Source organism: Pseudoalteromonas sp. AWM4_233, from assembly GCF_056158285.1.
Genome location: NZ_JBSWSZ010000001.1, coordinates 1440038 through 1555380 on the forward strand (window position 1 = coordinate 1440038; position 115343 = coordinate 1555380).

117 protein-coding genes, 1 tRNA gene and 1 pseudogene (2 of these 119 running past the window's edge) are annotated in these 115343 nt (G+C 39.9%); 80 read left to right on the forward strand and 39 right to left on the reverse strand.

Annotated features, from left to right (window positions below; genetic code table 11):
* The 3 genes in view from ACXAC4_RS06330 to ACXAC4_RS06340 are tightly spaced (at most 60 nt apart) and all read left to right on the forward strand, a layout consistent with a single transcriptional unit that may run on beyond the window.
* Positions 1–1488: the 3' portion of a TonB-dependent receptor gene (locus ACXAC4_RS06330; RefSeq protein WP_475159876.1), read on the forward strand. 1236 nt of this gene lie to the left of the window's left edge; only the last 1488 of its 2724 coding nucleotides appear in the window; the start codon falls outside the window, past its left edge; its stop codon occupies positions 1486–1488.
* 60 nt (positions 1489–1548) lie between these two features.
* Positions 1549–3072, forward strand: a complete 1524-nt coding sequence (locus ACXAC4_RS06335) for a tryptophan halogenase family protein (RefSeq protein ID WP_475159878.1) — start codon at positions 1549–1551, stop codon at positions 3070–3072.
* Between the two features lie 8 nt (positions 3073–3080).
* Positions 3081–4613 (forward strand): tryptophan halogenase family protein, encoded by a 1533-nt coding sequence (locus ACXAC4_RS06340; protein ID WP_475159879.1) that lies wholly within the window; start codon positions 3081–3083, stop codon positions 4611–4613.
* 26 nt (positions 4614–4639) lie between these two features.
* Here the strand turns inward: ACXAC4_RS06340 and ACXAC4_RS06345 are convergent, their stop codons facing one another.
* Positions 4640–5302 carry a DUF6445 family protein gene (locus tag ACXAC4_RS06345; RefSeq protein WP_475159881.1) on the reverse strand — a complete coding sequence of 221 codons (663 nt, stop codon included), beginning with the start codon at positions 5300–5302 and terminating at the stop codon, positions 4640–4642.
* A gap of 30 nt (positions 5303–5332) precedes the next feature.
* Here ACXAC4_RS06345 and ACXAC4_RS06350 point away from each other — a divergent pair, with 30 nt between their 5' ends.
* The 7 genes from ACXAC4_RS06350 to ACXAC4_RS06380 all read left to right on the forward strand — a co-directional run bounded on the left by ACXAC4_RS06350 (position 5333) and on the right by ACXAC4_RS06380 (position 13573).
* Positions 5333–6310 (forward strand): cupin-like domain-containing protein, encoded by a 978-nt coding sequence (locus ACXAC4_RS06350; protein ID WP_475159883.1) that lies wholly within the window; start codon positions 5333–5335, stop codon positions 6308–6310.
* A 100-nt stretch (positions 6311–6410) separates the two neighbouring features.
* Complete coding sequence (locus ACXAC4_RS06355) at positions 6411–7121, forward strand: SapC family protein (RefSeq protein WP_349285990.1); 711 nt, start codon at positions 6411–6413, stop codon at positions 7119–7121.
* A 134-nt stretch (positions 7122–7255) separates the two neighbouring features.
* Positions 7256–8284, forward strand: coding sequence for an isoaspartyl peptidase/L-asparaginase family protein (locus ACXAC4_RS06360; RefSeq protein ID WP_475159886.1), 1029 nt, complete (start codon positions 7256–7258; stop codon positions 8282–8284).
* Between the two features lie 83 nt (positions 8285–8367).
* Complete coding sequence (locus tag ACXAC4_RS06365; RefSeq protein ID WP_475159887.1) at positions 8368–8796, forward strand: CBS domain-containing protein; 429 nt, start codon at positions 8368–8370, stop codon at positions 8794–8796.
* Between the two features lie 121 nt (positions 8797–8917).
* The gene (gene hrpA, locus ACXAC4_RS06370; protein ID WP_475164067.1) at positions 8918–12802 is read left to right on the forward strand and encodes an ATP-dependent RNA helicase HrpA; all 3885 of its coding nucleotides are present in this window, start codon (positions 8918–8920) and stop codon (positions 12800–12802) included.
* Positions 12803–12889: 87 nt separating this feature from the next.
* The gene (locus tag ACXAC4_RS06375; protein WP_138483044.1) at positions 12890–13273 is read left to right on the forward strand and encodes a response regulator; all 384 of its coding nucleotides are present in this window, start codon (positions 12890–12892) and stop codon (positions 13271–13273) included.
* Between the two features lie 9 nt (positions 13274–13282).
* The gene (locus ACXAC4_RS06380; protein ID WP_475159889.1) at positions 13283–13573 is read left to right on the forward strand and encodes a PilZ domain-containing protein; all 291 of its coding nucleotides are present in this window, start codon (positions 13283–13285) and stop codon (positions 13571–13573) included.
* A 64-nt stretch (positions 13574–13637) separates the two neighbouring features.
* On the opposite strand, the gene ACXAC4_RS06385 is transcribed toward ACXAC4_RS06380, so the two are convergent.
* Entirely contained in the window at positions 13638–17825 is a 4188-nt protein-coding gene (locus ACXAC4_RS06385) for a DEAD/DEAH box helicase (RefSeq protein ID WP_475159890.1), read from the reverse strand.
* A gap of 64 nt (positions 17826–17889) precedes the next feature.
* Positions 17890–18372 (reverse strand): SsrA-binding protein SmpB, encoded by a 483-nt coding sequence (gene smpB, locus ACXAC4_RS06390; protein ID WP_058029532.1) that lies wholly within the window; start codon positions 18370–18372, stop codon positions 17890–17892.
* Between the two features lie 140 nt (positions 18373–18512).
* Between smpB and ACXAC4_RS06395 the strand changes: the two genes are divergently transcribed.
* Complete coding sequence (locus ACXAC4_RS06395; RefSeq protein ID WP_349285995.1) at positions 18513–18947, forward strand: type II toxin-antitoxin system RatA family toxin; 435 nt, start codon at positions 18513–18515, stop codon at positions 18945–18947.
* Positions 18947–19261 carry an RnfH family protein gene (locus ACXAC4_RS06400; protein ID WP_349285996.1) on the forward strand — a complete coding sequence of 105 codons (315 nt, stop codon included), beginning with the start codon at positions 18947–18949 and terminating at the stop codon, positions 19259–19261. Before ACXAC4_RS06395 ends, ACXAC4_RS06400 begins: the two co-directional genes overlap by 1 nt.
* A gap of 81 nt (positions 19262–19342) precedes the next feature.
* Here ACXAC4_RS06400 and ACXAC4_RS06405 read toward each other — a convergent pair whose 3' ends face one another.
* Positions 19343–19702 carry an outer membrane protein assembly factor BamE gene (locus ACXAC4_RS06405; RefSeq protein ID WP_349285997.1) on the reverse strand — a complete coding sequence of 120 codons (360 nt, stop codon included), beginning with the start codon at positions 19700–19702 and terminating at the stop codon, positions 19343–19345.
* A 119-nt stretch (positions 19703–19821) separates the two neighbouring features.
* Here ACXAC4_RS06405 and ACXAC4_RS06410 point away from each other — a divergent pair, with 119 nt between their 5' ends.
* Complete coding sequence (locus tag ACXAC4_RS06410; RefSeq protein WP_475159894.1) at positions 19822–20133, forward strand: GIY-YIG nuclease family protein; 312 nt, start codon at positions 19822–19824, stop codon at positions 20131–20133.
* Here ACXAC4_RS06410 and ACXAC4_RS06415 read toward each other — a convergent pair.
* From ACXAC4_RS06415 to ilvC, 4 genes are all read right to left on the reverse strand, one after another.
* The gene (locus ACXAC4_RS06415) at positions 20061–20990 is read right to left on the reverse strand and encodes a M28 family peptidase (protein ID WP_475159898.1); all 930 of its coding nucleotides are present in this window, start codon (positions 20988–20990) and stop codon (positions 20061–20063) included. The genes ACXAC4_RS06410 and ACXAC4_RS06415 overlap by 73 nt on opposite strands.
* A complete protein-coding gene (locus ACXAC4_RS06420; RefSeq protein WP_475159902.1) occupies positions 20917–22092 on the reverse strand; it encodes a tetratricopeptide repeat protein in 1176 nt (391 codons plus the stop codon). The genes ACXAC4_RS06415 and ACXAC4_RS06420 overlap by 74 nt, the downstream gene beginning before the upstream one ends.
* A gap of 154 nt (positions 22093–22246) precedes the next feature.
* Positions 22247–24160 carry a methyl-accepting chemotaxis protein gene (locus ACXAC4_RS06425; RefSeq protein WP_475159905.1) on the reverse strand — a complete coding sequence of 638 codons (1914 nt, stop codon included), beginning with the start codon at positions 24158–24160 and terminating at the stop codon, positions 22247–22249.
* A gap of 147 nt (positions 24161–24307) precedes the next feature.
* Positions 24308–25777 (reverse strand): ketol-acid reductoisomerase, encoded by a 1470-nt coding sequence (gene ilvC, locus ACXAC4_RS06430; RefSeq protein WP_475159908.1) that lies wholly within the window; start codon positions 25775–25777, stop codon positions 24308–24310.
* Positions 25778–25893: 116 nt separating this feature from the next.
* On the opposite strand from ilvC, the gene ilvY reads away from it, so the two are divergent.
* The 5 genes from ilvY to ACXAC4_RS06455 all read left to right on the forward strand — a co-directional run bounded on the left by ilvY (position 25894) and on the right by ACXAC4_RS06455 (position 33625).
* Positions 25894–26808, forward strand: a complete 915-nt coding sequence (gene ilvY / locus ACXAC4_RS06435; RefSeq protein WP_475159913.1) for an HTH-type transcriptional activator IlvY — start codon at positions 25894–25896, stop codon at positions 26806–26808.
* A gap of 262 nt (positions 26809–27070) precedes the next feature.
* On the forward strand, positions 27071–28855 hold the full coding sequence (locus ACXAC4_RS06440; protein WP_475159915.1) for a DUF4856 domain-containing protein: 1785 nt from the start codon (positions 27071–27073) through the stop codon (positions 28853–28855).
* Between the two features lie 90 nt (positions 28856–28945).
* Positions 28946–30232, forward strand: a complete 1287-nt coding sequence (locus tag ACXAC4_RS06445; protein ID WP_475159919.1) for an imelysin family protein — start codon at positions 28946–28948, stop codon at positions 30230–30232.
* A gap of 12 nt (positions 30233–30244) precedes the next feature.
* A complete protein-coding gene (locus tag ACXAC4_RS06450; protein WP_475159921.1) occupies positions 30245–32458 on the forward strand; it encodes a TonB-dependent receptor family protein in 2214 nt (737 codons plus the stop codon).
* A 174-nt stretch (positions 32459–32632) separates the two neighbouring features.
* Positions 32633–33625, forward strand: coding sequence for a sterol desaturase family protein (locus tag ACXAC4_RS06455; protein WP_475159923.1), 993 nt, complete (start codon positions 32633–32635; stop codon positions 33623–33625).
* Between the two features lie 75 nt (positions 33626–33700).
* On the opposite strand, the gene ACXAC4_RS06460 is transcribed toward ACXAC4_RS06455, so the two are convergent.
* Positions 33701–33982 carry a hypothetical protein gene (locus ACXAC4_RS06460; RefSeq protein ID WP_421964261.1) on the reverse strand — a complete coding sequence of 94 codons (282 nt, stop codon included), beginning with the start codon at positions 33980–33982 and terminating at the stop codon, positions 33701–33703.
* 272 nt (positions 33983–34254) lie between these two features.
* On the reverse strand, positions 34255–35826 hold the full coding sequence (locus ACXAC4_RS06465) for a cation:proton antiporter domain-containing protein (RefSeq protein ID WP_475159924.1): 1572 nt from the start codon (positions 35824–35826) through the stop codon (positions 34255–34257).
* 206 nt (positions 35827–36032) lie between these two features.
* On the opposite strand from ACXAC4_RS06465, the gene ACXAC4_RS06470 reads away from it, so the two are divergent.
* Entirely contained in the window at positions 36033–36776 is a 744-nt protein-coding gene (locus tag ACXAC4_RS06470; protein WP_475159926.1) for a sporulation protein, read from the forward strand.
* A 65-nt stretch (positions 36777–36841) separates the two neighbouring features.
* Positions 36842–37288 carry a GNAT family N-acetyltransferase gene (locus ACXAC4_RS06475; RefSeq protein WP_475159927.1) on the forward strand — a complete coding sequence of 149 codons (447 nt, stop codon included), beginning with the start codon at positions 36842–36844 and terminating at the stop codon, positions 37286–37288.
* Between the two features lie 46 nt (positions 37289–37334).
* On the opposite strand, the gene ACXAC4_RS06480 is transcribed toward ACXAC4_RS06475, so the two are convergent.
* From ACXAC4_RS06480 to ACXAC4_RS06495, 4 genes are all read right to left on the reverse strand, one after another.
* Positions 37335–38681 carry a sodium-dependent transporter gene (locus ACXAC4_RS06480; RefSeq protein ID WP_475159929.1) on the reverse strand — a complete coding sequence of 449 codons (1347 nt, stop codon included), beginning with the start codon at positions 38679–38681 and terminating at the stop codon, positions 37335–37337.
* A 101-nt stretch (positions 38682–38782) separates the two neighbouring features.
* Positions 38783–40072: a sensor histidine kinase gene (locus ACXAC4_RS06485; protein ID WP_475159931.1), complete on the reverse strand. Its 1290-nt coding sequence runs from the start codon at positions 40070–40072 to the stop codon at positions 38783–38785.
* 73 nt (positions 40073–40145) lie between these two features.
* Complete coding sequence (locus ACXAC4_RS06490) at positions 40146–40853, reverse strand: response regulator (protein ID WP_475159934.1); 708 nt, start codon at positions 40851–40853, stop codon at positions 40146–40148.
* Between the two features lie 131 nt (positions 40854–40984).
* Positions 40985–41791 carry a hypothetical protein gene (locus tag ACXAC4_RS06495; protein ID WP_475159936.1) on the reverse strand — a complete coding sequence of 269 codons (807 nt, stop codon included), beginning with the start codon at positions 41789–41791 and terminating at the stop codon, positions 40985–40987.
* A gap of 91 nt (positions 41792–41882) precedes the next feature.
* On the opposite strand from ACXAC4_RS06495, the gene ACXAC4_RS06500 reads away from it, so the two are divergent.
* Entirely contained in the window at positions 41883–43052 is a 1170-nt protein-coding gene (locus tag ACXAC4_RS06500) for a serine hydrolase domain-containing protein (RefSeq protein ID WP_475159939.1), read from the forward strand.
* On the opposite strand, the gene yhbY is transcribed toward ACXAC4_RS06500, so the two are convergent.
* Positions 43049–43342, reverse strand: coding sequence for a ribosome assembly RNA-binding protein YhbY (gene yhbY, locus ACXAC4_RS06505; RefSeq protein WP_058029553.1), 294 nt, complete (start codon positions 43340–43342; stop codon positions 43049–43051). The genes ACXAC4_RS06500 and yhbY overlap by 4 nt on opposite strands.
* An 84-nt stretch (positions 43343–43426) precedes the next feature.
* Here yhbY and rlmE point away from each other — a divergent pair, with 84 nt between their 5' ends.
* The 8 genes from rlmE to ACXAC4_RS06545 all read left to right on the forward strand — a co-directional run bounded on the left by rlmE (position 43427) and on the right by ACXAC4_RS06545 (position 51778).
* Positions 43427–44056, forward strand: a complete 630-nt coding sequence (gene rlmE / locus ACXAC4_RS06510; protein ID WP_475159942.1) for a 23S rRNA (uridine(2552)-2'-O)-methyltransferase RlmE — start codon at positions 43427–43429, stop codon at positions 44054–44056.
* A 69-nt stretch (positions 44057–44125) separates the two neighbouring features.
* Positions 44126–46069: an ATP-dependent zinc metalloprotease FtsH gene (gene ftsH, locus ACXAC4_RS06515; RefSeq protein WP_475159943.1), complete on the forward strand. Its 1944-nt coding sequence runs from the start codon at positions 44126–44128 to the stop codon at positions 46067–46069.
* Between the two features lie 154 nt (positions 46070–46223).
* Positions 46224–47072: a dihydropteroate synthase gene (gene folP, locus ACXAC4_RS06520; RefSeq protein ID WP_475159948.1), complete on the forward strand. Its 849-nt coding sequence runs from the start codon at positions 46224–46226 to the stop codon at positions 47070–47072.
* Entirely contained in the window at positions 47069–48409 is a 1341-nt protein-coding gene (glmM, locus tag ACXAC4_RS06525; protein ID WP_138568678.1) for a phosphoglucosamine mutase, read from the forward strand. Before folP ends, glmM begins: the two co-directional genes overlap by 4 nt.
* A 78-nt stretch (positions 48410–48487) precedes the next feature.
* Complete coding sequence (gene tpiA, locus ACXAC4_RS06530) at positions 48488–49237, forward strand: triose-phosphate isomerase (RefSeq protein WP_475159956.1); 750 nt, start codon at positions 48488–48490, stop codon at positions 49235–49237.
* A gap of 1 nt (position 49238) precedes the next feature.
* On the forward strand, positions 49239–49583 hold the full coding sequence (secG, locus tag ACXAC4_RS06535; protein ID WP_475159959.1) for a preprotein translocase subunit SecG: 345 nt from the start codon (positions 49239–49241) through the stop codon (positions 49581–49583).
* 7 nt (positions 49584–49590) lie between these two features.
* Positions 49591–49675: transfer RNA gene (locus ACXAC4_RS06540), tRNA-Leu, on the forward strand.
* A gap of 132 nt (positions 49676–49807) precedes the next feature.
* Positions 49808–51778, forward strand: a complete 1971-nt coding sequence (locus tag ACXAC4_RS06545; RefSeq protein WP_475159961.1) for a UvrD-helicase domain-containing protein — start codon at positions 49808–49810, stop codon at positions 51776–51778.
* Between the two features lie 171 nt (positions 51779–51949).
* On the opposite strand, the gene ACXAC4_RS06550 is transcribed toward ACXAC4_RS06545, so the two are convergent.
* Together ACXAC4_RS06550 and queC are read right to left on the reverse strand one after the other, a co-directional pair.
* Positions 51950–52180, reverse strand: coding sequence for a hypothetical protein (locus ACXAC4_RS06550; RefSeq protein ID WP_058029561.1), 231 nt, complete (start codon positions 52178–52180; stop codon positions 51950–51952).
* 149 nt (positions 52181–52329) lie between these two features.
* A complete protein-coding gene (gene queC, locus ACXAC4_RS06555; RefSeq protein WP_475159964.1) occupies positions 52330–52989 on the reverse strand; it encodes a 7-cyano-7-deazaguanine synthase QueC in 660 nt (219 codons plus the stop codon).
* A 122-nt stretch (positions 52990–53111) separates the two neighbouring features.
* Between queC and queE the strand changes: the two genes are divergently transcribed.
* Positions 53112–53777, forward strand: coding sequence for a 7-carboxy-7-deazaguanine synthase QueE (gene queE / locus ACXAC4_RS06560; RefSeq protein WP_349286021.1), 666 nt, complete (start codon positions 53112–53114; stop codon positions 53775–53777).
* 80 nt (positions 53778–53857) lie between these two features.
* On the opposite strand, the gene sbcB is transcribed toward queE, so the two are convergent.
* On the reverse strand, positions 53858–55327 hold the full coding sequence (sbcB, locus tag ACXAC4_RS06565; RefSeq protein WP_475159967.1) for an exodeoxyribonuclease I: 1470 nt from the start codon (positions 55325–55327) through the stop codon (positions 53858–53860).
* Between the two features lie 119 nt (positions 55328–55446).
* On the opposite strand from sbcB, the gene ACXAC4_RS06570 reads away from it, so the two are divergent.
* From ACXAC4_RS06570 to ACXAC4_RS06580, 3 genes are read left to right on the forward strand one after another with little or no spacing between them, the layout of a single operon-like run.
* Positions 55447–56646 carry a tyrosine-type recombinase/integrase gene (locus ACXAC4_RS06570; RefSeq protein WP_475159970.1) on the forward strand — a complete coding sequence of 400 codons (1200 nt, stop codon included), beginning with the start codon at positions 55447–55449 and terminating at the stop codon, positions 56644–56646.
* Positions 56647–56677: 31 nt separating this feature from the next.
* On the forward strand, positions 56678–57715 hold the full coding sequence (locus tag ACXAC4_RS06575) for a hypothetical protein (protein ID WP_475159974.1): 1038 nt from the start codon (positions 56678–56680) through the stop codon (positions 57713–57715).
* A 46-nt stretch (positions 57716–57761) separates the two neighbouring features.
* Positions 57762–57953 carry a hypothetical protein gene (locus ACXAC4_RS06580; protein ID WP_475159976.1) on the forward strand — a complete coding sequence of 64 codons (192 nt, stop codon included), beginning with the start codon at positions 57762–57764 and terminating at the stop codon, positions 57951–57953.
* A gap of 39 nt (positions 57954–57992) precedes the next feature.
* On the opposite strand, the gene ACXAC4_RS06585 is transcribed toward ACXAC4_RS06580, so the two are convergent.
* The 3 genes from ACXAC4_RS06585 to ACXAC4_RS06595 form a co-directional block, all read right to left on the reverse strand.
* On the reverse strand, positions 57993–58484 hold the full coding sequence (locus ACXAC4_RS06585; protein ID WP_475159979.1) for a lecithin retinol acyltransferase family protein: 492 nt from the start codon (positions 58482–58484) through the stop codon (positions 57993–57995).
* Positions 58485–58999: 515 nt separating this feature from the next.
* Entirely contained in the window at positions 59000–59548 is a 549-nt protein-coding gene (locus ACXAC4_RS06590; RefSeq protein WP_475159983.1) for an ImmA/IrrE family metallo-endopeptidase, read from the reverse strand.
* 10 nt (positions 59549–59558) lie between these two features.
* Positions 59559–59921, reverse strand: coding sequence for a helix-turn-helix domain-containing protein (locus ACXAC4_RS06595; RefSeq protein WP_475159986.1), 363 nt, complete (start codon positions 59919–59921; stop codon positions 59559–59561).
* Positions 59922–60148: 227 nt separating this feature from the next.
* On the opposite strand from ACXAC4_RS06595, the gene ACXAC4_RS06600 reads away from it, so the two are divergent.
* The 4 genes from ACXAC4_RS06600 to ACXAC4_RS06615 all read left to right on the forward strand — a co-directional run bounded on the left by ACXAC4_RS06600 (position 60149) and on the right by ACXAC4_RS06615 (position 62261).
* On the forward strand, positions 60149–60748 hold the full coding sequence (locus ACXAC4_RS06600) for a hypothetical protein (protein ID WP_475159989.1): 600 nt from the start codon (positions 60149–60151) through the stop codon (positions 60746–60748).
* 203 nt (positions 60749–60951) lie between these two features.
* Complete coding sequence (locus ACXAC4_RS06605; RefSeq protein ID WP_475159992.1) at positions 60952–61302, forward strand: hypothetical protein; 351 nt, start codon at positions 60952–60954, stop codon at positions 61300–61302.
* A 61-nt stretch (positions 61303–61363) separates the two neighbouring features.
* The gene (locus ACXAC4_RS06610) at positions 61364–61912 is read left to right on the forward strand and encodes a hypothetical protein (RefSeq protein ID WP_475159996.1); all 549 of its coding nucleotides are present in this window, start codon (positions 61364–61366) and stop codon (positions 61910–61912) included.
* Between the two features lies 1 nt (position 61913).
* Positions 61914–62261 (forward strand): hypothetical protein, encoded by a 348-nt coding sequence (locus tag ACXAC4_RS06615; protein WP_475160000.1) that lies wholly within the window; start codon positions 61914–61916, stop codon positions 62259–62261.
* A gap of 15 nt (positions 62262–62276) precedes the next feature.
* On the opposite strand, the gene ACXAC4_RS06620 is transcribed toward ACXAC4_RS06615, so the two are convergent.
* Positions 62277–62687: a thermonuclease family protein gene (locus ACXAC4_RS06620; protein ID WP_475160002.1), complete on the reverse strand. Its 411-nt coding sequence runs from the start codon at positions 62685–62687 to the stop codon at positions 62277–62279.
* Positions 62688–62793: 106 nt separating this feature from the next.
* On the opposite strand from ACXAC4_RS06620, the gene ACXAC4_RS06625 reads away from it, so the two are divergent.
* Both ACXAC4_RS06625 and ACXAC4_RS06630 read left to right on the forward strand, forming a co-directional pair.
* Entirely contained in the window at positions 62794–63624 is an 831-nt protein-coding gene (locus ACXAC4_RS06625; protein ID WP_475160005.1) for a hypothetical protein, read from the forward strand.
* Complete coding sequence (locus ACXAC4_RS06630; protein WP_475160007.1) at positions 63621–64100, forward strand: hypothetical protein; 480 nt, start codon at positions 63621–63623, stop codon at positions 64098–64100. Before ACXAC4_RS06625 ends, ACXAC4_RS06630 begins: the two co-directional genes overlap by 4 nt.
* A 26-nt stretch (positions 64101–64126) precedes the next feature.
* Here the strand turns inward: ACXAC4_RS06630 and ACXAC4_RS06635 are convergent, their stop codons facing one another.
* Entirely contained in the window at positions 64127–64588 is a 462-nt protein-coding gene (locus ACXAC4_RS06635) for a helix-turn-helix domain-containing protein (protein ID WP_475160009.1), read from the reverse strand.
* A gap of 166 nt (positions 64589–64754) precedes the next feature.
* Here ACXAC4_RS06635 and ACXAC4_RS06640 point away from each other — a divergent pair, with 166 nt between their 5' ends.
* Genes ACXAC4_RS06640 through ACXAC4_RS06670 form a run of 7 tightly spaced genes read left to right on the forward strand, consistent with a single transcriptional unit; the run spans position 64755 to position 70404 of the window.
* On the forward strand, positions 64755–65021 hold the full coding sequence (locus ACXAC4_RS06640; RefSeq protein ID WP_475160012.1) for a helix-turn-helix transcriptional regulator: 267 nt from the start codon (positions 64755–64757) through the stop codon (positions 65019–65021).
* Positions 65018–65317, forward strand: coding sequence for a helix-turn-helix transcriptional regulator (locus ACXAC4_RS06645; protein ID WP_475160014.1), 300 nt, complete (start codon positions 65018–65020; stop codon positions 65315–65317). The genes ACXAC4_RS06640 and ACXAC4_RS06645 overlap by 4 nt, the downstream gene beginning before the upstream one ends.
* A gap of 3 nt (positions 65318–65320) precedes the next feature.
* Complete coding sequence (locus ACXAC4_RS06650) at positions 65321–65713, forward strand: hypothetical protein (RefSeq protein ID WP_475160018.1); 393 nt, start codon at positions 65321–65323, stop codon at positions 65711–65713.
* Between the two features lie 9 nt (positions 65714–65722).
* Complete coding sequence (locus tag ACXAC4_RS06655; protein WP_475160021.1) at positions 65723–66319, forward strand: SAM-dependent methyltransferase; 597 nt, start codon at positions 65723–65725, stop codon at positions 66317–66319.
* Between the two features lie 24 nt (positions 66320–66343).
* Positions 66344–66625 carry a hypothetical protein gene (locus ACXAC4_RS06660; RefSeq protein ID WP_475160025.1) on the forward strand — a complete coding sequence of 94 codons (282 nt, stop codon included), beginning with the start codon at positions 66344–66346 and terminating at the stop codon, positions 66623–66625.
* Positions 66622–69156, forward strand: a complete 2535-nt coding sequence (locus ACXAC4_RS06665; RefSeq protein WP_475160030.1) for a replication endonuclease — start codon at positions 66622–66624, stop codon at positions 69154–69156. Before ACXAC4_RS06660 ends, ACXAC4_RS06665 begins: the two co-directional genes overlap by 4 nt.
* 36 nt (positions 69157–69192) lie before the next feature.
* Positions 69193–70404, forward strand: coding sequence for a tetratricopeptide repeat protein (locus ACXAC4_RS06670; RefSeq protein ID WP_475160036.1), 1212 nt, complete (start codon positions 69193–69195; stop codon positions 70402–70404).
* Here ACXAC4_RS06670 and ACXAC4_RS06675 read toward each other — a convergent pair.
* The gene (locus tag ACXAC4_RS06675; RefSeq protein ID WP_475160040.1) at positions 70390–70632 is read right to left on the reverse strand and encodes an ogr/Delta-like zinc finger family protein; all 243 of its coding nucleotides are present in this window, start codon (positions 70630–70632) and stop codon (positions 70390–70392) included. The genes ACXAC4_RS06670 and ACXAC4_RS06675 overlap by 15 nt on opposite strands.
* Positions 70633–70926: 294 nt before the next feature.
* On the opposite strand from ACXAC4_RS06675, the gene ACXAC4_RS06680 reads away from it, so the two are divergent.
* Positions 70927–71220 carry a PapB/FocB family fimbrial expression transcriptional regulator gene (locus ACXAC4_RS06680; protein ID WP_475160044.1) on the forward strand — a complete coding sequence of 98 codons (294 nt, stop codon included), beginning with the start codon at positions 70927–70929 and terminating at the stop codon, positions 71218–71220.
* 122 nt (positions 71221–71342) lie between these two features.
* Here ACXAC4_RS06680 and ACXAC4_RS06685 read toward each other — a convergent pair whose 3' ends face one another.
* From ACXAC4_RS06685 to ACXAC4_RS06700, 4 genes are read right to left on the reverse strand one after another with little or no spacing between them, the layout of a single operon-like run.
* On the reverse strand, positions 71343–71810 hold the full coding sequence (locus tag ACXAC4_RS06685; RefSeq protein ID WP_475160046.1) for a hypothetical protein: 468 nt from the start codon (positions 71808–71810) through the stop codon (positions 71343–71345).
* Positions 71810–72124, reverse strand: a complete 315-nt coding sequence (locus tag ACXAC4_RS06690; protein ID WP_475160047.1) for a phage holin family protein — start codon at positions 72122–72124, stop codon at positions 71810–71812. Before ACXAC4_RS06690 ends, ACXAC4_RS06685 begins: the two co-directional genes overlap by 1 nt.
* A complete protein-coding gene (locus tag ACXAC4_RS06695) occupies positions 72121–73179 on the reverse strand; it encodes a phage portal protein (RefSeq protein ID WP_475160050.1) in 1059 nt (352 codons plus the stop codon). The genes ACXAC4_RS06690 and ACXAC4_RS06695 overlap by 4 nt, the downstream gene beginning before the upstream one ends.
* Positions 73179–74954 carry a terminase large subunit domain-containing protein gene (locus ACXAC4_RS06700; protein ID WP_475160053.1) on the reverse strand — a complete coding sequence of 592 codons (1776 nt, stop codon included), beginning with the start codon at positions 74952–74954 and terminating at the stop codon, positions 73179–73181. The genes ACXAC4_RS06695 and ACXAC4_RS06700 overlap by 1 nt, the downstream gene beginning before the upstream one ends.
* Before the next feature lie 190 nt (positions 74955–75144).
* On the opposite strand from ACXAC4_RS06700, the gene ACXAC4_RS06705 reads away from it, so the two are divergent.
* The 22 genes from ACXAC4_RS06705 to ACXAC4_RS06810 all read left to right on the forward strand — a co-directional run bounded on the left by ACXAC4_RS06705 (position 75145) and on the right by ACXAC4_RS06810 (position 92350).
* On the forward strand, positions 75145–76029 hold the full coding sequence (locus ACXAC4_RS06705) for a GPO family capsid scaffolding protein (RefSeq protein ID WP_475160055.1): 885 nt from the start codon (positions 75145–75147) through the stop codon (positions 76027–76029).
* Between the two features lie 10 nt (positions 76030–76039).
* Positions 76040–77077: a phage major capsid protein, P2 family gene (locus ACXAC4_RS06710; RefSeq protein ID WP_475160057.1), complete on the forward strand. Its 1038-nt coding sequence runs from the start codon at positions 76040–76042 to the stop codon at positions 77075–77077.
* A gap of 72 nt (positions 77078–77149) precedes the next feature.
* Positions 77150–77851, forward strand: coding sequence for a phage terminase small subunit (gene gpM, locus ACXAC4_RS06715; protein WP_475160058.1), 702 nt, complete (start codon positions 77150–77152; stop codon positions 77849–77851).
* Positions 77852–77933: 82 nt separating this feature from the next.
* Positions 77934–78371 carry a head completion/stabilization protein gene (locus ACXAC4_RS06720; protein WP_475160060.1) on the forward strand — a complete coding sequence of 146 codons (438 nt, stop codon included), beginning with the start codon at positions 77934–77936 and terminating at the stop codon, positions 78369–78371.
* On the forward strand, positions 78368–78841 hold the full coding sequence (locus ACXAC4_RS06725; protein ID WP_475160062.1) for a phage tail protein: 474 nt from the start codon (positions 78368–78370) through the stop codon (positions 78839–78841). Before ACXAC4_RS06720 ends, ACXAC4_RS06725 begins: the two co-directional genes overlap by 4 nt.
* Position 78842: 1 nt before the next feature.
* A complete protein-coding gene (locus ACXAC4_RS06730; RefSeq protein WP_475160063.1) occupies positions 78843–79466 on the forward strand; it encodes a phage virion morphogenesis protein in 624 nt (207 codons plus the stop codon).
* Between the two features lie 13 nt (positions 79467–79479).
* Entirely contained in the window at positions 79480–80574 is a 1095-nt protein-coding gene (locus tag ACXAC4_RS06735) for a DUF2586 domain-containing protein (RefSeq protein WP_475160067.1), read from the forward strand.
* Positions 80575–80583: 9 nt separating this feature from the next.
* Positions 80584–81036, forward strand: a complete 453-nt coding sequence (locus tag ACXAC4_RS06740; RefSeq protein ID WP_475160072.1) for a phage protein — start codon at positions 80584–80586, stop codon at positions 81034–81036.
* Entirely contained in the window at positions 81036–81662 is a 627-nt protein-coding gene (locus ACXAC4_RS06745) for a hypothetical protein (protein ID WP_475160078.1), read from the forward strand. The genes ACXAC4_RS06740 and ACXAC4_RS06745 overlap by 1 nt, the downstream gene beginning before the upstream one ends.
* Positions 81652–81936, forward strand: coding sequence for a putative phage tail assembly chaperone (locus tag ACXAC4_RS06750; protein ID WP_475160079.1), 285 nt, complete (start codon positions 81652–81654; stop codon positions 81934–81936). Before ACXAC4_RS06745 ends, ACXAC4_RS06750 begins: the two co-directional genes overlap by 11 nt.
* Positions 81937–82111: 175 nt before the next feature.
* The gene (locus tag ACXAC4_RS06755; RefSeq protein ID WP_475160082.1) at positions 82112–85135 is read left to right on the forward strand and encodes a phage tail tape measure protein; all 3024 of its coding nucleotides are present in this window, start codon (positions 82112–82114) and stop codon (positions 85133–85135) included.
* Positions 85132–85461 (forward strand): DUF2590 family protein, encoded by a 330-nt coding sequence (locus tag ACXAC4_RS06760; RefSeq protein ID WP_475160083.1) that lies wholly within the window; start codon positions 85132–85134, stop codon positions 85459–85461. The genes ACXAC4_RS06755 and ACXAC4_RS06760 overlap by 4 nt, the downstream gene beginning before the upstream one ends.
* On the forward strand, positions 85451–86587 hold the full coding sequence (locus tag ACXAC4_RS06765) for a baseplate J/gp47 family protein (protein ID WP_475160085.1): 1137 nt from the start codon (positions 85451–85453) through the stop codon (positions 86585–86587). Before ACXAC4_RS06760 ends, ACXAC4_RS06765 begins: the two co-directional genes overlap by 11 nt.
* A complete protein-coding gene (locus ACXAC4_RS06770; protein WP_475160088.1) occupies positions 86580–87389 on the forward strand; it encodes a hypothetical protein in 810 nt (269 codons plus the stop codon). The genes ACXAC4_RS06765 and ACXAC4_RS06770 overlap by 8 nt, the downstream gene beginning before the upstream one ends.
* On the forward strand, positions 87386–87940 hold the full coding sequence (locus ACXAC4_RS06775) for a phage tail-collar fiber domain-containing protein (protein WP_475160089.1): 555 nt from the start codon (positions 87386–87388) through the stop codon (positions 87938–87940). The genes ACXAC4_RS06770 and ACXAC4_RS06775 overlap by 4 nt, the downstream gene beginning before the upstream one ends.
* Entirely contained in the window at positions 87937–88773 is an 837-nt protein-coding gene (locus ACXAC4_RS06780) for a hypothetical protein (RefSeq protein ID WP_475160090.1), read from the forward strand. The genes ACXAC4_RS06775 and ACXAC4_RS06780 overlap by 4 nt, the downstream gene beginning before the upstream one ends.
* Positions 88774–88783: 10 nt before the next feature.
* On the forward strand, positions 88784–89116 hold the full coding sequence (locus tag ACXAC4_RS06785) for a tail fiber assembly protein (RefSeq protein ID WP_475160095.1): 333 nt from the start codon (positions 88784–88786) through the stop codon (positions 89114–89116).
* Positions 89109–89735, forward strand: coding sequence for a hypothetical protein (locus ACXAC4_RS06790; protein WP_475160097.1), 627 nt, complete (start codon positions 89109–89111; stop codon positions 89733–89735). Before ACXAC4_RS06785 ends, ACXAC4_RS06790 begins: the two co-directional genes overlap by 8 nt.
* Positions 89732–90214 (forward strand): baseplate complex protein, encoded by a 483-nt coding sequence (locus ACXAC4_RS06795; protein ID WP_475160099.1) that lies wholly within the window; start codon positions 89732–89734, stop codon positions 90212–90214. Before ACXAC4_RS06790 ends, ACXAC4_RS06795 begins: the two co-directional genes overlap by 4 nt.
* Positions 90215–90913 (forward strand): hypothetical protein, encoded by a 699-nt coding sequence (locus ACXAC4_RS06800; protein ID WP_475160100.1) that lies wholly within the window; start codon positions 90215–90217, stop codon positions 90911–90913.
* Entirely contained in the window at positions 90886–91839 is a 954-nt protein-coding gene (locus tag ACXAC4_RS06805) for a hypothetical protein (RefSeq protein ID WP_475160101.1), read from the forward strand. The genes ACXAC4_RS06800 and ACXAC4_RS06805 overlap by 28 nt, the downstream gene beginning before the upstream one ends.
* Before the next feature lie 94 nt (positions 91840–91933).
* Positions 91934–92350 carry a LexA family protein gene (locus tag ACXAC4_RS06810; protein WP_475160104.1) on the forward strand — a complete coding sequence of 139 codons (417 nt, stop codon included), beginning with the start codon at positions 91934–91936 and terminating at the stop codon, positions 92348–92350.
* A 58-nt stretch (positions 92351–92408) separates the two neighbouring features.
* Here ACXAC4_RS06810 and ACXAC4_RS06815 read toward each other — a convergent pair whose 3' ends face one another.
* A complete protein-coding gene (locus tag ACXAC4_RS06815) occupies positions 92409–93059 on the reverse strand; it encodes a hypothetical protein (protein ID WP_475160105.1) in 651 nt (216 codons plus the stop codon).
* A gap of 527 nt (positions 93060–93586) precedes the next feature.
* On the opposite strand from ACXAC4_RS06815, the gene ACXAC4_RS06820 reads away from it, so the two are divergent.
* From ACXAC4_RS06820 to ACXAC4_RS06830, 3 genes are all read left to right on the forward strand, one after another.
* Positions 93587–94018: a hypothetical protein gene (locus tag ACXAC4_RS06820; RefSeq protein WP_475160109.1), complete on the forward strand. Its 432-nt coding sequence runs from the start codon at positions 93587–93589 to the stop codon at positions 94016–94018.
* A gap of 47 nt (positions 94019–94065) precedes the next feature.
* Entirely contained in the window at positions 94066–94800 is a 735-nt protein-coding gene (locus ACXAC4_RS06825; protein ID WP_475160112.1) for a hypothetical protein, read from the forward strand.
* 121 nt (positions 94801–94921) lie between these two features.
* Complete coding sequence (locus ACXAC4_RS06830) at positions 94922–95815, forward strand: hypothetical protein (RefSeq protein ID WP_475160114.1); 894 nt, start codon at positions 94922–94924, stop codon at positions 95813–95815.
* Positions 95816–95828: 13 nt separating this feature from the next.
* Here the strand turns inward: ACXAC4_RS06830 and ACXAC4_RS06835 are convergent, their stop codons facing one another.
* Positions 95829–96074: an ogr/Delta-like zinc finger family protein gene (locus ACXAC4_RS06835; protein WP_475160118.1), complete on the reverse strand. Its 246-nt coding sequence runs from the start codon at positions 96072–96074 to the stop codon at positions 95829–95831.
* A 346-nt stretch (positions 96075–96420) separates the two neighbouring features.
* Here ACXAC4_RS06835 and ACXAC4_RS06840 point away from each other — a divergent pair, with 346 nt between their 5' ends.
* The 3 genes from ACXAC4_RS06840 (at position 96421) to ACXAC4_RS06850 (ending at position 98357) form a co-directional block, all read left to right on the forward strand.
* Positions 96421–96672 carry a PapB/FocB family fimbrial expression transcriptional regulator gene (locus ACXAC4_RS06840; protein ID WP_475160121.1) on the forward strand — a complete coding sequence of 84 codons (252 nt, stop codon included), beginning with the start codon at positions 96421–96423 and terminating at the stop codon, positions 96670–96672.
* A 575-nt stretch (positions 96673–97247) separates the two neighbouring features.
* Positions 97248–97517 (forward strand): hypothetical protein, encoded by a 270-nt coding sequence (locus ACXAC4_RS06845; protein ID WP_130257360.1) that lies wholly within the window; start codon positions 97248–97250, stop codon positions 97515–97517.
* A 9-nt stretch (positions 97518–97526) separates the two neighbouring features.
* A complete protein-coding gene (locus ACXAC4_RS06850) occupies positions 97527–98357 on the forward strand; it encodes an SRA domain-containing endonuclease (RefSeq protein ID WP_475160129.1) in 831 nt (276 codons plus the stop codon).
* 131 nt (positions 98358–98488) lie between these two features.
* Here ACXAC4_RS06850 and ACXAC4_RS06855 read toward each other — a convergent pair whose 3' ends face one another.
* The 6 genes and pseudogenes from ACXAC4_RS06855 to ACXAC4_RS06880 form a co-directional block, all read right to left on the reverse strand.
* On the reverse strand, positions 98489–98887 hold the full coding sequence (locus tag ACXAC4_RS06855) for a 3TM-type holin (RefSeq protein ID WP_475160132.1): 399 nt from the start codon (positions 98885–98887) through the stop codon (positions 98489–98491).
* Positions 98887–99198, reverse strand: coding sequence for a phage holin family protein (locus tag ACXAC4_RS06860; protein WP_475160134.1), 312 nt, complete (start codon positions 99196–99198; stop codon positions 98887–98889). The genes ACXAC4_RS06855 and ACXAC4_RS06860 overlap by 1 nt, the downstream gene beginning before the upstream one ends.
* Positions 99198–99797 (reverse strand): annotated as a pseudogene (locus ACXAC4_RS06865) (phage portal protein); the annotation flags it as partial. The gene ACXAC4_RS06860 and the pseudogene ACXAC4_RS06865, both read right to left, overlap by 1 nt.
* Before the next feature lie 74 nt (positions 99798–99871).
* On the reverse strand, positions 99872–100468 hold the full coding sequence (locus ACXAC4_RS06870; RefSeq protein WP_475160136.1) for a CBS domain-containing protein: 597 nt from the start codon (positions 100466–100468) through the stop codon (positions 99872–99874).
* Between the two features lie 42 nt (positions 100469–100510).
* Positions 100511–100786, reverse strand: coding sequence for a hypothetical protein (locus tag ACXAC4_RS06875; protein WP_475160137.1), 276 nt, complete (start codon positions 100784–100786; stop codon positions 100511–100513).
* Between the two features lie 234 nt (positions 100787–101020).
* On the reverse strand, positions 101021–102340 hold the full coding sequence (locus ACXAC4_RS06880; RefSeq protein ID WP_421964242.1) for a dicarboxylate/amino acid:cation symporter: 1320 nt from the start codon (positions 102338–102340) through the stop codon (positions 101021–101023).
* A 160-nt stretch (positions 102341–102500) separates the two neighbouring features.
* On the opposite strand from ACXAC4_RS06880, the gene ACXAC4_RS06885 reads away from it, so the two are divergent.
* Together ACXAC4_RS06885 and topA are read left to right on the forward strand one after the other, a co-directional pair.
* The gene (locus ACXAC4_RS06885; protein ID WP_475160139.1) at positions 102501–106799 is read left to right on the forward strand and encodes a hypothetical protein; all 4299 of its coding nucleotides are present in this window, start codon (positions 102501–102503) and stop codon (positions 106797–106799) included.
* 237 nt (positions 106800–107036) lie between these two features.
* The gene (gene topA, locus ACXAC4_RS06890) at positions 107037–109682 is read left to right on the forward strand and encodes a type I DNA topoisomerase (protein WP_475160140.1); all 2646 of its coding nucleotides are present in this window, start codon (positions 107037–107039) and stop codon (positions 109680–109682) included.
* Between the two features lie 263 nt (positions 109683–109945).
* On the opposite strand, the gene ACXAC4_RS06895 is transcribed toward topA, so the two are convergent.
* The 3 genes from ACXAC4_RS06895 to ACXAC4_RS06905 are packed head-to-tail and all read right to left on the reverse strand — an operon-like array spanning position 109946 to position 112424.
* Positions 109946–111211: a hypothetical protein gene (locus ACXAC4_RS06895; RefSeq protein ID WP_475160141.1), complete on the reverse strand. Its 1266-nt coding sequence runs from the start codon at positions 111209–111211 to the stop codon at positions 109946–109948.
* Positions 111208–112047 carry an ABC transporter ATP-binding protein gene (locus ACXAC4_RS06900; RefSeq protein ID WP_475160142.1) on the reverse strand — a complete coding sequence of 280 codons (840 nt, stop codon included), beginning with the start codon at positions 112045–112047 and terminating at the stop codon, positions 111208–111210. Before ACXAC4_RS06900 ends, ACXAC4_RS06895 begins: the two co-directional genes overlap by 4 nt.
* Positions 112048–112049: 2 nt before the next feature.
* Complete coding sequence (locus ACXAC4_RS06905) at positions 112050–112424, reverse strand: GntR family transcriptional regulator (RefSeq protein ID WP_475160144.1); 375 nt, start codon at positions 112422–112424, stop codon at positions 112050–112052.
* 92 nt (positions 112425–112516) lie between these two features.
* Between ACXAC4_RS06905 and ACXAC4_RS06910 the strand changes: the two genes are divergently transcribed.
* The 3 genes in view from ACXAC4_RS06910 to ACXAC4_RS06920 are tightly spaced (at most 3 nt apart) and all read left to right on the forward strand, a layout consistent with a single transcriptional unit that may run on beyond the window.
* A complete protein-coding gene (locus ACXAC4_RS06910) occupies positions 112517–114037 on the forward strand; it encodes an alpha/beta hydrolase (protein WP_475164070.1) in 1521 nt (506 codons plus the stop codon).
* Positions 114038–114040: 3 nt separating this feature from the next.
* A complete protein-coding gene (locus tag ACXAC4_RS06915; protein ID WP_475160145.1) occupies positions 114041–114775 on the forward strand; it encodes an ABC transporter ATP-binding protein in 735 nt (244 codons plus the stop codon).
* Positions 114772–115343, forward strand: the 5' portion of a protein-coding gene (locus tag ACXAC4_RS06920; protein ID WP_475160146.1) for an ABC transporter permease. Its footprint extends 565 nt past the window's final position; only the first 572 of its 1137 coding nucleotides appear in the window; the start codon lies at positions 114772–114774; its stop codon lies off the right edge, out of view. The genes ACXAC4_RS06915 and ACXAC4_RS06920 overlap by 4 nt, the downstream gene beginning before the upstream one ends.

Consider the following 115343-nt stretch of genomic DNA (forward strand, 5'->3'; position numbering starts at 1 on the left):
GATGCAACTGGTAAAATCTTCGCAGTAGATACTGCAGTTAAATCATGGACTCGTGATGATTTTGTTGGTGACTTAGACTTACCAGGTTGGTCTATTAGAAGTCAACCAAATACAGATGAAGAAGATTTTGTTCAAGGTAACATCAAGTTCTATGTAGACTTTGGTGCAATTACTTCAATCAAAACAGGTTTCAGTTATGCAAGCCACTTTGTTGAAGAAAAGACTTTTTGGCCAAACCCTCGTGTAGCTCCTACTAACCAACTTCCTGGTGATGTAAGCAAGCTATATTTAGATAGCCAGCTTCAACTTTCTCAAGGCTTTATGTTCCCAGAAGCGAACTACGATGCACTACTTGAGCGTGCTAAAAGTGGTTTAGGTGAGTGGGAGTTATTACGTTCTGGTTACGGTACAGTTGAAGAAGATAACTTTGCTGCTTACGTAATGGCTGAATTCGAAACTGATGGTGTTCGTGGTAACTTTGGTCTACGTTATATTAGCACAGATGCTGAGTCTGACTTTTTTGCTGTAGATTTTGATGGTATTGCTGCAGGTTTATACGCTGAAGGTGGTTCTCTAGCAGGTTACCAGGCTTATGAGACAACACTAACAACAGAAAAAGCTGATTACAGCGACGTTCTTCCAAGTGTTAATATTGTATTTGACCTAACTGAAGATTTAATTCTTCGTACTTCAGCGTCACAAGTTATCGCTCGTCCAAACTACGCAAATATGTTTGCTCGCCAATCACAAGATGGCTATAACGATGACATCGAAGGCAACGAAGTATTAACTAAGGGTTCTCCAGCACTTAAGCCATTCAAGGCTACTCAAGCTGATTTAAGCCTAGAGTGGTATTATGATTCAAGCGCGTTATTATCATTTACTTATTTCATTAAAGATATTTCAAGCTTCACAACAGCAGGCTTAGAGCCAAATGTGTCGTTAGGTATTGTTGATAACTTTGGTAATGATAATTGGACAATCAGTACTCAGAGAAACTCTACTGGTGGTGAGATCCGCGGTTTTGAACTACAGTGGCAGAACTCATTTGAGAGTGGTTTAGGTTATGTAGCTAACTACACTTTTGTTGATGCTACAGCAGATGCTAAGAACTATGCTGATTTAGTTTCTAACTTCTCAGACTCTTCAAAGCATACTCTTAACTTAGTTGGTTATTATGAAGCTGATAACTACAGTGCACGTTTAGCATATAACTGGCGTTCAGAGTACATGATCCGTGAAGGCGCAGGCTTCTACGGTAACCGTATGCATGACGATTACGGCACACTTGATTTCTCAGCTACATACACATTAAATGACTCTGTAGGTTTCACATTTGAAGTTGTTAACATTCTTGAAGAAGATAGTATTCAACTTGGTGCTGCTCCGACAGAATCAACAATTAAGAATGAGCTGAAGAATAATTATCCAGCATGGTCATTCGAAGGCGAAAGACGTATTAAAGCGGGCGTAAACTTCCGTTTCTAATATAACAAGTAGTTTTAAGCCCAGCCTATGCTGGGCTTTTTAGTTTCTAAAAGGTGAAGTATGAATACGATCACAATAGTCGGTGGTGGTACCTCAGGTTGGATGACTGCTGTATTACTTAATCAAGCATATAACAAATTTGGTCAAACAGTAAAAGTTAGGCTTATTGAAAGCCCTGATATCGATATTGTGGGTGTAGGTGAAGCAACTGTACCAGCGATAAAGGACTTTCTTCAAGCAGTAGGTATTGATGAAATGGACTTTATGAAACATACAAATGCCACTATTAAGACAGGTATTTTATTCAAAAATTGGTGCGCGCCGAGTAAAGATGGCCAAGTTCATACTTATATGCATCCATTTGACCAAGAAAAAGTAGAAAAAAGGTTAGATGTAGCAACTTCATGGTTATTATCTGAACGGAGAAAGCCTTATGATCAAAGTGTTTCTATTGCCCATGCTTTAGCGCAAAAAAACCTGACACCAAAAGTAATGAACAGTAAAAGTTTTCAATCTATCGTGCCATATAGCTATCACCTAGATGCAAGGTTGTTTGGGCAGTATTTACGTGATTATGCATGTGCAAAAGGGGTTGAGCGAATCGAAGCACATGTTTCTAGTGTAAACTCCAGTGGTAATATTATTGACTCCTTAGATACAACCAAAGGAACTTTTAAGTCAGATTATTTTATAGACTGTACTGGGTTTAGAGGCCTTTTAATTAGCCAAGTTGATGACGATTCCAACTGGCACAGTTATAGAGACTCGCTGTTTTGTGATAGAGCTGTAACTGTTCAAACACCGCATGAAGTGGGTTATTCGTCTAAAAGTTATACTGAGTCTTATGCGTTAAATGCAGGGTGGGCTTGGAAAATAGATCTACAGAACCGAACAGGTAATGGATATGTATATTCAAGTAGGTATATAGACTCTAAGACTGCTGAAAACGAATTTAGAACCCATCTTAACTTACCAGATGGTACTCAATTTAACCACATTGAAATGAAAGTTGGCCGCAGGAAGCAACAGTGGGTTGGTAATTGTGTTTCTGTCGGCTTATCAAGTGGTTTTATTGAGCCTTTAGAGTCAACGGGTTTGCACCTAATATATTTGGCTGCAAGATTTTTTGTTTTGCACAATAACTTCTCAGGAAACAGGCAAAGTAATATTGATAACTTTAATCTGACTATGTGTAAAACATATGATGAGTTAAAAGACTTCATCGTGCTCCACTATGTGCTTTCAGATAGAAAGGACACAGAATTTTGGCGAGATGTACACAAAACTTTAGATTTTTGTCCCGAATTATCCAAAAGATTAGAGCTATGGAAATCTAAGGTCTGTGAATTTTTTGATGTGTCTGACTCTACGTCACATATGTTTTCTGATACCAGCTATAGATATATTTTATATGGTATGAATTATTTCCCTGAACTAAAAATACCCACAATAGATGGGGAGTTTGAAGATATTTTTCAATATCTTGATGAAAGAAAAAAACAAGCTTGCAATGCTGTTCTAAGTCATTCAGATTTCATAAATAAAATTCAGGGCAAAAGCAACTTTGTTTCTGTGAAGCTTTGAGGCAATGTATGAAAGATATCGAGATTAAAAATTATGTTGTGGTTGGTGGCGGAACTGCAGGGTGGATCACTGCAAGCCTACTTGCCACCAAGTTATCTCATGATAAAACCAAATCAGTAACCCTAATAGAGTCTCCAGATATTCCGATAATTGGAGTCGGGGAGGGAACTGTTCCTTCTATTCGTCAGACGCTTAAAAGAATAGGGATCAGTGAATCTGAACTAATAACAAAATGTGATGCAACTTTTAAACAATCTATTAAGTTCGCTAACTGGATGGATAAAGAAACGCATGGTGAAAAAAACTTTTATCACCATCTTTTTGATTACCCTTTCCCTTTCGGTGACAATTTACTGCCCTTTTGGCATAAGAAAAAAGGGTCAAGTTTTGCTGAAATGGTGTCAATTCAACAGCATTTAGCTGAACTAAATTTAGCACCTAAAAATATAACTGATGCTGAATTCACTGGTATTTCTGATTATGCATACCATTTTGATGCACATAAATTTGCTCAACTGTTGAAGGAAAATGCAGTTGAAAAATTAGGTGTGAATTATATTTCCGATAATGTTGAAGACGTGACTATTGACTCGGAAATAGGAATTTTAGCCTTGAAACTACAAAAAGGTGGGATCACAAAGTACGATTTTTATATTGATTGCTCAGGTTTTACGAGTCTAATGCTAGGTCAGAAGTTAGCTGTACCTTTTATAGATAAGAGTAATGTCATATTTTCAAATAAGGCGTTAACGGTTCAAATACCTAATCTCGACAAAGAAATTCCTCCTTTCACTATATCAACAGCACATCAAGCTGGCTGGATATGGGATATCGCGCTTTCGACTAGACGTGGTATAGGCCTAGTCTATTGCGACAGGTATATGTCTGAAGATACCGCAAGAGAAAAACTTGAAAAATATGTTGGAAGTCCATTAGAAGAATTTAATGTTAGAAAAATTGACATGAAGATAGGTTATAGGGAGCAAGCCTGGCATAAAAACTGTTTGGCAATTGGTCTTTCACAGGGGTTTGTTGAACCTTTAGAAGCAACAGCAATTCTGCTTTCTGATTTTTCTGCTAATCTGTTTTGTAATAAACTTCCTGAGCATGCGTCTGATTTAGAGGATTTTGCAAAGCACTTTAATAAGCGTATTACCTACACTTGGGAAAGAGTGATAGATTTTGTTAAGCTTCACTACTGTATTTCAAATCGCTCTGATAGTCAGTTTTGGCTTGATAATAGAGATATGTCATCTATTCCATCTAGTCTAACTGAAAAGCTTTCTTTATGGATGAAAAGTTACCCTAGCAAAGACGATTTCTTCTCCAAATTTGAGGTTTTCGATTTAGAGAATTATTTATATGTTTTAGCTGGGATGGATTTTTCTTTCAAAGATTTAAAAATGAGTGATCATGAGTTAGCGCGCTATGAGAATCAAACAAATCAAGTACTTAAAACGTTTGAGGAATATAAAAATAGATTACCAAAACAACGTGAATTAATTAAAAAAGTGCTTGAGAATGGTTTTCCAAAAATTTGAAAAACCATAAACTCTACTCGACAGGTTTATATTTCAAAAAAAGAGGCTACAGTTAATCGGCCTCTTTTTGGATCTGCAGAGATACTTTTAGCTTTGTTTATATCGGCACAATGAAGTAAATTACTCGGATAAATGACAATTCTGTTGAATTTTGCCTCGACAGAAAAGACACTTTCAAATAAATCATTGTTATTTGTTAGGTACCCTCTCTGTTTATTATTGTTCAGAGCATCTTGCATTAGTTGCACATTTTTAGGTGTTATTTTTATATCACCAGAAGGTATATGCTTATAAATAGATGTTCCGCCGTATTGGCTATCGCAAAGATAGTGAACACTTGCATATTGGCAGTCTTCAAGAGAATCCACATGAGGCAGTGATTGGAGTTCGTTTAATTCTTCATCGGGGATAGTTATTAAGCTGAGCATACACCTATGAATATAAGTTTCACTTTCAAACAGTTCATTCAATAGCTCTTGTAAACAAGCTTCATAAGGTCTAGGCATTAAATCCCTAATACCTGGGTACAAAGTACCATCTTTACCAGGCGGATTAAAATAAGCTGTTTTGCATGCAAAAGACACTATGTCTTCAGGCTCAGATAAAAAATTATCAATCACATAAATGACATCGTTGTCATTAATCTTTGTTTTCTGTATTGTTATTTTTTTACTTAATGATAGTTTCATAAGTCAATTTTTATATATGGGTTAGGTGGTATGGCAATAACAGAAGTTGGAAGGAAGGAGTTCTTTGATAATTTAGAAACCTTTATTAATTTTAACCTTCCGGTAAAAATCTCGGACTTTCATCACGCAAGCCATAGTTCAATTGATTTAAATAATATAACAGAAATTCTTAAAGAAAATGTAGTTTCTGAACAGATTCATTATTCAAAATTAGCTGAAGAGTTTGCAGGTAGATACTTTTACAATGATCGTGTTAATGCTCTAAATTTTGAACATCACACATGCTCCATTAGTGAGTTTTTTAATCTACTAAAAGACCCTAACACCAATAAAAGTTTTTACGCAGCTCAAGCGATTCCTTTAAATATAGTTTTTAATAATTTTGTTAAAGATACTTTTCAGTGCCGTGAGTTAAAAGAGGATGTTGATGCTAGGCTTTGGTTAGGGAACAAATGTAATACTGCAGCTCACTTTGATTTTTCTCACAATATTGCGCATGTGCTGAAAGGACGAAGAGAGTTTAAATTGTTTCCGACCCATCAAATTCAGAATTTATATGTGGGACCTATATCTTTAACACCAGGAGGCACTCCGATAAGCATGGTTGATGTTGTTAACCCTGACTTTGATAAATTTCCGAGGTATGAAGCGGCTCTACAACATGCTATTGATGTTGCATTGGAGCCTGGTCAAGCTGTCTTTATTCCAAATTTGTGGTGGCATGCTGTGCAATCACTAGACTCTGAAAATATTTTATTAAATTATTGGTGGAAAGAATTAAATAACGAAGGTAGCTTACCGTATGATAGCCTAGTGTTTTTAATGTCCTTTATTCCTAGTCTACCTATTCAAGAAAGAAAAGCATGGAAAGAAATATTCAATTATTATGTTTTTCAGACTGAAACTGATCCCAAATCTCATTTGCCTGATGACTTGCATGACATATTGATGAACTTATCACATAACGATCTTATGAGTATCAGAACATGGTTTAAGGGTAAATTATAAAGTTTTTTATTTTGCGAAAATTACTCTTCCAATTTAGAAACAAAACCTTTAGCCTAAGCAAACTAAAAGTAATAATTACGTAAATGAATGGAGTAGTATTATGGCAGAGCAACAAGTGCAGCCTTTACATAACGAGAAGCATGCCAATATTAAAGTAAAAAACGGCATCAACGTTGAATTTTTAAAATCACAGCACTTAATGCCAGTAGTAGCGCATGAGTTTGCGCGTGTTGCCACTGAATTCCCAATGGCGTTTGTTAAAAACACTGAGAATGGCCAATTCCAACCAGTTGTAATGTTTGGTCTTGAGCCAGGTGAAAACTTATTTGTTCAAGATGGCAAGTGGACAGCTGGTTTTGCACCTTTAGCTGCTGCTCGTTACCCGTTTGGTCTTGTAAAGCACCCTGAAGAAGATCAATTCGGTATTGTTATCGATGAAGCAAGCCCATTAGTTGGTGAAGAAGAAGGTAATGCTTTATTTGCTGACGGCAAAGAAACTGAATACCTAGAGCGTCGTAAAGAAGCACTAGTAAACTACGTTGAGTTTGCACGTGTAACTGAAGCGTTTACTGCTTACCTAGCTGAGAAAGAGCTTTTAGTTCAACAAACTTTAACAGTTGAAATCGCTGGTGAGAAAAAAGACATCAACGGTATCTACCTTGTTGACGAGCGCAAGCTAAATGAATTAAGCGATGAAGCATACTTAGAGCTACGAAAGCGTGGCTACCTAGCGCCTATCTTCTCTTTCTTGACATCTACTCACCAAGTAGCTCGTTTAGCGCGCTTAAAAGCACAGCGTCAAGCTAGCTAATTATTAAGCGTTTGAAAAAAGCACCTGAAGGTGCTTTTTTTGTGCCTGCAATTTGGTTAATTAAGTTTGACTCGTTTTGTTGCAATTTAGTTACAAACTTCCCAAGATGAACTAAAAAAGTCCAAGGATAAAATATGAATAAGAAATCTCTATTAGCGGCTTTAGGTATTGCTATATCGAGTTTAGGTACGATGGCACAAACGCAACCTATTGCAATCGCAATTCATGGTGGTGCGGGTACAATTGAAAAAAGCCGTTTTACACCAGAGCAAGAGAATGCCTATAGAGCAAAGTTAGAAGAAGCAGTAGAAGCAGGGTATAAAGTACTTGAGTCTGGTGGTGAGAGTCTAGACGCTGTTACCAAGGCGATAAATATTTTAGAAGATTCGCCTTTTTTTAATGCTGGTAAAGGTGCTGTTTATACTTATGATGGTTCTCATGAATTAGATGCATCTATTATGGATGGCCGAAATCGTCAAGCTGGGGCTGTTGCAGGGGTAAAAACGGTTAAAAATCCGATAGAGTTGGCCCGTTCAGTGATGGAAAACTCAGTGCATGTGATGCTGAGCGGAGCAGGCGCCGAGCAATTTGCAAAACAGCAGGGCTTCGATTTTGTAGACAATAGTTACTTCGATACTAAACACCGTTATGAAGCCCTGAACAAAGCTAAAAAGAAACTAGATGCGGCTAATAAAACCAGCAAAGATTATCAGGCTGCGCACCAAGCACTGGCTAACGAATATAAGATGGGCACAGTCGGTGCCGTTGCTTTAGACAAAAATGGTAACTTGGCTGCTGGCACATCGACAGGTGGTATGACTGCAAAGCGTTTTGGCCGCGTGGGTGATTCACCAGTAATAGGCGCTGGTACATTTGCTGATAACCGTTCATGTGCTGTTTCGGCAACTGGTCATGGCGAGTATTTTATTCGTTATAGTGTTGCCAGTGATATTTGTGCAAGGGTCCAGTATCAAGGAAAATCAATTGAACAAGCGGGTAAAGAAGTGATCCATGATGTTCTCATGCCTATCGGCGGTACAGGTGGTGTAATTATTGTGGATACCAAAGGCAATATCAGTATGCCGTTTAATACCAAAGGGATGTATAGAGCAAGTAAGTCTTCGTCACAAGAAACCCGGGTTGGTATTTTCAAAGACGATTAAGTAGTTAATTTTTTGAAAATACAGGCAACTCCATGATAGCCAGCTATATTTAATTAAGCTGGCTTTTTTAATGGAGCGAAATAATGCATTCAATCAAAGTAAAAGACTATTTAAATCATCGTCCAGTTACCTTCACTCAAGATATGCGTATAGAAGCTGCAGTAGAAAAACTATTGCAAAGTGGTCAGTCGGGAGGCCCCGTTATTGATGAGAATAAGAAAGTAATAGGATTTCTCTCTGAACAAGATTGCTTAAAAAAGATGTTAGAAGCAACTTATCAAAACGAGTCTCACAGTGTTGTGTCTGATGTCATGAATGCCGAGCCTTTTTGCGTTTCGGCTGATGACAGCATTGTACAAATGGCCGACAGAATGACTGTGAATACCCCAAAACTGTATCCAGTTTGTGATAGTGATGGCATTTTAGTTGGGGTAATTACTCGAGCACATGTTTTGTTAGCGCTTGATAAACACCTACACGATAATTATGAGTCCGGTCATCGCTATGTGTGATTTGCACGCATAGCGATAGATTAAATAATCGTTCAATAGAACAACAACTTCAGTAATAGGCTCAGTAAACGGTTTTTGATATACTTGCCGCTGTTTTATTTTTTAAAAGAGTGTCGTGGAAGTGAGTGTAGGACCGCTATTTACTGAGCTAAAAACTTGCCTTAAGAAAGATCAGTTTATTTTTAAAAAACGCCTGCATGGTGTTAAAAAAATAAATGACGAGAATAAACAAAACAAAGTTATTGCTTCAATTAAGAAAGATATTGAGGCCAGTCAGTCGTTGCGTGTTACTCGCTTAGAAAACCTGCCAAAAGTAGATTACCCCGAGCAACTTCCTGTAAGCCAGAAAAAAGACGAAATAAAAAAAGCCATCGCTGAAAATCAAGTTGTGATTGTGGCGGGTGAAACGGGCTCGGGTAAAACCACACAGTTACCTAAAATTTGTTTAGAGCTAAGCCGTGGTGTTGACGGCTATATTGGTCATACTCAGCCTCGTCGATTAGCAGCAAGAAGCGTTGCAAATCGTATTGCCGAAGAACTGAATTGTGATTTAGGTGAAGAGGTTGGTTTTAAAATTCGATTTAGCGATCAGGTTGGCGACAACTCGTACGTTAAACTGATGACCGATGGTATTTTGTTAGCGGAAATTCAGAACGATCGCTATTTGAATCAGTACGATACGATTATTATCGACGAAGCCCACGAAAGAAGCCTTAACATTGATTTCATCTTAGGTTATTTAAAAAACCTTTTGCCTAAGCGTCCAGATCTAAAAGTCATCATCACATCTGCAACCATCGACCCTGAACGTTTTTCTAAGCACTTCAATAATGCGCCTATCATTGAAGTATCGGGTAGAACCTACCCTGTAGAAGTCAGGTATAAGCCAACACTTGATTTAGCAGGCAATGAAAGCGAAGCAGAAAACGACCAACTGCAAGGCATTTTTGATGCGGTTGATGAGTTATGTGCCGAAGGGCCGGGTGATATTCTTATTTTCATGAATGGTGAAAGAGAGATCAGAGATACCGCCGATGCGCTAAGTAAGCGGAATCTAAAGGGCGTAGAAGTCTTACCGTTATATGCCAGACTCTCCAATGCGGAGCAAAATCGTATTTTTGCCCCGCACAGCCATCGACGCATTGTTTTATCAACCAACGTAGCTGAAACATCACTGACTGTACCTGGCATTCGTTATGTGATTGACCCAGGTACTGCACGTATTAGTCGTTACAGCTATCGAACAAAAGTACAACGTTTACCTATCGAGGCCATTTCTCAAGCCAGTGCTAATCAGCGTAAAGGTCGATGTGGTCGTGTGGCGTCAGGTATTTGTATACGTTTGTATTCAGAAGAAGACTTTTTAGGTCGTCCAGAGTTTACAGATCCTGAGATACTTCGTACAAACTTAGCATCGGTTATCTTGCAAATGCTTGGCTTAGGACTTGGCGATATCAGTGAGTTTCCGTTTGTACAGGCACCTGATAGTCGTAATATCAATGACGGTATTGCCTTACTCGAGGAGCTCGAAGCGGTTCACCCCTCAAAAAGAAGACAGCAGACTAAGCTCACTCAATCTGGTCGTGCTTTGAGCCGCTTACCTATCGATCCTCGCTTGGCGAAAATGGTGTTGTCTGCTGAAAAGCTGGGCGCATTGCGTGAAGTCATCGTCATAGTTGCTGCCTTATCAATTCAAGATCCAAGGGAGCGCCCGCAAGATAAAAAAGGTGCATCAGATGAAAAGCATGAGCGCTTTGCGCATCCTGATTCTGATTTCTTAGCATTCTTAAATTTATGGTATTACTTAGAGCAACAACAAGAAGAGTTAAGCCGTAGCCAATTCAGAAAGCTTTGTCAGAAAGAATTCTTAGCCTATATGCGTATTCGTGAATGGCAAGATATTGTTTATCAGTTGACCACAGTCTGCGAAGAAATGGGGATGAAGCTCACTGATAATCAGGCCGAAGTAGATAACATTCATCAAGCCTTGCTCAGCGGTATGTTGAGTCATATTGGCTTCAAAGATGAAAAGCAGGTCTATAAAGGGGCGCGTAATAGCCAATTCCATATTTTCCCAGGTTCTAGTCTTTTCAAAAAGTCGCCAAAGTGGTTGATGTCAGCAGAGTTGGTTGAAACCAGTAAGTTGTATGCCCGTATGAATGCGAAAATTGATGTGGCTTGGGTGCCACCGATTGCTCAGCATTTAGTGAAGCGTAGCTTTAGCGAGCCTCACTGGGAGAAAAAGCCTGGCTGTGTAATTGCTTATGAGCAGCAAAGTTTGTATGGCATGATCATCGTCTCTAAGAAGCGGACCGTATATAGCCAAATTGACCCCGTTGTTAGCCGCGAGTTATTCATTAAAGAAGCGCTGATTGCAGATCAACTTGGCCAACAAGAAGGCTTTTTGAAATATAACCAAGATCTAATTGATGAAATCCACACGCTTGAGAAAAAAGCACGTCGAAGAGATATCTTAGTAGACGAAATTACTTTGTTTGAGTTCTACGATGAAAAAATCCCACAAGACGTAAATAACCGTGCTGCGTTCAACCATTGGTGGAAAAAACAAAAGCAAAAAGATAAGCGCTACTTGCATATGTCTCGTGACTATTTAATGCAACATGGGGCGGAGCAGATCACTGAGTTTGATTATCCTGATACGTGGCAACAAGGTAATTTAATTCTGCCTTTGAGTTATCATTTTGAGCCGGGGCAGCCTGTTGACGGTGTTACGGTTAATATTCCTTTGGCACTGCTTAACCAAGTTCAAGATGAAGGGTTTGACTGGCATATTCCAGCCCTCAGACACGAACTCATATGTGGTCTCATCAAAAGCTTGCCGAAAACCTTAAGAAGAAATTTTGTTCCTGCACCAAATTATGCTGATGCAGTTTTAGCGAGTGTTGAGCCGATGCAAGGTCGCTTAATTGATGCACTTAACAATCGTCTACTGAAAATGACAGGGGTTCGTGTTGCTGAAGAGCAATGGGATACCAGCACGTTAGATACGCATTTAGTAATGCAATTTGAAGTGGTTGACGAGAAAAATAAGGTTTTAGCGCACGGTAAAGATTTGCTGAAATTAAAAGCGCAATTACAAGGTCAAGTAACAAGTACACTGTCTAAAGTCGCAGAGCAGGGAATTGAACAAAGCGATCTTACACAATGGGAGTTTGGCGAGTTACCAAAAGAGTACACTAAGAAGCAAGGGAACTACGAAATCAAAGCATTCCCTGCGCTGGTAGATAAAAAGTCTAGTGCTGCCATTGAATTATTCGACAATGAATTAAAAGCACAAGTTGCGCATCAGCAAGGGTTAAGGAGACTGGTTTTATTAAATGTACCGTCTCCAATTAAATACTTGCAGCAACATTTACCAAACAAGGCCAAACTGGGCTTGTACTTTAATCCATTTGGTAAAATACAAGATTTAATTGATGACTGTATTGCCTCTGGTGTGGATGCCTTGTTGCAAAAACATGGCGATATACGAGACGAGCAAGCGTTTGAGCAGGTAAAAGAATTTATTCGTGGTGAGCTAGGTGATGCTGTGGTTGAAATTGCCACTCAGGTAGAACAAGTGTTAAGCGTTGCACATGCAATTAATAAGCGTATGAAAGGCAAGGTTGACTTAACCATGATCACTGCACACGGTGACATCAAGTCACAGCTTGAGTCTCTAGTTTTTAGAGGGTTTGTGAGTAAACACGGGGCTGAGAAACTCAATGATTTACTGCGTTATATGAAAGCCATTGAGCGTCGTTTAGAAAAGCTACCAGTTGATCCAAATAGAGACAGATTGTGTACATTAGAGTTAGATAAAGTAGCTCAAGAGTATCAGAAAAAACTGGCGAAAATACCAAAAGGTCTACCGGTTCCAAAAGAGCTAGAAAATATTTTTTGGATGCAGCAGGAACTAAGAGTGTCTTTGTTTGCTCAAACATTAGGAACACCTTATGCAATTTCAGCTAAGCGTGTACTTAATGCACTTAAAGAGTGTGATTAATTGTCAATTCGCCTTGCAATTTGAGCTAGGCGAATTACCTTAATAAGAGGAACTAAATTGAGTATTGAAAAGGAAGTAGCATTGCCAATGACAACTCAAGTAAAAGCAAAACCAACACCGCATGTGTTGGTGGTTGATGATGAATATTTTAATTTTGAAATGCTCACCACAGCGCTATCGAGTAACTTTGAGCTCAGTTATGCTGACTCAGGCAAGTCATGTTTGTCATCGGCTATCGCGAACCCACCTGATGCTATTTTACTAGATGTCTGTATGCCTGGTCTTGATGGCTATGATACTTGTCGGCTGTTGAAAAATACGCCAGAAACAAAAGACATTCCAATAGTCATGCTATCAGGGCTTGAATCTGAGCAAGAGCAACAAGCCGGATTTGAAGCTGGGTGCGATGCTTACGTGGTAAAACCTTTTTCAATGCAACAATTACTAGAAAAACTAAAATCAATGGTTTAGGAGTACTCTATGTTGCACGAAGATAAACGCCGCTTTATGCGTATGATGGTCAATGCTGAGGCAAAAATTTCAGTTTTAGAACAACAGCTCACTTTGGTTGGTAGGTGCTTGGATCTGAGTGCGACAGGTCTTTCAATTGCAGTTGAACAACCATTAGAAGTCGATACCATACTCGATATTCATATCAATTCTAGCAGTGCCACTATCCCACCATTAAATGCCCACACTAAGGTCGTTCGCTGTGCACAAGATGAGCAAGGTCAATATGTGTTAGGTGTTGAAATCGTTCAATTTAACTAAGAATATTCTCCTTTGATACTGGTGATTGAAGGTGCTTCTTAAGCCCTCAATCACCAAATCTTACTTAAAACGTTTCTTTTAACAAACCGAGTAATTCTTGCACACTTAGTGCATCTATTGCATTCCCCTCATCAAGTAACTTATCCGCGAGTTCTTTTTTATGTTCATGCAGGGCGAGGATTTTCTCTTCAATAGTTTGCTCTGCAACTAAGCGATAAACCGTGACAGGCTTTGTCTGTCCAATGCGGTGTGCGCGATCAGAAGCCTGAGCCTCAACCGCGGGGTTCCACCAGGGATCAAGATGGATAACATAATCAGCTGCGGTGAGGTTTAAACCTGAGCCGCCAGCTTTCAAACTTATTAAAAATATTTCACCTTCACCACGTTGGAACGCATTAACACTTTGCTTGCGTAGCTCTGAAGGTGTTGCACCATCAATATAGTGAAAAGGGATTTGCTGTGCTTCTAATAGCGCTTTTACCGCTTGTAAGCTACCAATGAATTGACTGAATATCAGAGCTTTGTGTTTATTTTCTCTAAGTTCACCTAGCAACAGAGTCAGTTGTTTCAACTTTGAACTTTCTATGTCGGTATCTGGTGATACCAAAGAGGGGTTACTACATGCCTGCCTTAGCTTGGTTAGTTCAGCAAAAATCTGCATGCGCTGTGTTGCGATACTTTGCTCTTTTTGAATTGCTGCCAGTTTCTCGACGGCATTGACTCTTATTGCTTCATATAAATGTCTTTCTTGCTCATTGAGTGGCACATGAATATCTATATGTGTGCGTGGTGGCAGCTCAGTTAACACCTCAGATTTTAGTCGTCTAAGAATAAAAGGCTTAAGCAGGGTTTTTAAACCAAAGGCGGCTTTTTTGCCCTTTATTGGGTCTTCGTCACTTTGCTCAATAGGTTGAGCGAAACGGCGGTTAAAGGTTTTTAAGTTGCCTAATAACCCGGGGTTTACAAATCTGAATAAGCTCCACAGTTCACTTAAATTGTTTTCAAGCGGCGTACCTGTGGTAATCATTCTAAAATCGGCTTTTAAAGCGCAAGCAGCTTGTGCTCTTTGCGATAACGGGTTTTTAAGTGCTTGTGCTTCATCAGCCACAATTGTTTGCCAGTTAATGGGTTTAAGTATATCAATATGACGCTGTAACATGGCATAGCTGATAATCAAGCATTCATTGCAAGTGAGCGCTTCAACAAATTCAGCCGTGGGGTTGTCAGCAAAGTTGAAAACACTCAAAGTGGGTGTAAATTTCTTTGCTTCTTGTTGCCAGTTAAAACAGACTGAAGTGGGCGCAATGATCAGCGTAGGCCCCTGAGATGCACGAGCTTGGATCACAGCTAGCGCTTGCAATGTTTTACCTAAGCCCATGTCATCCGCCAAACATGCGCCAGCGCCCCAGAGGGCTAACTTCATCGCCCACTGAAAGCCTTCAATTTGATAGTGTCGCAAATCAGCATTTAAATAAGGTGAAAGCTTAGGTTGTAACTTTTCAGCTTCAAACATACGCTTGGTTTGCTGTTCCCAGCTATGCAAGGTTTTCATGCGCATACCAGACATGGCTTCATTGATCACTTTGCCTGCAAGTGGATGAAACTGTCCGTGCTCGCTAGCCATATTGATGGTATCGAGTCTGGCTTTTAATTGCTCTGATAAGCACAAGACTTGATCAGACTCTAGCTTGATAAAGCGGCTACCACTTTGTTCGGCTAATTGCAGTAAATGCTTAACGGCTATTACTTTGTCATCATCTAACTGAAGCTCGCCTTGTAAATTAAACCATTCATTTTGACGGTACATTGCAAGCTGTAAATGCTGCGTTTGTAGCTCTGGTGATAAAGAAAGGGTTTTACTTTTCGGCCATCGTAGTAATAAAGGTAATGAAGCCTGCTCTTGTTTACTGATGTCTTCAAGTTTTAATAATACTTCATACGCATCTTGAGATTCTGAAACTTTAAGCTGATTATCTGCCATCGCCTGAAAGGCGGGGCAGAGTACGTCTAAACGCTCAAGTAACAGCTGTTCAAACGCTAAGTCTCGAGATGTGGTTAGCCGCTCATGCTTTATTAATGCAGAGATATGCTTTGCGCCGATAGCCGGTTTAAAAGCTGGACCTTCTTCACCTAAAGGCATCACGATACATGTAAACACTAAACCCTCTTGATAGGGTTGGATATTGATGACGAGCTTATTATTCGCAGTGATTGGCTTGGTGGTTGATGCTTGGCTATCTGCTACAGATTTATTGTCTAAACTACTTTGAATATCAATCAAAGGCGCTATGGCTTGCACACTTTGCAACAGCTCTGCTTCGGCTGAAATAGGCAGAACAAGCCCTTCTTCGCGGATGATACGAGCTACTTTTAAATGCTCGGTTTCAAAGATGCTAAAGCCATATTCATCTGGCTGCATTTGATAAAAAGAGAAAATAGGGGCTTCGCGTTCTAATGATTTTGGTAAATGACTGATTGAAACATGGATCTCTTGTTGATGCTTGTCGATGAGCACAGCAGGGGAGTGTTCAGAAATACTGATTGGAATCGTAAAGTCATCGTTGAGATAAATGTTCGGTGCGCCTTTGATTGCCCTGAGGGCTTTAAGACCTGTTAACTGATACTGAGTGTCTGTACCTCGGTAATCTTCGAAAGCAAGCTTTTCAATAGCTTGAATGATGGTTTTGTCTTTTACGGTTAAGCAGTTTAATGAACTTGATGATTCTACTAGTCGCTTGGCTGAAATTGGTTTTCCTTTACTCCACCCCTGAGCAGACCTAGTTTGTATTCGTGCAGTGAAATAGGAGTGTTCATCTGCAAAATGTAATTCCCAGATTAATCGCTCATTACTTTTTGATTGAGCACTATCGGGTTGAGATAGATTAGTAAGTGCTTTCAGTTGCGATAAGGCTCTATTCCACCTTGGCTTGGCTTTAACGCTTTGAGTAAAATCAATTGAAAGTAGTGTCGCTTCATGACGTAGTTGTCGAGCAAGGTTGGCAAATAGAGACAGCTCGCTTTGCTCAAAATTGCTCACGAGCGTATTCACTTGTTCTCTATTTAAATTTGCAGTTTTAGAAGTCCAACACTGAGCGTAGAGGGTGAGCAAAGCAGAGATATTCTCTGCAAATGCCGAATGTTTTGCGTTGTTCATTACGTCATTTAAATAGGCAGGTTCTGCCTTCTGAATAGCTTGAGTCAACTCAATAAATATAGAAGCGATGAGTTTGTCGAATGAGTCTGAGTGCTTATTATTTTTTTGCTGTTTACACAACTCAATGAGTTTTGTCAGTTTACTTGGCTGATTGTCGGCGCCTTGTAGTAACAGCGAAAGCTTTTGGAACAACCCAAACACACCAAATAAGTAGTCTGACTTTTTCCCGTAGAGCTTATTTTTAAGCTTAATGGCTTGCTCGAATTCATCAACTGATTCTTTTATTTTTCCGTTGAACAAACAAATCGTGGCCAGTATTTGCCTGTGATACACCGACTTAGCTTCGCCTGCTAATAAGGCTGCTGCTTGTTCAAATTCACCTTGGAAAACTAAATACTCGACATAGAGCAATTTGAGCGGTAAAAATTGACAATGTTGGATCACACTTTTAAGTAAATTAAGCGGGTAGCTGAGCGAAGCGCCTTTTTGTTTTCTAAACGCTAACCAAGTCGCAACTGCTTGATATTGAATGCTTTCAGGCAGCTCTGTAAAAGCCGATTCGTTGAACGGCATAAAGCAACATTCAAGCAGAATTTGGTTTCTTTTATGGTCAATGATTTGCGGATTTTTATCCAGACGAAGATGTTTTTCTAGACTCTTAAATTCTTTGAGATAGAAATAGTCGCGGGCGAGCCTTTGTTCATCTTGGAACGTTTTCTCCCAGTCATATAGCTGTAAAACGGGCACAACGTCTTCAGCGAGCTTTAGAATGGGTAAAAAGCTTCCTTGCTGAATACTGAGCTCTGTTAATTTATTTGCTAGAAGCGGGTTGACCTTGTGAACATCGCCTTTTGCACTGAATAGTCCACTTTGCGCTAACACTTCAATATCTGGATTGCTCAACCGTAATAAATTAGTAGGCCAATCAATTTGGGTTTGATTACTCAGCTTTCGGCAAAGCTGATTGATATGTCCACGACTCAAAGGCTTATAAACGACGGCCAATACCATCAACAGCTTTTGTTGTTCAATATTGAGTGTTTCGTATAGTTGAAACAATAGATTTTGTTGCTGTGCAGTATGTTCTGAAATAAGCATGTGGGTTTGGTGTCGTATGAAAAAATAAACCCCAGCATGCTGGGGTTTAGAGTAATTATATTGCTTATCTGGCTTTATGCTTCATTAAGCGCTCTTTGTCGCGCGACCAGTCTTTGTCTTTGATATCGGCGCGCTTATCGTGCATCTTCTTACCTTTGGCTAAATGGAACTCCAATTTAACCCAGCACTTTTTCCAATACATTGCAGTTGCAATCAGTGAAAAACCATCGCGCTCAGTAGCACCAATCAACCTATCTAGTTCACGCTTCTTGAGAAGCAGTTTACGATATCGCATTGGATCACAAATAACGTGAGTTGATGCACTGTTTAATGGTTGGATCTGAGCACCAAGTAAAAATGCTTCGCCGTCTTTAAGATGAATATAAGTATCAGAGATATTTACTTTACCTGCTCGGATACTTTTAACTTCCCAGCCTTGTAGTTCAATACCTGCTTCGAACTTATCGTGTAAAAAATACTCGTGTCGCGCTTTTTTGTTTAGCGCGATGGTATTGCTGTTTGCTTTTGGTGATTTTTTCTTTGCCATAATGGCGTAGTCTACCTACAAATGATCTGATTAAACAGGGCTTTTTTAGCTTTGTTACTTATTTTTACCCACTCATGCTTTGTAAACAAGATAATTATTAAAAAGCTTGCTAAAATCGCGTCAAAGCAAGTGGAGTAGCTATGCCGCAGATTGAAAAAAGTGCGCTGGTGATGTACAGCAGCCAAGAAATGTTTGACTTAGTCAATGATGTAAATGCGTACCCTGCATTTTTACCAAATTGTTCCAACGCAAAAATTATTTCTGAGGACGAGTCTTCAATGACCGCCAGTTTAGAAATATCGAAAGCGGGCCTTAAAAAGTGGTTCACAACAAATAATCGTTTAGCAGGCAACAAAGTTGAGATGAAATTGGTTGACGGCCCTTTCAAATCACTAAATGGTTATTGGGAGTTTACAGCGCTTGATGAGCAAGCATGTAAAGTGTCTTTAAAACTAGAATTTGAATTTGCCAGTAAACTGATTGAAATGGCCTTTGGGAAGGTATTTAACGAAGTTGCCAAGAACATGGTTGTTGCGTTTACACAACGCGCTAAAGCTGTATATGGGGTGAGATAATGATCAAGGTTGAAGTTGTGTTTGCATTACCAGACACTGCAACTTCGCTCTCTGTCGATGTTGCCGAAGGCTCGACGGCTGAACAAGTGGTTTTACAATCAGGTATTGCTGATAAGTGTCCCGAAATCGAACTGTCAAACCTGTCACTCGGTATTTGGAATCGTACCGTCAAAAATCATCAAGTGGTGAGAGAGGGAGATAGAATTGAAATCTATCGCCCTTTAATTGCCGATCCTAAAGCGGCAAGAAGGCAAAGAGCCGAAAAAGCCAAAGAAGAAGGTCGTGCCAATAAAATAACGGGTGGTAGAGCGTAATACCAATCCTCAATACTCTTAAAGTATCAAAAAAAGGGCTTAAGCCCTTTTTTCATTTATAAAATCATTTTTAAAAATCGATTATTGTTCTAGCGGAATATTAAACTCTTCCGGTTCTTCAAAATCACCACTAATTCTCGCAAGAAGGCCATTCTCAAAATAAACGACTAAAGATTTTCTATGCTCAGATTCACGACCAATATTTAGTGTGTAGCTATAGTGCCAGCTGTCATTTGAAAAAGCATCTTTTGCAACTGGGCTCCCTAAAACATAAAGCACTTGCTCTTGGGTCATTTGAACGCGCAGCTTATCTACATCACTTTGTTCTAAAAAGTTGCCTTGTGGAATACTAATTCGATATACCCAACTTGAACAGCCAGACAACATAACAGTCATAACTACTGCACTTAGCCAAACAGCGAGGGATTTTTTTACTAGCATTTATTTTTTGATCCTTATTCTTTTATTGTTTGCATCATACCGATTGCGTACAGAAGGTAAAGTTTCTTGATACACTTTGACGGTATGAAGTTAAAAAAGTTTCTAAATAGGTAAAATAATTGGCCCAAGAGATAAAGATTTGGTCTGTCTACATCGTTGAAAGTAGGTTGGGGCATTGGTATACGGGGATCACCAACAATGTTGCCGCACGAGTTGAGGCACATAATGCTGGTAAAGGCGCAAAAAACCTAAAAGGCAAAGCGCCCATCAAATTGATTTATAGTAAAGCAGTCGGTGATAAAAGTACTGCTGCTAAATTAGAGTGGCATCTTAAAAAGCTAAACAAAGTTCAAAAGATTCAATTCGTGGAGTCTAATGGCACTTGCGCTAATGAGACGATAAAGTCACTGATAGATTCAACCACAGTTTGATACTTTTCAAAGTTCATATTGTCTAATGTGTCTTTTTTAGTGTGATGTTTATCATCAATCCCCATACCAAAGTAGATATACGGTATTTTCTTCAAACTAAAGGCGTAATGATCACTGGCCTTATGCCAGTTGATACGATTGTCATTGAGCTTTTTGTGCAGTCTAAACTGAGACGAAGTAGAAAATACCTTAAATGGATTTTCTTGTTGTTTAAATTGCTCAATGTATTTTTTGGCTTTTTTATCATGAAGGGCGTACAGGGTGTTTCTTTTATTAATAGCTAACATGTCTAAATTAATATTCAAGGCGTAACTATTTGTGTCTGTCTCACTCACATAATGCTTGGCACCATAAAGTCCTTTTTCTTCTGCGTCGGTAGCTAAAAATATAACGTCACTAAAACGAACTTGTTCTTTTAAGGCTTCTGCTATTGCTAATAATGCAGCAGTACCTGTCGCGTTATCATTGGCGCCTGCATAGAAGCTACTTTCTCGTCCGCCTAAATGGTCATAGTGAGCGGTGATGATGAGCTTTTTGCCACATTGGTCGACAGTGCAGGGTAGTGTTGCGATGACGTTGTGGCCTAGCTTTTTGCTAAAGAACCCACTTTTAAATTCAAAGCTTTGATAATTAACTTTAATACCTAAACTCTGAAAACGCTCATATAAAAATTGAGCTGTGATATTGGGAGTAGGGCTGCCAGCTTCTCTTCCTTGATGCGCAGGGCTGGTTAAAACGTTCATATCTTTATACAAACGCGTCGAGGCGCTGGCAGCATTGGCGTTAGCGACTAGCCAAATACTTAAAAGCAGCCAGCTTACCCTCATAGCGTCGTTTATCGTGAGTAAACTCTGCATTTTTAAGCGCCAGTTTGAGATAACGTTCTGCACGACTAAGATTTCCTTTGTAATAATAGACTTTAGCTAAGCCAAAATAACTGTCATGGAGATCATTATCAAGCTTCCTTGCTTCATTAAAAAAATGAAGCGCTTTGTTTAGCTCATTTTTAGCTATGGCTTCATTACCTTTTACAATCATATAGAAAGGATTGTTTTTTCGCTTGTTTTCTAATTTAGTTTCGATTTCGAATGCTAAGCTTTCTCGGTTAGTTAAACGGTATAACAGTGCGGTATTGCCCAACGCTGTGTTGTTATTTGGGTCAACAATCAAAGCGTGTTGGTAGGTTCTTTCTGCAAGATCGTTCATGTTGTTTATACGATAGAGTATCCCAAGATTTCCCCAAGCACCTGAGTAAGCTGGGTCTAGTTCGATTGCTCCTTTAAAATAGCTATAAGCTAAGTCATATTCAGCTCTGATCATATGCATTGCACCGCGGTTGTTGTAAAACATAGCAGTGATCCTGTTTTTACTGATTCTGCTCGTTTTAAATTTTTGCTCTCTACTATTGGGATCAAAATCTACGGTAATTGAGGTGGGTTCTAGAAAGAATATTTTGTTTGCTTCATCTCTGAGAGGTGCTTTTTTGATGATGAGATTAACATGACCAGTAAGGAGGCTATAACCTTGGCTTTGATCCCAATACTCTGGAATATGAACACGTTGAAATTGTGTTGAGAGACCTAAATGCTCTGCGAGGCTATGCGCTAAGATTGAAAGAGAAAGACAATTTGCATTGAGATTATAAAAAGCATCAGATGCGACTAGATTAGCGCCACTTTGATAAGCTAGTGTACTGTCTCCATTATCCATTAAAAAATTGAGTAGTTGCTTGGCTTGTCGTATTGGAGATGCTTTGTCTTTAATATAGTGGTTAAGTTGCGTTTTTATGTCTTCATTGAGAGCAAAAACTTCATCTTGAGAGACAATCTCTTTTTGTTCAAATACCGATGTGTTTATTAGTGCGTAATTAATGTCAGGTGTATTGGATTGGGTGCTCTGACATCCTGCTAAATTGAGTAATAGCAGCAATGCAATTAGTGTTGATGAAATGTGCTTCATACATAACCCCTTACAGCTAGTCATTATTTAAGCCTAGATGAAGAAATGGGGTTGTTGTATTTTTAATCGTTACAAATTATTACGCATATTGCGCTAGCTTATAAAAAAGAGCAGTGAGAGTGCTGCTCTTTTTTAGAAAAGTAAATATTTTTAATTACTTACTATCGAAACTCACAACTAAACCATCGAGTGTTTTCGCTGACTCGGCAAGGGCTTCAATAGCTTGTGAAATTGCTTGTGTTTCATCGACAACATTATCACTGGCTGCGCTGATCTGTTCAATGTTTAGTCCAACTTCAGCAACAACATTGCTCTGCTCTTCAGTAGCAGCTGCAATAAGAGTAGTCATATCATTGATTTGGTTTGATGTTTCGCTAACGTCCTTCAGCAAGTCAACAGAGTTCTGCATACTCATAACACTATGTTCAGCTTGACTTCTAGATTGCGTGATCTGCGATACAATGTTTTCTGCGGCAACAGTGAGTTCATTAATGGTGTTATGGATCTCATCAGTAGATTGAGATGTTCTGCTTGCCAACGCACGCACTTCGTCTGCCACGACTGCAAAACCACGACCATGCTCACCAGCCCGAGCTGATTCGATTGCAGCATTGAGTGCCAGTAGGTTTGTTTGCTCTGAGATCCCTCTGATCACTTCTACAATACTTGCGATTGAGCGGGTACGCTCTACGAGAGAGTTAACCTGCTCAGCCATACTATTTATGTCATCCGCAAGTTGTCCTAATGTAATCTGAGATTGGGCAATTTCTTGTTCACTGTGCTTAACCGTATTTTTACTTGATTCAGTCAATTGTGCAGAGTTATTCGCATTGCCAGCAATCTCTTGCACCGTTGCGCCCATTTCGTTAATCGCAGCCGCTACAGATAATGTTTGAGATTTTTGCTCATTTAGGGCGTGGCAAGTTCGATTACTTTGCTCTGTTAGTTTAAGGCTGGTGGCACGAATTTCATGGCTTTCATTTGCCACTTGTTTGATAGCTTGCTCTATCTTGGCAATAAACTGATTAAAGCCATCACTGAGTTCTTGCAGCTCTGGTTGTGTTGATTCTGGTAATCGATAATTTAGTCTTGCATCGCCACTGCCTAAGTTGGCAAACAGTTGCGCAATTTTAGAAAGTGGGGCTGCTAATGTGCGTGCTAAGAAAAAGCTGACTAAGCAAGCAAAAATGGCAATGATGCTGGCATATCCTACAATTTGCCATTGCAGACTACGAATTTCGGTATAAACCTCATGCTCAGGTACTTGTGCTACGACATATAAGTTAGTGCCTTTGATTGGCTGACTTGCAATCACTTGCGCTTCGTTATTTAAAGTAACATTAATCAGGTTAGACGCGTTATTTTGTAACAGAGCGTTGGAATTTGTACTGCCATACAAGTCTTTCAAGGACTGTGCTTGAGTCGAACGACTATCTGGGAACAACTTAATTGCGCCAGTATTATCAACTACGAAAACAAACCCAGTTTGTTCAAGTGTGAATTGACTGAGCATGCTCTGCATATCAGTGACACTCTTGGCAAGGCCAGCTAAACCAATACCATTCAACTGCTGGTGGTTCACGAACATATTCACAGCACCAGTGGTTTCTCTGAAAATACTGATGGAATAAGCTTCACCAGATTGCGTGAAACCATAAAACCAGCCGTCTTCTTGATGGTTCAAAACACGTAAGAATCCATGTTGATTCCAGTACTCAGCAGTTTCACGATTTGCCCATGACGCGGTTGCTAAGTCAAACTGTTTTGCAATACGTTGTAATTCAGAGACAAGTAGGGTGTCATCCTGTTGGTGGTTTTTAGCATTGGCTAGAATGAATTGATTGCTTGAAAGCAGCTCTGCAGCATCTTTCATTTGCGCAATTTGTTTCTCTATAGATTTACTTATATTTTCTACTTTACTAGGCAATTCAGAGTGTAACATGCGTCTTTCGACCATGCCTTTTGCCTGATAGGTAGAGATAACCCCGATGAGTGTTGCAACTATAATTGCGATTAAACTACCGAGGAGCGAGATTTTTACTGTAATGGATAAACTATTCGCTTTCATATTACTTATTTTGATAACGAGTTAAGTAATTATTCTAGCATAGGAAATCTTATCTACTATTGAAGTTTATTTAAAATTGTAAACAAATAGTAAAAAAGCCCAAAACTTTGCAGTTATTGGGCTTGGTTTCTAACAAGCGAAACGTTTCTAAACAATCTTTTTCATTGCTGACATGTAACCGCGTAATGTCTCACCCACTTTTTCTACAGGGTGATTGCGAATTGCGCTATTTACCGAGATTAATGCTTGGTTATCAACAAAGTTATCTGAACTTAACCCTTCACCAATGACATCTGTTTCAATCTCTTTCATAAAATCTTGAAGTAGTGGTAAACAAGCATGGTTATATAAATAACAACCATATTCTGCTGTATCTGAAATAGTACGATTCATTTCGAATAGTTTCTTACGTGCAATTGTGTTTGCAATTAAAGGCGTTTCGTGAAGCGACTCATAATATGCTGACTCTTCAATAATGCCTGCGGCAGTCATAGTCTCAAACGCAAGTTCAACACCTGCTTTTACCATAGCAACCATTAGAATACCTTTGTCGAAGAAAGCTTGTTCAGAAATTTCTTCAGCCGAATTTTCTTGCTTTTCGAATGCGGTTTCAGCGGTTTCTGCGCGCCACGAAAGAAGCTTGGCGTCGTCTTCTGCCCAATCGGCCATCATGCCGCTTGAGAATTCGCCGCTGATGATATCGTCCATATGCTTGTTGTACAGTGGACGCATGATTTGCTTTAGTTGTTCACTTAGCTCAAATGCTTTTACTTTTGCTGGGTTATTTAAGCGGTCCATCATATTGGTGATACCACCATGCTTAAGTGCTTCTGTAATGACTTCCCAACCGTATTGAATAAGTTTTGACGCATACGCTGCATCAACACCTTTTTCTACCATCTTATCGAAACAAAGTAATGAGCCTGTTTGTAACATACCGCAAAGGATAGTTTGTTCACCCATTAGGTCAGATTTTACTTCGGCAATAAATGAAGACTTAAGTACGCCTGCTCTGTGACCACCGGTACCTGCAGCATAGGCTTTTGCTTGCTCAAGACCTTTACCTTCTGGATCATTTTCAGGATGAACTGCGATAAGAGTAGGAACACCAAAACCACGCTTATATTCTTCACGTACCTCAGTCCCAGGGCACTTAGGTGCAACCATGATCACAGTGATGTCTTCACGTACCTTCATACCTTCTTCAACAATATTGAAGCCATGAGAATATGCCAGTGTTGAGCCTTGTTTCATAAGTGGCATAACCGCTTCAACAACACTTGTATGTTGTTTATCTGGGGTAAGGTTAAGTACTAAGTCCGCAGTAGGAATAAGCTCTTCATAAGTGCCAACAGTAAAACCGTTATCTGATGCATTTACGAATGAAGCACGCTTTTCTGCAATCGCAGAATCTCGCAGGGCATAACTGACATCTAACCCTGAATCACGTAAGTTTAAACCTTGGTTTAGGCCTTGTGCACCACACCCAACAATAACCAGTTTTTTACCTTCTAGGGCTGCAACGCCGTTTTCAAATTCTTTTGGGTCCATAAACTCGCATTGAGCAAGTTGTGCTAACTGTTCACGTAAAGGAAGAGTATTAAAATAATTCGCCATGTTAGAGCCTTTTAAAAAAAAGTGTTTTTCTAGATACGAGTTTGAGAATAGGGGGTAGTTTTGGTTTCGTAAAATGATATATTTGAATCACTGTATTTCAATTTTTGAAATGTAAAATGGACCATAAACAACTTAAGTATTTTTTAGCCCTGGCAGATACCCTACATTTTGGCCGAGCAAGTAATCTTTGCTTTATTAGTGCGCCAACACTGAGCCGGCAAATTAAACAATTAGAAGAAGAAGTCGGCGTGCCTTTATTTATAAGAGATAACCGCAGTGTGTCATTAACTTCTCAAGGAAAAGCCTTTGTTGACTATGCCAATGCAACGCTAAATCAATGGCGGCTTTTTAAAGGGCAATGTCAAACTGAGCAACAGGTTTTATCCGGTGAAGCTGACTTATATTGTTCTGTGACGGCAAGTTATAGTTACATATATAAGTTGTTTGCGGCATTTCGTAAAAAATACCCAGATGTAGAGTTGAATCTAAACACTGGGGACCCAGCGCTTTCAATATCGAACGTCCAAGCTGAAAAAGCGGATTTAGCCGTTGCAGTTAAACCAAGGGAACTACCAGCAGGTCTTGCTTATACAAAGCTAGGTGAAGCTAAGTTGCTCATGATAGCGCCGACAATGGAGAGTCCACTTTCCGAAACTATAAATGCAATGCCTTTAGAGTCACTTGATTGGTCAAAGCTCGAATATATTGTGCCAGAGCAGGGCGTATTGAAAGAAAGATTAGATGAGTTCTGCACAGAGCAAAGCTTTAAGCCGAAAGTCTATGCGCATGTATCAGGTCATGAGGCTATCGTAGCCCTTGTCAGTTTAGGGTTTGGTATCGCCTTAGTACCAGATGTTGTTTTATCTCAAAGTCCTTTTAAGCAGCAAGTGAGAGTATTACCTATCAAAAGCGGTAAAACTGATATAGAAATTGGCTTGATAGCTAAATCTACAAGGTTAAAAGACCCTGTGAATTTGGCTATTTGGCAGACAGCACAACAAATATTTAATGATAGCATCGAGAATAATTGACAATAGCACAATAAATTTAAAGTAATTGATATTGATTATCATAAAGGTTATTGAGTTGTCTTTTTGGAAGGGTGCTTTTATCTAATTGATTTACAATAGATTGTCGTTATTCTCTCGCAGAGGTCAGAATGTTTTTTATACTGTTTTTTGACAAAAGCACTATTTATGACAGTGTAAATAATATTGATTGTTATTTAGATGCGTGTATACTTTGCTGCAATTAAAATTTAATAATATTTAATATTTTCAAAGGACAATAAGAATGACCCTTCGTAAGTCTCTGTTAGCTACATCTATCCTAGCTGCAACATTAGGTTTAACTGCGTGTGGCGGTTCAAGCAATAACGAAACATCTACACCTACAACGCCTACAAACCAAGCTCCTACTGATATCACTCTTTCTTCATCAGCAATCACTGAAGATGCATTAGGTGTTGTTGTTGGCACATTAAGTGCGACAGATGACAATGCAGAAGGTGCAACTTTTACAGTTGCAGATGACCGCTTCGAAATTGCTGAAGGTAATTTAAAGCTAAAAGACTCAATCGCTATCAACTATGAACAAGAAACTGAAGTTAAAGTAACAGTAACTGTAAAAGATGCTGGTGGCTTAACTTTTGATAAAGAATTAACACTAACAATTACTGACGTTGAAGCAACAGATGGCGTAAATGTTTATGAATTTGCTTCTAAACTTGGAACAGGTTCATCAGTTGCTTACACAGGTCAGACTGCACGTCATGCATTATCAGCCGAAATTAAGCATTACATGGGCTTAATGACTGTTGAGTACATTGAAACAAATAACATTGTAGCTGCTGATGTGAGAGCAAAGCTTGACGCACTTTGGGGCGATTATGATTCTGTATCTGAGAACCCAATTACTCACTTAGGTGATGACTTATCTGGTTATGAGCAAAAAACATTTGCTGCAATTTCAAGTTCAGGCAAAGAGCTTAGCGGCAAAATTGCAGGTGCTGATGCTTCGAAAATGTATAAAGAATGGGAAGTTGAAGGCAACTTCAAAGGTGTAACTGAGTTCGGTACTCAGGCTAAGACACCTGAAGGCTTGGTTAAACATTACTTTGACTTATTCATCGCTCAAATTGAAAAAGTAAATGGTGGTGATAGCTTAGAAGATGCCAATGGTGTAGCGATTACCAAAGCTTACATCACACCAGAAGGCTTAGACCTTGTCCAACTTGTACAAAAACACACGCTTGGCGCTTTAATGTTCTCACAAGGTACTGATGATTACCTTGGTGAAGGCCTTGAGTCAGACAACAAAGTAGCGCAAAAAGAAGGCGTTCTGTATACAAAACTTGAACACCAATACGATGAAGGCTTCGGTTACTTTGGCGCATCACGTAACTACCTAGAATACTCAGATGACGAAATTGCTAAAAAAGGCGGTCGTGATGAATTCCAGGGTAAAAATGATATTGACGGCAATGGTGTTATTGACTTAGCGTCTGAATTTGTATGGGGTAACTCATCAAATGCTGCTAAACGTGACCGTGGTGCTGAGGAAACAACAGATTTCACTGCTGAAGCAATGGTTAACTTCATCGCGGGACGTAAAATCATCACAGATAATTTTGGCACTGATGTAGCTGATTTTTCTGATGAGTTGAAAGCACAGTTTAACAAGCATGTTTTCGATGCAGCTCTTGGCTGGGAAAAAGCGATTGCAGCGACAGTGGTTCATTACATCAATGACTCTATTGGCGATATCGAAAACTTAAAAGATGGTGAATACACTACTGATGAGTTTGCGACTTATGCCAAGCATTGGGGTGAGATGAAAGGTTTCGCGTTAAACTTCCAGTTTAGCCCATTCTCTCCATTTGCTGAAGATGATTTAAACCCGAAAAAAGCTGATTTTGGTGAGGCTAAATTTGTTGAAGTTCACACACTAATGGGTGATAAGCCATTAGTAACGGGCACAACTGAAGAGTTTGAAGCCTACGCAGAAAAATTACGCCAAGCACGTGACATTTTAGCTGACGCATATGACTTTGCAGAAGAAAACGCTAAAAACTGGTAATAGTTTTAGCTAACAATATATTGAAAGGTTAGTGATTTAGGTTACTAACCTTTTTCTGTATCTATGATTCGAGATTTTAGGATTAATTTTATGTTGAGATCCGCAAAACTTAAGCCATTGGCTTTAGCTACTTCTTTAATACTTGGCCTGGCAGCATGCTCAGAGAGCACTTCGAGCAGCCAAGGTGAAAACTTTGACGGTGGCACACCAGTTGTCGATAACGGTGGAAGTACAACAAGCTTCGATGAAACGGCCTTATTAGCTAACTTAGTTGATAACGTAATGACACCTACTTTCGTTTCATTTAAGGAACAAGCAGAGAAAAACAGCACAACATTAGCAGCTTACTGCGATGTTGAAAAATCAGTTGCTGCAGGAGAAAGCGAGGAACAAGCAAGGTTAGATGCACTTGCTGTGGCTCAATCGAGTTGGAGAATTACAACTGCAATCTGGCAACAGGCAGAACTGATGCAGGTAGGCCCATTAGCGACGAATGAAGGCGAACTAAGAAATTTAATTTATTCATGGCCAGCGAAGAGTACGTGCGGCGTTGACCAAGACACAGCATATTTCGAAGATGGTGTCATCAATTTAGATGAAAGTCGCCCGTATGATATTAAAAACCGAACAGCAACTCGTCGCGGTTTAGTCAGTTTAGAACACTTGTTATTTAGTACCGAATTAGATCATAGCTGTTCAATTGCTAATGATGCCCTTGCTGATTGGAACAGTAGAACGGATGGTGAGCGTCGCGTTGCTCGCTGTGAGTTTGCACTCGAAGTTGCAAATGACTTGGTTGATAATTCAAATGTTTTATTGGAAAAATGGCAGGGTGAAACTGGTTATGCCCTTGAACTTAAAAAAGCGGGTGAGCCAGGTAATAGCTTTGACAGTGCGCATGCTGCAGTAAATGTAATTACTAATGCAATGTTTTATGCCGATAAGCAATTAAAAGACCAAAAGTTGGCGCTTCCTCTTGGCTACTTCAGCAATTCTTGCGGCCTAGAAGCGTGTGCAGAAGATGTAGAATCGCCAGTGGCTGCTAACTCTCTAGCAAATATGAAAGCGAATCTAGCTGCATTTGAAAAGTTATTTACTGGCAATGGCACTGCTGCAGAAAATACAACTGGTTTTGATGATTTCTTAGATTTTGAAAGTGGCTCTGATATAAAAGAAGCCATGTTGAAAGGGATTCAGGATTCAAATGCAGCAATTGATGCAATTGACGGCAACTTGCAGCAAGCACTTGTAAATGAAAAAGAAAAAGTTGAGCACACTCACGCTAAAGTTAAGGATATAACAGATCAATTCAAGCATGACTTCATTAATAAGTTAGCACTTGAACTACCTAAAACTTCAGCAGGCGACAACGATTAAAGAGCGAGTTCTATGAAAAAAACACTTTTAGCATTAGCTGTGGCAAGTATTGCGACGTCTGCGTTTGCTGATAATAAACAGGAAACGAGCGGTGATAATATTGAACACATTACAATACTAAGCCATACAGATAAACTTCGCACAGAGGCGGGTTCAACGACTTTGCTAACAGAGGTTGAGCTTGAGAAGTTTGAGTATGATGATATTCACCGTATTTTAAGTAAAGTACCTGGCGTAAATATTAGGGAAGAAGATGGTTATGGTCTTCGTCCAAATATTGGATTTAGGGGGGTAACACCCGAGCGAAGCAAAAAGATAACAATAATGGAAGATGGCGTATTGATTGGGCCTTCTCCTTATTCTGCGTCAGCAGCGTACTATTTTCCAGTACCTACGCGTATGGCTGCGGTTGAAGTATTTAAAGGGCCAGCAGCCATAAAGCATGGTCCTCAAACCGTGGCTGGTGCGCTTAACTTCGTGACTAGGCAAGTACCTGAGTTCACTGAAGGTGGTATCGATATCGCAAGAGGAACTGACGGGTATCAAAAAGTACATGGGCACTTTGGCTCAGTTGTTAATAACGTAGGTTTTTTAGTCGAAGGCGTAAATCTAAAAGCTGATGGCTTTAAAGAATTAGATGGTGGTGGTAACACAGGCTTCGATAAAAATGACCTTTTAGCTAAATTTAACTATCAATTGACTAATGATGGGGTAGACCATACGTTTGGGCTTAAACTGTCATATGCTGATGAAAAGTCAGACGAAACATATTTAGGTCTAACTGATGCAGATTTTGCTGAAAACCCATACAGACGTTATGCAGCGACTCAGCCGGCATTAATGGACACTAAACACCAGCAGTTTATGTTTTCGCACAATATGTCAGACGATAATTTATCAATGACAACCCGTGTTTATCGACATGATTATGAACGAGCTTGGTTGAAGCTTAGTAAGTTAGTAGGCTCGCAAGCTAGTTTGTCAGCTATTTTGGCTAACCCTGAAAAATATGAAAGAGAATATGCAGTTATCTCTGGCACACAGAACTCAGTAGAATCAGGCAGCACAACGCATTATTTACTAATGGGTACCAATGACCGCGAATACTTCTCTCAGGGTATTCAAGTTGATGGTAATTACGACTTCTCAATTCAGGGTGTTGAGCACAAGCTTGCTTTCGGTGTTCGATTACATGAAGATGAAATAGAACGTAAGCACTTTACTGAAACATATGAAATGGAAGACGGTTTTGCGCTAAAAACAGCTGAAGAAGCTGTATTCACCACGACAAATATCGAAAACACGAAAGCGCTTTCAGTTTACATTGAAGATACTGTGACGCTGGGTAATTTAACTGTATCTGCAGGTGTACGCGGCGAAAGCATGGACATGTACTATACAGATAAAAAAGATACTGACGATTGGCAAAAGAAAAAGACTACGATCTGGTTACCAGGCGTGAGTGGTTTTTATCAATTAAATGATGACTCTGGTTTATTGTTTGGTGTGCACCAAGGCTTTGTTCCAAGTAGTCCTAAACAAGCTGCAGATATCGAAGTTGAAAAGAGTGTTAACTATGAGTTTGGTGGTCGATTTAATGATGGAATAACGCAACTCGAAGCTGTTGCATTCTTCAATGACTACAGCAATTTAAAAGAAAGTTGTGGATTTTCAAATTGTGGTATCGATGAGGCAATAGACCAAGAATTCAATGGTGGTGAAGTTGATGTATACGGCCTAGAAACACAATTTTCTCAGCGCTATCCTCTGAACCTACAAATAGATATTCCTTATGGCTTTGTTTATACATACACCAAAGGTGAGTTTAAAACAGATTTCACATCAGACTTTGATCAATGGGGAAGAGTGAGTTCTGGTGACAGCCTTCCATATGTTCCTGAACATCAGTTTGCATTTAATATTGGTCTTGAGGCAAGCGAGTGGTACACCAATTTAAGCATTAAGAATGTTTCTTCAATGCAAGAAAGAGCTGGTGACCTTGTTGATGATAATGGCGACATTATTGCAGATGGTCTTAATGGTGCAAAAACTGATAGTGCGATTACGGTTGATATATCTGCGGGTTACGATTTTGATAAGTATGGACGTATCTATCTTAAGATTGATAACCTACTTGATGAAGAGAAAGTAGTGAGCCGTCGACCTTATGGTGCGCGCCCGGGTAAACCAAGACAAGTTATATTTGGTTATAAGTATCAGTTTTAAAATATATTTTTTTTGTATTTAAAAGGGCCACTTGTGGCCCTTTTTCGTATAATTTTATGCTTAATACAGAACGATATAAATACATAAGTTTTTTATAAATTTTCATGTGTCATAATATATTGAGTCTATTTAAACAAAATTACTTCTCTAAATTTCTGTGTTAAAGGAGAAAGTGTGTTAGAGCAGATTTGGCAAGAATTATCAGCATTGCCTACTTATTTAATTGACGCAAACAAGCGCATATACATTCCATATTTACTTAGCGCGATAGTTATGGCGTTTTTTATTTATGCACAAATTGAAAAGTCTAAAAGTGGCAAAGGCTTTTTGCGTTTTTTATTTCCTAAAGATGTGTGGTTGTGTAAAAGTGCGAAATTAGATTACACCTTGCTTATTACAAATAAAATTATCAAAGCTGCAACGTTTGCACCCATTGTACTCACCATGGTGCCTGTCGCGATAGCTGTTACAGATTTTCTAGAGTGGGGTCTCGGTAAACCACTTATGTTGCAATGGCCAGAAGCCAGTGTGATTGCATTTTTTACGCTCATACTATTTTTGCTCGATGATTTCACTAGATACTTGCTGCATTTATTGCTTCATAAAGTCCCATTTTTATGGGAGTTTCATAAAGTTCATCACTCAGCAAAGGTACTGACGCCATTTACTATTTATCGAACTCATCCTGTTGAGAGCTACTTATACGCTTGCAGAATGGCGGTGACGCAAGGCATCGCTGTTGGTGTGGGTTATCATTTATTTGGCACTTCGTTAAGCATGTTCGACATTCTAGGTGCAAATGCCTTTGTATTCTTATTTAATATTTTTGGTGCTAATTTAAGACACTCCCACATTTGGTTTAGTTGGGGAGACAAGTTAGAAGGGTGGTTTATAAGCCCGGCTCAACATCAGGTTCATCACAGCGATAACCCTAAACACTTTGATACCAACTTAGGCTCTGCATTAGCTATTTGGGATAGAGTAGGTGGGACTTTAATAAAAGCATCTGAGGCTGGCAAAGTAAGTATTGGCGTTGGTAAATATGACGCTAAACATGATTCTGTTTATGCAATTTATTGGTTGCCAATAAAGCTATCTGTTCTCAGCCTTACACCGAAGAAAACGCTCAAGAAAGACGCATTAAAAGAGAAAGAAATAAGCAAGTAATACTCAGTAGGAAAGAAGATAGGCTGGCGACGGGCATTGCCAGCCTATAAGTCGGAGAGTAGGCTCCCCAATTAATTAATGAACGACTTTTCTTTGTTTATAAAAGCCAAGGTCATTAAGTGTTTCAATTATTTTCGGGTCATCTAATCTAGATGGGGCTGATTCTTTTCTCAAAAAATGATCGGCCGGAACACTGTGCATATCTAACATTTTGTTAAATAAAACAGTGCGAATTGTCAGCGCTGTCATTCCATTGTCTTGCAGCTCGTCAAGTCGGCTTTGCAAATCCACAAAAGGACTTGCTTTAACGTCATCCACCACGGCTGAAAAATTTAATTCTGCCTTACCTTTACGCATCAATGCCTCTCGCTTGCCAAAAATTCCAAAAAATAAGAGCTTAGGGTCAATCACATTTAAAACAAAAATTGTGTTTAAAATAGAGACTTAGCTCATAAGACCGTTCCAGTTTACTCTTTTTTTGAGCATGATTTCTACGGCCCATGTAAAGCTTTGTAAATCGACTTGCATTATTAGGAACAAGGGGTATTAGACGTCTAGATGTAAGTTGTTGAGAGGTAAATAGAAATAGTTATCAGTACCTACTATGGTACTGATAACTTTTTAAGTTATTAATTAAATATTTTTTGACTAACATGCTCAGCGAAACCACTACCGGCTTCTAGATAGAAGTTATAGGTAAATTCTACGCCCATTTCTTCTAATTCACGTTGTTGATCTGGATAATATGCGATGGCACTCACACGACCGCTGAACCCCGATGCTCTAAGCTGTTCTAATGCAAAAATGTTTTGCATATGCTTAGGCATAGCTAACATAACCATGTCAACGTCAGAGTGATTCATGCGCTGCCAGAAATCTGGATCGGTCGCGTCTGCAAGTAAAACACGACGGTTGCGCTTCACATGCTTATCAACGACTTCCGGTTTGATATCAATACCAGCTACTTTACCAGGGTGCGACGCTTCTATGGTTTCATAAGCACCCGTACCAATTCTGCCCATACCGAAAATAACTATTTTGGTATCAGTTAAATTAACAGGTAATTCTTCTTCTAAGCGTTTGTCACTCTCAAATTTTAATAGCCAAGGCTCTAGCTTAACGTACAACTCATTAGCACGTTTATTTAGTGGAGAAGCAATGACAAAAGTGATTGAAACTGCAATGGCAACAACGGCTAACCAATCGCTGGTAATGAGGCCTGTTGAGGCAGCTACCGCACAAACGATTAATCCAAACTCACTGTAATTTGACAGCGTAAATGCACTCAGTAGAGACGTACGCGCCCTGAGTCTGAAGAAGTTTGTTAACAGGTAATACAGCATAACCTTGATAGGCAACACTAAGATAAGCATGACCGCAGCTAACAGCGCATTAGGTGTAATATTTGCATTTAGGCCAATATTTAAGAAAAAGCCGACAAGTAAAATGTCTTTCACATTGAGTAATGATTTAGACAATTCACTGGCTTTTTTATGTGGGGCAAACATCATACCTATGATAAGAGCACCTAAATCCCCCTTTAACCCTGCAAACTCGAAAGCATGGTAGCCAATTACCAAGGCGAAGAAAAAGCCGAATAGAGGTAAAAGTTCACCATGTTTAGAGCGATTGAGTACCCAGAACATGATAGGTCTAAATAAAGGCAGTGCGACTAAAAGTCCAAGCGCCCAAATATTTGGCATTTTACCAGTGCTGACAGCCAAAAAGATAACCGCGAAGATATCCTGCATAACCAAGATGCCAATGGCTATCTTACCGTGTAGGGCAGACATTTCACCGCGCTCTTCTAGTACCTTTACAGCAAATACGGTACTTGAGAAGCTAAACGCAAAACCCACAAGCAAAGCACTGGAGGTATCTAGTGAGCTGAATAGGGGCAGAGATGCCGCGCCTAAGAATAATAACAGACTGGCAAAAAAAGCTGTGCTTAAAACAATATGTAGTGTTGCTGGACCCCATACTTGAGGTTTAACTAAATTACCGACTTTGAGTTTTAGACCAATACTGAATAATAGTATGGTTACACCTAAATCAGCTAACTGGGTTAGTAAATCAGTTGTCTGATGACCCATTAGGTTTAAAATAAAGCCAGCCATTAAAAAACCAATGAGTGGCGGTAGCTTGAGTTGGTAAATAGAAAATCCGCATGCGAATGCGACAGCAAAAAACAACAGTTCCATATTCAATATAATTAAGCGAAATTGATATAGCATATTAGCAAAACTGACTGATTTATAAATCAAAACTTTAGGCTAATAGTGCGTAAAATTTGACTAACTTGTTATCAGTGAAAGATATTTGCATTAAAAACAAAAATTTTCGCTGACAAGATTTAATAAATGTGGTTAAGATGCAGTAAGAAGGAATAATCTCTACAGGAGAGGCGATGTTTAAAAAAATCCTTGCATCTGTGGGTATCGGGGCTGCGAAGGTCGATACTATTTTAGAAACTGAACATTTATATCCAGGTCAAAAGTTTCAAGCACAAATTATTGTTGAAGGCGGAGATGTTGAGCAACAGGTATCCGGCCTAGAATTAGCACTGATGACGCGAGTCAAAGTTGAGTCAGATGATGGCGAGTATTTTACCAATCACGTTCTAGACAAATGGCGTATTTCAGAACAATTTGTAATCGCACCGGGTGAAAAGAAAGTCATCCCATTTGAAGCAAGACTACATTCAGAAACCCCGATTACTGAGTTGAATGCAGGTTACAATCATTCATTCGTTTGGGTTGAAACTGGTCTTGATATTGATTTGGCCATTGATCCTAATGACAAAGATACGCTGCATATTTACCCGAATGAAGCTGTCAAAGCCTGTATGCAGGCGATGGATAAGCTCGGATTTAGCTTAGTAAAAGCAGATGTTGAAAAAGGCTATCTGAGAGCTTCTAGTTTTCAATCAACGTCTGGTTGCTATCAAGAGTTAGAATATAAACCTAACACGCGTTCGTTATTTGGCATTCAAGAGATAGAGTTGTCATTTGTGCCTGAAGCGCACAAAACTCACGTGTTAATCGAACTTGATCGAGCCTTTAGAGGTGATGGGTATGTTGATTTAACCATCGAACATGATCATGTGAATGTGTCTCAACTATGTGATCAACTAGAAAGACTATTCAACTAAATTCGTACGTTTTAATTTATTAAAAGCCTAGCTAGCATAGCTAGGCTTTTTTATCGGTGAAAAGCATGAAATGGTATGTAAAAAAATTTTCTGGATTAGATACGTTAACATTCTTCAAATTAGCGAAAGCAAGGGTGGATGTTTTTGTTGTTGAGCAAGAGTGCGCTTACCCTGAATTAGATGAAGTTGATATTCTCAAAGAAACTCGACACATTTATTGTTTAAATGGTGATGGAGAGGTTGTCGCTTATTCACGTTGCTATCTAAAAACATCACAGGTTACTGCGATTGGTAGAGTAATAATTACTGAGCCCAATAGAGGAAAGGGGCTAGCATTAAAATTAATGAATGAGTCATTGAATGTATGCAAGAGTCTTTGGCCTGACTGTAAAATACAATTGAGTGCGCAAACACATCTAACCCCTTTTTATGAAAAGTTAGGGTTCAAAGCGATATCTGATACTTATCTAGAAGATGGCATTCCACATACTGATATGGAATTAGCACAATAAAAAAGCGAGTTGGATACTCGCTTTTTTAATAAGTCGTTAGCTCTGATTAGAACGAATGTATAAACACCATAGCGATTGCCAATGGACATACAAACTTGATGTACCAAGGCCACACTTTCCAAAATAGTGTACTTTCAGCTTCTTCATGACCATTCTTAATCTCGGCGAGCAGTTTATTTCTGTGCCAGATCCAGCCAACAAAGATACAACAAAGCATACCAATTAATGGCTGAGAGAATTGTGTTGTCAGACTTACTACAAAACCAAATAATGCAGAGAAATTAAAAATAATAGTGAAACTGACAAGAGAAATGATCCCGCCAATTATCCAAGTTGCTTGGACACGGCCTAAAGCAAACTTTTCAACAGCATAAGAAACGGGCGCTTCAAGCATTGAAATAGACGATGTAAGGGCTGCAATACTCATCAGAGCAAAGAAAGCGAAGCCAACGAAATAGCCTATATCTCCCATGCTTGTAAATAGAGCAGGTAATACTTGGAATACTAAAGTATCTTCAGATAACAGGGCGCCAGACTCTGAGAAAATAGCCACACCTTGCGCTTGTGCTACATACATAGCAGGAATAATTAAAAGACCAGCTACAAATGCAATTAATACATCGATAAGCGTGACATACGCACCCAATGAAACTAAGTTTTCTTTTTTACTGATGTATGAGCCATAAATAATCATCACACTTGTACCCAAAGACAGTGAGAAAAATGCTTGTCCAAGTGCGCTAACCAAAAGTTGCGGATCTAATAAAGAGTTAAAATCTGGTACTAAATAAGCTTTTAAGCCTTCCATTGCGCCTTCTTGAGTCATTACATAGATAATGAGTAGTCCTAAAATACTCAGCAGGGCTGGCATTAGGCGCTTTGACCACTTTTCAATGCCGTTTTCAACGCCTTTACTGATGATGGCAATGGTAAGGATAATGAATAGGCTAGTGAATATAAGATCGCGTGGAAATGACTGAGTGTTAAGCCAAGCTGATGTACTTTCAAGCCCTGTCACTGCTGCAATCGGCTCTGCGGTAGCACTGAACATCCAGCCTGCAACAATGGCGTAAAAGCTAAGGATCAAACCCGCACAAATAATACCGCCAAAACCGACGATGAACGCGAATTTTTTCTGCAATGGGGAGTTAGCTAACTTCTGTAGAGAAGACACGGCGTTCGCTTGGCCATGACGGCCAATAACAAGTTCGGCCATTAAAGCCGGGTATGCTAAGCAAAAGGCCAAAATAAGATACACAAGAACGAATGCAGCACCACCGTTAGAGGCGGTTTGAGTTGGAAAGCCCCAAATGTTACCTAGTCCAACAGCCGATCCTGCGGCAGCCATAATAAAGCCAAAGCGAGAACTGAACTCGCCTCTAATACTACTCATATGTTGTTATTCTTTTATATTCTAAGGGATGGCTGACAATCTACTGCAAATGATGAAAAATAAAAAGACCTTGTCTGAAATCAATACATCTTAAATGATGATCAGTTAGATCTTTTTGGCAGTTGAAGGGTGAATTTAGCACCACCTAAGCTCTCAGACTGAGAAACAGAGACTTTCCCATGGTGCCAATCTACCACTTTACTGACGATTGCAAGCCCAAGCCCATAGCTTTTCCCAGCTCGATTTCGGTGGTTTTCTTCCTGAAAGAACGGACTAAATACTTTGTGCCAGTTTTCTGGTGCGATCCCCGGACCATCGTCTTCTATTTCTATATATATGTATTGTGAGTCATAGTAACTAGAAATTTGAATGTGTTTGGTTGCAAAATCACAAGCATTACTGAGTAAGTTAGTAATGGCACGGGCTAACCAATGTAAGTCTGCGGTTATTTCGAATTTGGCATTTAATTCTGTAAGTAACGACAATTCAGCTTTTTGTAATTTAGGCTGTATTTGCAAGCTTACATCATGTAAATAATGCGAGGCTTGTGTTGTTTCAAAATTTAATAAATGAGATTTTTGCTCGAGCGTTGCAAAGGATAAATATGACTTTAGCATATCTTCCATTTGATCTAAGTCTTTTTCCATTCTAAGCAGAATTTCATTCACCTTTTTATTGTCAGGCTCGTCTATGGCTGCATCTAAAGCGAAACGCATACAGGCAACAGGTGTTCTAATGTCATGAGATAAACTTGAAGCCATAAGTTTGTTTTCTGCCATCAGCTTTTCAATTTTGCTCGCCATGCCATTAAATGTAAGCTCTACGTCTTTAATATAAGTAAAATGGTTTGGCTCAATACGTGCGGAAAAGTCACCGGCAGCAAACTGTTTCGCTTTACTCGTTAATACGTTTAACCTTTTTGCAAGCGGTGACAATATGAACCACATAAAAGTACAAACGCCGGAATAAAATAACAAGGTCAGTAATACATCACTGTTTTGCTCTTGTTCTGGTTTGGTTAGACGCAACTCGACATAATCTGGCATAAGACTTTTGGATGACTTAAGTAGGTAAAAGCCTATCTCGTCTTCAAGCAATAAACCTTGTGGGGTAAACATCTCGTCTTTTAACTCAGAGGGCAGAGCAAGACTTTGCCCATCTTTATAACTTACATCTAGTGAAAACTCTTGACTGATGGTGTTGGCAAATGAAGCACGTTGCTTTACAGGTTGTCTTTCTAACTGTTTAATAAACCCACCCGTGATATTACGTTGCCACATGAAGTTATCGTCTGGTGAGAAAGCTTGTTGATTAAACGTATCGATTAACCATCCAAGAACCACAATAGACAATAGCGCACTAGCAAGTAAATAAAGGTAAAGTTTTTTCAAATTGGCAACACCAAATTATAGATAGAAAAAACCAACATGATTAAGCATGTTGGTTATAATGAATGCGGCAGGCTTACCAAGCCGTAGGGACCATCAAGTAGCCTTTACCCCAGACAGTTTTGAATTTTTCTGGATGCTGAGGGTCGTCATTAAACTTCTTCCTAAGTGCAGATATAAGCACATCGACACTTCTGTCTAAGCCATCATATTCTCGGCCTTTAGTGGCTTTAAATACCGCATCTCGAGACACGACTTCCCCCGCATTACTTGCTAAAAAGTGCAGCAATAAGTACTCTGCGCTAGAAATTGCAACTTCAGAACCGTCAATCGTCACTTTTCGTGCGAGTGTATCTATGTGTAATGCACCCACTTGAATGTTGTCATCATCGACCTCGGTTGTGGAAGATGATTGTTCTGCAGCTCTGAGTAGAGATTTGATCCTTGCAAGCAGCGCACGAGGTCTAACAGGTTTGATAACATAATCACTTGCACCTACTTCTAACCCAATGACTTCGTCCATCTCTTCATCTTTTGCGGTCATCATAACAATAGGTTTATTGTAGAATTGACGCAGATCACGACAAACGCTTATGCCATCTTGCCCTGGAAGCATAATATCAAGCAGTACAATATCTGGCGAGACGTCTTTTACCATAGCAACAGCTTTGTCGCCTCTGTGGCAAATATGTGTTGTATAGCCTTGGTTATCTAGGTATTCAGCAACCCATTGGGCCAAAGATTCATCATCTTCAACAAGTAAAATAGTGGCGTAGTTTTCCATGTTTCCCTCACTAAAACCAATCACTTAAAAATGTAGTATACATCTACAGTGAAGGTATTCAGGCAATTTTATTGTGGCTTAATTATAAGAATTATAAGCAATAAAACCGCTTGAATACTGTAAAAAAATGTTTAGCGCACTTTTAACTTGCCCATTAACTCGGCAATGAGGTGTGCTTCAATGTCATTTGTCACCGCTGAAACCTCTTGATTCGTGCATAAACCAGACACTTTAGTTAAAGGTGAAGTTTGATACGCGACTTTGTAATTAGGCACAGAGACTTTTTGCTCAAACCGCTGTTTACGTGCAGCTTCCGTGTTGTGCAAGTTGATAAAATCGACAACGGCCTGTTCATTTGTAACTACCTGTTGCTGAGTAAACTTGTATATTACGGGCTTATTAATAAATGCATGGCTGGATATACTCGCTTGTGCAATCCAAACTACATCAGCACTTTGCTTGTGATTTAAGCGAAAGCTTACTTTGACTTCATAGTTGCTGCATTGTTTTGATTGATTACTTTCTATAACTGGCGCAGTGTGAGACATAATCTTTTTATTTGTTTCGAGCTGTAAGTCTATGTCATTGGTTCTTTCTACTGAAAGTTGCTGCACGTTTAAAATGTAATCGGCATCTTTACTATCGGCTACTACTAATCCAAGCTCAGATAGCTGCTTTACTACAAGTTGGTATTGTAACTGCGTTAATTGAAGAGACTTCGGATCAACCCAAACACGGTTGTTTTTGTAAATAGGGTGTGCTGGAAGCTGCACAGATTTTATTTTTACAGGGTTTTGCTTAGCGTTGTAGGTTAGGAAAACAACTTCTTTTTTTAATAAAGGCTTTTTAGGTAAAGTAAGTTCTGGCGCCAACTGAGGGGTAAAACTACATGCAGAACTAAGTAATAAACCAACTCCAAGTATCGATAACTTACGCATTAAAATTCCTCAGATTAATAATTTATGCCCAAACACAAGACAACAAACGACAAAATGTTAGAATGCCGTTATGAAAACAGGAGCAATTTTTATGAAGACCCTGATTTACGCAGTTATGGGGCTCTTCACCGTTGAATGTTTGGCATTAAATAAAAACAGCAACGCCGAGCAGCAACAGTGGCAGCAATTTGTAAATCGCTATTCTAAGCAAGTCGAAACAAAACTAAAAGAAAAATCCATTCCTGGTGCGGCATTAAGTATCGTTCAAGGTGATGATAGTTATTTTCAAAAAGGATTTGGTCGAACAAAAGTCAAAAAAGGCAGAAAAGTTGATGCGCATACACGATTTCGTTTGGCGTCAGTATCAAAAACGTTTGCAGGCTCGCTGACCGCTAAATTAGCTACTGAAGGGAAAATAGACCTAGACCGTGAAATCAGTCATTACCTACCACAAGCGCGTGATTCAAAGTTTGAAAATTTAAAAGTCTACAATTTATTAAGTCATTCTAGCGGCATAGTGCCTAATGCCTACGATAATCTGGTTGAATCTAGAATGAGTTACATAGATATCACAGATAAGCTTTTTGATATTCAACCGATATGTAAACCCAGCATCTGTTACGGTTATCAAAATGTCATGTTTAGTCTTATAGATAGGGTAATACAAGCCAAAACAGGGTTAGATTACAAAACCTGGGTTGAAGAATTTTTATTTGCGCCTTTAGGTATGCGTGATGGCGGTGTTGGTTTAAAAAATTTAACAAAAGATAAAAATTTTGCCGCGCCTCACGTTTTAGGCAGAAAACGTTGGCATACAGCTAGGTTAAAGAGCAACTATTACAAGGTACTTCCTGCTGCAGGGGTGAATGCGAGCGCGGCAGATATGGTCTTTTGGCTAAAAGCGCAACTGGGGCATTTTCCTGAAGTACTGTCATTGGATGCATTGACTGTGCAATCTCGGCCTTATGTACAAACTAAAAGAGAACTTAAAAGAAGAATTTGGCGTAAACATGTAAATGAAGCACATTATGGCTTAGGTTGGCGCATATATGACTTTGAAGGCACATTGTTGTTCTATCATAGTGGCTGGGTTCAGGGTTACCGCACTGATATTGTGGTCATTCCTTCAATGAACATAGGCTATAGTATGCTACTTAATGCTGAAAGTGGTTTGATAAATGAATTAACAGTTGAGTTTATCAAGCAGGCGATTAAGTGGAAGGAGACGTCAACAGCAAATGCTGTTGACGAGGAAGCTTAGCGAGGAAGTTGAATTTTCTTATCTTCGCTTTGGCGATATAACACGATAACGTGACCAATAACTTGTACTTTATGCGCTTTTGTTTCTCTTACAATTGCGTCAAAAATGAGTTGTTTCGTTTCTCTGTCATTCGTCGGTACTTTCACTTTGATTAATTCGTGAATGTCTAAAGAATGATCAATTTCTAACATGACGCCTTCAGTTAGCCCATTTGCACCAAGTAAAACAACTGGTTTTAGTGGGTGAGCTAGACCTTTTAGGTACTGTTTCTGTTTATTTGATAATGTCATATTGGTAATATTTACTAATCTTAGGCTTGAATTATCGCTATTCTACCGCCATCTACAGAATATTACTAATGAGTTGCAGTTAATATGGCAAATAAAAAGCACTCAGCGAGCTCAAAACGCTGGTTAAAAGAACATGTTGATGACCCTTATGTTCATGAAGCACAAAAACGTGGTTTCCGTTCACGTGCGATTTTCAAATTAGAAGAAATACAGCAAAAAGATAAATTGCTCAGACCTGGTATGACTGTAGTGGATCTGGGAGCTGCACCAGGAAGTTGGTCGCAATATTTAGCTGAAGAAGTGAGTGATAAAGGGCAGGTCATTGCATGTGATATCTTACCAATGGATTCACTGGCAGGCGTAGACTTTTTACAAGGCGACTTTAGAGAAGAATCTGTACTCGATGCATTGTTAGACCGTATTAACGGTAAAAATGTTGATGTTGTCTTTTCTGATATGGCACCGAATATGAGTGGCAACATGAGCACAGACCAAGCTGGCAGTATGTATTTAGTTGAGTTAGCGTTAGATATGTGCCATCAGGTATTAAAACCAAATGGTGCATTTGCAGTAAAAGTTTTCCAAGGTGAAGGTTTTGATCAATTTGTACAAGAAGTACGTAATTGTTTTAAAGTAGTCAAAATTCGTAAACCTAAAGCATCGCGTCCACGATCTAGGGAAGTATATATAGTGGCGACAGGCTACAAACTGTAGTACAGTTGAAGTGCATTATAGTTGAATTTAAATAATTTTTAGATACAAGAGGTTAACTCCTTGAGCGACATGGCAAAGAACTTAATACTCTGGTTGGTTATCGCAGTAGTGCTGATGACCGTGTTCCAGAGCTTCAATGGAAACGATCAAATCGATCGTCAAACGAGTTACACGCAGTTTGTAAAAGAAGTGCGTAGCGGTGCAGTGCGTGATGTCAATATCGACAGAAGTACAGGCACTATCTCAGGTGTAAAAGGAAACGGTGAACGCTTCCAGACGATCATGCCTATGTATGATGAGGATTTAATTAACGATTTGCTTAAAAACGATGTAAACGTCAAAGGCGTTGCACCTGAAGAGCAGTCATTCTTAGCAAACATCTTTATCTCATGGTTCCCAATGTTACTGCTTATTGGTGTGTGGATTTTCTTCATGCGTCAAATGCAAGGCGGTGGCGGCAAAGGCGCTATGTCATTTGGTAAGAGCAAGGCTCGTCTAATGGGCGAAGACCAAGTTAAGACTACATTTGCTGATGTTGCTGGCTGTGACGAAGCAAAAGAAGATGTTACTGAACTTGTAGACTTCTTACGTGACCCTTCTAAGTTCCAAAAATTAGGTGGCAGCATTCCTAAGGGCGTATTGATGGTAGGTCCTCCAGGTACTGGTAAAACACTACTTGCAAAAGCTGTTGCCGGTGAAGCAAAAGTACCTTTCTTCACAATTTCAGGTTCTGACTTTGTAGAAATGTTCGTAGGTGTGGGTGCATCACGTGTTCGTGATATGTTTGAGCAAGCTAAAAAAGCGGCACCTTGTATCATCTTTATCGACGAAATCGATGCGGTTGGTCGTAAGCGTGGTGCTGGCATGGGCGGTGGTCACGATGAGCGTGAACAAACACTAAACCAAATGCTTGTAGAAATGGACGGTTTTGAAGGTAATGAAGGCATTATCGTGATTGCAGCGACTAACCGCCCAGACGTACTTGACCCTGCACTACTTCGTCCTGGTCGTTTTGACCGTCAAGTTGTGGTTGGTTTACCAGACATAAGAGGCCGTGAGCAAATCCTTAATGTTCACATGCGCAAAGTACCACTTGATGAAAATGTACAAGCATCAGTAATTGCTCGTGGTACACCTGGTTTCTCAGGTGCAGACCTTGCAAACCTTGTGAATGAAGCTGCTTTATTCGCTGCGCGTGGTAACAAGCGTAAAGTAAGCATGGCTGAATTTGATGCTGCTAAAGATAAGATCATGATGGGTGCTGAGCGTAAGTCAATGGTGATGAGCGAGCACGAGAAAGAAATGACTGCTTATCACGAAGCTGGTCACGCCATTGTGGGCCGTTTAGTACCAGAGCATGACCCTGTTTACAAAGTATCAATCATTCCTCGAGGCCGCGCACTTGGTGTGACAATGTACCTGCCTGAGCAAGACCGTGTCAGCCACTCTAAAGAGCATTTAGAGTCAATGCTTTCAAGTTTATATGGTGGTCGAATTGCTGAAGCGCTTATTTATGGTGATGACAAAGTAACGACGGGTGCAAGTAATGATATCGAGCGTGCGACAGACATCGCTAAAAAAATGGTTACTCAGTGGGGTTTAAGTTCTAAACTCGGTCCTCAGATGTACTTAGAAGAGCAAGGCGAAATGTACATGGGCGGCGGCTCTCACCGCATGTCAGGCATGTCAGATGAAACAGCTAAATTGATTGACTCTGAAATCAAAGACTTTGTTACTCGCAACTACGATCGTGCTGAGCAAATCTTAAAAGATAACATGGATATCCTGCACACCATGAAAGATGCGTTAATGAAGTACGAAACCATCGATGCGGGTCAAATTGATGACCTGATGGAACGTAAAGAGGTTCGTCCACCTCGTGATGCGCATGATCAGAAACCAGAGCCTAAAGCTAAGGTTGACACTAAGTCTGAGATTAAAGCTGAGCCTGAATCAAATGATTCAGAACAGACATCGAGACCAACAAATGAGCTTGATGATAGCAAAGAGTAATTAATCTCAATAAGAGCCCCGATTTATCGGGGCTTTTTATTTTAATTTCTTCACTTAGCATATAGAATTGCGTTTAGTAATTTTTACCTTTTATTTCGAAACTTATTTTGCGAATTAGGTGAATTAAATACGTTAAAGGACGCTTCTAAACCACATGACCCAATTATCTCTTCCAAGAAACAGAATACTTGATTTAAACAAACCGATTATCATGGGTATTGTTAATGTTACTCCTGATTCATTTTCAGATGGTGGCAATTACAATTCTGTTGAAGACGCGTTTAAACAAGCTATGCGTTTAATTGAGGAAGGTGCAGGAATTTTAGATATTGGTGGTGAATCGACTCGACCAGGCGCACCAGACGTAGCCCTTCAAGAAGAGCTTCAACGTGTTATACCTGTAATCAAGCGCATTCGAGAAGCCTCTGATTGTGTGATTTCAATAGATACCAGTAAAGCTGCTGTCATGGAAGCGGCCATTGAAGCCGGTGTAGACATTATTAATGATGTAAGAGCACTTCAAGAGCCGGGTGCATTAGAAGTTGCAGCAAAATACTCCGATGTACCCGTTTGTTTGATGCATATGCAAGGTCAACCTCGCACGATGCAAACAAACCCAACGTATAAAAACCTTATTTCAGATATAAATCAGTTTTTTGAAGAGCGAGTTTTAACGTGCAGTAAAGCTGGCATTAATCAAAATAGGATCATACTAGATCCCGGTTTTGGTTTCGGTAAAACACTGACTCATAACTTTGAAATCTTAGAAAAATTCAATGCATTCTCGACACTAGGCCTGCCACTGTTAGCAGGCTTATCTCGAAAATCTATGTTTGGACAACTTTTGAATAGAGAAACAAGTGAACGTGTTGCAGCCAGTTTAGCTGGTGCATTGTTATGTGCTCAAAAAGGCGCACATATAATCCGCGTTCATGATGTGAAAGAAACGGCTGATGTTATTGGTGTATGGCAGGCAGCAAGAAATGGAGTAACACCCTTATGACAACAAGAAAGTATTTCGGCACTGATGGTGTTCGAGGTCTAGTCGGCGAATTTCCAATTACGCCCGAGTTCGCACTTAAATTAGGCTGGGCAGCAGGTAAAGTTTTATCTAAGTCTGGTACTAAAAAAGTTATTATTGGTAAAGACACCCGTATTTCAGGTTATTTACTCGAAACATCGCTAGAAGCTGGATTAATTGCTGCAGGCATTGATGTTGTTTTACTTGGCCCTATGCCAACGCCGGCTGTTGCGTATTTAACGCAAACATTTCGTGCCGAAGCGGGGATTGTGATCAGTGCATCTCACAACCCATACCATGACAATGGTATTAAGTTTTTCAATGGTAAAGGCTTAAAGCTTGGTGATGAAGTTGAGCTTGAAATCGAGGCTATGCTAGATGAAGAAATGACTTGTGTACCTTCTGAAAAGCTTGGTAAAGCCCGTCGTCTGGACAACGCAGATGGTCGTTATATCGAATTTTGTAAGGGTTTATTCCCAAATGAACTGTCTTTAGAAGGTTTAAAGGTTGTCCTTGATTGCGCAAACGGTGCAACTTACCACATCGCCCCTGATGTAATGCGTGAATTAGGCGCAGAAGTCATTTGTCATGCCTGTGAGCCAAACGGTACAAATATCAATCTAGAGTGCGGTGCAACGCATGTTGATAGTTTAAAGCAAAAAGTTTTAGAGCATAAAGCGGATGTTGGTATTGCATACGATGGTGATGGTGACCGTGTCATGATGGTTGACCACAATGGCCGAGTATTCGATGGCGATGACATCGTGTATATCATCGCTTGTCAGGCACACCAAGAAAATAACTTAGGCGGTGGTGTTGTTGGTACTGTGATGTCAAATATGGGCCTTGAAAATGCACTGAAAGCCAAAGGTATTGATTTTGCGCGTAGTAAAGTAGGTGACCGCTACGTTATCGAACTTCTAAAAGAAAAAGGCTGGAAAATTGGTGGCGAGAGTTCAGGTCACGTTTTGAATCTCGACCTTATTTCTACTGGTGACGGTATTGTCTCAAGTTTGCAAGTATTGACAGCCATGGTCTCGCAAAACAAGACATTGAAAGACTTGGGTGCGGGTTTCCAAAAGTATCCAATGAAAATGATCAATGTAAAGTATCAAGCTGGCACTGATCCTACACAAGCCGACGAAGTAAAAGCTGCAGTAAAAGAAGTAGAAGCTGATCTTGCTGGCAAAGGTCGAGTTCTTCTTCGCAAATCTGGTACAGAGCCTGTTGTACGCGTCATGGTTGAAGCGGAACAAGAGAAGCAAGTACTAGACTTCGCTCAAAAAATTGCCGAAGTTGTTGAAACTGTGAGCAATTAAACAAAATTTCAATTTTATTTCTTGTAACTTTGGGTGAGGCGAGTTAGTATCTCACCCGCTTTTGATGCGGAGTATCGTATGTCGCAACGTAAGCCAATTGTCGCTGGTAATTGGAAAATGAATGGGTCTATAGAACTTGTCGAAGAGATTTCTTCAAAGGTACTAGGCCAAGTAGGAGAAAAAGCATCTCTTATTGTTTTTCCTCCAGCAATGCTTTTAAGCTCGGCGATTGAAAAAGGTTTTGTAACTGGCACGCAGACAGTATCTGAAAATAATTCAGGTGCATTTACAGGTGAAACCAGTGCAGAATTGGCAAAGCAACTTGGTGCAGAGTTTACTCTTGTAGGACACTCAGAAAGACGTAGCCTTTTTGGTGAGTCGAACGAAGTTGTAGCAAAAAAATTTAGCAAAGCACAAGAAAATGCCTTAACACCGATTTTATGTGTAGGCGAAACAGAGTCTCAAAGAGAATCTGGAGAAACAGAACAAGTTGTTGCTGAGCAAATTAAAGCTGTAATTGAGCATTCAGGTATAGCATCACTGTCGAACTCTGTGATAGCATACGAGCCCGTTTGGGCAATTGGTACTGGTAAAACAGCATCACCTGAACAAGCACAAGCAGTGCACAAATTTATTCGAGATATGATTGCCGAGTATGATGGTCATATCGCAAATGAGCTTCGCATCCTTTATGGTGGAAGCGTTAATGATTCTAACAGTGATTTGTTATTTGCACAGCCGGATATAGATGGTGGCCTAATTGGTGGCGCTAGTCTTAAGGCAGATGCTTTTTTAAGTATTTACAAAAGTGCATTAGGGAACGTATAAAATGTACGAGATATTATTGGTTGTTTACCTAATTATTTCTTTAGCTTTAGTTGGTATGATCTTAATCCAACAAGGTAAAGGCGCAGACATGGGCTCTTCATTCGGAGCAGGTGCCTCTGCAACAGTTTTCGGCTCATCGGGCGCAGGAAACTTCATGACGAAGACAACAACAATCCTAGCGACTGTCTTCTTCGTACTGAGCATCATTTTAGGTAACTTAACAGCTGGTCAAATTAAAAAGACTGATGAGTGGGAAAACCTTTCAGCACCTGTAGCAACAGAAGCTGCACCTACTGATTCAGACGTACCAGTTTCGAACAATAATAACTCGGACGTACCTAACTAAAGAATTTGCGGATGTGGTGGAATTGGTAGACACGCCATCTTGAGGGGGTGGTGGCTTCGGCCGTGGGGGTTCAAGTCCCCCCATCCGCACCAATTATTAAAACCAGCTTTTTAGCTGGTTTTTTTATGCCTGAAATTTACTAATGCTGAAATCAATAAAAATACTTTGATTATTCAATAGCCTTGATTAACATAAGTCATCATTTTGTTCATTGAACTTTTATCTTGATATTCCAAAATACTGCTGTATCACTTAGAAATAAGCTCAAGGCAATCGAGTTAAATGAAAGCCAACTTATTTTACAATTACACAACGATACGCTCACTTACTCATGGCAAGCTTTACAGTGTGCGCCTCAATTACATAAAACACCTTTTAGTCATGTGATTGAGATACAGCTCAGTGCTGATGACATTTCTTACAAGCACCGTTTTGCAGCGCACAGTGATTGCCAAAGCCAGTTAGACACCTTTTGGTGTAATGCCAATAAAGCGGATTTAGTTAATACAATTTTTAAAATTGAAGCACTATTAAAGCAATCATTTTTGTCACACCGAAAATGGTTAGCAATAAAAGATAAAGTGAAAGCCTTGTCTATAAACTGGCTTGCTCGAGAGCTAAAGTGCCAATTGACGCGTGATTTAAAAAAAGCACTGGCATCTTTAAAAGAATTAGTTAGCTGGACAGAAACAGATATTTCAGAATTTAAAAACAGCTTTATCAATTACAAAATGCAGGAGCATAAATCCTTTTTTGATAGGCTTGAGCAACACCCTTTGACTGAAGCGCAGCAGCGAGCCTGCATCATTCAAGATGACAGACAGTTGTTGTTGGCAGGCGCTGGTACGGGAAAAACCAGTGTGATTACAGCGAAATTTAAATACTTACTCTACACCAAGCAAGCCAAAGCGGCAGACCTATTAGTATTAGCCTATGGCAGTGATGCCAGTGAAGAATTGCAGGCGAGACTTGAAGAAAAAGATCAAGTCATGACTTTTCATAGTTTGGGCAAGCAAATCATTGCCGATGTAGAAGGCAGCATGCCTAAGGTGTCTGAATTATCTACCAATCTTCATGCTAAAACGGCCTTTATACTCGATACTTTACAAGCGCTAGACTCTGACGATTCATTCAAGCAGATGTTAATTGCATTTTTGCGAAACAACTTTGCCTACAATTTTGATGGCGAGTTAAGTACATTTTTAAACTCACCATTGAAAAACAAGTTTGTACAAACAATTTTCACGCTGATCAGTCTCTACAAACAAGCGCATGCACTTGGAAAAATCTCAGAGCTAGAGACGACGTTTTCAGATGATTTAACCCTACTGAGACATTTTCTTGCTGAATATAATCTCTATTTATCGAATGAAAATAGCATCGATTTTGATGACATGATCATTCGTGCCAGACAATATACTCAAAGTGGTCAATATACCCCGCAATGGAAGTTTATTCTTGTTGATGAGTTTCAAGATATTTCACCAATTCGTGCTGAATTGGTGAAAGACTTATTGGCTAATAAGTCCGGTAGCCAGCTATTTGCAGTGGGTGACGATTGGCAATCAATCTACCGATTTAATGGCGGCGATATTCGTTATACCACAGAGTTTGCAAAACACTTTGGACATGCAACGACCACCCAACTCGATAAAACATTTCGTTATTCGCAATCTTTGCTCGATTTATCTGCTGAGTTTGTCTGTGCTAATCCACAACAAATTACCAAATTAATTCAGGCTTTCTCATCAAGCTCATTACCTGCTGTAAAAGAAGTCTTTCATACTGAGCCAATGCAAGGGGTGTCAGAAGCATTTGGGTACATTGCAAATCAAGCACCCACCAATGCCAGTGTATTAATCTTAGCGAGAAGTCATGCAGCTCTACTAGATAAATCGACTCTACAAGCGATTGAGAGCCACTATCAGCAACTTTCTATAAAGCAGATGACATTCCATGCTGCAAAAGGAAAAGAGGCCGACTACGCGGTTTTAATAGGACTAGACAATAAGTCATTGCCTTCAAGAGTGAAATCAGCACCTTTAGTTGAAGCTTTACTGCCTAAAGTAGAGCGATTCAAAGATGCAGAAGAGAGAAGATTATTCTATGTCGCATTAACACGTGCCAAAAAGCAGTTGGTGCTGCTTATTCCTGAGCAGTGTCCGAGTGAGTTTGTAATGGAGTTAAACTACTAATACCAAGCCGCAGTAACACATTATTATTTTGAGGGTTTATAACTGACGCTAACTTCGTTAAAAACCTCTTATTTAGGACAGCTAAATAGCAAAACTTCGCCTCGCTATCGACAAGTTTTTCTTGCCTCAAAATAGACCACTTAGTTAAGCCGACTGGGACAACTTACAAAATCACAAATTACTGATTTTCTTGTCGAGTTGATAGCCTTCATCCGTGACTATTTTTTCAAGGGTTTCAACCCGGCTTTTAAGGGCTGCGAGTTCTTTACGCATTTGTTCGGAGTCACCCGAGTGCTTAAGTGCTTTTTCTTTGAATGCGAGATAGCGTTTTACCCACTCTCCAACCATCCCTAATCCGACACAAATGAAAACGATCATCACGATCATGGTTGTTCCTGACATAACTGACTCCTGTTAATAATTCTAATCTTAGAATAGCAGTCTTATTGATTTAAGTTAGTGACAAAAGTCAGAGAAGGTAAGATGAGAGCTAGAATGAGGTTAACGGATTGTGCAACTGCAATAGATGATTGCAATTGCACATGAACAAATTAGACTTCGTAAGGAAGAGGGTCGCTTGCGTTATTTAATGAAAATGCTTCTAAACGCTCTTGGCATGCACCACATTTACCACAGGCTTTTTCTCGACCGTTATAGCAAGTCCATGTGTTGCTATAATCTAAGCCCATTTTTAGACCATCGGTTAAAATTTCAATCTTTGAATTGTTTAAATATGGACTAACAATTTCAACTTCTTCGTAGTTAGCGATACGACATACGTCACTCATCTTTTCAACGAATTCCGGGCGACAGTCTGGATAGATGGCATGATCACCTGAATGTGCACCATAAAATACCTTGTTAGCTTTAAGTGATACCGCATAGCCTACCGCCAAAGAAAGTAAGATCATATTACGGTTAGGCACAACTGTACTTTTCATGCTTTCTTCTTCGTAATGGCCTTCAGGTACTTCAATATCATCGGTCAGCGATGAGCCACCAATAAGCTGGTTGATAGCAGAAATATCAACAACCTTATGATGCACGTTTAAATCAGCACATACACTCGCAGCGACTTCTAGCTCTTTAACATGGCGCTGGCCATAGTTGAACGATAACGCATACACGTCAAAGCCAGACTTAATTGCTTTGTTTAACACTGTGTAAGAGTCCATTCCACCAGAATAGATTACGACGACTTTTTCACTCATAAGATTATTGCCTCGAATTTGATAGAGGTTTGCTTCAGGGCGCGATATACTACACGGCCGCTGAAAAAATAACAATTTTCACGGCCGATTTTTTGAGTTTGCTATGTTGTATTGGAGCTGCTTTGTACAAAGTTAATGAGATTTTTGAAACCATCCAGGGTGAAGCGAGTTTTACTGGTGTACCATCGATATTTTTGCGTTTGCAGGGCTGCCCAGTGGGTTGTGCTTGGTGTGATACCAAACAAACGTGGGAAACCAACGACACTTATCTTGTGACTTTAGGCGAAACAGTCGAAAAGAAAGCAGATTCTGAAAAGTGGGCAAATGCCAGTATTGACGACATCATCAATTTGTTCAAAGAGCGTGGTTATTTAGCAAAGCATGTAGTTATTACAGGTGGTGAACCCTGTATGTACGATTTAGTGCCTCTTTGCGAGCAACTTCATGAAGCAGGTTACACCACACAAATTGAAACCAGTGGCACCTTTGAGATTTTGGCTCCAGAGTCAACTTGGGTAACCGTATCGCCAAAAATCAACATGCGTGGCGGCTATGATGTACTGACGTCAGCCATGCAAAGAGCAAATGAAATCAAACACCCAATCGCGATGCAAAAGCACGTTGATGAACTTGAAGCGTTATTCGAGCAAACAGGTGTGAGACCAGAACTGATTTACTTACAGCCAATCAGCCAAAAAGCCAAAGCAACTAAACTGGCTATCGAAACATGTTTGAAGAAAAACTGGCGGTTATCAGTACAAGTGCACAAATACATTGGCATAAACTAATTATTATTTTGCTTAATGCTAAAAAAAGAAAGCCCGTTTTAAACGGGCTTTTTTGTGTAAGATTTAAATTGAGTAAGCGCTTAGAGGCTTTGAGCATACATGTACAAAGATTTTAATATGCTCATTTTCTTTTCATTACCATCATGCTGATGCAATAAGTTCTCTAGCGTTAACATAAAGTCTTCAGCGCCGATAGAAGGGTTATCTTCACCATGCATCAACTTGTTCTGACAATATTTACGCCATACATCTAACTCGTGTGGTGTGAGCGTGTGCGGCCAGTTACGCGCTCTGTATCTAAATAGCATAGCGGTGAATTTGGCGTCATCAAACTCTAAATCGAATGAACCCAGTGACTCAGGCGCTGCGTCTCTGATCATCGCAAACTTTGCTTTATCTGCTTTTGAAGTAAAGCCATTATAAAGCTGGTAATCAGGGTTAGTTGTGCTGCTAAAGTCCGCTTTATCGTTAAACACTTCCGCCACTTTGTCTCTTAATTCAGGATGCGCTTTTAGCACTTTTAAATTTTCAAGACACTTTTCTCTGTCTATGCCTAAACGAGCTGCATTTTCAGGAAGTAGGGTTTTTGCAGGCGCCAAAATAGGGCACTTATTTAAATGCACCAACTTAAGGCCAACTGGCAATTCATCTTCTCCTAAATCAGCATGCTTTGTATAAAGGCGTTCACGCAACTGCTCAACGTCTAAATCAATCAGTACTTGTGGGTCTTCAGTTAAGTTAAAACACACCACGGCATTTTTATTCACAGGGTGAAAGCTCATTGGTGCTATCCAGCTTGTGCAGCCTTGAGTTGCAGGAATACGCGAAGAAGTATGCACAAGTGGTTGCATGTTATAGACATCAACGAGATCAGCTAACGCCTTCTTATTTCTTAATCCAAAGAAAAAATTAAATAGTTTTGGCTGCTTTTCTTTGATTAACTTAGCCAGTGCAATAGTTGCCGTTACATCGCTCAGCGCGTCGTGCGCTGCAGCGTGTTCGATGCCATTGGCAACGGTTAGCTCTTCTAATTTAAAACTTGGCGAACTATCTTCTTTTAATGGCCATTCAATACCTTCAGGTCTCAATGCATAACAGGCACGAACCAAATCAATAATATCCCAGCGGCTGTTTCCGTTTTGCCATTCTCGCTCGTATGGGTCATAGAAGTTTCTATACAGTGAGTAACGCGTTACTTCATCATCAAAGCGAATGCTGTTGTAGCCAGCCACACAAGTATTAGGACGACTAAACTCAGCATGGATCTTCGCCATAAATTCAGCTTCAACCAAACCATGTTTAAGTGCATGTTGAGGAGTAATGCCAGTGATCAAACACGCTTCAGGATGAGGCAAATAATCAGGGGCAGGTTTGCAGTATTCTATTAAAGGCTCACCGATGATATTCAAATTATAATCGGTGCGTATACCTGCAAATTGACTCGGGCGGTCTTTTTGTGGGTTTGCCCCCCAAGTCTCGAAGTCATACCAATAGATAGTAGGGATATCTTCAACGTTTTCTTGTGTGTGCTGTTGTATGCTTTCGTTCATAAATTCAGTAACTTATCTATCTATTGTTATTCGAGTAGTATCGCTGTGTTTCTTGTAATTATCTGCAAGTGGGTATATAACTGTGTACACAAAAAATACAAAGTGTGTATAAAAATTTAATGCCTTTAACCGACGCCAAGTTAAGAAACCTTGCAAATAAGAAAGACGACCCAGTCGTATTATCTCACAGAGACGGCCTACGCGTAAAACGTAATAAAAACGGTACCGTACTTTGGCAATATCGTTGCCGATACGAACGTAAGCAAGTGATCATGTCTTTAGGTTTCTACCCAGAACTCACACTCAAAGACGCACAAGACTTAGTGCCACATTTAAAGCATTGGATTCAGCAAGGCGACGACCCACGCATTAAATACAAGCAATTCATTAAAGGCACTAAAGACGAACCAACAACAGCAGATCTTGCTCAAAAGTGGCTTAAGCAAACACTAAACACTTACAAGCCTAAAACCCAAGAGTTATATACACACAACATAAACAAATGGGTGTTGCCATTTCTAAATGACAAACCAGCATGTGAAATGACAACCAAAGATTGGCATGACTACTTCGACTTCATTCGTGAAAGCGGCACCCCTAAAATGGCATCGGTCACACTTGTAAGAGTAAAAACACTTTTACGTTGGGCAGCAATGCGAGGTGACATACCTTTAAACAACCCAATCTTTAGTTTACAAACTAAACATGTTGGTGAGTCAGCCACACAAGGGCAGCGCTGGTTAACCTTTCACGAAATAGCCTTGTTTTGGCGAGAAATAGAAAGAGCTAAAGCAACCCCATCAAACAAAGCGTGTTTACAACTTATATTCTTAACCGGTGCTCGCCAGTCAGAAGTTCGCGAAATGACATGGGACCACATCGACGAAGAAAACATGATCTGGACAGTACCGCCTGAAAACTCCAAAACCAACAAAGCCATTCGCAGACCAATAACAACAAAAATGCTAGAAATACTAAATAACCTAGCGTTGGTGTATGGCAAACACGGTTTTGTGTGCCCTGGTAGCAACCCGCGTAAAGCAATAACAACTCATGCAGTAAACCGTTTTTGCTCACGCATGTGGGCACACCTTCACGAAAACCATAATACCGTTAAGTTTGTACCGCACGACGCACGACGTTCTTTAAGTACATTGCTAAGCGAGCAGGGCGTATTACCTCACGTAACCGAAAAAATGCTAGGTCACGCAATGCGAGGTGTAATGGCTGTGTATAACAAACACGATTACATAAATGACCAAAAAGAAGCATATGAGCTTTATTGGGAAAACATAAGCAAAGCAATTTTAGAGCTTTAATCCAATTTCTACATAAATGAAAGGAAGCCCCATGGAATCAAATATCCCAAGATATAGAGGTAAACCTACAGCATACCTTGATCATAATGTTTTAGACTTATTTGTTAAAAAACCAGATCTACCATTCAAGAAGTACCTGAAAGAAAATTTTCAGGTAGTTTTTTCTGACGAGAACCTAAAAGAGATCAAAAGAACTGGCCCAAATGGTGAGTTATTCCTCAATTTATTAAATGAGTTTGACGCTCTATATTTAAAGTTAGTTATGAATCCCTCCTTTGAGCTTACTGGTAATGCTACGATCTCAGAGGTTTCCCCTTTCTTAGCCTTTGATGAATATTGCAAGACATTAGAGCCCGTTTATGAAGGAATCGAAAGTGCAGTTTCTCAATCTCTTGTGAAGTTTTTCGGGGGTAGGGCAGGCTCGAATTTTGACAATATCGCTGATGAGCAAATATCTGCGTTCAATGATTTCATGGATAGTTTAAACAACACAAGTTTAGATATAGTTGAAGAGGGCTTTTATGATAAAGAAACTTCTGAGGAAATAGCTGAACTTATCGATGGTCTTAAAAAAAAATTTAAGCACGCAGTTGACACTTCTAACAACGAACTAAGAAAATATATAGATGATGAAGAAAACTTCTCCGCCATTAAAAATTACCGTGAGGCAACAACATTAGGTCCGGTCCAACTAAATAACATAGAGCCCCCACATGTTCTTGAAAAGATATGGAACGAATACAAAAACCTTGAAATTTACAAAAGCATAAAATCGATAGAGCAGTTTTTCGGGTTATCATTCAACCCGATCTATAACAGAGAATACTTTTTTTTCGAGAAAGTTACTCTGATATATAACACCCTTAATGTTATTGGTTATCACCCTGACTCAAAGCTTCATAAACAGAAGAGGTTTACAGCCGCAATGAGTGATACAAGTCATGCTTCATTTGGCAGTTTTTCCGACTTTCTTTTTTCAAGAGATATTGCATTCACAAGAAAAGCGACCGCAGCCTATGAGTTTCTTCAGATAAACACTAAAGTTGTAGAGTTAGTAGGAGCTAATTAGACCATACTAATAACTACTCAAATTCAGACTGCTAAGGAGAAGCAAGTTGAATAGCCAAGACGAGAAGTTAAAACAGTTGAAAGACGAAACCTATCAAACGGCAAGATATTTAGAATTGATTGAAGACGATATAAAGCAAGGTAATGTGAAACTAATACCTGATTCAGTATTCAAGCGCACTGCAGAAATTAAAGATGCAGCGTCAAAGGCAAAAGAGCGAAGAGAAACCGATAGATAAAGCCCTAAATGAAAGGGCTTAAGAGTTAGCAAAACGCCTCTAAACAGAGAGGCGTTTTTTCTCTTTTGCTTGTGCAAACAGTAAAGCGCCACAACCAAACAAAGCACCCAAGCCAAAAACTTTAGCTAAATTAGGCTTTTCACTTGCCATTGCTATAAAACTTGCAACCGTAAAACCAACCCCAGCTGCAGCTGCGACTTGTTTAGAGTGCTTGTTTAAACCAATAGCCCAATTAGCAAAGTGTTCACAGTTGTTAGTGGTTAAACAATATCGCCATTTGTTAATCATAGCGCGAGCATTATTTAGAACCATGTCTGGCGCTATACCCGCTTTAACATTAACAATATAAGAATGTTTACCTTGGGTAACTGCTTCCCACTGCTCTTCACGAACAGTGCCGTTTCGTTTCGTAGCAGAGATAAGCATGTTGGTACCAGACTCACATAACTGGTCAGATACAATAGAGTAGTGTTGGTACATGTTAAATTGGCTAACAATAATGTCGCCAGGTTTCGCATTTAAAGCGTTCATATTCATAATCCTTGAATATAACATTAGTATTAAAATGTTAGCCCCGTCGTTGGGGCTAACCGCCTAAAGAGAATTAACTCTCTTAGTTACAACTCTGGCTTTAATTTTTTTAAGCCAAATTGCATTTTGAATTACTTTTTCTTGCATGAGTATATGCCTATTCAAAATGTGAAGAGCTGAATAGCAAAGCACAGTTGATTGCACAAAACAGTGCAATCAAAAGCGTGGCGGAGGACAACTCACCACTCCCACCAATGAGGTTAATTAACCTCTTGGTAAGCTTCTTTTGTGCTTACATACGTCTTCCCATTGGCCATTTTTGTAACGGCGGTAGGCACGAACGTCTACAACTTTTAATCTTGAAGTCATAATAAGACCCTCAAAAAAATTACGAGTTGAATAGCAATTCACAAAATTTCGGCATATACTCTCAATTCCTACATATCAAATTTATTCCGAAATCTGTGTGGAAAGAGGACAACTCACCACTCGTTTTCCAATTTATTTGTGGAAAGTTAAGCTTTTTGCTTTTCTTTCCGAACCTTCTCAAATCTTACTCTTGCAGCTTTTGCTGAAACCTTAAACTTTTCTTGTATTTCTTTAGGGCTTGTCAAATTAACAACTCCATCAAATGGCATAATTAACTCAGCGGCAAATTGGTCAGCTTGCCATTCGGAATCTATAAATCTTCGAGTGTTTGAATTAGAGGTTGTTTTGGCGAGTGCCACTTCACCAGAATGAAGAAACATATGCCCGATTTCATGAGCAATGGTAAATTTGTCATGCCCATTGCCTGAACAAGCACCTTCGAAAACAGACTCTTTTAGTACCATTTTCATTTCTGCTGGGTAATATAAACCTGCGTAGTCACCCATTTCTTTATCAGGGACTACTTCATAATGAAAGCCATTTAGCTTTTTAGGAATGTCGATATCAATTAATGAAATAACATCTATTGATTCGTTAGTATTTAGTGAAAAGACTTCATGCAATCTACTTGCAACTTTCCTTATTTGTTTTGTGTTCCTTGGCTTAACTTTAAAGCCAGACGTTCGAATACTCACTTACATAACCTTATTTACCTTCTAAGATGTCAAGAATCGATTTAGCTTGCTGTTCACTTAAGTTTGAAGATTCAATCTTACGAGCGAATGCACCAGCTGCATTTCTTAACAGAGCGCTGTCATCATCTTTCATCTTAATACTAAATTCTTCCTGAGAAGCATAAGCAGCCTCAAGCATGCTTACTTTCTCGCCATTTTCTAACCCTAAAAAGGTAATTACTTTTTCTGCAAATTCTGTTGTTAACTTTTTCTTTCCATTTTCAACGGCTGATAGATATGCAGAAGTAACTTGCAGGCCATTAGCCATTTCAGCAAGTTTCATACTTTCATCTATGCGCTTCTTACGCACTTCCATACCGAATTTTGTCAACATAACTAGAGTTCCCAACGAAATAGTTCAAATGTGATTTTTATAATTGTTACAGCTTTTAAATTAGCTTGTTAACCAATATAAGTAAGAACAACCGAAAATGCAAGTTTTTATTCCTTGTTTTGTGAAAAATTAACCGTGTTGGTTAATTTTAGTGTGCGTAATGCTATTTTTCTCTTTGTGTGATAAAAATGCTTTTTAAATAACTTTATGAAAAACAATGAATATTTATGTTTAATTGGTTTAACAAAAAGATTGAAAAAATTGAAACAGCTTCTCTCGAGGTAAAAAGAGACCTTCATATTCCAAATGTTCAAAAGATGGAAATTAAAAAAGTATGTGTAGAATCAACTCATAATTCTGAAGAAAACTTCGACGTTGCATCAAGTTTCACACTGGCTAGTTTATTAGCGACCATTGCTACTATACTTATTTCAGTTCTTACTTCTTCAAGTAGTAAATATGAGGTTTTGCTATATGGTTTGTTAGCATTTATTTCTGTTACTTCATCGGCTTTGATTGTTGACAGCACTATGGACAAGATTTTAGAAATTGATTACTGGAAACGTTGTAGGTTTCAGGGAAGGGGATATTTATTATTTACTCTTGCTTTGTCGTTTGTCGCGCTTGCAATACATTTTAGTATCTCAATTAGATTAAACATAAACGAGTTGCATCACTACTTGATTGTAGCTGTAATTTTTTTAAGCTTATTCTCTTCAATAGCTATATACATGAAAGCTATGTGTTTAGATGAGTATTATTTGGGGAGACTAATACTATTATTCAATTCTCTTTTATTTTCTATATATCTTTACTCACTTTTTTAAGTTCTTATACCGTCTATTAAGCATTAATGTTAAAACTACTCAAGTGTAGAGCGTATGAATACTGGTTATTTATACAGCTTTTCGCTTGAGGCCTGCGCATTTGTTGCGCTACAATGCAATTGCTTGTTGTGAGCTAATTGCGATTGTATTAACATGCTCGCAACAAGTGCAACGGAATGAAAAAATTCAAACAAGGAAAAACGATGAATTTTAAGGCACTTAATAAATCTGATTTAACAAAAGTTTCTGCTGGCGGTAATGGTAGTGATAATGGCGGTGGTACTGCTCCGGCTCAAATTAAACCATCATCAAGAAACGGTGGTGGCGGTGATGGTGTAGAGCCACCAAAAGTAAGTTATACGCTTACTCGTGCAGAAATGGCTAAAGTTGCAGGTGGCAACGGCGGCGGTGGTGATGGAGTTATCCCTCCAAAAGCAGAAGCGCAAAACGGCGGCGGTGGTGGCGGTATACAACCACCTAAATTTGAAAGTTATTCAGTAGACAGCCAACGAAATGGCGGTGGTGGTGATGGAGTTATTCCTCCTGCGCCCTAATTAATATACTCAGAGTTTGAAGGTACAAGCTCTGAGTTTCAAAAGTAGTTTAAGGAAAAGCATGAACGATTTTTTTGTGTTCACAGGCTGGGTTATAAGAGCCTTTGAGCTATTTATAGTTTTGTATTTACTTCTTAAATTTAAAGATCGGCGCTGGTCTTTGTTTTTTGGAGGTAGGGAAGACTTAAAAACAATAGATGATCACGAGCTTCATTCATGCTTTTTAGCTGCGCTGACTGTAATGGTCTTTCACTTTGCTAGTTCTAGCTTCTCTCAGTTTGTATTAACCATAGACATGGAACGTATGGCGCTCCGCCAAGTGTTCTATTTTTCAATGTTTAGCTTTTCTATCGCTTTTGCAGTTGCATTGTTTGCATTGCACCTAATTCGTAATTGTTCGTTCTCGCCAACAGCGCGAATGTGCTTATACATAACGGTGTTAATGTCTAGCTTGCAGATGGCGCAATTTATTAGCCATGCTTTAAATGACAGCACAATACTGAATAATATTTACCGCTACGGCGTTGTGCTTTTGAACATTGCTACATTAACAGTTGTATCTAAATACCCTGTTACTCGACTGTACAAAGTAGCCAAGAGAGGTGCTTAATATGCAATTAGTATTCACAATGGCACTTTTAACTTTTGTTTTGATTTCTTTGGTATTTGGTGCGATTTTTAAAGGCCATAATTTCAAGCAATTCGAACAATCAGTTAAGAAAAAACTCTTAAGCTTGTTTACTCAACCTGAAAATCAGCAAGTTGAGAATTATGGTAAGGCGCATTGTATTGTAATGGACTTGGCCGAAGCAATCTCAGAAGAAGATCAAATGCTTCAGTATGAGCAAACTCAGGTAGTCTTTCAAAGAGCCGAAACATACAGTCATCAAGTTAAAACAAATCGTATTGACTTACCAATAGCAAGTCATCAGAAAACATTATTAAAAGTGGTGAAGTAAAAGCACTGAGTGTTTTTACTCACACCAGTTTTTACGTTTACCGCCATCATATTTCACAGCTAAGCCCTGTTTTACTAATTCTTCGCCTAAGCTTTGACCGTTTAAATAAACTTCAGCAATAAGTCTGAAATATTTGCCACGTTTAGGGTTCTTCAATAAGATGGATTTACTCTGTCTGAGTCGTTCAACAGTAAATTCTTTTGCTTTTCTAGCTAATAATTTTTCATGGTTGCAATTTCCTTTTAATTCTGGCGCATCAATATCTGAAATTCGAATAGGAATGCTCTTACCAAAAATAGGCGGTAATTCTTTAAGATTGACCTTAAAACTGTCACCATCATAAACACTAATCAGCTTAGAGACTTCAAATTGGATAGGGGCTTTTAAAAGAATAATTATTGATGATATTAGAAGAGTTACTTGCATGACGTTGACTTGAAAACCTTATAAAGAACATGAGCTTATTGTTAAAATTCATTGCTTTTGTTACTCTAGGAGATAATTTCACAACTATATTCATAGAGGAATGATAATGCCTGATTGGCTTGATTTCACACCAGCACCACCAATAACATTGCCAATAACAATATATAGCAAAAGGCATTTTTTCCATAAGTGGTGGAAGAAAATGTTAGTTGCAGCTTCATTCGCTGACACTAATGTTGTTGTAACTGGTTCTGCTGGAGCTGGAAAAACGGCATTTACACAGGAACTGTACTCTGAGCAGAAGTCATATGAACGTAAAGCGCCTAAGCCGTCAACGAACGTAGAAATGTTAGCTATTGAATTTGGTTCATGGACTAAAGTATTTTCTGTGCTTCCTGGGCAGAATACAAATGAACGACAGGTGGGATTAAGAAAGTGTTTTGATTTGAATGAAAAACTTGAGGGTGTAGTACATGTCGTTGATTTTGGTTTTACAACTCTACGTTCAGAGATAGGGCCTTCAAAATTAATTGAAGAAGGTATCGACACGATAGAAAAGTTAAGAAATTATAACTTAGTAAATGAGTTAGAGGATTTTAAAGCTGTGTGCGATACTATACATAGAGCTTTTGCTAACAATAATGGACCTAAATGGCTTGTTATAGCAGTTAACAAAATTGACTTGTATTTTCATGACCTTGATCAGGCAAAGAAATATTACTCAAAACAAGGTAAAAGCCCCTTCGTAGATATTCTGAATGATTTGATTGAAAAAGTTGGTAGTAATAACCTAAAAGTACAAACAGTACCAATATGCCCAAGTCCAAAACCATATCTGTTTAATGGTCAGAAAGAACTTGTGAAGCTTGAGAGTCATGATGAACCTAAAACCTATATGAAGAACTTTACAAGAATGTTTAATGAGGTTTCAGAATGAGTGAAAAAATATATAGCGGAATAACAGACCCTTACTCTATAAGTCAGAGCCAGTTAGATAGTCTTATTAGTTTGGCTGAAGGTGTTAGTGATGATGTAAAGAATATGAAAACTGAAATGGAAAAACTCAAAGAAAGAGTTTATCTTTTATCTGTTTTTTTGGGTTGTTTCGTTGTAGTTATAATGTATTTATTTTTTTATTCAAAATTTTTCTTTGATTTTCCTTTAACCATTAAAATAACTATTAAATTAATAGCATTATCTCTTGCTGCATTTGGCATTTTTTATATTGCAAATATTTTTAGAAAAATAAGAAAAACTAGTTGGTCTTTAGTTGTAGAAAGGGAAGTTTTAGAAGAACTAATGGTATCTTTATATGAGCTAGAAAACTTTCTTGCAAGACATGATTTTCATGGAAGTGATTTCGAGAGGATAATGTTAAAAATCAGACTGAAAAGGTTGAAATTATCAGTTTAGATATAAGCCCGCAATAGCGGGCTTTTTTATGCGCTTTTAATATCTGCTTTATTTGAGTATTTAGCCGCAATAACAGGCTTTAGATCTTTTAATAAAAGCTTCCCACAATCATCAAAATCTACTGATTTATCAGGGTTTGGTCTAAACCAATCTAGGTGGCAGAACATGAGTAATGATTTTGCTGCTACATCGACAAATTGTTCTTCGAACTCTTCATCTGTTAATGAACCTGAAGTGATTACTCGATCTGATGGAGCATATTGACCTGCCGATGGGTTTGTTTCACCAGTTACTAACCATAATGCATACTTTTTGAAATCAGGGTGGTTAGCAATTGCAAGTAAAGCTGGCGTACCAACCTCTGAATGACCAGACTCATATTTCTTGTAAGAACTTATATTAATATCAACAAGTTCGGCAAATTTAATTTGATTTAAGCCTGTTGTACTTCTTATAAGTTTAAATTTCTCGCCAATATTAATTGACATGGTTCACCATATTGATCTAAATTATTTTAAGGGTCAATGAATTGAACCGTTAATTCAACTCATTGAATTTTTAATGCTGTATTAATGTTCTAAACAAAAAGATTAGCACACTGTGGTTCGTTAAAGGAACCAACTGAAGATCTTTTGTTTTAACGTGAGGTGAAGAATGGAAGGTTTACGCAAAAACATTGACGGTGAAGTCGTCAATGAAACTGAAAAGTTTATGAAGCTTAAGGAAGTATTAGAGCTTTGTAGTTTATGTAGAGCTCAGCTTTATAACATGATGGAAAAGGGGCTTTTTCCACCCAATCACAGAATAAGCTCAGGCCGTGTTGTTTGGTTGAAGTCAGACATTAGCATTTGGCGTTCTCTAACTTTAGAAGCGTTCGAACTTAAGTACGCATCTAAACTTGTTCAGGAGCGTGCAGCATGAATATACAAGACGCTGTTTCTACACTAAACATTTCGCCAGACGCACAAGCTTTATTGCTTACCCTAGTAAACGAAAACAATGCATTGCGTGAAGAAATTCAAGAACTCAAAGCCGACCAAGAGCACGGGCTATTACCAACAGTAGAGGCCATGAAGGTGTTAGGCTGTGGCCGTAAAAAGTTTTGGGAGCTTTCGAAAGAAGAAGGTTTTCCGCGTGCTATTAAGTTTGGCATTACCAACCACTATAAACGCACTGAGCTAGAAGCGTTTAGAGACAACCACATAATGGCGGGGTGATGTATGGCCTCAGCTAACCCCAAAACTACACCGGTATTAAAGGTTCATCATAACCCTAAACCCGAAGGGCTTTTAAAAATTAAAGCCATGTTTGGTGAGGCTAAACATATGCCCGAATATGTTTATCAAAACCTCAGCGAGCAGCAACGCACCGTTTTATGTTTTGCAGCAGGCCTAAAGCGTATAGACCTCGGCAAAAACTGGAACGAGTTTACAGCCGACCAGCGCCACGCATTACGCGACAGCCTAATGCTAATAACCAACTTAGTTGAAAGCTTTAGTAAGGCCAATGCGCTCGACCCATACAAATGGCTGCAGGGCGCACAACCAAACGAACCCAAATACAACGACGGCAATGTAGTAGCGCCAATCTCAAAACTTCAACAAGTTAATTAAGGACAACTCATGAGCTCTACAGCCCGCAAAGCAGACCGAAACCCCGACGACTACTATGTAACGCCACATTGGATAGTTGAGCAGTTTTTAGCGGCAACTATGCCCGATGCACATAAACCAAAGTGCCCGCTGATATTTGGCGATAAAATTTTAGACCCAAGTGCAGGCGGCTGCGAAAAATACCCAATGTCTTACCCAACGGTATTAAACCTAATGGGCCTTGGTGAAGTCGAAACTTGGGATATTAGAGAAGATAGCCCAGCAGATAAAACAGGCATCGACTTTTTACAAACCGAAGGTAATGGCGAATATTCAACGGTGATTACAAACCCGCCATTTAGTTTGTCTGAGCAGTTTGTTTATAAAGCCTTAGAACATGTTGACGACCTTGGTTTAGTGATCATGCTTCAGCGCCTTAACTGGTTAGGTACTAAAAAGCGTTTTAGTATGTGGAATAACCTACCATTGCATTCGGTATTTGTTCACCACAAACGCCCAGGTTTTAACCCCGAAAAACCAAACGCAACAGACTCAATTGAATACGCCCATTTTGTGTTTTGTAAAAACCAGCACAAGCACACCATTCCAAATTTATTCGTAATTTAACCCCACTCATAAAGGACTAAAACTATGCCTATCAAAGACCATGATCTGCCTAAAAAACATGATTTAGCAACAAAAATACTCATTCAAGCGATTGAGTCGGCCAACGAGTCTATTAGCATTTTTAAAAAGCGTTCGACGATTGCAATGCTTATTAGCTGCGAAGAAACACTTTTAGAACTGATTCCTATGGTTGAAATTGTTGCCAACGAAAATCCTCGCTATAGAGGCAAGTTAATTAGGTTTAAGAAGACACTAGAAGCGGTGCAATTAGGTAGCGATGTTGAGCTTATTTGCCCTGCGCTATGAACATAGAGCCTGTAGATTTAAATAGCTTAAACATTAGTAAGCTGGCGGTTGGTGTTTTACGTTCGCTTACTGATGTTGACGACTTTAACTATTTAGCCCGTGGCCTTGCTACTTTACCTATTCCTCTTCAGGGCAGAATGGCCCGCAAATACATTGACCGCTATAACAGTAAAGACCAAAAAAGCCGCTATAAAGCAAACCAATGGATTGGCCGTACAATTAACCGTTTAAAACCTCGTTTTGGCGTGTTGTTTAGTATTACTCAAAATATGCCGTTGCCTTGGCATATTTTGAGTAATGCTGAAAAAACCAAAGAGCATGCAAGCAACATTGCTGCTAATGCCGCTCAAATCATGACTGACCTTGCCGACGAACACCCCCAAGCCACTTACGAAGAGCTTATTTATATTATCTTTTATCAGCTTATTGAGTTTGCCGACGGCTATAAGGTGCAAGCACCACATAAGAATGTGCCTCGCAATAATTTAACGACTGATCTCGTTGAAATTGCTTTGTTAAAACTGAAGTGCGAAAAGTGGTGGGCGCGAAAACTTAAGGGTGTAAGAAGGCAATATATTGAACTGTTAGAAATTGCCACGGGCCAAGTGGGTAAAGACCTATTTTACGACTACAAAAACGGTAAACCTAAGCGCCGTGGTATTTCGCCTTACTCGAGTAAAAGTGCACAACGAGAATATGCGACAGCTCAAGAGTCGGGCATTGAGTTTTTAAAGATGATGGAGCTTGAGGGCAGTGACGGATCGGTTATTGATTTAATTAAAGCTGTAAAAAAAGGTATGGCAAACCCAGTTAACCGTCGTAACGAATTAATGATGCGCATTCGTGAAACCGAAGAGCTGGCCGACGAAATGGGTTTTGTTGGTGTGTTTTATACTTTAACTGCGCCGGCTAAATACCATGCAAATAGTAAGAACTGGCACGGCAGCACCCCAAAGCAAACCCAGCAGTATTTTAACGAAACATGGGCAAAGGCCAGAGCCAAACTAAACAGGCTTGGCATTACTTATTTTGGTGTTCGGGTTGCAGAACCGCATGCCGATGGCACGCCACACTGGCACATGATGCTGTTTATGCCTAAACACCAAATGCAAACCCTGAACGCTATTTTGCGCTGGTACTTTATTCAAGAAGATAAATACGAACTTTACGAGCGCCGAGCTCGCAGAACTGAATTATTCAAGCTTTATAAGCAAAAGCGTAAAGAGTACGGCTTTTTAAAAAGTAAGGGAAAAAAGCCTAAAGAGCCTAATAAGTTTTTTAGAACATTTAGCCCACGCTTTGAAGCGGTGATCATTGATAAGCGCAAGGGCAGTGCAGCCAGTTATATTGCTAAATACATTTCGAAGAATATCGACGGCTATAAGCTGTTAGATCATCTTGACGACGAAACGGGCGAGGGCTTCGCTAAGTTCGACGAGAACGGCAAAGTCATCAAAAACAACATTAACCCTGTTTTGGCATGGGCGAGTACCTGGCGAATTAGGCAGTTTCAGTTTTTAGGTTCGCCAAGCGTAACCGTTTACCGTGAATTACGCCGTATTCGCACCCAAACCAATAACGAACATATAGAACCCATACGCCAAGCCGCTGACGAAGCCCGCTGGAAAGACTATGTAAAACTTCAAGGCGGCATGTGTATTGGCCGCGACGCTAATTTTAAAACCCATTACGAAATAACCAAGCTTGGTAATGATTATGCCGAAACCGTTAAACACATAAAGGGGGTAGTGCATGTACTTAGCAACAGCACACTCAAAACACGTTTAGTCGAATGGCAAAGACAACTTAAAGGTACCGCAGCAAAAACCGCACAGGCAGACACCACCAACGTCGGCTCCGCCGACCTATCTTGGACTAGTGGGAATAACTGTACGCCATGCACCACGCGGCATAGCGATGAGTTTCTATTAGATATGCACGGTTTTACTGAGCAAGAGTTAAAAGAGGTTAAAAAGGATCTGTTATCAGGTAAAAAGATCAAACGAAACGACCTTATTTACCAAATACGGCAAGGCCAGTTAATCGTTTTCGACCATCAAGCCCAAATTAAAGAGCGAAAAAAAGAATACACCGAGCATTTGGCGCATTCGCTCGCCCAAAAACAAGCCGATGCTGAGCGTTACCAGGCACAACAAACAGCAAAAGCGAATTGGGACGTTCTCAACGACGAGCAATTAGTAGAACTGCAGCATAAAGGCCATGTGCTAGTTGGCCGCAGGGTTTACCACATGCAAGACGGCAAATTAACTTCGTTCAAAAAAGTGGAGTTTAATGACCTAGAACAATTTATTCCTGCTCAACCAACAACAGAGCATTGGTCACACGCAAGAGAAGTGATAGAGTTGGCTTTTTCCTTTGCAGAACAAGAACAAAGGGAATTACCGATTAGTAATAAATTTAATAAAAATCTACTTCTCATTGGTGATCTTGAACTGGCTGAGTTGGTGCAACAAGGTAGAGCTTCGGCAATAGGCCAAGACGACTGGTGGGATGTGGGGATAATGGCTTAATTTTTTAAGATATAAAACATATACCAAGGATTAAGAATGCGCGGTTTTCTAATCATTTTGACAATGCTCTTATTGTTCTCACAAATGGTGATGGCAAATGAACAAAAGCAAGAGATTGAACAGAACAATAATAAAGACCAATTAGTCTATTTATCATTGTCTCAGGAATTAAGCTCTATACAGAGCAAAGTGGCTGTTTTAGGTGAAAAAATCAAACAGCAAAATTCAATCAATGAAGACTCAAAAAAGCTGGAAGAGACATATTTAGAACTAAAGTTTCAATTAAAAGAATTGAACCTAAATTTAAAAAGCTTGGAAAAAAACCAAGAAAACGAGTTTAAAATATTTGATGGCAGAGTATCTGATTTATCACTCAATATTAATTATTACAGCATATTAATTACATTAATAGCTATAATCTTGGGCTTATCCACTGGCTACATTTCGATTTTAAAAGCCAAGGAACAAGCCGAAAATTGGCTAACAAGTAATACTGATAAATTGATAAAAGATGCTGAATCTAAATTAGATGAAACGAACAAGGAATTGAAAGTTCGCTTTGAGAACATTGAGAAAGAGCAAAAAGAACAACACGAGAAGTTTATAGAAATAAGAAATGTAAAAGCAAAACTAGCTGATTCATTACTATATAAATATAACAAACTAGATCATGAAAGTTTTAAAGATTCAAATTTAAATACTCAAGACTGGATTGAAATTGGTTCAGATTACTTAACAAACAAGCAATATGAATTATCCGAAATAATTTGGGATGTGATTCTTAATAATAGTTTGGATAGCAACAATGATTCAATAAAAGCTAATGCTTATCTTTCTAAAGCTCACTGCTTAATGAGTTTAGGGCAAAATGAAGACGCACTTAAAACCTATGACACTCTGATAGCCCGCTTTAATGAGTCAACGAACGACGACATACTGAAACAGGTTGCTAAGGGAATGGTCAATAAGGGAGTTTTACACCTTACATTAAATCAAAGTGAGGACGCAATAAATACCTTTGACACTCTGATAGCCCGCTTTAGTGATTCAAAGAATGACGACATAATAATATTTGTTGCTATGGGAATGTTTAATAAAGGGGGTACACAGAGAGACTTAGGGCAAAGCGAAGAAGCAATTAAGACCTATGACACTCTGATAGCCCGCTTTAATAATTTAGAAGGAGAAGAAATACAAAAAGTTGTTATTTATGCAAGAGATGAATTAAAGGCATTACAATCCGACTAATTCTATTTGTTCCTCCCGAGGTAAATTTTTAATCAGTGATGCGGCCATTTGTGCCGTGTCTTTTCTTGGTGGGTTTAGGTAATGCGCAAACGCCAAGGTTGAAACAAATGTTGCGCCACACTCCTTAGTATTCGTACAACTCACATATAAATTGCACACATGCGCTGACTGTTCTTCTCTTGAGGTTATTGTTGCTTTGCTACCACAGTTCGGACAAATCACTCGCATAATTATTAAACACCAAACAAAAAACTTAACTGTAATTATATACAGTAGTTAGTTGCGGTTCAAATAACCTTATTCACTGTGACCGAAAAACAAAAATACTAAAAAATTCACTCCTCCTCGCCTTCCGCTTTCGCACAAAAAATGCGTCAAATTGACAAGCCTAGTGACAGCCATATTAAAGCTAAGCCAAGTAAATAAAGGATCTAGAAGATTGTTGAAAAGGATCTGATTGTCAAAGTTGTGACATGCTTTGAAACGAAAGTGACAATAAAGCTTTAAAAATCATTGTAAAAATTGAAAATCAAAATAAACTTAAATAATTATGACTTAACTCATAACTATTTTATGAAATACTTGTTTAAAGGAATGCAAACCCAAGAACGCTTTGAGTTACTTTTATCATTAACTCGAATACAAAGTGAAAGTGTGATCAATGCGCTTAATGATTATTTGGTCAGAGGAATGGATAAAAAAGCGGCGGCAGTTATTAATGGTGTTGAAGTGCCAAACTTCTCAGCGGCTCTCAATAAGCTTGAAGAAAAAGCTAGGGTAATTGAGCTAATCAAGGAAATTGACATGGTCAATTAATCTTTTCCAGCATCACATAAAGATGTTGTGGATTTAGGCTTTTTGATTCATAAAATAGGTAGTTACTTTTTTTAATAAGGTAACTACCTATGTTGAATATTTTCTTAGTTTTATTACACGACTTATTTGTTTTCAATTGGCTTTTTGTTTTGATTGAGATTTTTCTGCCCCCAAAAAGCCCTAAACAACCTCATAAGCCCAAGTGTTGAAACGGCAATACCAACTATCACAAACTCAAAGTACCAGGGCGCGCCTTTATAGCCCATTGATTGCCAGCCAGCAGCCATGTAAGGCTGCATTGCTGGTATAAAATGACATACAAATAAACCCAAGAAGAACAAAATAATGATCTCATCCATAAAGGTTTTATCGCGGTTCTTCAGTACCAGTAAGTCATAGTCAGCGTCGTTCTGTTCCGCTTGCTCACATCGTCTTGCCTTTGCATTAAATTGGGCAATCTTGAAATTGTTTTCTGCTTTGGCAATATCGGCGGCCATTTCAGCAGCAATGCGTTTGCGTTCACGATAGCCGCCCGTTAAGTCGGCAATTGGATTTGTAATAAACTCTAATGCAGTTTTAAGCCAGCCCATCACTTGCCCCTAAACTTATTAATCATATTCATAGGATCTTTACTAAACCTTTGCCCCAAATTATTCAGGCCGTTAAAGAGATGCGGGGCTAAATATGCCCCTACACCAATAAAGCCAGGTCGGGCGCTTTCGGCTACTTGCCAAAAGTCGCAAAAGCTTGATACCAAATAAGCCGCGAGTAATGCCATGAGTGCATTGAAAAAGTAACGGCCAAAAGTAAACGCGTGGGGCGATAAGTAAAGTTGAACAGCAGCCGCAGCCATACTGATAACAACAAACTGCACAATGTGTTTAAGGTTTATAAAGTCCATCATTCGGCATCCTTGCTTGGGTGTAAGTCAGAGTATTCGGGTATCGCAAAATCAATGTGCAACTGGCTTGGCAAGTAACGGTTAATGCCTTGCATGGTTTGCTGTAGTGGTACTACTTCGTTGTTGTAGTAAGCACGGGTGATTTTATCTAAATCACCAAAGCCCGGTGAATCGCCAGAGCTTTGACCGCTCAATGCTTCTTGCGCACGGTGCATGCTCAGCATGTCGTTAAGGGTGATTTTCTTGATGCGTTCAAATTCGTCTTTGGTAGATATGTCACCAACTGGGGTGATCTTAATCGACTTATCTGCATCGGCAGTTTTACTTCGAAAGTTAAAAAACAAACTTCTAAAATTACCAACGCCTTTACTGTCTCTGATTGCGCTTTTTAATTTATTCTCGTCGTCTTCACTTAAGTTCGGGTCGGCCATACTGAAGATAAAACCCATGTGAGCACCGTTCTTGTAATAACGGCGCCTAAATAGAGTTGCATCCTCATTGAGTAAGGCGCTTTGAATGCCGCCGTAATACTCAGGTATACCGTAAATGCCTTGTGCTGGGTCATACTCTTTAATGTGAATGACTTCACCAGGCTTAAACTTAATCGGCTCAATGCTTCGATTGGTTAACTGGGCATATACTCCACGCTCTGTGGTATAACGCATGTTCAAAGCGGGTAAGTGTTTGAGCCTGATAACTTGCCCAAACCTATTTTGAATCACTTGTAAGTAGCCATTACCAGACCATAAAAAGTCATAAGCAAACTTTTTAAACGCTTCGTTGCTGAGCACAGGGTTAGTTTTAAACCACTTTAAAATCATGTTGCGCTTAAAGCCCAATATTGGCCCATGCTGCGCGTTTACTCTGAGTAATTTAACTAAGCCCATTAAACTAACAGGCGGCTCATAAATGCCATTCATATCGGCAAATACGCCCGTATAATCTGTAAGTCGATTATCTAAAACTGGTTCAGGATCACCAAAACTAAACACATCGCTCATGCCTGTGTAATTGGGTGTACTGCCAGCTTGTACGCCTTTCATCCTTGGCTTATCCATTAAGCTGCTATTCCTACTGTGGTTTGACGGCCCATTGTGTTGCCATCAAGTGGTTCAAATTTCATTGCATGCATAATCGCCCAAGCCATATCAGCATGACCTGTGCTTGCTGTGCGGTTGGTCGCGTAAATAACCTGATCACCTTTAACTTGCTTGCGAATATTTATAAATGAGCTGGCAATATTTACGGCGTTTTCATCAAACTCAAAACGTCGATTCTTAATCACATTCATTGCTTTGATGACCATTTGGTTTTTGATGATTGGGTTGTAATGAATTGGCTCAGCATTTGGGTAAAACTTACTTATGAGTTCCCAAACGCCATAACCCATGCCAGTCGTATCAACACCAATGTGTTGCACGTTGTATTTATTGGTGAGTTCTTCGATTTCTTTCGCCATGGTTTCAAAGTCATTACCACTCAAATCAAGAGATTCAAGCAGCCTGAATTTTTCACCTGGTTTCATTGGTAAGCTTAAAACAGCAACACACGCTTTATCGCCATACCGTGCTGGGTCAAAACCAATTACCACAGGTTTTAAACCAAATGGGCGCTCGTACTCTTCGTCAAAGTCATCCCATTTACTAGAGTCACCCACACAGGCCATAAGTTGCTTTAAGTTAAACGCCGAGTGTGCATCGTCGATAAATTTACACATAAACAAGTTGTCAAACTCGTCTTGTGAATATTCGTTTTCAAGCACTGATATATCAATGCGGTCAAAGCCCGAGTTAACCACATCATGCACGTTAAGCATTTGTCGCCAAATGCCGTCTTCACATAAACGACCTTCTTTTAAAGCTTTATGGCTGCAATCAATAGCAAATTCAGGGTCGTTACATGCTTTGGTTTTGCGGTACCATTTTCCGTTCCAATGGTCGTAAGCTTCATGACTTGTTACTGAAGGAGTGCTGAAGTAAGTAATGCGTAAATGTTTATGTGTTGCCATTGCTTGAGCAAGGCCACGAAGGGTTTTGTATTTGGGGATCCAAAACACTTCATCTATGTATAAGTCACCACTTTCTGATTGTGCTGTTCTTGCATTGGTTGACTTAAAAATAAGTTTAACTGTTTTGCCGCCTTTTAGATTTAAAACCATAGGCGAGCCAGTGAGCTCAACATTAAAATGCTCACGCACCATAGCAATTATGTTGGCTTTAAAAACTTCTGCCTGGTCACGCGATGCTGATATAAATATCTTATTGCGGCCATTCACCACGGCATCATAAAACGCTTCAAATGCAAAGTAGAAGGTGGCACCAATTTGGCGCGGTTTTAATATAAAGCGGCTGCGGTGATCTTGGTTCTCAAACCAATGTAATTGGTGTGGGTAAAGTAACTTATCTTTAAGTTCGTTGAGCATTTCAACGGTAATGCTTGAGCAGTCATTTTTTTTATTTTTCTTCTTTTTATTTCGACTACCATTAGAGCTAGAGCCTTCTGATTGACCATCATTTGCGGCGCGTTGTTTAGGAGCGGGAGCAAGTTTACTTTTATTGAGTGCGCAAAGCTGACGAGTACAAAAATCAAGTTCTTTATAATCAGCTTCACTTTTATCTGGTTTATCAGTAAGAATATTAATGCGGCGGCTAAATGCCATTTCAGCGTTATAGCTTGGGCACATATCAGCCCACTTGCCATCATCGGCCCAGCGTCGAATGCTTCGAGCGCTTGGCATGTTTGGCAATTCTGCTATTTCATCAAATGTGTAGCCGTTCACGATATACAAGTCTTGTGCTTGTTTTCGTATTTCTGGCCCGTACTTTGGTTGCATCCTGCGCCCCGTGTTTTCATCCATGCAGGCAGTTTAAGGGCAAAAAAAGCCTAAATCGTGTACTTAAATGCCTACAAATTCCTAAAACCCAAATATAGGAATTTCTAAAAAGTAAACCGCTCGAAAAGTGCAAAAAGTGGGTGCAAACTGCATACAACTTTTCAAGAGATATGCACTAAACGGGTAAGCAATGTCAGGTCAATTACGCACAATTCCACTTTCTATCGCCGCTGTTGGTTTAACAGTTGATGGCCGAGAAATCGAAGAAAAAGACGTAAACGATATTGTCGAAACCTATAACCCAAATATGTATGGTGCGCGCATTAACATTGACCATTATGCAGATTGGTCTGGTTGGAAAGCTGAAGCACTTTCATCGGTAAAATTAAATGGCGGCATGTTGGGTGATGTAATTGAAGTCACAAGCGAAACCAACGATGACGGTGTGCAAGTGCTAAAGGCCGTGCTTGCACCAAATGCTAGTTTTGTGCAGTTAAACCAAGCCGACCAACATGTTTACTTTTCGATTGAAATAGATCGCGATTTTAGAGGCACTGGCAAAACCTACTTAACAGGTTTAGCCGTAACTGATTACCCAGCCAGTGCTTACACATCTAGAGCAAAATTCAGTAAAGAGCGTGGCATAGAGAACAAGGATGTTTCTTTTCTTCGTGCTGATCTTGGTTTGCATAGCCAAGCCGACAAGCCACCGAAAAAGCCATTTTTTAAAAACCTATTCAACAAGGATGATGACACCATGCCTTTAACTAAAGAAGACAAAGCAGAGATTGGTTCAGCAGTAGCCGAATCGCTCACACCACTTTTTACTCAGCTCAACACTTCATTAACTGAGTTCAGTAAACACAATCAGCAGGACGCTGGCGGCCAACAGGATGAAGGCCAGGGCACTGACGCCCAAAACTCAGAGCTGACGGAACAGCTCACCCAATTAAATGACAAGTTCAGCAAACTTGAAAACAAGTTTAATGAGCTTGTAACCGAAGAAGCTGACGACACCACCGATGCCGACGACGAGCCAACAGGCGATGACGGCAAATATAGCAACTTACTGTAAGGAAACAGCAATGCGCACAAAAACAACTCAAATCTTTAATGCCATTTGTGTGGCGCTTGCAAGCAATTATGGTGTTGCAAGTGTGTCAGAAAACTTCGCGGTAGAGCCGACCATTGAACAAAAGCTTTATGACGCGGTGTATGAATCGGCTGAGTTTTTAACTCGCATTAACCATGCGCTAGTTGATGACTTAGTGGGTCAATCGGTGTTTATGTCTGCGGGGGCGGGTGTTACTGGCCGTGCTGGTGTGGACGAAGACGGTAACAACGAGCGTAAAACCAAAGATGTGTCGGGTTTAACCAAGCGCGAATACCGTTGTTATGAAGAAGAAATCGACGTGCACTTAACCTGGGCAAAGATGGACGCTTGGTCTAAGTTCCCTGATTTTCATAACCGTTATCGTAACCATGTTCGCCAGCAAAAAGCGCTCGATATTATCAAGATTGGTTGGCACGGTATCAAAGCCGCACCGATTACTAATTTAGCTGATAACCCAATGTTAGAAGACGTAAACATTGGCTGGTTGCAATTGGTTCGCCGCGATGCTTCAGAGCGTGTAATTACCGAAGGTGAAACGGCGGGCGAAGTTCGCATTGGTGAAGGCGGCGACTACGAAAACCTTGACTGTGCTGTGCATGACTTAGTTCAAGGTATTCCACTGCATAAACGTGTTGGTTTGGTTGCCATTATTGGCGATGAGCTGATTGCTCAAGACAAGGGTAAGCACTACGCCAAAAACGCCCATACACCAAGCGAAAAAGACAAAGTTGAAATGGCGCAAGTGATCAACACTTACGGCGGCTTGCCGAGTTTTCAAGTGTCGTTCTTTCCTCAACGCGGCATTTTGGTGACGAGCTTTGACAATCTAAGTCATTACGTTCAGTCGGGTTCAACACGTATGAGCATTGAAAATAACCCGAAAAAAAAGCGCGTTGAAGACTACGAGTCACGTAATGCTTGTTACTACGTTGAAGACTTAGAAAAAATTGTTTTCATCGAATCTGACTCCGTAAAAATCAACAAAGCTGAAGATGGTACCTGGTCTTAACTTCCTTTGATTGTAGAGCGTTTGCCGCTTGATTAAGCAGTTCAAGCGGCATTTTTTAAAGAGTGTTTTTATATGAGCTTAGTTAAAAGAGCCTTAGCCAAATCAAAAAGCGAAGTACCAAAAAGCGCAGTGAAAGTGAGTGCACCTAAAAAGGTGAACCAAAGCGAAAATAAGCAAACTGAGTACGCGTTTTTTAAAGCGGCAATTAACTCTGACTTGGCTCAACTAAAAACATTTGGCGATATTTGTGACAAGGCAGATTACAAAGCCAAAGCAATCGAGAAGAACGATTATTTAGGCTACATAAACCAATACCGCTTAAGTGGTGATAATCACCCAAACCTTGTTTTGGCATGGGTGTTCATTTGGTTATTAGATCTTAAACGCTGGGCACAGGCCATTGAGTTATTGCCACTGCTCATTGAACAAAAGCAACCATTGCCTAAGCAGTTTAATACTAAACATTGGCCGACTTTTTTAATCGACCAATTATATGACGATGCAAATTGGTACCTACAAAACGAATGTACGGTTGAAGATGTAGCCAAAATTGCGTTTGTCTTGCACAGGGTGATTGATGCGACACAGCACCAAGATTGGGCGGGCAGTGAGATTGCAGGCGGCAAGCTTTACGCCATAGCCACCAAAATTGAAGCTGCAATGCACAACTATGGTAATGCATTGCGATTTGGGCAAATTGCTCAACAGATTAACGACAAAGCGGGTGTAAAAACTTTAGTCGCTAAATTACAGAAACAGCTCCAACGCCAGTGAGCAACTTAGCTTAACCAGTTAACGCAAAGCGATTGGCTGCTTAAGACTAAGTGGCGCTCACACAAATTTAAACGAGGGTAATATGAACTTATCAAACATGCCTAAAGCCGACCAACAAGCCCACGACCAAGTGGTTGCTGGCAATGGCTATTACCCCGATTTAAGCACAGCCTATTTTGTCGAAAACTTTGCTGTGCCAAGTGAATACTCAAACAAAACAAATGTGATCAGCGACAAGCTAAAAGCCGCTCAAGCTGAGATAAATCAAGAGCTCGATAAGGTAATGCTCAGCAACGGCGAGCCTTTAAATGCTCAGCAAACACTGTTTTATCAATTGGCCGTGTATAGCAAAGCCAAAGCGAGCACCTTAATCAGTCGTTTAGGCAATACACACAGAGACAGTGCAGCGGCACAACAACAAGCGAGCGCCGATAACTTCGACTATTGGCAACATCAAAGCATTAACAATGTGCGTTTGTTAATTGGCTTAAGCCCCACAGCAACGGTTGAATTGATATGAGCCAAAGCAAAATAGCCAAGCTAAAAACACATTTACAAAGCGCCCAATATCAGGGGCATTTGTTGGCTTTACCAGAGCAGTTCGATTGCTGGATAGAAGGCGGGGTGATTGAGCCAAGCTCTAAGCGTATTAATGGCAACGGCATATTGGCCGCACGATTTACCTATAGCGGGGTGATCTCTATCAACCCATGTTCAGCGCCCGCACCATTAATTTGTGCCTTTGCTTCTTTATGGTTGCAAAACAACGGCTCAAAAGATGACAGCGACAGCATTGAATTTAGCTCAGATTTAAACGACGACAACAGCAATGAGATAGAACTTCAGATTGAAGCGCTTAGCGAAGATGTGGTTTTGGTAGAAGCACCGAGTGGCCCGTTTGAATTAAATGGTGTTCGTTATGACTTTGGTGAACAAAGCCTTTGGATTGCTGAGATGTTCACGTTAGAAGGCGGTATTAGCAGTGCTTGATATGCAGTTCGACAAGGGGCAGAGCATTGAGCAACTTACCTTGCTTTCGCTTAAACCTCGCAAACGTCGAAACATATTAAGAAGTGTGATCAGAAGCGTCAGTAAACAAAGTAAACGGCGCATTACTCGCCAGCAAGATTTAACAGGTAAGCAGTGGCAAGGGAGAGCAAACGGTAAGAAAAAGAAAATGCTCACCAAGCTTAAAAAACTGATGAAAGTACGCTTTGGGCCTAACAATGCCCATGCTTATTTTAAAGGCCGTAAAACAGGCAAGATTGCAGCAGCGCACCAACAAGGCGCGAGTTTTGAAGTGACACCCCGCAAGAATAAAGCGAGCCAAAATAAAGCGGGTAAGGCAACACGGAGCATTGCGAAAGCACTCATAGCAGCAGGATATAAAATCCCGCGTAATCGGGGCAAGGGCACCAAAAGGCCCAGTATTAAATGGATAACTGAAAACCTCACGCTCAACCAAGCGGGGTTTTTACTTAAAGAATTAAAGGGCGGCTCAGGTAAGAGCAAATGGCAAATTGATTTGCCCGCCCGCTCTTTTTTAGGCGAAATGAAAAAAGAGCATAAACAGCACATGAGTTTTATTTTAAACAAAGCCATGCAAGTGGCATGAACAAGGAACGATTATGGCACAAGGTAAAGTTTCGGTTGCCGCCATTCAAACTGGCAGTGGTGCGACTAAAGAAGTCGAGCGCACAGTTTTAGTGATTGGTGCAGCGCCAGCAAATAACGGTGTAATTCAAGCAATCAATGCACAAAGTGATTTTGACTCACTGTTTGGTGAAGCTGATTCACCACTAAAAACACAGCTCAAAGCATGGCAGCGAAATGGTGATGACCTGGTAAGTGGTTATGCAGTTTCTCACGGTGCTGGCGAGAATATTTTAGCGCTCATTGATAAAGCAATGGAGCAGGACATTAGCCCTGAAATTATCGCCATTTGCACACCGGTTACTGGCAAAGCCGAAGTCGAAGCATACCAGGCTAAAAACCTCGAAATCTTAAACAAGTATGCGCGTTATGTTCGCACCCTTGTTGCTGCCCCAGGTTTAGATGGTAATCAAACCTGGTCAGAACTTGTCACTGCATTAAACCCATTAGTTGATGGTGTGGTGGGTGATCGTGTTGCCGTTGTGCCTTTGCTTATTGGTGATGAGCTAGGCGGTGTGCTAGGTCGTTTGTGTAAACGTTCAGTGACCATTGCTGACTCACCTATGAGAACAAAAACAGGCGCTATGTCGCTGATGCTTGCACCTGAAGACAGTGCGGGCGAGCCGCTGACTAATGCCACAACAGCCGCATTGGATGCATTACGTTTTAGCTGTGTTCAGTTTTACCCAGACTTCGATGGCACTTATTTTGGTGATGTAAACATGCTCGACGCTGAAGGCGGTGATTTTCAGCAAATCGAAGTTGGTCGTGTTGTTGATATGGCCGCTCGCCAAGTGCGCGTTAAAGCCATTTATGAAATTAAAAACCGCCAGCTAAATAACTCACCAACGGGCATTGCTTACGGTAAACGTAAGCTGGGTAAACCACTGTTAGATATGAGCAAGTCGGTCAACATTGGTGCTGATAAGTTTCCAGGTTTAATTGATGCACCAAAAGACGACAGCATTAGTTTGACGTTTATGAACGAAAAACACTTGCACGTTGTGCTGAAGGTTAAGCCAATTGACTCACCAAGCACAATTACTGTTGGCATTATGTTAGATCGCTAAGGACAGACCATGACTAAAAAAGTATTAGGCGGAAAGGATTTTGACTGTTTTATGGGTAACTCCATGGTGCACGTTGTTGAAGCCACAGTAAAAATCACCGATGGCCGTAAACCAAAAATGGTGCGTGGTATTCCAAAAGGTTGGATTGATGGCCCAGTGGAAGCAGAAGTGACGTTAAAACTTGATCACGAAAACTTCTTATTGCTGCAAGCCCAAGCGCAACAGGCTGGTAGCTGGAAAGGCATTGAACCTTTTGATGTGGCATTTACTTCAAGTGTTGCAGCGGGCGATTTAAATGTTGAAGCCTTTGGTTGTATGCCACAACTTGAAGAGCTTTTAAACATTAAAGCCGAAGGCGGTGAAGAGAATACATTCTCTATTAAATGCCCGATCACCTCACCTGATTTTGTATATATCAATGGTGTGCCTTATCTCACCGCTGATGAAGTGAGAAATCTGTAATGCGTGGCTTAGGCAAACTTCGCCCGCAAGTTTTACTCAGTGCCATGGCACTGAGTAAGCACAAAGTGTTCGAGGGTGAACTTAACCTAAACATTATTGGTGTTCGTGCCGCAAATACCCGAGCCAACACCTTTAATGACTTAATTTGTCTGTTGTATCAGCAAAACGGCGAGTGGCAACTTAAGCAATTCAAAGCCACAACTGATGCGGGCCTTTATTGGCGTAAGCATCCAATGAACATTGACGGCACAGCAGTTTTGGTACCGGGGCAACATCTTGGCCTTTGGACGTTTGGTTATCACCAAGGTAAGTACAAAGCATTGGTACAAAACAAACCTGTTTTAGTGCTTCGTGATAACGATAAAAACGCTGAGCTTGAAACTGACATAAAAGCCGCAGCGCTTCAAAGCGGTTACTTTGGCATTAACTGTCATCGTGCAAGTGCACATACTGAATCAAAGCAAGTCGATAAATGGTCGGCTGGTTGCCAAGTGTTTGCGAACCCAAGGGACTTTGAAGAATTTATTAATCTTTGTGAGCAATCGGCTGAACGCTATGGCAATACCTTCAGCTATACGTTGCTTGAACAAAACCAACTAAAAGAGAGCAATCAAAATGCAGAATAAGCAAATTGTTATTGATACCGGTGAACAAGAATTTACTTTTAATGTTACGGGGCAGGCTTACAACAAATATATCAACAGCACGACACCGACTAATAAAATTCAGCCAGCCACTAACTTTTTGTTAGCAGCGGTTGAAGACGAACAGAAGAAAGCACTTAAAACATTGTTACAGCAACCAGGTGCAGCGCTGTTTATGTTGGGCACTTTGATTGAAGACTATCAACCAGAGTTTAACTTTTCGGTAAAAAAATCGAAGAGCGAGCCAAGCAAATAAAGCAAAACCGCTTAGATCAGTTATTTGCTTATCACGCCAAACACTTTGGCAATTTGCCAATAACTGATGACACCTTGGCACAAGCGCTCTTTATTGAAACTCAGCAACAGGAGTTGCTAACCGTTGCGGTAAACAACGGCATTTGCATGGCACTAAACGGCGAAGAGTAAAACACATGAGTTCACTCAGTAAAATGGACAAACTTACCTATTCAATAGGCCTGATTGATAAAGTCACGGGGCCTGTGAATAAGATCATGTCTAAAATAAACCAACTGAGTGAACAAACAGCCAGTGCCAAAGAGCAATTAACTGGCGGGCTAATGAATGCAGCAGGCGGGGCAATGATGCTAGTCGGCTCGCTCAACCCTGCCATTGAAGCCCAAGCTGCATTGGGTGAAGTGCAATCCCTTGATGTGTCTAACCAGGCACTGACACAACTTAATAACACCGCAATGAATTTTGTGAGTAATTACGGCGGCAATACCGCTGAAGTTATTCGCAGCTCTTACGACATTCAATCCGCTATAAGTGGCCTTACGGGTAAAGAATTAGCCCAGTTTACCGAGTCCTCAGCCATTCTTGCCAAAGGCACCAAGTCAGATGCAGCTACGACGACCGACTATTTTGGTACCATGTACGGCATTTATCAAGACACCGCCAAAGAAGTGGGCAAATCTGAATGGGTGCAGATGCTAACAGGGCAAACCGCCGCGTCAGTTCGTATGTTTAAAACAACAGGCTCAGAAATGGCGGGCGCATTCAGTACATTGGGTGCTGAAGCAAACTCTCATGGTATTACCATGAATGAATCTATGGCCGTGTTAGGTCAATTACAAGCCACCATGTCAGGCAGTGAAGCGGGTACAAAATACCGTGCGTTCTTAAGTGGCGTAGGTAAAGCCCAAGAGAAACTAGGTATACAACTGACCGACTCACAAGGCCGTATGTTGCCAATGGTTGATGTGATGAATCGCATACATGAAAAGTTTGGGATCATAGACACCGTGGCAGAGAGTGACGCATTACAAAAAGCGTTCGGTACCAAAGAAGCCGTGGCGCTTATAAAGCAGCTTATGCCGCAAGTGGACCAGCTTGAAAACAACATAAACCAACTCTCTAATATTTCAGATATGGGTGTAGCCGTTGAAATGGCCGATGCCATGGGCAGCGCGTGGGATAGATTTGGCGGGTCGCTCAATGCTGCATTGGTGAGCATGGGGCAAACCGTATTGCCCATTATTGAGCCCATTGTTGATTTACTTGCAAAGCTTTTACAAGGGGTGGTGTGGCTAACTCAAGAGTTCCCCGTTTTGAGCGGTATTATTGGCGCGTTTGTCGTGGCGCTTATTGGCGCAACTGTAGCAATGGGTACCTTCAATGCTTTGGTGGGGTTATATCGCTTAGCAATGTTACAAGGTGCACAAGCAACCCAACTTGCCAGCATTTGGTCTAAAGCTTGGTCGGGCGCACTAGCCATTCAAACCGCAGCCATTAAAGCCGCGAGTTTTGCAGCAGCTAACTATGGCAATGCTCTATTGTTTGCAGGTGGTATGTTAAGCCGATTACAAAGTATGGGCATAGTGGGCGTTTTAAGTTTAGTCACAGCCAAACTTGGCGCAGCTGCCACAGCAGCATGGAGTTTTTCAGCCGCTCTTTTTGCAAACCCGATCACATGGATAGTTGTGGGTGTGGTCGCAGCCATAGCCGCAGTATCAGCGCTGGTTTATTACTTTGATGAAATCTCAGCAGCCTTTAGTGAATGGGCCGACAACTCAATGTTATTTCAAGGTATGCGCGTTGCCTTTGATTTAATCACTTTACCGCTGCAAATCATTTGGTACCTGGTTAAATCTATCGGCTCAGCGATTTATGATTTTGTGGCCCCTGCATTTAGTTTTATTGGTGAAGTGGTCGGCACGGTAACTAGCTTTATTACATCGGCGTTTATGGCCGTATATGAACCCATTGCCGCAGTGTTTTCAGGGATTGGCGAATTTATCTCAAGCGTATTCGATGGCGTATTTTCAAAAGTAAGTGCGTTCTTTAAATTCTTCAGTGACATATCAGCAAGTGTCACCGGCTTTTTAAAGTCTTTGGCTGAAAATGGCATTTTAAACATGGTCATCGACTTCTTTAGTAATGATGAAGAAGTGCAGAAAATTAGCCAACAACCAAGCTCAGCAGTGCAAGCGCTAGAAAGCACAACACATGCAAACGCAATTCAACAAACTGCAACTGCTAACCAAGCAACAGAATATGTGATCCCGCAAGTTCAAAATCATTCACTACAAAGTTTTGAGCAAGCACAATCAAACAAGGTTGTGCAGTTCTCAAGCTTGCAAACGGGTAATAACTTCAGCAATAGAGCACAGGAATTGGTTCAAGGTGGTGCGAGTAATACCAGCACAGCAAGTTTAGAGCATAGTGCTTTGGTAAATGGTCATGTTTCGACGCTAGGCAATAACTCTAACCTTCATCAAGTCTTGCCTAGTAATGTTGTAAAGCTCTCAAGCTCGAATGCATTAGCTCAAGCAAACAACATTGTACCAACTAACAGAGTTACTAATGACTATGCTGCAGCAAGCGATAGGGTTCACGATTTTGTATCGAGTAAAGATATAAATGACTATGCTGCAACAAACGATAGGGTTCACGGTTTTGTATCGAGTAAAGTTATAAATGACTATGTTGGCCATAGTGATAAAACCGCTCAGTTTGCGTCACAATCTACATTACAAAATACGTTAACTAGTACAGTTGATAATTTTACTAACACACCTGTTTCAAAACTAAGTGAAGTAAATCAATCACTCCCAAGCAATGTGATCCCTCTAAATGCACAAGTTTTATCTAATCATAATGAGTCACCAAGCAATCATTATGCAGTGGGCGCACAACAAGCATTAACTCAAAGCACACAGCTGGGTTATTTAGATCATGCAATTACCAACAATGCACAAAACAAGATTATTGAACAAAGCGCTCAGTCATTAGAGCAAGAGCAAACCGAGCTAAATAGCACTTATGTTGCCAAGCCTAAGCGCTCAGCCTTTTTACAGCAGCTTGCTAAAACCAACAATATCAGTACCAGCAATGCAAGCAGTGACAACTCTAAGAGTGTGCACATTGAAAGCTTAACGGTAAAAACCGATGACATAGCCCGCACCTTTGAAGATGTGATGGAGTTAGCATCATGATGACCTTTGATGATATCGACTTACATATAGATTTTGCTGTGGTCGAAGGGGACTTTGTATTAAATGACTCGCTGAGCCTAAGCACTGTAAAAGCCGCTGATACCATTGCCCAAGATATCAAACACCGCATTTTAGAAAGTGGGTTACTTGTGCAGCTTATTGGTCTTCGTAACCAAAACGGAATTAAACCCATTTTAACAGAGCTTGAATTAATAGTTGAGCAAGACGACAGACTAAAACCAGGTTCAATCAACATAATAAAAAACGATAACGGATTATCAATTGAAGCTAAAACCAGACAGTACGGGGGCCATTATGAAATTTAAGTCCCTGATGGAAAAAGCGGGTTTACCACTTACTGAAGAAAAAGCAGCCGAACAATGGCGCGAGGAACTTAAAAAACAGAATATTTCTGTAGCCAATGATTCACCGTTTGGCCCGTTCTGGCGAACTATTGAAGCCTTGATCACAAAACCTGTTGTGAAGCTATTTAATTGGATTGCCCACACGGTCATGACAGATCTCTTTATCATGACCGCAAGCCGTGAAGCATTAATTGAAAAACATGGCCCAAGTCGAAATGTATTTATTCAAACAGGGGTCAAAGCACAAGGCTTACTGACTTTTACCAGAACAAACAGCGAAGGCGAAAGCACCATTGTTGAAGGGTCTGAAGTTGTTACCGATGTGATTGGCGGCCAAGTTTATAAACTGGTTTTGCTGCAAGATGTTTACTTTAAAGACGGTCAAAGCACTGCGTATGCATTGGCCGAAGCCGTTGAAGAGGGCGCGGGCTTTAATTTGCCTGAAAATGCCTATCGTTATTTTGCTGAACAACAAGATGGTGTCACTGTTACCAACTCTGCAGATTGGTTATTAAGACCAGGCGCAGACAGTGAAGATACCGAAAGTTACCGCAATCGTATCCGTAATGTGTTTGGTACAGCAGCCCGCTGGCATATTAATTCTGTCTATAAACAAATCATCGCAAACTTTCATGTGCCCATTGATAACATTGAAATTGAAACCCAAGCTCCTCGTGGGCCAGGTACCGCAAACGCTTATATTTATCTTGATGTGGGAGCTGTACCTTCAGCGCTATTAAGTGCCATTAATACGCATATTAGAGATAAAGGCCATCATGGTTTGGGTGATGATTTTATGGTTTTCGCCATGCCCACCCAAAGCTTTAATGTTGTAGCGCAATATTCATTACACACAGAGCAAGACATAAACGCTGAATTAACCGCTTTTATTGAATCAGCTTTTAGAAAAAACGCAGCATACAAACCAACGCGCGTTGCCCATAACAGTGAATTTTCAATCAGCCAGTTAATCAGTGAATGTCACGAAGAGTTTGAGCAGCTTAAATCCATCAAATTCAACATTGATGATATTCATGCACAGAACTGGTTGCCCGTGCTTGGCACTTTGGAGGTCAAGCGTGTTTAAGTCTGACGGTGAACAAATCGCAACCTGGTTAAACAAAGGCTATGCGCAAAAGCTAGTAAAAGCTGCGACAGGCTATTGGAATAAAACAGCCGAGTTTGTGATGTGGGCAGTTAACCAAAAAGAAGCTCAACAAAATGCAGAGCCTATCTTGAGCTTTTTAGCCTGGGAGCGTTTAACAGACAAACTCGATAACGAACCTGTGAGTTTATATCGAAAACGGGTGCAACATGCACTTGTAAACACCATTGAATCGGGTGACTTGGCAAACATCAAAGACGTATTTGCCCGTTTAGATATTGAAGTACTCAATGTGCGTGAACGAATTGATGGGCGCGATTGGGACATTATTGCTTTAGATATCAGCGACACGGCCTTAGCCAACAATAACAACTTATTGCCCGAGATTATTCAGTTGTATGGCCGTACTTGTCGACGTTATGAATTTACCGTGCATAACGTGGCTGATGTAGCTCTTTCATTGGGTGAAACCAATGTGCAATGGGACAGTTGTCATGTGCCACATGCTTTGTATTTAAAAATAGATAGCAATGCAGAGCAGCAATATACCCATGGTTTCACCTCGTTACAAAACGAATCAAGCACAGCGCCTTTGCTACCAATCGAACACGATGTAAAACACGGCCTTGAACTTGAACAGGTGTATCAGTTTATTGGGCTAGATAACCAAGTTAGCAATACCGAGTTTTTAGCCACCACTTTAACCGTGCAGCATACGCTTTATGCACAGCATAAATATGGATTTATAAGCAAGGAGGGCGGCATTAGTACCGCGACAGCATGACAGAAAATATAACAGGGATTTTAACCAATGCGGGTAAACAGTTCATTGCCACTCAAGCTTTAAATGACAAGGGCTTAGGGGTTAAAGAGCTGGTCTTTGCCAACATTCCAAACCTCAATGAAAAGGCCGAGCGCAACCCAAACGAAGGTATGCCGCCAAGCTTACAGATTGTGCATCGCCGCAATATTGATGTGGAAGGCAAGGTGGACGATAACACCGTAGCCTGGGCGGTTATTCTTGAGCAAGATATTGGCGATTTCGATTACAACTGGATTGGGTTAGTTACCGAAACAGGCTTGTTACTTGCCGTTGATTACTTGCCCATGCAGCGAAAACGAAAAGGCGTGAACAACGTACATAACCGCTCGTTTGTGCTCAAATTTGCAGCCGCCGCAGCATTGGCCCGAATCACCATTCCCGCACAATCTTGGATGTTTGATTACTCGCCACAGATTGATGAAATCAATAGCACACTCGCTATTTTAGCGGTGAGCCAAATTAACAATATGCATAGGCATGTAAAACAAGTTTATAAGGAAAACCAAAGATGAGTGAATCTTTACTAGGGAAAGTAATTGCGGCTGCTGAAGCCCTTACTCAAACAGTTGAACAACAGACAACCAAAATCAACCAAGCTATGACCAAAGCCACAACAGTGGTAAGAGATACAATTCGAGATTACAACCTTGAAACATTTTATTTAGATCCTGAAGCTGGTAACGATGAAAATAGTGGTAAACAAAGCCATCTACCGTTAAAAACGTTTGCAGCCCTGAATACCAAGTTAGTCAGTGGAAAATCGTATAATATTAATGTGCCAGCTGGTTCTCGCATTGAAATGGATGACAACTTAATGTGTTCAAATGTTATATATGCTTTCAGAAGTAGCTATGACAATCCAGCCACGATAGAAATGGTTTCAGTTGATTATCTCGGTAAGAACGATGGCACAGTTCAATTTGGTGGGCACAATATTACCCTGAAATTGTACGGTGTTATTTTGGAGACAGCTAAGTTAAAGCCAGACTCTACAAATAGAAGCAATGGTTACCGTTCATCGGCAATCATGAATTACGATAATGCACCTTATTTCACATTAGAAATGATTTTCGGTGGCATAGTTATCAATGATTTCCCTTTCTTTCGTTCTAACAATGGCAGCGCAGGGTTTGTTGCGTTGAGTTTAGGACATAACTCTTTTATTAAGTTAAAAGGCAGCGAACCATATTTTGCATCATCGAATGACCATTATGGATTATCGAATGGAAACTCAGGCTCATTTATTGAAAATGATCATGGTCAAAACACATGGAAAGAAATACTTCACAATGCGGGTGGTAATTCAAATGTGCTAGCTGACTTTGATTTTGATGCACAAGTTTAAGGAAAAAACGATGACAGTCATAAAAAGTGTAAATTTCGAAGGAAGAACATATTTTAATGTGCCTTTGAACGGTGAACTTGTTAACCCTGAAACGAAAGGAGTCACCAAACTGCCCATTCCATCAACAGTTCTTGAACAAAAGTTTCTAGAACAACAATGGCAAGAAGTTAAAGAAAAACGTCAAAAACTGTTGAATGCTTCAGATTGGACTCAAGCAGTTGATGCCCCATTATCTGAATTACAAAAAACAGCTTGGCAGACATACAGACAAGCATTACGTGATTTACCTGAAAAGTTTGAATCACCTGAAAGCGTAGTTTGGCCTGTAGCGCCAAATGCATAACCTTTCTCTATGCTTTAACCAAACCGCCGCCCCTTGCGCCATGCAAACGGGCGCGGTTTTGCTTGCTAAAGCCATAAAGGATGATTCACGCATTGATAAGCCAACAACCTATAACGGTTTACTCTTATCAATAAGCGCAAATGATCCCTCAGCACTTTCAAGCCAACTTGAAACATTAAGCGAATATTGCCCTATACCCGAGCTAGTTACTTGCCAACACTATGCACAAAGCTTGAGCACATTAGAGCAAGATAAATTAACTGCATACGAGGGCCAAAGCCTTGAATGGCGTGAGCATAGTTTGCAAAGTTTAAAGCCATTGCAACAAAAGCAAATCGCTGAAGAACTGGCAGAAGTAGCCGAGGAGAGTAGTAGTTTAATCACCAATATTGATGATGCACTTACCCAAACAACCGAATTAAAAACCGCACGTAACGAGCGATTGAATCAATCATTCACACCAAAAAACACGGGTATTGATAAACATATACTTATTGCGGGCAGTGCTGATGCATTGGCAAGGCAAGTTGAGCAAATTGGCGATGACTCACCATATTGGGCGTTTTGCCTGTTCGTGGGTGAGCTGAGCAAGCTGAATAAAATCAAGGAAGTACTATGATTGCCATTGATGGCTGGCAAGTACCAGGTTATGACACCCAAGTGAATGCAGGGGTGAAACTGGCGGGCGGTGATATGTCGGGTTTTGGTTCCTTTGCTCTGAGTTCAGATAATGGCGTAAAGCCAGGTGTTTTAACTGTAAAAACCAAAATTGCACATGTGGATGAAAACGACTTAGCCGCTCTCATTACCAAAGCTAAAGCGCTCGACGAAAATGGTGCACGGGTAACCTATACCGTAAACAACGCACTTGCAGAAGCCTATAAAATTCGCAAAGCCAAATTCGACGGCGAAGTAAAAGCCACAGAGCTTAATGAGGTGAAAGGCTGGCAAGTGACATTTAAACTACTCGAAGTGCGTTCAATCTCAGAGCGTGAACAGCAACAGTTAGATACAACCGCAAATCAAAACAGCCAAACTCAAAGCAACGAATCTCACACTCAAATACAACAACAGTTTGAAAACATCGAGGGGCCATAAATGAGCACCCGGTTATCAGATTCTCTTACTATTGGCGGTAATCCTGTTACTAATGTTATCAGTAAACAAGTACAACTCGATTTATACAGCGCTGGCCGTGCAAAGTTTGAAGTGGTCACAGAGCAAGAGCCAAGCGGGGTGGTTGAGCTGCATTTAGGCTATGAACTTATCAACATGACACCTTACTTTTTAGGCGTGATTGAATCTAAACACCAAGCAAATGGCCGTTGGTACCTAACATGCCGAGAGCTACTAGGCGCACTGGCATTTCAATCAGCCTTATCAATTCGCCATGCCACCATAAGCCAGGTATTAAATGCCCTAGATAATCGACTCGAGTTTATCACCCCCGATGCTGATTATATGCAAACCACATTGCCCATGTTTTGTCATGCGGGCACCGGTATCCAAGCACTCAAACAAATAGGCCAGTGCTGGCAAATCCCTGAGTTTATTTATCAGCAGCGACCCGACGGTAAAATCTATGTGGGCAGTTGGCAGCATAGCCGCTGGGCCCAAACCACAATTGATGATTACCCCGAGCATTCAATCAAAACAACCAGCTCAACCACGGGCGAAGTCATTGCTATTCCAAAACTTAGACCAGGACTAAAACTAAACGGGCGTTACATACAGGAAGTAACCCTACAAAACGACAGGATGCAAATACAATGGTCAAACAGGCTATTAAGCGCTTAATACTTCGCTACTTTCCAGAATTAGGCGAGCGTAAACATTTACCGCAACTTGCCCGAATCGAAAACATTTACGATTTGCCAACCAATGGTAGCAAAATCAGCACACCATTTAGACCATATAAAGCGGCAGATATTCAGCTTATAAAACCAAACACCTATGAGCCTTTAAACGTGCCAATCTTCGAGCAAGTCACTTTAGCCACAGGCCAAGCCAGTGAAGCGGGACTAATAAACGAACCAAAGCCTGGCATGTTTTGTTTAATTCAATACATCGACGGGCTAAACAGCGCCCCCATTATTACCAGCATTTTGCCATGGCAAAGCCTGGTACCAGAGCATAAACACACCGATGTCAGCCTAAAGCAAAATAACCGCTCACAAATAAAAGGTAGCAACGGCAATTGGCACATCGAAACTGATGGTGATATCACCCAAACAAGTGACAAAAGCACAGTAAAAACAAGAGAGCGAAACGAGCAATACCTCACCCGAAAAACCACTATTGCCAGTCATGACACAACCCAAATAGACGGCAACCAAATCAATGAAGTAATGGGTGCGCTTAAAACCATTGTCGGTGAAAAGGCATTATTCGTTGCCCTTGAAGGGCTCATGTTAGGCACTCAAAAGCAACTTGATATCAAAGCCCATGAGAATATGAATTTAGAATCACTTCAAACCCTACATGCAAAAGCCACAGCGCTTGCAAAAGTAGAAGGTGCAACGGTTTGGTTAGGTAATAACTCAGTCAACGCCGTGCAGATTCTACTAGACCTCATTAACCTGGTTAAGAACCTGAGTGCCAGCCTTGAAAATCACGGCCATAAAGACCAAGGCGCAGGGCCACCAATAACAAAACCAGACTTCACCAATCACAAAAACACAGCAAACGATTTAAAAAGTACCCTTGAGCCAGTGGTTGAATGACTTATGCACAGATTTTGTTTGAAAGCTGTGCATAGTTGATCAAATACCAAAATTAAATATACTGTTTATATATACAGTAATTGTTGTGTGTATTATGAAAGTCATCCCAATCAAAGCAAGTTGTGGTTTCAATAACGGTGTTGAAACCCTAGCGTCAACTTACCCCGAGCTAGGCAAAACATTAGATCAACTCTTTATGCCAAACAGAGTCGCTACCTTTATTGGCTTAGCTTCTGGCGATTCAATGAAAGACATAGGCCTATTCGACGGTGATTTAATCATTGTAGATAGAGCTGTAGAAATTAAAGACGGTGATGTGATCGTTGCCAATCTTAACGGCGAGTTTGTCTGCAAAATCCTTGATTATAAAAACGGCCGCTTAATATCAGCATCAGAACAATACAAACCAGTCGTAATCAAAGACTGTGATGTATTTAGTTGTGAAGGGGTAGTGACTTCTTCAATTCGTTTGTTCAGACAAAGAGAGTGTTTTAAGTCGAAGTTGTTTTAAGATTTAAAAAGCTTTGAAGGATGCTACTTATTCACACCCTTTTCAATTCTTGAGAAAATTAATTATAGTACTTCATGTAATGAGATAGCATGTCCGATTTAAGTCCAAGTGCGGTAACTGCTGTGTCAAATAATCGATCAGGAATAATTCCAGCGTATTTCAAAACATCTGTACTATATTTATTACAATTAGAGTGTATTACGCTATAGCGCCTTGTACTTTTCCAAATACCAGCACAGTTAGGGTCGTCAGTTGGTGAATAACATTCCTTTCGTTCTAGACCAGCATAGAATGTTGCTTTACGGTATGTTGCCATGTCCACTCTTAGTAATATTGAATAATCAAAATCATTAGTTCTGTATGACTCATCACTAATGACGCCGTACTGAAACGAATAAGCTTTTCTAGGATCGTCTGTGCTGAAGCCAAGCTCTACAGGCTCAAACCCTTTTTTTGCAATAGATGAATTACTAAAAGTCTCAATCCAAGAATGGCCACCAATAACGCTTTGAATTACTTTAGGAAGAACTCCAGTAGTTTTGAACTTAACAGTTACAAAATGAAAATCTCTGTTATTTTCTAAACCAGGCATCGAAAAAAAGTGGGTTGTTCCTGATGTATTAGTAGCTAAACCCTCCAATTCGAATGGAATGGCTTTAGCTGTGTTGCAGAACAATAGCATTAAAATAGTTAAAAATATCTTTCTCATTGTAAACTCCTTGTTAATTGAGTTTGAATGATAATTGTTTACTTTAATGTCAGTCAATAGGTAAACAGAGAGAAATACTTAAACAACATGATTAGTGTATATGATGATAGTAATAAGGTTACTAATAGATGTGTGTAGGTGTGTGTGTACTTATAAATTTAAAATCAAAAAAAACATTAAAAATCATTGGTTAAAGGTTTTTTTCTCATAGTCATGCCAATAGATAGTAGGGATATCTTCAACGTTTTCTTGTGTGTGTAATTGATTGTTTTCTTGCATAAACTTTTAGCTATCTATGGTGCTTTTAGATTGGTTGATAACAAGGGCATGGTAACACATATGAAAAATGGCTTCGATTCTAAATGAGCCAACCTTCTTGCATTAAACAACGCTTGCTTTAAAGCAAATAGGGTAAAAAGCGACTAGACGGTATATACCAAACTTTTTACCAGATACGTTTAGGCCAGTTAATCGTTTTTGACCATCAAGCACAAATTAAAGAGCGTAAAAGAGAATACACCGAGCATTTGGCGCATTCGCTCGCCCAAAAACAAGCCGATGCTGAGCGGTACCAGGCACAACAAACAGCAAAAGCGAATTGGGACGTGCTCAACGACGAGCAATTAGCAGAACTGCAGTATAAAGGCCATGTGCTAGTTGGACGAAGGGTTTACCATATGCAAGACGGCAAATTAACTTCGTTCAAAAAAGTAGAGTTTAATGACCTAGAACAATTTATTCCTGCTCAGCCAACAACAGAGCATTGGTCACACGCCAGAGAAGTGATAGAGTTGGCTTTTTCCTTTGCAGAACAAGAACAAAGGGAATCACCGATTAGTAATAAATTTAATAAAAACCTACTTCTCATAGGTGATCTTGAACTGGCTGAGTTGGTGCTACAAGGTAGAGCTTCAGCAATAGGCCAAGACGACTGGTGGGATGTGGGGTTAATGGCTTAGTTGTTTTTAATAAACATAACAACGATACATTTGGAGGTAAGTTGAGAGTGTGGAACAAAATAGAAAAAGTATTCAGACTTTTCTTTCCTGAATTTTCGAACAAAGTCACGTGGGCAGTGGTTATTACAGGTTTGGGGCTCACAACAACAAATTTTCTCCAAAGTGTTGTGAATTGGATCCTCTCTGAACAATTTGAAATGAAGGTATTTGGTGAGTATGACGCAATAGCTGGTGTAATTTTGGTCACACTAGGCCTATTTCATAATATTTTGCTAGAGCGTGAGAAAACCAAAGTACAAATTAATAAAACTCCCTTATCGGACAAAGAGGCTCTTTCCAGAGAGCATGATATAAATTTATTCAAACGTATTACTGAAGACTTTGAAGAATATTATTTAACCGATTATCTTTCATCGATTCGTGACGATCACTCATATTTAGCTAGTCATAAAAGAAGAGTTCAGGCATTTATTTATTTCATTGACGAACCTGAATTCGAGTTCCTTAACCAAAGAGTTCAAGAAGAGTTTCAACGCTTTGGTAAATCACTACAAGAGCTTATGCAATGGAGTGCATTGCACTTTTTCCACTTTCCTCCAGACCTTGTGGTGGAAGATCAACGGTATTGTCTATACCCAGAGTTAAACCATGACCGAGGAGGTGATTACGATACTACAGGTAAGTATCAAGAGTGTTCAAAGTCAGCTATTGCTCTTACTAAAAAAGTTGATGAACACTATAGAGCATTTCGTTCAGTGGTAAAATCCCAGCTGTTCGTATAATTGAGCAAAAAGAAAATAAATATCTAGTTATTAAGTGTTTAGACTGACAATTAATTTTATGGCGATTTAGACAAGATGTGACGCGTGGGCTAAAAAGTGCGTCTTTATTGGAAGGAAACTTATGAACTCAAGTTTAAGAAAATTTATCAGACCTAGTGCTGGTAAAGAGATGAATGTTAATGAGCTATGTGAAAGGATTGATACTGTTTGTGAGTGGCTAGGCTCCTGGGGGTTTAATATTTCACCAACTAGAATAGCTAATTATAAAAAGTATATTTTAAGCTGTGTTGGTGAAAAAGTATCTGTGCTTGAGTTTGAATCAGTAATGTATGACCTTTCAGAATTATTTTCGATTTATCAAAACCTAAGAAGTTTAAATGATTATTCTCTTGAGCCTCTCCTTAAAGAATTGATTAAAGGGCCTGTTCGGAAAGGAATAATGGTGGGGGACGACAGAGCGAGAAATTTTGAGTTTGAGTTAAAAGTTATTGGTGAATACCATAGTTTAGGCTTTGCACTGGATTTGACTACCAATGCTGATTTGATAGTGAAAGATAAAACTGGAGCTCAGTTACTTATTGAATGTAAAAGATTAACTTCAAGTAAAAAGTTAGCAAAGCGCATAAAAGAGGCAGAGAAACAGCTTCATAAAAAGTATAAATATTGCCAAAAGCCAAATGAAACTAGGGGGCTCATCTTTTTAGATGTCTCTAACCTAGTTAACACTGATTTTAAAATCATAAGAGCAGATACTTTGCATAAGGCCCATTCATTCCTTTCGGTGAAGTTGGAAAGCTTTGCTGATGATAATCAAGAACTATGGCTTGGGATTAAGGATTTAAGAACTTTGGGAGTAGTTTTGTATTGTTCAGTTGCTACAAAAATTAACGAGCAGCTCTCCACTGTTACAAGAATATGGCATGGAGATTACTTGTCTTCAAACCCAGAAGATTTGCATTTCTTAAATGAGTTTACAAAACATTTTGCAATCCCTAATCAGAATTTATACATCTAAAACTAGCAATGCTTTATCTAAACGATAAGTAGCCTAGCTGTTCTTCTTTTGTAAGGTTTTTAATGAGTGATGCAGCAAGGCGTGCTGTATCATTTTTAGTGAGGTTCAAATAGTGTTTAAATGCTATGGTTGTTACAAATGTTGCCCCGCATTCTTTAGTATTTGTACATGTACAATATAAATCAGCTACGCCCGCTGATTGATTCTCTCTTGATGTAATGATTGCTTTGCTTTCACAGTTAGGGCAATTCACTCTCATAACTCTGCACCAAATACCAAAAATAAAGAGCTGTAATTATATACAGTGGTTGGTGTGCTGGCAAACTACCGTCAGAATATCTAGGCAGCAACCAAAGTGCCGAAAAAATCACTCCTCCTCGCCTTCCGCTTTCGCACAAAAAATGCGTCAAATTGACAAGCTTAGTGACAGCCATATTAAAACTAAGCCAAGTAAATAAAGGATCTAGAAGATTGTTGAAAAGGATCTGAATGTCAAAGTTGTGACATGCTTTGACACGAAAGTGACAATAAAGCCTTAAAAATCATTGTAAAAATTGAAAATCAAAATAAACTTAAATAATTATGACTTAACTCATAACTATTTTATGAAATACTTGTTTAAAGGAATGCAAACCCAAGAGCGCTTTGAACTGCTTTTATCGCTAACTCGCATCCAAAGTGAGAGTGTGATCAGTGCGCTTAATGATTATTTGGTCAGAGGCATGGATAAGAAAGCAGCGGCACTTGCAAATGGTGTTCAAATGCCAAACTTTTCCGCCGCTTTAAAAAAATTAGAAGCTAAAGTTGAATTAGTTGAAAGAATAAAAGAGTTAGATTATCAAAGTCAGTTTTTATGAACATCGTGTATAAAAGTATCAATTTGATAAAATAAAAGTTCGGTCGTTTATTGAAGGTATACCAAAAAGCTGTCTTCTCAATTTTCTTCATTGCCAGGCTTAAGCATTTTTGCTTTTGGTATTTTGACAACGCTTTAAAGCGGTCAGTTTTTTTAAACTCTTTTAAGCTTTCTTTATACCTATGTTTAAAAGTCTTAGTGCTTTTTATTCCAGACAAATAAATAACTGAATAGAAAGTTATTCCAACGAATAAAATAAAATCGAAATGCTCAGGTGGAAATGCCCACAATAGAGGAATAGATGCTATAAGCAAATTTCCTGCTTTTACGCATTGCTTGTCATAATATTTAATATCTTTATCTATCTTACCAAACGAATCAGTCATTGAGTTCTCCTAGTGTTGTTATTCAAGAAAATCATAGCAAGAAAAAATCTAATAATTTTCGGGTAAAAAAAAATAGTTAATTTCGGAGGCTGAACCCTTAATAGCTTTGGCTTGCAAACTTAGTAGTTGACTTAAGAGCTCAATAGTTTTCTTATATGCTTCAATGTGTTGTAAGTTTCTAGGAGTCAAAATGTCTGATAAGGTTTACTCTAGAGCGTGTCCTTTATGTGATACTGAAGCTAAATTTGTATACAGAGACCATGAGAATAGAAGACTATACCTTTGTCCGAACAATGAATGTGGCAAGTTTGAAATTAGCTTAACAGCTGAAAGAAAATTAGTATTTCATAGTGAGTTCATGAAAGAAGTTAATGAAGCTAATAAACAAAAATTAATTTTAGAGATTTTTTACCAAGATGGGTTACAAGCAAGCTGTAAAAAAGATAAAAGTTTAACCTGAGGTCATATTATGTTCGAAATAGGGAAAGTTTATAACCGTCAAAAAGAAATACATGGTGTGTATAAAGGCCAGCAATATGGAGGTATTTCTACTCCAAAAGATCATCCATACATTTTCATATTTACCAGTAATGCAGGGGAAGAGTTTGGTTACTCTGACGGATTTCACCCGGATGGAACATTCCGCTATACAGGTGAAGGCCAAGAAGGTGATATGAAAATGGAAAAAGGTAATTTAGCAATTCGAGACCATAAGTTAAATGGTAAAGAAATTTTGCTGTTTGAGGAATTTAGTAGTGGCCATTCAAAATTCTTAGGCTTTTGTGATTTTTTAGATCACCACATTGAAATTAGGCCTGATAAGCATGATCAAATGCGAAACGCTTTTATCTTTCATTTGGAACTTTATACAAAAGCAGAAGGTATAAAAGCTCATACTCAAGGTGAGCCAAACACTAATTATTTAGTCAAACCAACTAGAGGCAAACCACTTAAGAAACTTCGAGAATTAGCAATTTCAAGTACTAGCAGGTTAACTAATTCAACTGAACGTTTAACTTCAATAAGGTACCGAAGTGAAGCTATAAAACTCTATGCAAAAAAGAGAGCTGGAGGCTGTTGTGAAGGGTGTGGAGAAGAAGCCAAGTTTAAAACAAATGTTGGACCTTATTTAGAAGTTCATCACTTAACACGCTTAGCTGATGGTGGTCCAGATATGCCTGAAAATGTAATTGCCTTATGTGCAAACTGTCATCGCCGAGCTCATTACTCAGTTGATAGCAAAGAGTTCAATGCTAATTTACATGAGAAAATCAAAGCTAACGAACAGAATTTCAATTAAGTCTTGTATTTAGCATGCTTAGTTGAGCCAGATCCTTATTCAAAAGAGATACGCTTTCTCCTATAAAAAAATTGGAGAAAGCAATGGAAATAATATTTTTAATTTTAGTACTATTATTTGAAAGTTTGACATCACTTACTAACGCCCTTCAGTTTCTCTACTGTACGCAGGCCAGCAAGGCCGAGCATTGCAAGTGTAAGCTCAAGCATTACTTCAAGAGGCAATTCGGGCTTGCCCATGTCAGGAAAGAGCCAAGTAAGAAGGGGGTTGATCACAAAGGCAAATAAAAATCCGAAGCCACACACCCACATTAAGAAAGGCCGAGCACCCGCAACAAAAATGCTGCGGTGTGCTGCCTGCACTTCATTCACTTTAGTTTGGGCCAGTTGCGGCCTTTGCGCTAGTCGTTGCTTTACTGTATCAAGAGTTAACTCTTCTTCTTTGGAGGTAAACAATTCGTCTAGCACATCGCCAACTGCTTTAACTGGTTCAGCAGTACCAACGTTGAAAATATTTGATAGCCAGCCCATCACTTACCTCTTAACTTGTTAATAATATTCATAGGATCTTTACCAAACCTTTGCCCCAAATTATTCAGGCCATTGAACAAGTGCGGTGCCAAATATGCACCTACACCAATAAAGCCAGGTCGGGCGCTTTCGGCTACTTGCCAAAAGTCACAAAAGCTCGAAACTAAATAAGCAGCAAGTAATGCCATTAGCGCGTTAAAAAAGTAACGGCCAAAAGTAAAAGCGTGGGGCGATAAATAGAGTTGAATAGCAGCCGCAGCCATACTGATTATCACAAATTGCACAATCTGTTTAAGGTGTATAAAGTCCATTATTCGGCATCCTTGCTTGGGTGTAAGTCAGAGTATTCAGGTATCGCAAAATCAATGTGCACATTGCTTGGTAAGTAACGGTTAATGCCTTGCATAGTTTGTTGCAGTGGCACAACTTCGTTGTTGTAATATGCCCGGGTGATTTTGTCTAAATCACCAAAGCCCGGGGAATCACCAGAGCTTTGACCGCTTAACGCTTCTTGCGCACGGTGCATGCTCAGCATATCGTTAAGCGTGATTTTCTTAATACGCTCAAATTCGTCTTTGGTAGATATGTCACCAACAGGGGTGATTTTAATCGACTTCTCTGCATCGGCTTTGTTGCTGCGAAAGTTAAAAAACAAACTTCTAAAGTTACCAACGCCTTTACTGTCTTTGATGGCGCTTTTTAATTTGTTCTCGTGTTCAACACTTAAATTTGGGTCGGCCATACTGAAGATAAAGCCCATGTGTGCACCGTTCTTGTAATAACGGCGCCTAAATAGTGTGGCGTCTTCATTGAGCAACGCGCTTTGAATGCCGCCATAATATTCGGGTATGCCGTAAATGCCTTGTGCTGGGTCGTATTCTTTAATGTGAATGACTTCACCAGGCTTAAATCAAATTATACGTAAAAAAAGCGCCATTCGGCGCTTTGTACTTTAACTTACATTACTTTGGGATAGTGGGTAAATCAAATCTCTGTGTGATGAAGTAGGGTATCTACAATGTCACTGAATTTATTTGCGCGCTTCACTGTGTACAAATTTAAGCCAACCACTTTTGCTAAATCAATCAACCCAAAATAGCCGATAAAATTTGTTTGTGTATCATCAGTCACAAGCAAGAACTCTGAGCCAGTTTGTTCCATGGTTTTGGTTATACTGCCAACGGTTGACTGCTCAACTTGCTTCAGATTAGCTTGTTGTAGCGTATTGATTGGTAGCATAACATCGCCAATTGTAAGCTCTTTACGAAGGCAATTTAATCTGTCTGCGGTCGCTAATATATGACGGCTACCTAGTCTGGCATTTGAAATTAGGCCAACTATTTTATCTTTAGTATCAATAACAAAACTCATTTTATGATGTGTTTTGTTAAGTATTAGCTCTACCTCATCAAGACGCGTATCTATTTCAATATGCTGAATTGGGTTAAGCACAAGGTTATGCATTAGCTGTAAAGCTGGTTCATTTTCATCAATTAATTGATTATATGTGTTAGCAAATTTAACAGGAGCAAAAGTTAAGTTAGATGCAGTTTGTGTTTCTAATGGTGTAAATGCGTTCATGAGTCACCTCTTTAAAAAATTAATAAGCACGAAAGTTCGATATTAATTTTTGATAGGTGGTGCTCTTATTGGTGAAAACTCAATTTGTACTGTAGCAGCAGAAATTGAAAGAACAAACTCAGAATGGTTTATCGGGCCTTTGATTATATCTGCTGAAGAAATAATTGTGTCGTCTAGATCGTCGATGACATTAACATTATCTTGATCTATCGCCACAGAATTTACAGACAAAAGAGTGTCGTGCTCGGCAGCTTGCGCGGTCGAGACATTAACTAAGCTGAAAACGCAAAGAAGCGTCAATATCTTAATTATGTTCATACTTCACCGTATTTAACACTCTAATAAACCCATAACTTCAATTTATGGGTGACCCAAATAAAAAACAAGACTTAATATGTAACAACGTATAAATCTTAGGTGAGTATGATACGCCTTGAATCTGAACTGGTTATGAATTGAACTGGTTTTTGGTGGGGGTTATAAATTAAAAGTCAGTTGCTTGCCCAAGGGATCTAAAAGCCCCAGCAATTAAAATACTGGGGCTTGCGAGGCTTAATCTAGTTTTTCTAAATTTTTAGCTGCATTTGGGTCATTGAAAACATGTGTATCGAACTCGTTTTCAGACTTGGCAACAACACAAGTCACCATACAGTCACCTGTAACATTTACAGCTGTTCGTGTCATATCAAGCAGTCGGTCAACACCCATAATGATAGCAATACCTTCAACTGGCAGACCTACTTGGTTAAGTACCATTGCAAGCATGATAAGACCCACACCAGGCACACCTGCAGTACCTACAGAAGCAAGCGTAGCGGTAAGGATAACCATTAAGTAATCACTGATTGTTAAATCAACAGCGAAAACTTGTGCGATAAATACAGTCGCCACACCTTGCATGATGGCAGTACCATCCATGTTAATAGTCGCGCCTAGAGGCACGGTGAAAGACGCAACAGAGTTATGAGCACCTAGCTTTTTAGTGGCTGTTTCAAGGGTTACTGGCATCGTTGCACTTGAACTTGATGTACTAAACGCAAACATACATGCGTCTTTCATCTTAGTTAAGAAGGTTACAGGGCTTAAACCCGTTAGAATTTTTAAAAGTGCAGAGTAGTTGATCAGTGCATGAATAAATAGAGCGGCTAATACAGTAAAGAAGTACTTTGCTAAACCTAGGATCAAACCCATTTCAATGGTTGTAAATAACTTAGCCATTAAACAGAAAACACCAATTGGCGCTAGGTTCATTAAAATAGTCACAAGTTTAAGCACAACCGTGTTTAAATCATCAAACACTTTTGCAATACGTTTACCCGGCTCACCACTTAGTGCCATTGCAATACCAAATAAAAGTGCAAATACGATAACTTGTAACATGTTACCCTCAGCCATCGCATTGATAGGGTTCGTAGGGAACATATTAATAATAACTTGAGTCAGCGTTGGTGCTTGTTTTGCGTCAAATGCTGCTTCGGTAGGTACGTCATAACCCACACCTGGGCTCACTAACAAAGCAAGTGAGATTGCGACGGTAATGGCTACTGCTGTCGTAGTTAAATAAAGTGCGATTGATTTGCCCCCTAAACGACCTAACTTTTTAGGGTCACTTAAGCTACATGTACCACACACCAAAGAAATGAAAACTAAAGGCACAACTAGCATTTTTAAGCTGGCAATGAAAATTTGCCCGCCGATGTGAAATAAGCCGTCTACAAAGAAGCCTTTAACGGCTAGGTCAAATAGCCCAAGAGGTATTAAAACGTCTTCTTTATCACCAAGAATAAATTGGAAAAGCAGGCCTAGAAAAACACCCGCAACCATGCCCAGCATGATGCGAGTGGTTAAACTCATCTTGTTATTTTGTGTCATATCGATTGTTAGATTTTTTTAAATTCATAATAGCCTACCAGCATGGTGCGCTGAGACCAAAAAAAAACGTTAAATAGTTAAGAAAAAGTTGTGATTTTTAATCACTTTATAAGGTAACATGAGGAGATAATAATTTTAATTCAGCTAGGGAGAGGGGGTAATGCCTTTGATGCGCTGGTTTAGCATTTTGTTGTTTTCCTTATTAGTCACAGCTTGTGGCGGCGGTGGAACAATAGATAAAACAAACAATAATACTGGAGATGGTGGTTCTTCAAGCGATTACCAACTTACGTTATCGATTTTAGAACAAACGACAGAGCTTTCTCTGCAAACCCCCCTCACAATTGAAGCCACACTGAATAATGACGGAGCGGCTGTAGCCAATACCCGTATTAATTTCACGGCTGACGAATATGCGCGTTTTGATGGACCTGCATCAGTGTTGACCAACAGTGAAGGTAAAGCGACGGTTAAGTTGTTACCAACAGATCAAAAAGGCGCAGGCGCAGTGAGTGCGTCAGTATCTATTGCTGAAACAACATTAGAAGAGCAGATTGATTTTACATCGCTTGGAGATGGTGGTTTAAAAATTACCGTGACTATAAAAGATACTGATGGTGCCGTAATTACCCAAGATAATCCGCTTTCAACTTCAAAGCCTGCTATTGTCACTGTTGAAGTTATGAATGATAACACCCCAGTATCGCAAGCTGTGGTGGAGTTAGATACTGATCAAAGAGCTGAGCTGGATTACGACAGTGGTTTAACAGAATCAGATGGTAAAGCGGTTTTCTTTTTGACACCTAACACAACAAGTGGTCCAGGCTTTGTAACTGTCACTTACAAAGGTACTCTCAATGAGCAAACTGACGATGTCATTGCAAGAGGTTACTTTTTCACCGAAGGTTTTAGTACCAGTAGTATTTCTTTAAGTATTGATATGTCAGACGCAGATGGCAATCCAATTACAACTTCGAATCGTCTAAGTGAAGATAAAAATGCCTCTGTTGTTGTTACATTATTAGAGGGCTCTAAGCCTTTATCTGAAAAATTTATTACTATCAGCGCAGGTAATAAGGGTATTACTGTTCCTGCTGATGGTCGTGTTGTAACTGATTTAAACGGTCAGGCAACAATCACACTTTTGGCAAACACAGAAAGTGGAGTTGATGCACTGACAGCAACTTATACACATAACGACACTGATGTTGTAGCTGTTAGGCCATACTACACGGCGAGTAACCCTAAATTTGATGCTGATCCTTACAAAATTTCATTTACTGCGAAAAACCCATTAACTAATGAGCCATCAAATATGCTAGCAGGTGGCAGCGCGTTAACGTTAGAAGCACAGGTTTTACTTAACAATGAGCCAGTAACAAATACGCGTTTACAATTTGAAGTTGACCAATATGCAAGGTTAGATCACTCTTCAGGTTCAATCTTAACCAACCAAGAAGGTATTGCGTCAGTTAACTTACTTGATAATGATTTGGAAGGTGCAGGTAAAGCGACAGTCAGTTTTGAAAAGCCAGATGGCAGCACAATATCTTCAAACATCTTCTTTGATAGTGCAGGTACTGGTGGTATACGTTTAGCTGTTAGTGATGTGCTAGATAAAGATGGGAATAAGATTTCATCAGAGAATAAGGTTTCAGCTGAGACAGACGGATTTGTGACTGTCACGCTGACTGAGAATAATGTAGGTGTGTCAAATGCGCTTATCTTGGTTCAAGGAGATTCTATTGGCTCCACCGATCCTAGTAATGGCAAAATAGTCACTAATGATACAGGTGTTGCTAGTTTTAAGTTGAAACCGACAACTGAAGCTGGTTTAGGTGAATTCACTGTAACATATCAACAAACTGAAAATTTAGTTTTTAGACAAACAGGTTATTATCAATCCTCTGGCAACCCAAACATCCCTGATACAAGCTTGTATAACATTGATGTAAGAATTTTAACAGGTTGTAATGATGATTGGGATGCTAACAGGAACGAAGTTAGACTGGACCCAACAGATCCAGATTTTGGTTGTACTAATTCGGCTCAATTGAGCTCTAATGAGCTAGCAGAAATTTATATTTTGGTTACACCGGCAGATAATGATACAGCTTATAACAGACAAATTGTTTCAGTAGAAACAACTCTGGGACAAGTTTTACCAACTAATGGTACGGCTTTAACAGACGATCAAGGTGTTGCACTGCTTAAGTTTCAGCCTGGAGACACTGGTGGTGCAGGCTCGGTTACTGTTACATTCAGAGGCGAGTCAAGTGCAGCTAATTTCAGTGTAGGCGTTGTTGACATCGAAATGACCTTAGACGATGGTTTGTTAGAAGGTGTAACTGAATTAAAAGCGGGTGGTAGTACAATTATCACTGCAACTTTGCGTGACAAAGAGACGGGGGATTTAATCCTTACTCCTACAGATGTAACTTTCTCGTCCGTATGTGCGGCGAGTAATGAGACTGAGCTAGATTCTTTAGTGAAGTCCTCAAACGGCATCGCGACTGCAACTTATCGAGCTAATGGTTGTGTTGGTACCGATACTATCACTGCAACAATTGAAGCTGGTGGTAATAATGCTGTTCAAACTCTTGCTCTCACTGTAAGTAAAGCTGAAGCCCAGGCATTAAAGTTTTTAACAAACAATGATGGCTTTGAACAATTTATTGCTTTACCGCCAGGTGAAGGTGGCGCACCAACGCTTTCTGTCGTTGAATTCCAACTTCTAGACGTTGACACAAAACCAATCAAGCAAAAACGAATCGACTTCAGATTAACAGACTCTACAGGTGCTGCTTCTTTGACTCAAACAACAAGTAGCACAAATAATGAAGGTAAAGCGCAAACAACGGTGACTTCTGGCACTGTACCTGGTCCCTTAGTTGTGCAAGCTTGTTATATTCCTGATGAATTAATAACTCAAGGTATCAATGAGAGTAAGCCTGTAACATGCTGGGCTGATGAAGTGAAAAGGTGTGTAGATACTCCAACAGCAGAAGGTTGCCCTGAAAATGGCTATATTCCAGTTGAAATTGGAGATCAAATAACAGGTATCTCATCACGTATTTTATTAAGCTCAGGAGTGACTGATCAAGACAGCTTTGATGCTGCTTTAGTAACTAGGAATATAAACGGTCTCGATTATCTTGGTGCAACAGTTGATATAAACATTTATTTTGGCGATCAATTTAATCAACTCAGTGGAGATGGTGTTACGGCCACTGTTGTTACAAACTCAGGTGTTGTCGGCACACTCGATGGTGAAGATCTCACGCCACTGTATAACTGCTCAAGTGTTGATGCTACATGTACTTTAACATGGAGAAGACAAGGGGATATTCCTTTCTCAGAAAGCAGTTGGGGCAACCAGATCGGAGACGTTTGCGATACGTATTTTGGAGAGCCAGCTCCTTGCATTGGCTCATACCCTACGGTAGGTAGTACTGATAGTGACGGCAATGTTACTAGTCATATTGTTCAGGGGGGACGTGTTAACTTTTTAGTTGTTGCCAAAGGCCAAGAAACCTTTATAGATAGGCCTAGCGACGTGAATAATGATGGGGATGTTACACTAGAGAGACGTAATGGTCGTTTTGATGAAGGCGAATTTTATCAAAGTTATGACAGACCTGAACCATTTATCGATCTGAATGCTAATGGCACGTATGATGGAGACGTAATTTGCTCTGATGAATCAGGGGATGATGTGTGCACTCCTAAAAATTCAGACGGTGGTGTATTTGAAACTTTCCGAGATTCAAATAATGATGGCCTCTACACTCAAGGTAATGGTATCTACGATGGTTTACTTTGTGGTGAAACAGCTCAAGCGTCTGGAAAATGCAACAAAGGGCTCATTGAAGTAAGACGTAACCTAGAGCTCGTGCTTTCAGATGACGACCCATTTGTACGTTTCGCAGTAAATAAAGACGATGTTGATCTGACTATAGACAACAACTTAGATGGTCAGCCTGATGAGTTACAAGAAAATACAGCTTGTGCGAATGTTACACTTCCGGCACTTGATGATGATGGTAACGTGATCAGAGATTCTGAAGGCGAAGTTGTTTATGCAATTATACAAGAGTTGGAACCAATTACAGGCCATGATGACTTGTGTGATATAAAACAAGTAACGCTTGGTGATAGAGGTGTTGAAGGATTAAATGTTTATATTTATTTTTCAGACAGAAATGGTAACCCCCTTCCAGCAGGTACTGAAGTTGAGATCATCAGTACTAATGGTAAGTTGGATGTAAGTAGTCTTAACTCAGAGATTCCTAATACAGGAAGGGTTGAATCAGATTACGCGATAGCCTCTCTTTCTAGAGAAGTTGAGTCTAACGGTCAAGAGAAAGGCTTGTTAACAATTCAATTTACTTTCACTAAACCAGACGGTGAAAATAAGGTCGTCACAAAAGAAATTGACGTTCTGGACGCCAACCAATAACCCTACTTGAAAAAATGCCAACCTAACGGTTGGCATTTTTGTATTGTTTCCATTATATTGCGCAGCTTACTTATTGCTTGATACATTTTTGCTTAAAATTGCAACAAAAACTGTGTAATTAATCATTAATCAGCTAAAACTTTGTATTAAAAGCTTGTAACAATAGGTGTTTGTAGATATACCTATAAATATTCACGCCCGATGGGCATACACCAAGATGAGTCAGAATAGGCAGCTATGGGCAAATCGTTAGTAATTGTAGAGTCACCTGCAAAGGCGAAAACAATTAATAAATACTTAGGCAAAGACTACATTGTTAAATCAAGTGTAGGTCATGTGCGCGACCTTCCGACCTCAGGTGCAGGCAAAACAAAAGGGGTTGCGACCAAATCTCCGGCAGAAGTAAGAAAAATGTCGCCGGAAGAAAAAGCCATATATAAGAAGAACAAAGATTACGCAAATCTAGTCGCTCGTATGGGTATTGACCCTGAAAAAGGGTGGGAGCCACATTACGAAGTACTTCCAGGCAAAGAAAAAGTCGTACAAGAACTTAAAAAACTCGCTGAAAATGCTGAACACATCTATCTCGCAACCGATTTGGATAGAGAGGGAGAGGCAATTGCTTGGCACCTTGAAGAAATCATCGGTGGTGAGCCAGAGAAGTATAAGCGCGTTGTTTTCAACGAAATAACCAAAAATGCGATTCAGCAAGCATTCGAAGCGCCAGGTCAATTAAATACTGATATGGTTTACGCGCAACAGGCTCGCCGTTTCTTGGACCGTGTTGTTGGTTTCATGGTTTCGCCTTTATTGTGGCAGAAAGTCGCTCGTGGTTTGTCTGCGGGCCGTGTACAGTCAGTTGCAGTAAGACTGCTGGTAGAACGTGAACGTGAAATCAAAGCGTTTATTCCTGAAGAGTATTGGGATATTCACGCAGACACAAAAACCAAAGCTGAAGATGTTCGCTTTGCGGTCACCAAGTTCCAAGGCCAAGCGTTCAAGCCTGTGAACGAAGCTCAAGCTATGGCTGCGGTTAATACTATTGAGTCTTCTTCATTAAGCGTTGTTAAAGTAGAAGAAAAGCCAAGTAAGAGTAAGCCAAGCGCGCCATTCATCACATCGACGATGCAGCAGGCTGCAAGTACGCGCTTAGGTTATGGTGTTAAGAAAACCATGATGTTGGCTCAGCGTCTTTATGAAGCGGGTTACATTACGTATATGCGTACTGACTCAACCAACCTTTCGAATGACGCGGTTGCAATGTGTCGTGACTATATTACTGACAACTTTGGTAATAAATACTTACCAGAGAATGCGATAAAATACAGTGCAAAAGGCAATGCGCAGGAAGCGCACGAAGCAATTCGTCCATCTGATGTAAACGTATTATCAGGTCATGTAGAAGGCGTTGATGCTGATGCTAAAAAGCTATATGAGCTTATTTGGCGTCAATTCGTTGCGTGTCAAATGACACCAGCAGAATACGACTTAACAACCATTACGGTTGGTGCGGGTGATTACACGCTAAAAGCCCGTGGTCGAGTACTACGTTTTGATGGTTGGACTAAAGTACAGCCTTCAGTTCGTAAGAAAAACGAAGAAGATCAATCACTACCAGCGGTAGCGGTGGGCGATAATGTTGACCTAGTGGCTTTAGACCCTAAGCAGCACTTTACTAAGCCACCTGCACGTTACTCTGAAGCCAGTTTAGTAAAAGAGCTAGAAAAGCGTGGTATAGGTCGTCCTTCAACATACGCAGCAATTATTTCAACCATTCAAGACCGTGGTTATGTACGCGTTGAAAACCGTCGTTTCTTCGCTGAAAAAATGGGTGAAATTGTTACTGACAGACTAGTTGAGAACTTCGATGACTTAATGAACTTCGACTTCACTGCGAAGATGGAAGGACGTTTAGATGACATCGCTGAGGGCGAGCGTGTCTGGACTCAGGTACTTGATAAATTCTACGCTGATTTCAAAGAGCAGTTAGAAGTTGCTGGTGGTGACGAAGAAAATGGCGGTATGCGTCAGAACGTCATGGTTGAGACGGATATTGATTGTCCGACCTGTAATCGCAAGATGGGTATTCGCACGGCTTCTACAGGGGTTTTCTTAGGCTGTACAGGTTATAATTTGCCGCCGAAAGAGCGTTGTACGACAACGATGAACTTAGTTTCCGGTGATGAAGCGGTTGCGGCAGATGTAGAAGACGTTGAAACTGAAACCCTGATGCAGATGAAACGTTGCCCAATTTGTGAAACGGCGATGGATTCTTATCTAATTGATGAAACTCGTAAGCTTCATGTTTGTGGTAACAACCCAGGTTGTAGTGGTTATATCGTTGAACAAGGCACGTTTAAGATCAAAGGCTATGATGGTCCAGTTATTGACTGCGATAAGTGTGGTTCAGAGATGCAGCTTAAATCGGGTCGATTTGGCAAGTATTTCGGTTGTACCAACGAAGACTGTAAAAACACGCGTAAACTTTTGAAGAGCGGTGAGCCAGCGCCACCAAAAGAAGACCCAGTGCATTTACCAGAATTACCTTGTGAAAAGTCAGAAGCGTATTTTGTATTACGTGATGGTGCCTCGGGTATCTTCTTAGCGGCACACACATTCCCTAAATCTAGGGAGACACGTGCTCCTAAAGTCGCAGAGCTAAAACAGTTCAGAGATAGAATTTCACCTAAGTTCTATTACCTTGCGGATGCACCTGAAAAAGATTCAGAAGGTAATTTAGCCGTTGTACGCTACTCGCGCAAAACTAAGACTCAGTATGTAATGACTGAAGTCGAAGGTAAAGCGACAGGCTGGAAAGCAACGTATGAAAATGGTAAATGGGTTGAAGAAGATAAGCCAAAAAAGAAAAAGGCTGCTAAATAATATTCTTTAGCTTTTAATCGTAAAAACCTGAGCTCAGCTCGGGTTTTTTATATGTGTTTCTTAATTCATTTTATCTTTTAAGCGGAAATACGAAATTTGCATTTAGTGATCGAGTCGAACACTCGACTAAAAGCGTATGTTTCTACATGTATATCAATGCCCTAAAGTTGGTGGAGTTTGAAAAGCTTGTTTATTTATGAATCTTGTTCTGAAGCAATAAGTAAGCGCTCATATAGAGCGCTTACTTAAAAGAAAAACATAGTTTAGAGGTTGGTATATAGTTGTTTAGATGAATTTCGATTTGCAAAACAGGCAACGATAAAATAGCAGCAAGCTAAACCAAGACTTCCTGTTGAGACCTCTTCTGTTTCAACTACAACACCAGTAATTGCCAGTACAAAACCCAATGTAAAGACCAGAGCAATACTAAAGAAAGCGGTCTTTTTACAATAGTTACCCACTGAAAAACATAAGAGTACGCCAGCTGTATTGACCAATGCATAAGCAGCGGTAAATTTGAAATTCGGTTCATCGAATCTGAGAAACTCTATGGTTCCAGCCAGTGACAAAGAGCAAGCAAGTATACAAAGCGCATACTTTTCACATGCTTTTGCATAGGCTGTTTTCGCTTCATTGACACTGCTATAAATCGGTAAAGTGATCAATGTTCCCCATGCTTGTTGCCTCTGTATTCTTGTCCATAAGATCATAAAAGCAAGAATGCACACAAGATTAGAAAATATAAACAAGCTAGGTCTGCCCGCTATATAAAAGTAATTTAAGGTAAGTAAGGCAACAAATATGATTAGCACGAGTACAGTGTATTGTATGAGCGAGCGGCCCATAAAATAGCTTAATGGGAAAAAGAATTTATTTAATCCTTGTCCATATCCCTTTAAAAAACCTTTAGGGATAGGAGACCAACCAGACTGAAGTGCGTGCTTATAATCAACTAACGCTTGAGCTTGCCATTTGAACGCTGTACCAAAGTGTTTTCTAAACAGCACTAAACAAATGTTTAAGATCACAGCTAAAGCGGCCAGCCAAGTAGGTACTTCTTTGAAAACAATAGTAAACCCGATAATTGCAAAGAAAAAATAGGCACTTGAGTTAAACATTTTGCTAGTAACTCGGCATTTTAAATAAAACAAAGTGCCTATTAAAACTGAGACACTGAGCAATTTAAGTACGTCATATTGTTCAAAAATAATGGCACTTGTGATCAAAATCACATGTGGTGCAACAATAATGATGTTGCCTTGTTTGACTATGTGCTCTGTGTAACCTGGTACCAAACTATGCCACTCTGTGGCTTGCAGGCGAATGCTTTGCCAAGAGACTGAAGCGAAAGCACAAATACTGGTAAAACAGATTGTAAATGGCAGCGCCTCGCTTACCCCTTTCGCCATAACAAGAACACTGATAATGACAAAAATAAACATGGGTAGCAGGTAGTTTAAGCTGCCGCACTCTTTGAACCAATAGGCATAAAATCCTTTATGCCAAGTGCGGTTTAGCGTATTACTCATGCGTGTAACTCCACAAATAATTGCTCAAGAGATAATGTCGAAACATGATTTACACCAGCAATATCTTGGTCTAGGTAACCCGAGATGATTGCTGCGTTATTCTGTTTGTTAAGAATATCAAAGTCACTTAAATTGACCGACGTTTCGTTGGTGAAGCTGATTTTCCGCACTGATGTCTTGAGTTCATCTAATTCGTTAAAGAGTTTGATTTCACCGTCTTTAACAAGTGCAACATGGGTCGCGACTCGTTCAATATCTGAAGTGATATGTGTTGAGAAGATAACTCCAGAGCCTGATTCGAGCGATAGGTCAAAAAGATCAAGCATAAACTCTCGACGCGCGATAGGGTCTAAGCTGGCCACAGGTTCATCTAAAATAAGTAGTTTAGGCCGATATGCCATAGCCATGATTAAAGCAAGTGCTTGGCGTTGACCAATTGATAGGTTTTCAACCATATCATCAGGATTTAATTCAAAACGTTTTAGCCAATCTAGCTCAAGTGTATTATCCCACTCGCTATAAAAACTTGAGTGTAAATCTAACGCTTCTCTAATCGAAAAACCTTCATATCCAAAAGCTTGTTGGGGCACATAACCAACTTGTGACTTTAATTCTGTATTTAGTTGAGTCGGGTTCTCCCCGAGTGTAAATACTTCGCCCGTATCTACCTCAATGAGGCCAAGGGCACTGCGCAAAAGGGTTGTTTTACCAGCGCCATTTTTGCCAAGCAAACCCACAACCATACCAGGCTCTATGGTTAAATCGATGTTTTTTAACACCATGTTTTGATTAAATATCTTATGAACGTTTTTATATTCTAAAAGGGCGGTTGTCATTATTATTGCTCCCATCTTTGTGAGATTATCTCATGTAGTTCGTTCATGGTTACACCAAGCTGTTTTGCCTGCTGTATTAGTTGATCTACCCCTTCATAAAGAAGCGTTTGACCTTGTTCTGATGACTGATGTTGCTGCTCTGCAACCCGTGTAGGTTGGCCTCTTCGTCTTTCTAACCAACCTTGATCTACAAGCATGCCAATAGCCCGCGACACTGTCATCGGGTTTACGGTGAAATATTCTGCAATTTTCCTAACGGATGGCAACTCTTCTCCAGCTTGTATTTGGCCACCTACAATTAAACGAACGATTTGTTCGTGTAATTGTTTATAAATTGGATCGCCACTACTGGGGTTGACATTAATAAATTCTAGCATTAATCTGAACTCACTGTATTAATACAATAATACACCAATACACTAAGTTAAAAGTATCATAGTGTGTGTAAAAAGCAACAAGGAACTCAATGATGAGCAGAAGTAACATGACAAAAACAGGTCTTTTTAAGTTAGCGGCTCTGCCGTTAATGATAGGGCTTTCATCTTCAGCTATTGCAGAGCAAGATAACAAAGTAAAACCAGAACTTACTCCATGTTATGCAAAGGGTTTAGATGACAGATTATTATGTGGCAGCATTAAGCAGCCAGTTTCAGATAATCCAGCGGATGGTGAAATAGATATTCATTTTGCAATCATTCCTGCAATCAAGCCGAGTAAACCTGATGAAGCCGTACTTGGTTTTGCTGGAGGTCCAGGCCAATCAGCCACAGAGTTAGCGGCTATTTTTGATAGAAACTTGCGTTTTGCACGTGAATCAAGAGATATATTATTAGTTGATCAACGCGGTACAGGTAAATCCAATAAGCTTCAATGTGATGGAGCAGACTTAATATCTCAATTTGAGTTAAATGATTTAACCGAAGACATGGATACCTTCGCAAAAGAAGAAACACTAAAGTGTAAAGACGATCTTAATACCGACCTATCACATTATTCTACTGTAGCAGCGGCAAAAGACTTTGATGCTGTAAGAGAAGCGTTAGGATATAAAGGCCTTCATCTATACGGTGTGTCATATGGTACGCGTATAGCGCAAGAGTATACTCGTCAATTCCGGGGTTCTGTGATCACCAGCACACTCGATGGTGTTGTGCCTATGCAGCAAAGTTTAACAGCGATAGGTAAAGCGATTGATGATTCGATGAATGCTTTACTTGATAGATGTGAAGCAGATGCAAATTGCTCAAAAAATTACCCGAATCTTAAAGCGAACTTCTACAAGTTACTTGATCAATTAGATGAACAAGCCATTGAAACAACCGTTCGTCATCCAAGAACGCACAAGAAGATAAACTTAGTACTGACAAAAATGAAGGTGTTTAGTACTGTCCGCATGGCCTTATACAGTCATACGACACGTGCATTAGTACCTTTAGCAATTAGTGAAGCATTGAACGGTGATTATTCACCGATTGTAGGTCTACTTTCATCAACAGATATGATGGATAGCATGGCGATGGGTATGCACAGTGCGATTGTCTGCTCTGAAGATTGGCCAAGCTTAACCAATGCCTCTCGAGCAGATCATGGCCAAGCTTATATGGGACGAATGATGATTGAAGGGTTTGATTTAGCTTGTCCTATATGGGATGCCAAGCCTGTAGATAAGTCTTTCTATGAACCAGTTAAAACAGATATTCCTACGCTCTTATTATCAGGTGGCTTAGATCCGGCTACACCAGTAAGTTGGGCTGAAATGGCAATGGTAGAAATGAGTAACGCAAAACACTTGGTTGCTGAGAGCGCAACACATGGTGTTGTGTCACAAACTTGTGCTTCGAGTATTGTTGGTAAATTTATTGACTCGAATGGGACTGAAGAATTAGACGCGACTTGTTTAGAAAAAGACAATCGCAAACAGTTTTTTATGAACTTAAACGGTGTTGCATTGCAAGCAGGCAATGATTCTGAATCGAGTGAAAAGGAGTAAGAAATGATTTCTGTAAATAACTTAGAAAAGAAAATCGGTTCAGTAAAAGCCATGAATAACCTGAGCTTTACTGCACAAAATGGCAAAATCACAGGTTTGTTGGGGCCAAATGGTGCAGGTAAAACCACTTGTTTACGTACTGTATTTGGTTTACTAAAAGCTGATAGTGGCAATGCTGAGATTGACGGCATTGATGTCGCAAAAGAGCCGATGGCTGCAAAACAAAAATTGGGCTTGTTTCCTGATCCATGTGGTTTATACGAGCGTTTAACCCCGCGCGAGTACATTCAATTCTATGCTGAACTAAGTGGCATGGAAACGGGTGCTGCAAAAACTGCAACCCAAGATGTTTTAAGTAAATTAAAAATGGACGACATTGCGGACAGACGTTGCCAAGGCTTTTCACAAGGTCAGCATATGAAAACGGCGCTGGCACAAGCAATTGTACATAAACCAACCAATATTATTCTTGATGAGCCAACTCGAGGTCTTGACGTAATGAGCACGCGTATTCTTCGTGAGTTATTACTAATGTTGAAGGAGCAGGGACACTGCGTGCTGTTTTCAAGCCATGTAATGCAAGAAGTGGCCGCACTGTGTGATCATGTTGTGGTAATGGCGAAAGGGCAAGTTGTAGCAGAAGGCTCGCCAGCTGAATTATGCGAGCGAACCGGCAAAGAAAGCCTAGAAGAAGCGTTTATTGAATTAATCGGTAGTGATGAAGGAATTGCAGCATGATGAAGTTACTGTCAGTTTTATTTAAAAAAGAAGTATTGGATGCAAGCCGTGACAAGCGTTCGGTAATGGCTGGTTTGTATTATGCCATTGGTACACCCATTATTATGTGTTTACTATTTTCAGTGATGTTAAAGCAATTTGCTTCACCAGAAGATTTAAAAATTACCATTAAAAACGCAGAGCAGGCTCCTAACCTAGTTCAATATCTTGAAAGTAAAGAAATTGTGCATGGTACAGGCGACGACGTTAAAGATATCGTGTTAGAGATTAGCGATGATTTTGCTGTAAAGATGTCTGAAGGCCGCCCAGCAACGGTTACTGTTGTTGCAGATAAGTCTAATGATAAGTTACGTAAGTCAATTTCACGATTAGAGCGCTCACTCGCACGTTATAACTCTGAAGTGGCAGGTTTACGTCTATTGGCAAGAGGTGTTGATCCAACGCTTATGAGAGCTGTTGATGTACAAGTACATGACCAAGCAACACCTGACTCTAAAGGCGGTATGTTCTTAGGTATTGCGACGCTATCTATCGTACTGACTCTGTTTTATGCGGCGATGAACCTAGC

What these genes read in the sequence shown, in the direction of transcription:
- ACXAC4_RS06450 (WP_475159921.1), top strand. Translation starts at nt 30,245, where the DNA reads ATGAAAAAAACACTTTTAGCATTAGCTGTGGCAAGTATTGCGACGTCT.
- tpiA (WP_475159956.1), top strand. Translation starts at nt 48,488, where the DNA reads ATGTCGCAACGTAAGCCAATTGTCGCTGGTAATTGGAAAATGAATGGG.
- ACXAC4_RS06630 (WP_475160007.1), top strand. Translation starts at nt 63,621, where the DNA reads ATGAGTGAAAAAATATATAGCGGAATAACAGACCCTTACTCTATAAGT.
- ACXAC4_RS06670 (WP_475160036.1), top strand. Translation starts at nt 69,193, where the DNA reads ATGCGCGGTTTTCTAATCATTTTGACAATGCTCTTATTGTTCTCACAA.
- ACXAC4_RS06570 (WP_475159970.1), top strand. Translation starts at nt 55,447, where the DNA reads ATGCCTTTAACCGACGCCAAGTTAAGAAACCTTGCAAATAAGAAAGAC.
- ACXAC4_RS06625 (WP_475160005.1), top strand. Translation starts at nt 62,794, where the DNA reads ATGCCTGATTGGCTTGATTTCACACCAGCACCACCAATAACATTGCCA.
- ACXAC4_RS06640 (WP_475160012.1), top strand. Translation starts at nt 64,755, where the DNA reads ATGGAAGGTTTACGCAAAAACATTGACGGTGAAGTCGTCAATGAAACT.
- secG (WP_475159959.1), top strand. Translation starts at nt 49,239, where the DNA reads ATGTACGAGATATTATTGGTTGTTTACCTAATTATTTCTTTAGCTTTA.
- glmM (WP_138568678.1), top strand. Translation starts at nt 47,069, where the DNA reads ATGACAACAAGAAAGTATTTCGGCACTGATGGTGTTCGAGGTCTAGTC.
- ACXAC4_RS06880 (WP_421964242.1), bottom strand. Translation starts at nt 102,340, where the DNA reads ATGACACAAAATAACAAGATGAGTTTAACCACTCGCATCATGCTGGGC.
- ACXAC4_RS06895 (WP_475160141.1), bottom strand. Translation starts at nt 111,211, where the DNA reads ATGAGTAATACGCTAAACCGCACTTGGCATAAAGGATTTTATGCCTAT.
- folP (WP_475159948.1), top strand. Translation starts at nt 46,224, where the DNA reads ATGACCCAATTATCTCTTCCAAGAAACAGAATACTTGATTTAAACAAA.
- ACXAC4_RS06375 (WP_138483044.1), top strand. Translation starts at nt 12,890, where the DNA reads ATGACAACTCAAGTAAAAGCAAAACCAACACCGCATGTGTTGGTGGTT.
- ACXAC4_RS06740 (WP_475160072.1), top strand. Translation starts at nt 80,584, where the DNA reads ATGACTAAAAAAGTATTAGGCGGAAAGGATTTTGACTGTTTTATGGGT.
- ACXAC4_RS06760 (WP_475160083.1), top strand. Translation starts at nt 85,132, where the DNA reads ATGATGACCTTTGATGATATCGACTTACATATAGATTTTGCTGTGGTC.
- ACXAC4_RS06655 (WP_475160021.1), top strand. Translation starts at nt 65,723, where the DNA reads ATGAGCTCTACAGCCCGCAAAGCAGACCGAAACCCCGACGACTACTAT.
- ACXAC4_RS06810 (WP_475160104.1), top strand. Translation starts at nt 91,934, where the DNA reads ATGAAAGTCATCCCAATCAAAGCAAGTTGTGGTTTCAATAACGGTGTT.
- gpM (WP_475160058.1), top strand. Translation starts at nt 77,150, where the DNA reads ATGAGCTTAGTTAAAAGAGCCTTAGCCAAATCAAAAAGCGAAGTACCA.
- ACXAC4_RS06470 (WP_475159926.1), top strand. Translation starts at nt 36,033, where the DNA reads ATGTTTAAAAAAATCCTTGCATCTGTGGGTATCGGGGCTGCGAAGGTC.
- ACXAC4_RS06815 (WP_475160105.1), bottom strand. Translation starts at nt 93,059, where the DNA reads ATGAGAAAGATATTTTTAACTATTTTAATGCTATTGTTCTGCAACACA.
- ACXAC4_RS06805 (WP_475160101.1), top strand. Translation starts at nt 90,886, where the DNA reads ATGGTCAAACAGGCTATTAAGCGCTTAATACTTCGCTACTTTCCAGAA.
- ACXAC4_RS06465 (WP_475159924.1), bottom strand. Translation starts at nt 35,826, where the DNA reads ATGGAACTGTTGTTTTTTGCTGTCGCATTCGCATGCGGATTTTCTATT.
- ACXAC4_RS06585 (WP_475159979.1), bottom strand. Translation starts at nt 58,484, where the DNA reads ATGAACGCTTTAAATGCGAAACCTGGCGACATTATTGTTAGCCAATTT.
- ACXAC4_RS06415 (WP_475159898.1), bottom strand. Translation starts at nt 20,990, where the DNA reads ATGCAGAGTTTACTCACGATAAACGACGCTATGAGGGTAAGCTGGCTG.
- ACXAC4_RS06695 (WP_475160050.1), bottom strand. Translation starts at nt 73,179, where the DNA reads ATGGATAAGCCAAGGATGAAAGGCGTACAAGCTGGCAGTACACCCAAT.
- ACXAC4_RS06905 (WP_475160144.1), bottom strand. Translation starts at nt 112,424, where the DNA reads ATGCTAGAATTTATTAATGTCAACCCCAGTAGTGGCGATCCAATTTAT.
- ACXAC4_RS06885 (WP_475160139.1), top strand. Translation starts at nt 102,501, where the DNA reads ATGCCTTTGATGCGCTGGTTTAGCATTTTGTTGTTTTCCTTATTAGTC.
- ACXAC4_RS06685 (WP_475160046.1), bottom strand. Translation starts at nt 71,810, where the DNA reads ATGGGCTGGCTTAAAACTGCATTAGAGTTTATTACAAATCCAATTGCC.
- smpB (WP_058029532.1), bottom strand. Translation starts at nt 18,372, where the DNA reads ATGGCAAAGAAAAAATCACCAAAAGCAAACAGCAATACCATCGCGCTA.
- ACXAC4_RS06605 (WP_475159992.1), top strand. Translation starts at nt 60,952, where the DNA reads ATGAATTTTAAGGCACTTAATAAATCTGATTTAACAAAAGTTTCTGCT.
- ftsH (WP_475159943.1), top strand. Translation starts at nt 44,126, where the DNA reads ATGGCAAAGAACTTAATACTCTGGTTGGTTATCGCAGTAGTGCTGATG.
- yhbY (WP_058029553.1), bottom strand. Translation starts at nt 43,342, where the DNA reads ATGACATTATCAAATAAACAGAAACAGTACCTAAAAGGTCTAGCTCAC.
- ACXAC4_RS06830 (WP_475160114.1), top strand. Translation starts at nt 94,922, where the DNA reads ATGAACTCAAGTTTAAGAAAATTTATCAGACCTAGTGCTGGTAAAGAG.
- ACXAC4_RS06350 (WP_475159883.1), top strand. Translation starts at nt 5,333, where the DNA reads ATGGCAATAACAGAAGTTGGAAGGAAGGAGTTCTTTGATAATTTAGAA.
- ACXAC4_RS06490 (WP_475159934.1), bottom strand. Translation starts at nt 40,853, where the DNA reads ATGGAAAACTACGCCACTATTTTACTTGTTGAAGATGATGAATCTTTG.
- ACXAC4_RS06395 (WP_349285995.1), top strand. Translation starts at nt 18,513, where the DNA reads ATGCCGCAGATTGAAAAAAGTGCGCTGGTGATGTACAGCAGCCAAGAA.
- ACXAC4_RS06840 (WP_475160121.1), top strand. Translation starts at nt 96,421, where the DNA reads ATGAAATACTTGTTTAAAGGAATGCAAACCCAAGAGCGCTTTGAACTG.
- ACXAC4_RS06790 (WP_475160097.1), top strand. Translation starts at nt 89,109, where the DNA reads ATGCATAACCTTTCTCTATGCTTTAACCAAACCGCCGCCCCTTGCGCC.
- ACXAC4_RS06500 (WP_475159939.1), top strand. Translation starts at nt 41,883, where the DNA reads ATGAAGACCCTGATTTACGCAGTTATGGGGCTCTTCACCGTTGAATGT.
- ACXAC4_RS06900 (WP_475160142.1), bottom strand. Translation starts at nt 112,047, where the DNA reads ATGACAACCGCCCTTTTAGAATATAAAAACGTTCATAAGATATTTAAT.
- ACXAC4_RS06915 (WP_475160145.1), top strand. Translation starts at nt 114,041, where the DNA reads ATGATTTCTGTAAATAACTTAGAAAAGAAAATCGGTTCAGTAAAAGCC.
- ACXAC4_RS06690 (WP_475160047.1), bottom strand. Translation starts at nt 72,124, where the DNA reads ATGATGGACTTTATAAACCTTAAACACATTGTGCAGTTTGTTGTTATC.
- ACXAC4_RS06745 (WP_475160078.1), top strand. Translation starts at nt 81,036, where the DNA reads ATGCGTGGCTTAGGCAAACTTCGCCCGCAAGTTTTACTCAGTGCCATG.
- ACXAC4_RS06635 (WP_475160009.1), bottom strand. Translation starts at nt 64,588, where the DNA reads ATGTCAATTAATATTGGCGAGAAATTTAAACTTATAAGAAGTACAACA.
- ACXAC4_RS06425 (WP_475159905.1), bottom strand. Translation starts at nt 24,160, where the DNA reads ATGAAAGCGAATAGTTTATCCATTACAGTAAAAATCTCGCTCCTCGGT.
- rlmE (WP_475159942.1), top strand. Translation starts at nt 43,427, where the DNA reads ATGGCAAATAAAAAGCACTCAGCGAGCTCAAAACGCTGGTTAAAAGAA.
- ACXAC4_RS06480 (WP_475159929.1), bottom strand. Translation starts at nt 38,681, where the DNA reads ATGAGTAGTATTAGAGGCGAGTTCAGTTCTCGCTTTGGCTTTATTATG.
- sbcB (WP_475159967.1), bottom strand. Translation starts at nt 55,327, where the DNA reads ATGAACGAAAGCATACAACAGCACACACAAGAAAACGTTGAAGATATC.
- ACXAC4_RS06725 (WP_475160062.1), top strand. Translation starts at nt 78,368, where the DNA reads ATGAGCCAAAGCAAAATAGCCAAGCTAAAAACACATTTACAAAGCGCC.
- ACXAC4_RS06710 (WP_475160057.1), top strand. Translation starts at nt 76,040, where the DNA reads ATGCGCACAAAAACAACTCAAATCTTTAATGCCATTTGTGTGGCGCTT.
- ACXAC4_RS06495 (WP_475159936.1), bottom strand. Translation starts at nt 41,791, where the DNA reads ATGCGTAAGTTATCGATACTTGGAGTTGGTTTATTACTTAGTTCTGCA.
- ACXAC4_RS06420 (WP_475159902.1), bottom strand. Translation starts at nt 22,092, where the DNA reads ATGAAGCACATTTCATCAACACTAATTGCATTGCTGCTATTACTCAAT.
- ACXAC4_RS06645 (WP_475160014.1), top strand. Translation starts at nt 65,018, where the DNA reads ATGAATATACAAGACGCTGTTTCTACACTAAACATTTCGCCAGACGCA.
- ACXAC4_RS06870 (WP_475160136.1), bottom strand. Translation starts at nt 100,468, where the DNA reads ATGAACGCATTTACACCATTAGAAACACAAACTGCATCTAACTTAACT.
- ACXAC4_RS06595 (WP_475159986.1), bottom strand. Translation starts at nt 59,921, where the DNA reads ATGTTGACAAAATTCGGTATGGAAGTGCGTAAGAAGCGCATAGATGAA.
- ACXAC4_RS06910 (WP_475164070.1), top strand. Translation starts at nt 112,517, where the DNA reads ATGAGCAGAAGTAACATGACAAAAACAGGTCTTTTTAAGTTAGCGGCT.
- ACXAC4_RS06355 (WP_349285990.1), top strand. Translation starts at nt 6,411, where the DNA reads ATGGCAGAGCAACAAGTGCAGCCTTTACATAACGAGAAGCATGCCAAT.
- ACXAC4_RS06700 (WP_475160053.1), bottom strand. Translation starts at nt 74,954, where the DNA reads ATGCAACCAAAGTACGGGCCAGAAATACGAAAACAAGCACAAGACTTG.
- ACXAC4_RS06845 (WP_130257360.1), top strand. Translation starts at nt 97,248, where the DNA reads ATGTCTGATAAGGTTTACTCTAGAGCGTGTCCTTTATGTGATACTGAA.
- ACXAC4_RS06385 (WP_475159890.1), bottom strand. Translation starts at nt 17,825, where the DNA reads ATGCTTATTTCAGAACATACTGCACAGCAACAAAATCTATTGTTTCAA.
- ACXAC4_RS06475 (WP_475159927.1), top strand. Translation starts at nt 36,842, where the DNA reads ATGAAATGGTATGTAAAAAAATTTTCTGGATTAGATACGTTAACATTC.
- ACXAC4_RS06735 (WP_475160067.1), top strand. Translation starts at nt 79,480, where the DNA reads ATGGCACAAGGTAAAGTTTCGGTTGCCGCCATTCAAACTGGCAGTGGT.
- ACXAC4_RS06360 (WP_475159886.1), top strand. Translation starts at nt 7,256, where the DNA reads ATGAATAAGAAATCTCTATTAGCGGCTTTAGGTATTGCTATATCGAGT.
- ACXAC4_RS06780 (WP_475160090.1), top strand. Translation starts at nt 87,937, where the DNA reads ATGAGTGAATCTTTACTAGGGAAAGTAATTGCGGCTGCTGAAGCCCTT.
- ACXAC4_RS06575 (WP_475159974.1), top strand. Translation starts at nt 56,678, where the DNA reads ATGGAATCAAATATCCCAAGATATAGAGGTAAACCTACAGCATACCTT.
- ACXAC4_RS06720 (WP_475160060.1), top strand. Translation starts at nt 77,934, where the DNA reads ATGAACTTATCAAACATGCCTAAAGCCGACCAACAAGCCCACGACCAA.
- ACXAC4_RS06340 (WP_475159879.1), top strand. Translation starts at nt 3,081, where the DNA reads ATGAAAGATATCGAGATTAAAAATTATGTTGTGGTTGGTGGCGGAACT.
- ACXAC4_RS06660 (WP_475160025.1), top strand. Translation starts at nt 66,344, where the DNA reads ATGCCTATCAAAGACCATGATCTGCCTAAAAAACATGATTTAGCAACA.
- ACXAC4_RS06800 (WP_475160100.1), top strand. Translation starts at nt 90,215, where the DNA reads ATGAGCACCCGGTTATCAGATTCTCTTACTATTGGCGGTAATCCTGTT.
- queC (WP_475159964.1), bottom strand. Translation starts at nt 52,989, where the DNA reads ATGAGTGAAAAAGTCGTCGTAATCTATTCTGGTGGAATGGACTCTTAC.
- ACXAC4_RS06650 (WP_475160018.1), top strand. Translation starts at nt 65,321, where the DNA reads ATGGCCTCAGCTAACCCCAAAACTACACCGGTATTAAAGGTTCATCAT.
- ACXAC4_RS06755 (WP_475160082.1), top strand. Translation starts at nt 82,112, where the DNA reads ATGAGTTCACTCAGTAAAATGGACAAACTTACCTATTCAATAGGCCTG.
- ACXAC4_RS06400 (WP_349285996.1), top strand. Translation starts at nt 18,947, where the DNA reads ATGATCAAGGTTGAAGTTGTGTTTGCATTACCAGACACTGCAACTTCG.
- ACXAC4_RS06380 (WP_475159889.1), top strand. Translation starts at nt 13,283, where the DNA reads ATGTTGCACGAAGATAAACGCCGCTTTATGCGTATGATGGTCAATGCT.
- ACXAC4_RS06750 (WP_475160079.1), top strand. Translation starts at nt 81,652, where the DNA reads ATGCAGAATAAGCAAATTGTTATTGATACCGGTGAACAAGAATTTACT.
- ACXAC4_RS06785 (WP_475160095.1), top strand. Translation starts at nt 88,784, where the DNA reads ATGACAGTCATAAAAAGTGTAAATTTCGAAGGAAGAACATATTTTAAT.
- ACXAC4_RS06345 (WP_475159881.1), bottom strand. Translation starts at nt 5,302, where the DNA reads ATGAAACTATCATTAAGTAAAAAAATAACAATACAGAAAACAAAGATT.
- ACXAC4_RS06620 (WP_475160002.1), bottom strand. Translation starts at nt 62,687, where the DNA reads ATGCAAGTAACTCTTCTAATATCATCAATAATTATTCTTTTAAAAGCC.
- ACXAC4_RS06365 (WP_475159887.1), top strand. Translation starts at nt 8,368, where the DNA reads ATGCATTCAATCAAAGTAAAAGACTATTTAAATCATCGTCCAGTTACC.
- ACXAC4_RS06610 (WP_475159996.1), top strand. Translation starts at nt 61,364, where the DNA reads ATGAACGATTTTTTTGTGTTCACAGGCTGGGTTATAAGAGCCTTTGAG.
- ACXAC4_RS06775 (WP_475160089.1), top strand. Translation starts at nt 87,386, where the DNA reads ATGACAGAAAATATAACAGGGATTTTAACCAATGCGGGTAAACAGTTC.
- ilvY (WP_475159913.1), top strand. Translation starts at nt 25,894, where the DNA reads ATGGACCATAAACAACTTAAGTATTTTTTAGCCCTGGCAGATACCCTA.
- ACXAC4_RS06730 (WP_475160063.1), top strand. Translation starts at nt 78,843, where the DNA reads ATGCAGTTCGACAAGGGGCAGAGCATTGAGCAACTTACCTTGCTTTCG.
- ACXAC4_RS06850 (WP_475160129.1), top strand. Translation starts at nt 97,527, where the DNA reads ATGTTCGAAATAGGGAAAGTTTATAACCGTCAAAAAGAAATACATGGT.
- ACXAC4_RS06445 (WP_475159919.1), top strand. Translation starts at nt 28,946, where the DNA reads ATGTTGAGATCCGCAAAACTTAAGCCATTGGCTTTAGCTACTTCTTTA.
- ACXAC4_RS06855 (WP_475160132.1), bottom strand. Translation starts at nt 98,887, where the DNA reads ATGGGCTGGCTATCAAATATTTTCAACGTTGGTACTGCTGAACCAGTT.
- ACXAC4_RS06705 (WP_475160055.1), top strand. Translation starts at nt 75,145, where the DNA reads ATGTCAGGTCAATTACGCACAATTCCACTTTCTATCGCCGCTGTTGGT.
- ACXAC4_RS06550 (WP_058029561.1), bottom strand. Translation starts at nt 52,180, where the DNA reads ATGTCAGGAACAACCATGATCGTGATGATCGTTTTCATTTGTGTCGGA.
- ACXAC4_RS06860 (WP_475160134.1), bottom strand. Translation starts at nt 99,198, where the DNA reads ATGGACTTTATACACCTTAAACAGATTGTGCAATTTGTGATAATCAGT.
- ACXAC4_RS06460 (WP_421964261.1), bottom strand. Translation starts at nt 33,982, where the DNA reads ATGCGTAAAGGTAAGGCAGAATTAAATTTTTCAGCCGTGGTGGATGAC.
- ACXAC4_RS06600 (WP_475159989.1), top strand. Translation starts at nt 60,149, where the DNA reads ATGTTTAATTGGTTTAACAAAAAGATTGAAAAAATTGAAACAGCTTCT.
- ACXAC4_RS06615 (WP_475160000.1), top strand. Translation starts at nt 61,914, where the DNA reads ATGCAATTAGTATTCACAATGGCACTTTTAACTTTTGTTTTGATTTCT.
- ACXAC4_RS06440 (WP_475159915.1), top strand. Translation starts at nt 27,071, where the DNA reads ATGACCCTTCGTAAGTCTCTGTTAGCTACATCTATCCTAGCTGCAACA.
- ACXAC4_RS06665 (WP_475160030.1), top strand. Translation starts at nt 66,622, where the DNA reads ATGAACATAGAGCCTGTAGATTTAAATAGCTTAAACATTAGTAAGCTG.
- ACXAC4_RS06875 (WP_475160137.1), bottom strand. Translation starts at nt 100,786, where the DNA reads ATGAACATAATTAAGATATTGACGCTTCTTTGCGTTTTCAGCTTAGTT.
- ACXAC4_RS06795 (WP_475160099.1), top strand. Translation starts at nt 89,732, where the DNA reads ATGATTGCCATTGATGGCTGGCAAGTACCAGGTTATGACACCCAAGTG.
- ACXAC4_RS06335 (WP_475159878.1), top strand. Translation starts at nt 1,549, where the DNA reads ATGAATACGATCACAATAGTCGGTGGTGGTACCTCAGGTTGGATGACT.
- ACXAC4_RS06835 (WP_475160118.1), bottom strand. Translation starts at nt 96,074, where the DNA reads ATGAGAGTGAATTGCCCTAACTGTGAAAGCAAAGCAATCATTACATCA.
- ilvC (WP_475159908.1), bottom strand. Translation starts at nt 25,777, where the DNA reads ATGGCGAATTATTTTAATACTCTTCCTTTACGTGAACAGTTAGCACAA.
- ACXAC4_RS06405 (WP_349285997.1), bottom strand. Translation starts at nt 19,702, where the DNA reads ATGCTAGTAAAAAAATCCCTCGCTGTTTGGCTAAGTGCAGTAGTTATG.
- ACXAC4_RS06765 (WP_475160085.1), top strand. Translation starts at nt 85,451, where the DNA reads ATGAAATTTAAGTCCCTGATGGAAAAAGCGGGTTTACCACTTACTGAA.
- ACXAC4_RS06675 (WP_475160040.1), bottom strand. Translation starts at nt 70,632, where the DNA reads ATGCGAGTGATTTGTCCGAACTGTGGTAGCAAAGCAACAATAACCTCA.
- topA (WP_475160140.1), top strand. Translation starts at nt 107,037, where the DNA reads ATGGGCAAATCGTTAGTAATTGTAGAGTCACCTGCAAAGGCGAAAACA.